The organism is Staphylococcus sp. Ze2 (assembly GCF_048568365.1).
Classification (GTDB): Bacteria; Bacillota; Bacilli; order Staphylococcales; family Staphylococcaceae; genus Staphylococcus; species Staphylococcus xylosus.
Genome location: NZ_CP183486.1, coordinates 57,672 through 173,014 on the forward strand (window position 1 = coordinate 57,672; position 115,343 = coordinate 173,014).

Below are 115,343 nucleotides of genomic sequence, written 5' to 3' on the forward strand. Positions count from 1 at the left end.
TTTACCTTTTAATTCTGCTTCTACTTCTTGATCAACTTCTTCAACCTTATATTTATCATCAGTATCCACAACGATGACTATATCGTTTGGTTTTGCTTCTTCTAACTCAGGTGTACCTAAGCCAGATGATTTAAATATATCTTTATTAGCAGGTGTTCCCATCATAATAGATACTTTATTAACACCTTCAATAGCAGATAATTTATTTGATAGTAGCATTAATACAATTGAGTCTTGATACGTATTTTCTTTAATTATTGTGTATAACATCTTATGCCTCCATTATTATTCTGCGAATCTATTTTTTCCGTGGTAGCGATTATAATGTACATCATCCGATACTAAATATTCATAGATGTCATCAACAATTTCTATACCATTTTCATCATATTTCTCACTGCGCATACGGCCACGTTCACCAGGATAGAAAATTTCACCATATCCTTCTGCAGCAGGCTGTGCTTTAAGCTCATCTAACATAGTTGAAATACGTGTCTTAAACAGTTCTAAATCAGTGAAAAATTCCGGATTTATTACAATATGCAATTGCCCTAAATCTCGTCCTTTAGTTAAATCTTTATACATTGATGATACGTGTACACCATGAGGCACACCTAATAAACTACCGGATAAGATATCGACCATCATCATTAAGCCATAACCTTTAGGGCCAGCTACTGGAACAAGTGCATGTACATCTCTAGCATCAGTTGTAGGCTCACCTTGTGCGTCGACTGCCCATGTATCTGGAATAGATAAATGTTTCGCTCTCGCATCGAGCACTTTCCCCCACGCTTGCACTGTTGTTGCCATATCAAATGTAATAATACGGTCGTCATTCGATGGCGCACTAAATGCAATTGGGTTAGTTCCAAAATAAGGTTCCGTACCACCAAACGGCACTACCATTGGATCTGATTGACACATACTAATACCAACCATATTCTCTTTTGCAGCCATTTCGACAAAATAACCAAGTGCCCCACTATGAGAAATGTGCTTCATACCAACAACAGCAACGCCACTCTCTTTCGCCATTGCAATAGCTTTTTCCATTGCTTGTTTCGCAGCTTGGTGACCAGGGCCATTGTCTCCTTCAAAGACTGCAGCTGAAGGTCCTGTTTGTTCAAATTGATAGTTTGGATTAGCTGTTATGCCACCTTTGGCAATACGTTCTGCATAATACTCAACTCTGACAGCACCATGTGAATGGATACCTCTGTGATCTGCAAACGTCAATACATCGGCAACATCTTGTGCCGCACTTTCGTTTAATCCAGCTTTCACCAATTTATTTTTCATGAGTTCAAGTAATTGTTCTTTAGATACACGCATACGAAAACCTCCTCGCTTTATAGTCAATTCCACTAATTTTTATCTACGTTTAGTCTATTTATTGCATTAAAAAGGAAGCTACTTGGGAGAGTAAGCTTAGTCTTTAAATGTATGCCCTCATACATTTCATAACGTTCCCATTTCACTTCCTTTAGTTTTATTTAATACAGTTGCTCTGATACTAAATAGTCATAAATACTTTCAGCGACTGGAATACCACTTTTAGCATAACGATGTTTGACTGTTTCCTGAATTTCCCCAGGATAGTAGACTTGTTCAAATCCTTGTGCTGGTTTTATGTCATGTAACTCATCAACCATTTCAGAGACTTTTTCTAAAAATAATGTTTTATCTCCAAAATAAGCTGGATTTATTACAATATGAAACTGCCCTAATCTACGGTACTGGCTTAAATCCTTATACATTGAAGTGACATGTTGACCAAATGGCAATCCTAGGAGGCTACCTGCTAAGATATCAACCATCATCATTAGTCCGTATCCCTTAGGTCCTGCAACTGGTAATAATGCCGCCACTTCGAATGGGTCGGTTGTCGGTTCTCCTTGATTGTCCACCGCCCATGTATCTGGGATTGATTTATGTTTGGAACGGGCATCCAAGATTTTTCCCCATGCTTGCACTGTTGTTGCCATATCGAACAAAATAGGTTCGCCCGATTGTCGTGGTGCAGCAAATGCAATAGGATTCGTGCCAAAGTAAGGCTTCGTACCACCGTATGGTACAACCATTGGATCTGATTGACATACTGTAATAGCTACCATTCCTCGTTTTGCAGCTTGTTCTGCAAAATAGCCAATAGCGCCACTATGGCCCATTTCTTTGACACCTACCATACCAATACCACTATTCTCAGCCATGGTGATAGCTTCTTCCATTGCCTGATACGCGACATAATGTCCTACTGCATTATCTCCAAAATAAGTTCCAGCTGAAGGTCCATTTTGCGTAAATTCTAAACTAGGTTCTAAATTATAACCTTGCTTTGAAATACGTTCTGCATAATATTGCATGCGCACAGACCCATGAGAGTGGATGCCACGCTCATCAGCAAATATCATAAGGTCAGCCGTTTTGTCTGCTTGTACTTCAGGAAGACCAGCTTGCGTCAATTTTCTCTTGAACAGTTCACGTAATTTATCTCTTTCAACGTATACTAACGTCTCTTCTTCCATCGTTAACAACCTTCCTTAAATTTCAATATCTCTATTAGCATCTTTTGAATAGATATATGCAAACGGTTCGTCTAAACCTACTGCATATGTCGCTTGAGGCGCATAGGCACCCATAAAGATATAATCTCCTTTATCAACTGGCATCCATTCATTATCTAAGTTGTACATGCCACGTCCGCTTAAGATATAAGCACCGTGTTCTTGCACATGTGTTTCGATATATCCATGAGATGCACCAGGTTTAAATGATAAAATATGAATATTCATATCATATGCAAGTTCTTTTGGTAAAAGGTCTAAGATTTTAACTTCTTCCATACCTTCATAAGGCTCTTGCACCATATCATTAACGTTTCCAGTAACTACTTCTGGTGTATATCCTTCTAATGGTTGGTAACGTTTTTTGTATAAAAATACTCTACTATCATTATTTTGGTTACTGTTTTCAAACGTCATAACTTGATGAGCTGGAACATATAAATAACCGCCTGCACTTAACTCATACTTCTTATCATCTGCGTACGCATTAATATTACCGTATTCAACATAGATAAATGTTTGTACACCGTTACCTCCAAAGCCTTGTTTGTTGCCGCCTTGATTTTTCAAAGTAACTAAATAATCAACAAAACGAGCACCTAATCTTGGGGTTCCCATGATTGTTACATCACAATCTTCGAATCCTGGTACTACATTATTAACTAAACCATCTGGCGTAATTACTGCATAATTATCCTTTTTAATTACTGAACGTGTTTCTAATAAGCCTTCTCTATAACCTTGATTGTGGTTTAAATAACCCATAAAAACATTACTCCTTTTCTCTATTTGGAATTATTATTTTCTCGTTTGAATTTGCTGAACAATTATTATTTAACTGTTTCAATCCTTATTCTTTATAAGCAAGTTGATACAATACTTGTTTAAGCACCTCTATACCTTTAACTAAATCTTCAATATTAGTTTCTTCTGTAACATTATGACTCACGCCATTAATAGATGGGACGAACAACATTGCGGTCGGTATGTATTTAGCAAAGATTTGAGAATCATGACCTGCACCCGATGGCATCATCTTACTGTCATTAGAACCCACTACTTGTTCAGCAGCTTGTTCTACTACTTTGACTAAGCTTTCATCCATCATGGTTGGCGCTTCATCCATCCACAAGTTAATGTCGTATTCGACACCTTCTTGTTTCGATACCGTTTTGATGCAATTATCAATCGTTTTCGCAAAATCATTTAACTCTTCTTGATTAATATGTCTACAATCAATTGAAAAAGTCACCTCACCTGGCACTACGTTGACTGTGTTTGGCACTGGATCAACACGACCAAAAGTAATAACTAGTGGATCACCAATCGCTCTTGCTTTATCAGTTAGCTCTGTCGCGATTTTACTGAAAGCAACTACTGCATCTCTTCTTAATCCCATCGGCGTTGTTCCCGCATGGTTTGCTTCGCCTTTCAAGTTAATTGTGTAACGTTTTTGTCCAACAATACCATTGACGACGCCGATTGCTTTCTTCTCAGTCTCCAATACTTTGCCTTGTTCGATATGTACTTCAATAAATGACTTAATATAACTATAATCGTTATCTTCACTGCGGTAATCAAAACCAGCGTTGTTCATCGCTGCTTTAAAATTAATACCCTCGCCATCAGCAATATCATTAACGTCTTCACGTTTAGCTAAGTTAAAGAAATTTTTGCTTCCCCAAAACGCATACGGGAAACGGCTACCTTCTTCTTCGGCTAATGCCAAGACTTCAAGTGAGCGCAATGGTTGACCATGCTCGGATTTCAATGATTGCATTGCAACTAATGCTGCTAAGACACCAAACTGACCATCTAAATGACCGCCTTCAACAACGGTATCAATATGTGATCCTGACATAATTGTCTCTTCGGGGTATTTACTTCCTTCAATACGTCCTTTTAAATTACCGACACTATCAAAGCTAGCTTTAAACCCTTCTTTTTCTAATGTATGTTTTAATTCATGTACAGCATTTGACCACTCATCTGAATATAGTAAGCGCGTAATACCGCCACCGTTCAATCCACCAAAACCGGTGAATTTTTTATCTAAAGATTCAAAAGAAGATCGTATGTCCATTAAATTCAACTCCTTTTTCATTTCACAACCAATTATAAGCGTTTACATTTTAGTTATCATTCACATTTCTAACAATAATGGTTGAGACTTTTATTCGATTTATACAAATACTTCTAAACATTTCTTTGAGATACTATAGTTAGCAAATTTTATATATAGGAGGATGATAGGTTTGTCTCAATATCATTCTAAAATTATGACTGAAGATGGATTTACCTTACCTTTTACAGTTATTGAAGCACAAAACAAACACGCAAAAGGCGTTATAACGTACTTTCATGGTGGCGGATTAATCTTTGGAAGCCCTGACGATCTTTCACAGAATTACATAGATTTATTAACACAAGACTTTCATCTCGTCCTAGCTTCTTACCGTCTGGCACCTGAAAGTAATATAAACACAATCATTAGTGATGCTTTACTACAATATGATGCAATTAAACAACGCTATCCATCAATACCTTTATTTACATTCGGTCGTTCTGCAGGTGCTTTTTTAGCAATGATTGTCTCAACACATCGTCAAGTCGATGGCATTGTTGATTTTTATGGTTATTGCCGTGTACATGTACCATCATTTTTAAGACCAAATTCACAATACCAAACACTATCATCTAAAATTACTCCTGAGATACTGAATCAATTGATTCAAGAGCAACCGTTAACATCTGGTCTTATGCAAGCCAGATATCCTATTTATATACATGCACGTGGAGAAGCTAAATGGCTAGAGTATTTAGGTATTCAGACCTCAACGCAAAGTGATTATAATATTTCAGCTCAACAACTCAATCACTTTCCGCCAACGTTCATTGTCCATTGTATCAATGATCCAGATGTCCCATATAGCGAAAGTGAATATATCTATCAAAATGTAAAAAATTGTCATATAGAAACTTTAGATGATAACCAACATGACTTTGATAGAACAGTAAATGAAACTAGCATTGATTTATATAAGAAGGCCGTACATTTTTTAAACCAACTCGTTTAATTGAAGGAGAATGTTTATAGTGAATTTGCAAAATGTTTTAGATAATTTTCAAACGTTTAATAACTTTGCTCGAAATGAACAAAATGGTGGTATTAATCGTATCGCCTTTACACATCCAGAGAGATTAGCTGCATTAAAGTTTTCTATGTTGTGTCAAAAAGCTGGCTTAGATGTATATTTTGATTTCTTCGGAAATGTCATTGCACGCAGAGAAGGTAAAGACCCATCTTTGAAGCCTGTAGTTTTAGGTTCTCACATCGATACTGTAAAAGACGGTGGCCAATATGACGGGTTACTAGGTGTACTAGGAGCATTAGAGGTTATTGAACATTTAAATACACACCAAATCGAAACTGATCACCCTATCATCGTCATCGCCTTTGCCTGTGAGGAGTCAACAAGATTTAACGAGGCTACATTAGGAAGCAAATACCTAACAGGTAAGATGACTAAATCAGACATGAAACATATTAAAGATAATGAAGGCAATATACTTTATGATGTCGTCGAACCCTTATCTCAAGACATGCAAGGCAAGGCTGCATTATTTGAACGCAACCAAATTAAAGCTTTCTTAGAGCTACACATTGAACAAGGTCCAATACTTGAAAAGAACAACAAAGATATTGGTATTGTCACAGATATTGCTGCCCCTCATCGTTTCAAGTTAAATATCCAAGGTGTCACGAGTCATTCTGGTTCTACCCCTATGCCTATGAGAATTGATGCACTTACTACATCGTCAGAAATTATTTTAAGTATTGAATCTATAGGCCAAACTTATCATGATCAGGGAATTGTTACGACAGTTGGTTACGCAAATGTATATCCAAATACGATGAATGCAATTCCAGGAGAAGTCACTTTACTTATTGATATTCGAGGAAAAGATCTGACAGTACGGGAACAAGTTGTTACAGAAATCCAGCAACAAATTCAAGCTATTACTCAAAAACGCAAAACAGCATATCATTTAGAAGACTTAGGGCAAGACAAGCCACAAAGTTTCAATCATAAAATGGCTCAAATCACTGAACTAAGTTGTCTTCAGTCTGACTATAGTTTCCGTTATATGTATAGTGGTGCAGGCCATGATGCGATGAATTTCGCACCTATTTGTCCAACGAGTATGATTTTCATTCCTTGTAAAAAAGGTATTAGTCATTCACCAGAAGAATCTGTCACTGAGCAACAAATTGCCAAAGGTATTCAAGTTTATATAAATACAACGATTGAGTTAGCCAAATTAGAAACAACATTAGAAGATTAATACATCTTTTGTAAAATGTTGCTTTCTTTGATTTTCTCCAAAATAATAATATAATTAACAACTAAAGTGAGCATCCTATTATACAAAGTAGGTTTCTCACTTTTTTACGCACTATATTTTATGAAAAAAATTACATGCTAAAATCAAAATTTTAGTTTCAAAATACTTTTATAAGATAATACAATGACAGAGGTTGATTATAATGACGAAAATATGTTTTATCAGACATGGGGAAACTGATTGGAATACTGCTGGGAGATTACAAGGACTTACAAATACTCCTTTAAATGACAAAGGTATCGAACAAGCCAAAGCATGTGGCCAATATTTAAAGGAGTCACACTGGGATGTTATTCTTACAAGCCCATTATCAAGGGCTAAAACAACTGCACAATGGATTCAACATTACTTAAATATTCCGTTAATAGAGAACGAAGCTTTTATCGAAGTTTCTTTTGGAGATGCTGAAGGTTTAACTCCAGAAGAACGCAGTGCAAAATTCCCTTCACTCATCTATCCAAATAAAGAAAAAGAAGCGGTAATTAAAGACCGCTTCTTAAAAGGTATAGATTTAGTTAATAATACTTACAAAGATAAAAACATATTAATTATTTCTCACGGAGCTTTTATCAATGCAATATTTCATCATTACTCAAATGGCAATTTGGGCACAGGTATCACAAAACTTACAAACGGCAGTATGAGCACGCTAAAAATTGCTGATGGTCATTGTACTATTATCAACTATGACCAAACTTCACATTTGCCGATGCAAGGCTCAAGCATTTAAAAAGCTTTCGTTGCCATGCCCTGACATTCGAAAGAGTTTAATGTTTACCTGTGCTTACGCTCATGCATAAGTTCCACTGATTTCCAAAATTGGACACCTGAGTATATACTTAGGTGCAAGAGCCACTAACTTAAGAAATTAAGAAGTGGCTCTTTATAGTTAGTATTCACTTCTCAAAATAGCATAACTTAATGTATCCCTATATTCACCGTCTACTAGTCTATTTTCTCTTAAGACGCCTTCTAACTTCATTTCTAAATTTTGTAACACCATTCTTGCTGCTGTATTGTTTGAATCAATAGATGCCGCTACTCTGTTTAATTTCAGCACTTTAAAAGCATATTTTATAATGGTTTTGGCTATATTTGTTGCGATACCATTGTTCCAATAATTCGGATGGATAATAAATTCAATTTCGGCACTTTTGTTCACTTCATCTATAACTAATTGTATCGTCCCAATAACTTTATCAGTATCAGGATTAACTAAAACATTATAAACTACATTCGAATCTTGATTTATAACTTCACGAAGAAATTGCTTTGTTTCCTCATTACTTTGCGTCTTCCAAGTTTGGTACTTAGTTACTTCTGTTAAATTATGTAATTCATTTATGTCATCTATATCTGTATCTATTAAATCTCTAGAATAGAAATCCATATTTACCCTCCTATAATTTTAAAAATCAAGTATTATATTAGCGAACGCTTACTTTTATAGGTTGCTATTAGTCGTTAGTCGATTAGATCTTATCAATACAGAATTTATTTAACTTAAATATCCAATACTGTCACTTTAATTTATCATAGGTTAAATACTACTGAAAATGAAAGTAATTATTTCAATGGTCGCATGGCCCCAACACTCAAAATCCAACTTAAACACTAACGACGAACTGATTTAAATTCACTCAGCAAACCAATAGTTTATAACAACATTTTCAAAATTTATAAATAATATTCATTTATAAGCATTATAACTTTATATACACATTAGTTAAATATTAAGTTATCATCTAATAATAACTTAATATTTAACTTTTTTATTTTATGAGTATATTTTAGTAAAAAAGTTCACCCAGATTGGTGAACTTTTTCTATTTGTATTACGTATTTTTATAAACAAGGAGGAGAAGGCATGCTAGATGAAAATGATCTATATAAACTGATTGTTGAGAATAAGGATAGCAAAAGTCTAGAAATCCTATATGATCGGTACGAGTCATTGCTATTTAATTTGGCTTATAAAATCACTCAAGACAAGCAATCTAGTGAGGAAATATTACAAGATATTTTTATGAAAATTTGGCATCAAAAAGCAATTTTCAAATCTGAAAAAGGTAAATTATCAACTTGGCTCATCACACTATGTCGTAATGGAGCAATTGATATTGTAAGAAAGCGAAAAGTAACAGAAAGTGAATTCAACGAAGAATTTCAGGGACTGCAACTGAGTGGCTTACCCGAATATGATTTATTAGAGAAAGAATGTTCAGAGCAAATTCAAAAAATGATTTCATATTTAAATAAAGATCAACAAGATATCATTGCCCTATTTTATTATAAAGGGTTAAGCCAACAAGAGATTGCACATAAATTAAACACACCTTTAGGTACTGTAAAGAGCAGACTTCGATTATCAATACAACATTTAAATAACTACTTTAAAAAAGTTTCAAGAAGGGAGCGTGAAGAAAATGAACGATAAAAAAGTTGATAAAATATACGATTATTTTAATGACAATTTGGATGAGCATGTAAAAGAAGAAATTGAAAAAGAATTAAATTCCTCTTCTGAAAGTGACGAAACTTTAAATGACATTAATATTCTTCACGATACGCTTCCTTATAGTAATAAGGAAGTTGAACCTCCAATAGGCATGAAGCAAAGAATATTAGACGCAGTTATTAATGAAGAACATGAAAATCAACAGAATCAATCAAGTCACTACAATCAAGACACTACACCTTTGCAAAAACGTGATACCCAGAATACAAATGAATCACAACAATATAAACAAAGTGATTATAAGCAAACTAAGCATACATGGGTCAAACAACTATCTATAGGTATTATGGCGGCATTATTATTGTTATCATTGATCGGAAATGGCGTTCAATATTTTAACCACAAAGAATCACAAAAACAATCGTCACCATTGATTAATACCAATGATACACACGCTATCAATTTGAAATCTATGAATGAGGAAAAAACACAGGGTCAAGCTTATGTATCTAATAGCCAAACAAATAATAAGCTAATGGTCGAAGCTAATGATATTGAAGCTACAACAGGCAATGAAGTTTATCAAGTTTGGGTCATTAAAGATGACAAACCATATCCTGCAGGAACATTCGCAACTAAAAACAATAAAGGCATGGTCGTATTCGACTTAAATGACCTCGATGTAGACAAGAATGATACCATCGCCATCACCTTAGAACCTTCACCAAACAACGCAGAACCTAAAGGACAAATGATTATGGCTAGTAAAGAAGTTTAATAAAATTATCTAAAAGGATCACAAATCTATGTGATCCTTTTTTGATTTTCATACGTATATCTCTTAATCACATTTTTAATAAGACATTAATTATATTTGTATTAGTTAGAAACTGAATAGAAAAGGTGGAGATAAACTATGAAAATAACCGTTAAAGATATCTTGTCAGTCATTAAGCAAAATACAGTCGAACCTTCAAAATGTGTAAAATTAGATTCAGAAATCATTTGTGAAAAAGTAACTTCAATGTACCAAGATATAAGCCTAGCTACCTTATTCATGTTAAAAGATTCAGAAAATGTAACACATTATGCTCAATGTGCTAACGAAATGAATCCTTTGCTTGTGATTACAGATGCGCCTCCCTCTAAATTTAGCCATTTAGAATACAATATGCCTATTATTTTTATAACAGATTTTCCAGAAGTAGCTAATAACTTAGTCAAATTATTTTATAAAAATGCAATTGAAAATATTAAATGTATCGCTGTTACAGGTACAAATGGCAAAACAACAACAAGTCATATGATCGGTAATTTACTTACACAACTTGATAAAAAAGTGGCTATTATAGGCACGATGGGAATATACGACTGTAATTACAATAAACTTAACTTTAATCATTCAACTCAAACTACACCAATGTATTTTGAAATGGCTGAGATTATAAATTATTTTTATAATGAAAATTATGATTATATCGTTTACGAGGCTACTTCTATAGCTCTAGATCAAAGACGGACAGATTTTATCAAAAATGATTTAGCCGTTTTTACTAATTTCAGTCCAGAACATCTAGAATATCACGGAACTATGACTAACTATTTAAAAGCTAAATTAAGATTAGATGGACTAAGCTCACTAAATTTAATCAATTTAGATACGGCAGAATACCATACTATTTTAAAAGACGAACAGCATTTTTCCACTACACAAAACGCATATTATCAATATCATATTACTAATGACGCTATTGATATCGAGATTAACGATATTCCATATACTATCCTACCTAAATTTAAAGGAGGACATAACTTTATAAACTTAGCTACAAGTATATTTGCTTTAGACAAATTAGGTTTTGATTCAAAGAAAATAGTTAAAGTTGCTTCCACAATTGATCCACCATTACATCGCTTTCAAATAGTAGAAATAGATGATTATACGATTATATTGGATTTTGCACACACTGCTTTGGCCATTAAAGAATCTATAAATAACGCTTTGAATTATAGTAAAAGTGTTAATAAGAGCTTAAATACAATGGTTACAGGCATAGGATTGAGAGGTTTAGATAAAATAAAATTGACCGTAGATACATTACCTCAGGGTATTCATAAGTTGATGATTGCTGCAGAACAAGTAGGATATGAAGACCCAGAAAAAATCCTTCGCTTTATGTTTAATCATTTACCAGATTGTTATAGAACAAGTAATGTTTTGCGTGGCTCTTCACGAAAAGAAGGTATAAAAGCACTTTTACATGCAACAGATAAAAATAATGAGATTATTTTACTTACTGGTATAAATGAACCCCAAAATTATAAAGGTCAAAAATACGACCACGATGATCAAGAGTATGCAAAAAAGATATTACAAGAACTCAAACATCAAACAACAACACTAAAAAAAGCCCCCTAATCAGGGCTTTCAGACTGTCGACAAAGTCTCCGACTTTGTTGGCAGTTTTTTGTGCACGCTTTCCGCGGGCACTGCCTTAGCCTGTAGTCTTCGGCTAGCGCTCTTCCCGCAGGAGTCGGCCCAAATCACTGCCAATATTATACGAAAAATATTATAATATATATAAATTAAACAGTGGTGGTGTTTATTATGTTGAATAAATCAATTGATAAAAGAGATCAATATGAAATGATTTCTATTTCTGAATTAGTCCCTAATAATCATTTATTACGTAAAGTCGATACGATATTAGATTTAAATTTTGTATATGAACTTGTCGAAGACAAATATTGTCTCGATAATGGTAGACCTTCTATAGATCCAGTTATTTTAGTAAAAATATTACTTATACAAAGACTATTTGGTATCAAATCAATGAGACAAACAATTAAAGAAATAGAAACAAATGTAGCTTACCGTTGGTATTTAGGATATAGCTTTTTAGATAAAGTACCTCATTTTGGGACTTTTAGTAAAAACTATACACGTCGCTTTCATGATACGGATTTATTTGAACAAATATTTGAGAAAATACTCGAAATAGCTATCAAAAATAACTTAATCGATCACTCATCTTTATTTATTGATTCCACCCATATTAAAGCAAATGCAAATAAAAATAAGTATATTACAGAAATTGTTAAAAAAGATACACTCCACTTTCAAGAAGAATTGGACAATGAAATAAATGAACAAAGGTTAGCACAAGGAAAAAAGCCATTAAAAAATAAAAAGAAGGAGGAATATAAAACAAAAAAGGTAAGTACAACTGATCCAGAAGCTGGATACTATGTAAAAGGAGAACGAGAAAAGCAATTTGCTTATAGTTTACATGCATGTGTGGATAAAAATGACGCCCGGTAATATTCATGATAGTACACAACTCAAACCAATGATTGAAAGACTAAAAGCAAAGCAGATGTTGCCTATTACATTAGCAATTGACTCAGGTTATAAAACACCTTTTAATGCCCACTTTTTACTTGAAAAAGCAATTGTACCAGCAATGCCCTATACAAGACCTAAGGGGAAACCTGGATTTTTCAGAACAAAAGATTTCATCTACGATGAATATTATGATACTTATATTTGTCCTAATGATGAAATTTTATCATACAAAAGAACGATGCCGACAGGACACAGGTTATATGTATCAGATGGTTCAATATGTCGAGACTGTCCTGTATTAAGTAAATGTACCGAAAATAAAGATGCCATAAAACAAATTAGAAGACATGTTTGGCAAGACGATTTAGATATAGTTGAAGATTTAAGGTTTATTGATACTGTAAAAAAACAATATAAATTGCGAAGTCAAACAATAGAGAGAAGATTTGGCGATGCAAAAGAACAACATGGTATGCGATGGACAAGATATAGAGGGCATAACAAAGTTTCCATGGATACCACGCTAATTTGTGCTGCCATGAATCTAAAAAAAATAGCAATGTGGTTAGTAAAAGGGCCAATAATGGTCTGAAAGACCACTGCTTTTTGAAAAATAACTATATAAATAAAAATAAACAAACCTTACGCATTAATTTGCGCAAGGTTTGTCTACGTTCTGAAAGCCCCCTAATCAAGGCTTTTTTTATACTTTAATTTATATACAAATTAACTAATCATCATTTTCATTAAATAGCCATGCTTATCGAAGAAAGCTTTATACATACCATTATTAGTTTCGTAAGTCAGATATGTGCCATTAGTCGTTTTGCCTTCATCCACCATATTACTTGTCATATGTGCTTTTTCAAACATCTCTTTACTTATCGTGTCCGGTTTCGTTTCAAAAGTTATATGAATAACTTGCCCATCTTTATTCATATCGATCATAGAGTCATAAACTGCTTTACTTGATGCAACATCTTTATCAGATGCAGCTGTATTAACTTTATAACTATCAATCATAACGTTATCATGTTGTAATGCTCTTACAAAATCATAGTCTTTAGTAAATTGTCCATCATATGTTGTATACCCTTTATAATTATAATATGGCATCATTGTTGTTTGTACCATTTGTTCGTCCACTTCCATGCCTTGTTGACCCATGTTGTTATTCATATGTTCCATTTCTTCGTTCATTGCCATGTCCTGTTGACCCATGTTGTTATTCATGTGTCCCATTTCTTCGTTCATTGCCATGTCCTGTTGACCCATGTTGTTATTCATGTGTCCCATTTCTTCGTTCATTGCCATGTCCTGTTGACCCATGTTGTTATTCATGTGTCCCATTTCTTCGTTCATTGCCATGTCCTGTTGACCCATGTTGTTATTCATGCGTCCCATTTCTTCGTTCATTGCCATGTCCTGTTGACCCATGTTGTTATTCATGTGTCCCATTTCTTCGTTCATTGCCATGTCCTGTTGACCCATGTTGTTATTTGTCGTGTGAGCTTGAGCTGATCCTGCACCTAAAAATAAACTTGCTGCTAATACTGATGATGAAATCATTAATGTTTTATTATTCATAAATCTCCACCCCTTTTTAACGTTTTATTAATATTTGCTGGTACCTTGTTTCTTAGTCTTACGCTTAAAAACAAATGACTGTTTTACTTAAGATAAAACTGATTACTTTGAGTAATGCCTCCTTTTTATTCTACTTACTAAGACATACGTATTTTCACTATTATAAGTTCACTTTTATAACAATTATTTAAATTAACTGAAAATATTCTTCTAATGTGAGGTTAGAATTTTTTATTTCTTTTGCATCTTTTTTTCCTAAATACCTTAAATGCCATGGTTCGTACATAAATTGTGTAATATGCGCTTTACCTTCTGGATACCGAATAATAAAGCCATAATTATGAGCATTATCCTTCAACCATTTACTTTCTTCTGTATATTGAAACAACTCTTTAGCTGACTCTTGTAATCCTCGAGTAGCAACATCAAATGCAAGACCAGTCTGATGTTCCGAGAATCCTGGTTTAGCACTATAGAGTTGCGCTTTTTTCAAACCATCACGTTGCACGTACATCTTAAACAATCGCATCTGTTTAAGATATGAACGAAAACCACTTATAATAATTAATTGGAATCCTTGCTTATCTGCCTCATTAATCATTAACTTTAAAGCGTTTAATGCTTCTAATTTGGGAAACGGCGTATAAAATGGAGAAACTTTATAGTCTTTATTTACAATAATATGATTATTACAGTAATATGCCCCGTTTTTTTTTATAATATTATTTTCATAGTGCTTTTGCTTTTTATTCATGAAATAAATTATTGCAGTTAAAATTATAGCTATACCCGAGATTAATTTTTTCATATACTCATCCTTATCATCACGTTTTTATTAAATTAATTTTAAATCTAACGTTATTTCAATCCATGGTTATGCACTTACAACCTTTCCAACATCTGCCTCATTATGTCGACACTCTAATCGACTCCAAATAATTAACCTTCTTTTTTTCAACAACATTACATTTAATAAAATGATAAATCAATTAGAAATACAAAACATAAAAACAGAGATAAAAATTGAGCTTGATATTATAATCTATAAATTTCAATTATAGATAATTATTATCAATTAAAATGGTTTTTTGAGAAAAAAACTCTGTACTTAAGTCGATTTTTAGCTATAATAGATTATAATAATTATAAAAAGATATTAATTATAATTATCATCGTGAATTGGGAGGTTAAATAATTATGTAAAAAAATAAGTATCAAGTTTTATATTAGAATCGCAAAAACAACGCTAACTATGTTTATACGACTTTCAGTGTCGAAAACTCTACATAAACTATTACTTAATATAAATGTGAATCTCTGTTTCCAACAAATATTCACTGTAAAGGATTCAAATTCATTTATTTGATGATTAAAATAAAGGAGATTAAATTATGAAAAGAAAGTTAACAGGTCTATTTGGAGCTCCCGTATCAGATAGAGAAAATAGTATGACTGCAGGTCCAAGAGGACCTTTATTAATGCAAGACATTTATTTCCTTGAACAAATGGCACACTTTGATAGAGAAGTAATCCCAGAGCGTCGAATGCATGCTAAAGGATCAGGTGCATTTGGTACCTTCACAGTAACAAATGATATAACAAAATATACATGCGCAAGTATTTTTGCTGAAGTCGGTAAACAGACAGAAATGTTCGCACGATTTTCAACTGTAGCAGGCGAACGTGGTGCAGGAGATGCAGAGCGAGATATTAGAGGATTTGCTTTGAAGTTTTATACAGACGAAGGTAACTGGGATTTAGTTGGTAATAATACGCCCGTATTCTTCTTTAGAGACCCTAAATTATTCCCAAGTTTAAACCACGTGGTTAAACGTAATCCAAAAACAAATATGAAAGACCCACAAGCGAACTGGGATTTCTGGACATTATTACCAGAAGCGCTACACCAAATTACAATATTAATGACAGATCGTGGTATTCCTAAAGGTTTTAGAAATATGCATGGTTTTGGTTCCCATACATACTCTATGTATAACGACAAAGGCGAACGTTTTTGGGTTAAGTTCCATCATAGAACTCAACAAGGTATAGAGAACTATTCTGCAGAAGAAGCCGAACAAGTGATGGCTAAAGATAGAGATTCTTCTCAAAGAGATTTATTTAATAATATTGAACAAGGCAATTTCCCAAAATGGAAAATGTACATTCAAGTAATGACAGAAGAACAAGCTCGTAATCATAAAGATAATCCTTTTGATTTAACTAAAGTTTGGTATAAAGATGAATATCCATTAATTGAAGTTGGTGAGTTTGAATTAAACCGAAACCCTGAAAACTATTTCCAAGATGTTGAACAAGCTGCATTTGCACCTACAAATATTGTTCCAGGTTTAGATTTCTCACCAGATAAAATGTTACAAGGTCGACTATTTTCATATGGAGATACTCAAAGATACCGTTTGGGTGTTAACCACTGGCAAATTCCAGTTAATCAACCTAAAGGTGTCGGTATGGAAAATATATGTCCATTTAGTAGAGATGGGCAAATGCGCATCTTAGATAACAATCAAGGCGCTAGTACACATTATTATCCAAATAGTAACGGGGCATTTGAAGATCAACCACAATACAAGAAGCCAGCTTTAGATATTCAAGGGCAAGCATATGAATATGACTTTCGTGAGGATGACGACAATTATTTTGAACAACCTGGTAAATTATTCCGTTTATTGTCATCTGAAGAGCAACAAATATTATTTAATAATACTGCGAATGAAATGAGTCCCGTCACCGATGCATTAAAACATCGCCATATCAGACATTGCTATAAAGCCGACCCTGCATACGGTCAAGGTGTAGCCGAAGCTATGGGAATTGATATTAATGAAGTAGACTTAGATGTCGCAGACTAACATACAAGAAAAAGGTGATTATATGATATTAGATAACGTAAATCCAGAAGATTTGTTTCCAACTAAGAAAAAAGGGCCTGCCATTTTAGGGAAGATGGAATACCCTCTCAATGGTGATGTAAGAACATATGACGCTGCATATATTGCAACAAATGAACGCCTTATCTTAAACGTAGATATGGATGGCCAATTTTACTATAGAAATATCCGTTATGATGAAATAGAAGATGTTCAATTAGATAACCGTACGCTAACCATGAGTTTTAGTATTGGTACATTTCCAATTACAAATTTAAATAAAAATGCCGCCGAACAATTCATAAGTTATATCGAAACTAAACGTACTTAAACTAAAAAGGATGACTTCTACCAATGATTGCGTAGAAGTCATCCTTTTTATTAAAAATTATATAAATTGTCCGATACGTTTTTCTGAAATACCAGTTTCTTGATTATAAATTTCTTCGCCTCTTAAAATAGTTTGCGTCACTTGCGCACCAATTTCACGACCAATATAAGGACTCATCTTATTACGATATGCTAAATCTTCTGCTGCTAGAGTATACGGCGCATTCGGTTTAATTAAAACAAAATCTGCATCTTTTCCAACGGCAATGCTACCTTTTGCTTCTAATCCAAAACGTTTTGCAGGTGCTGTAGCAATAATATCTGCAAATTTATTTAATGACATATTACGTTTTTGAACACCTTCATCAAATAAAATATCGACATTATTTTGTAATCCAGCGATGCCGCCCCATGCTTCGAAAGCATTATCTGTATCTTTTAAGTCGGGTGTACATGGCGAGTGATCGGAAGTAACAAATCCAATATCACCATTTAACACGCGTTTCCACATACCTTCTAAACGCGATTTTTCTCTGATTGGTGGAGAACATTTTACAACTGGGCCAATGTCATCTAATTCTTCCTTGTAGAAGTAAAGATAGTGGGTACATGTTTCACATGAAATATCTACACCTTCTTGTTGAGCTTTGATAATTTCATCTACACCTTCTTCACAAGCAACATGCACAATATGCACACGACAACCAGTTTCTTTTGCGAATAAGATAATCTTACGAATTGGCTCAACTTCCGTAAATACTGGTCTGCTATCGACATATGCACTTAAAGTTGTTTCACCGTTAGCCTTAGCAATTTCACCTAAACGGTCAGTGATTGTTGCATTTTCTGCATGAATAGAAAGTAATTTACCAGTTTTAGCAATTTGCTTCATACCTTCGTATAATGAATAATCATCCACATTTTCAAAGTCACCTTCTATTGAACGGTCACCACATGTTGCTAAAAATGCTTTATACGCTACGACACCCGCTTCATCCAACTCTTGAATACCACCGTTTAAATTATATGGCACTAAACCGCCATAACTCGCAACATCAACTGACAATTCACCTTTACCAGCATCAAATTTTGCTTGGATAGAAGCTTGATCAGTTGTTGCAGGCACTTGGTTTAAAGGCATTTCAATAAATGACGTTACGCCACCTTTGGCTGCTGCTCGCGTTCCAGTAACATAACCTTCCCAGCTATCACGATAACCGCCACCTGGTTCAGTAATATGCACATGTGCGTCTACCATACCTGGAGATACGATTTGGTTCTGAGCGTCAATAACTTGTTCAGCTTCACCTAAATCTTGACCAATAGCGGCAATCTTGCCATCTTTAACACCGATTTCTACATTTTGCTGACTATCTTCTAAAATGACTAAGCCATTTTTTAAAATTAAATCATATTTCATTATAGTTCACTCCTTCTTGTTTTTTTGAAAATAATTTAACTGAATGGTGTAAAACGATATAAACTAAACTGGATATAAAGAATCCAATAAACCATGAAAAATCAGAAATCACTTTAAATGCTGGTAAGAATCCGAGCAATGAAATGACCACACCTACTACCGTTGCAATATAAGCAGAAATATTAACTCTTTGTATTTTTATATCTTTATCATGTAAATCAAAATACAATTTATCGATATTAATGCGACATTTAGATACTAAGTAGAAATGCACTATCATTACACCTGCAACTGGCCCAAGTATTGCACCAATAGCATTTAAGAATAAAAAGATACTATCCTCATTTTCCATCATTTTCCATGGCATAATAACAACACTTAATACAGAAGCAATAACTACGCCACGTTTATAATTAATCCATTTAGGTAATAACGCACTTAATTGATATGCAGCAGGTATAATATTGCTCGTCGCATTCGTAGAAATGGTTGTCATTAATAGTACCCCTGTCGATATCAAGATCGCCCAGAAGTTACTCCATTCATTAATAATCGTTAAAATATTCCACTCTTGATGACCTAAGTAAATAGAACCACCAATGATAATAAACACACTAGCAATCGCAAATAAAACATGAGCAACTACTATACCGGAAACCTGACCAATAATTTGTGTTTTAGTAGATTTTGCATTTTGTGTAAAATCAGAAACACTTGAACCTGGTCCAGCCCACACACCTAATAAGGAGTTAAAGATTAAAATAAATGACAAAATGGCTGGATATATAATACCGTCTGTTTTTGTTGATATTTCATAGTTCATGATATTGCTGAAACCGCCAGCAACAGTCACACCCCATATTGCCATACCACCAAATACTATATAAATGAGTGGATTTAAAATAGCAGTGAATTTATTCAATATATCACCACCACCAAATCCAATCGCAAAACTAATTGCCCAGAAAATTAAAAATGCAATTAACCCCGGTATCGATATACCTAGAATTGAAATGCCACTTCCAATATTTTCAAATCCTGGAAAAATCTTATTTAGTAATATCAGTAATGCTTGAGAACCAGCAAATGTTTGTAATCCAAACCATGCGATACCGGCTACAACGCCACGTAAAACACCAGGCAATTTAGCGCCAATATCTCCATATGTATCACGCAACTGCATTGCGAAAGGTATCCCGTATTTAGAACCAGCATATCCATTTGAAACGAGTAATAATGCAATAACAAATGAACTTAAAATCAAGGCAAATATGACTTGTAATGGCGATAGACCTATTAATAGAAAACCACCTACCGCTGTATAGTTAGGTATATTATGAACAGCACCCATCCATAAAGTGAAAAAGTTGAATGCCGAATTATTTCGTTGATCTGATGTCTTAGGCATTATATCTTTATTATAACCACGCTTTTCAAATAAAGCTTGATTATAAGCCGTTTCATTCCCCTGTGTTCCCATCTGTTTGTCTCCTTTGCTTCAATAGACTAATAACTATCTTAATTAATCTTTAATTTACATTTTATTACGTATGTAAGCGTTTTTCTTTGTTAGTAATGACATATATTAATTAGAAAGTTATATATTTCGAACAAAATATGTGTATAATAATTTTTATATAACATTATTTTTGATAAGATTTATAAAATTAAAAACGGATTTGGAATGTTTATAAATATACCACCTTATTAATAAATATACAAATAAACCTATATTTATTCGTAAAATATATTAGTATGATTCACAATATAAGAAGACGGAAACGGAGGATTAAAACATGACTACACTTAATGAAATTTTGTCCGTTCCTCAGTTTAAAGAGTTAGAACTGATTAACAAAAACGGAGATTTATCATCAGAAGTTTCAAGCTTAGATATTACTGAAAACAATGATATTAAGCATTTCACTTCTCAAAATGCTTTTATCTTAACAACTGGCGTATTATTTCAAGACAACCAAGAAGATTTAAAAAGGTTAATTAAAGATTTGCATGATATTAATACGGCAGGTCTCGGCATAAAAATTTCGAGGTTTTTACATGAGCTAGATAAAGAGGTTATAAACTTTGCAGATAAATTGGGGTTCCCCTTAATAGAGATACCAGAAAGTTGGAACTTAGGGGAAATTACACATCAAATTTCATCTTACATTTCAGACTCAGAAACTGGAAAATTAAACTACGCATTACACATTCAACAAGAATTAAATCAGCTTCTTATCAAAGGTTATAGCATTAATACAATGATTCAAAGAATGAGTAAATTACTTGGTGTGCCGATCATCCTTTTCGATCCTTTCAAAGCACCAGAAGCGTTAAGCCATCATTACGACCAAAATAAACATTTAACTAATGAACATATTAGTTATTTCCTTAATCATTACCAACAATCGACTCTTTATGATAAAAATAAACAAGTGTTTGAAAACAAAGACCATGTCATTTTCAAAGTTCTAGGATATACGTACTTTCCTTATTATTTAATGGTTTCACAAGTCAATAAATTGTCATATCCCTTCAGTTTGTTAACTATTGAGCAAGTGGTTAGCGTATTGAGTTTTGCATTATACAAAAACACAAAAATTGAAGAAGCCGAACAAAATGATATTAACCGCTTTTTTGAAGCACTTGTTAATAATCAAAGCGATCAAACACTTTCAATCAAAAAGCATAACGATTTACTGAAACGCTATAATATTTTCGATTCTGATTATTATCAAATCATCATTTGTGACATTGACTCACCGAATACCTTAGAGAATAGTTATTACCTTAACGAAAGGTATCAACTAACATTCCACTGGCTTCAATATATGTTTACCGATCTTGATGATTATATTAGTATTTATAAAATACCAAGTACGAATCGTTTCGCTATTTTATTACAAAATCGTCACGACTATTACTATGACTACCTTAAACGTATACAAAATAGTTACGGAGATCATTTTGAAGGCACGATTTCTTTTGGTATCGGCAATGAAGTTACAGAGTTCACACAAATTTCTTCGTCATACTTTGAGGCTAATGAAGCCTTTGAAAATGGATTACTGAATGATAAGCAAAGCTTCATTTCGTATTATCATTCCAAAGATATTAAAGAACTTTTACAGTTAATACCAAAAGAGAAATTACGTCCTTTTATAAAACATACTTTAGGACCATTGAGTTATCCTAAAACTAAAAAAGACTTAGAATTAAAGCAAACATTACGAGTTTATATGGATAATCAGTGTGATATAACTAAAACTGCAGAAAAGATATATATTCACCGTAATACAGTTAAGTATAGAATTAATAAATGTAGCAATTTAATAGGCGTGAATATTGAAGATCCAATGCATTCATTAAACATTCGTATCGCTTTATACGTTTCTGATATTACTCAATTCGATTAAACACCTATAAGATTATCTTTAAAAAATAGAGTGAAAATCTATTTTTTAAAGGTTTACCTGAGCTTCCGCTCATGCATAAGTCCCACTAACTCTTAAAATCGGAACACCTGCATATACAATAATGTGTATGAGCCACTACTTTACAAATTAAAAAGTGGCTCTTTCGAGAAGTGGGACTTTATAATTATTTCAAATACCAAGTTAATGCAGCTTGTTCTAATTTTTTCATAAAACTATCTTTCCCATCACAATAACTTTGCCTATCATTAGGAAATTGTTGAGCTAATTGTTCTTTTAATTGTTCATATTCACGTGCAATCACTTCATGTTCACGTAAATAATTCCTTACTGCTATATGACGATTAATTTCATATATTTTATCCTGTTGAAATATATGCATATGATGTGTACGTGGATTTTCACCTTTTTTAAAAAACCTTCTCCCTGTAATTCCATTTTCACCCAATGATATATAACCCAGCTTCATAAATAATTTATTATATTCATCTATTTTTTCTATATTAGTTACTACTACTAACATATCAATAATAGGCTTAGCTTTTAAGTTTTCAACAGCAGTACTCCCAATGTGATGAATTTTTATGACTTCCTCATTTAAAATGGCTTTGATGTTTGATTGCTCAATTTCAAATAAAACCGGCCACTGTTTTTGATAATGCTGTACTTCAATTTCCATCATAGTCACCTTCCCCCGATATATTTAAAGAGCAAATTACAACACTCTTTAAAATCTCCCTATTATTTTAAACTAAATTATATCTTTATAATTAATATTTACAAATATATTTTCAATTCAATAAATAAAGTCACTGCTAAATTACCCTCAATGATAGCTCTATTCGTTCTATCTTAAATTCAATTTAATTCTATATATGCATTTTGTTTCTATTCATTATACTCATTACATTCAATCAACTTTATATTTACATTATTATTTTTTTAAAGTTATTGCTTTTAATATTAGATTTTTAAACCGAATGGTTTGCTTTGCTAACTTAAAAGGATTAAAATCTATCGTTGGGATGTTATAAAAGGAGATGTAATTGAAATGTCGGAGAATGGAATATCGAACAAAAAAAGAAACACAATCATTTTAGTTATGCTCAGTAGTGCCTTTGTTGCAATGCTTAACCAAACATTGCTCAACACCGCACTTCCAGCCATCATTAATGGCTTAGAAATAACTGAAACGACTGCCCAGTGGCTCATCACAGGATTTATGCTTGTTAACGGAATCATGATTCCTACGACAGCTTTCCTTATGGACCGATTCCACACCAGATCACTCTATATTTTTTCAATGAGTGCATTCTTACTTGGCTCTATCATAGCAGCACTTTCGCCGACATTCGGTTTACTAATGTTAGCACGAGTGATTCAAGCTATCGGTGCAGGTATCTTGTTACCATTAATGCAATTCACTGTCTTCACCCTCTTTCCAGCTGAAAAGCGTGGATTTGCCATGGGGCTTACAGGAATTGTTGCGCAATCAGCACCAGCGATTGGCCCTACTTTAACTGGTTTTCTAATTGATACATTTAGTTGGAGAGCACCGTTTATCGTAGTAGCAGTAATCGCTATAATCGCATTTATTATTGGTATCATTTTTGTAGAAAGTAACAATGAAACTAAACATACTGAATTAGATAAGACTTCAGTGATATATTCTACATTTGGTTTCGGACTAATGCTTTACGGCTTTAGTAGTGCTGGTAACCTTGGATTTACTTCACCAATCGTTATCATTTCATTAATAGTTGGACTTATCATTGTCGGCATCTTTGTCTTAAGACAAATTAGAATAGACAATCCATTATTAAATATGCGTGTGTTTGCTAACAGAACATTTTCATTATCTGCATTCGCTTCAATGGTTCTATTTATTGGGATTGTTGGCCCTGCGTTGTTGATACCTATGTATATTCAATCAGGACTAGGCTTATCAGCAATACTTTCAGGTTTAGTCATCTTACCTGGGGCTGTAGTTAATGCATTTATGTCTGTATATACGGGTAAAATTTATGATAAATATGGGCTGAAGATATTGGCGGTCCCTGGATTTATCTTATTAATTATTATGACAATTCTACATTGTTTCTTAACTACAGAAACACCTTATTGGTACATTGTTGTCATCTATGCGGTCAGAATGTTTGCTGTTGCATTGATTATAATGCCGTTAAACACAATTGGTATTAATGCATTAGAAACTAAAAACATTTCGCACGGTACTGCTATTATTAATTCATTAAGAATTATAGCTGGCGCGATAGGTACTGCTATTATGATTACAATTTTAACTATAGTTAGAACAAACTACGTAGAAAATGCTAATGGTAGTCAAACAAAAACTGAAGTAATGCAACACGCTACCGTACTTGGTGTTGACGCTGCATTTGCTTTCACAACAATTCTCATGATTATTGGTTTCGTCCTAATGTTGATGATTCGTACTAAAAAAGAAACTATCAATAGTCGAGAATTATAACCTCGATAAACAAAGGATCAAGCATATGATATTAACATTTAATGTCATATACTTGATCCTTTTTTGCATTTTATTAATTTATATTTAACGACAAGCTTCTATCGCTCTTTCTAAGAATGTTTGAGCTGCCTTTGAAAATAATTTATCATAAAAAAACACCCCTAACGCATACATTGTTGCGTTAGGGGTGTAAATGTCGTATTTCTTATTTAAATTTGCATAAAAAAAAGACGAGTTATACTCGTCTTTCAGCCGTTATTATAATTTAACAACGTTAGCTGCTTGAGGACCGCGGTCGCCTTCAACGATTTCGAATTCAACAGCTTGTCCTTCTTCTAATGATTTGTAACCTTCTTGAGCGATTGCTGAGAAGTGTACGAATACGTCGTTTCCGCCTTCAACTTCGATGAAACCGAAACCTTTTTCTGCATTAAACCATTTAACTGTACCGTTATTCATAATTAAATTCCTCCATATGTGCTTTTGCACGAATATTTGTAATCTGTCTTAAAAAATCAAAAGGAGTAAATTCAAAAGAATAACTCTACAAATCAATTTCACGAACTAAATTACTTAATACCTATTATAACGAGTAATCGTTCATTTGTACACCCTAAAACGTAAATTAGTTTATTAATTTAATTTTTAGTAACGATATAGTGTATTGTTCTATTTATTTTTATTATTGTATATAGCTAAAAATCCCTATATAACGCTTGTTTTTCATAGCTCACATAAACTTAAATAATAATATTCTATTTTTAAAATAATCTATTCTTTAAATTCCAGAATCACATTATTCCCTTTTTCAAAATTTTAAAATCCACCAACAATTAATGCGATAATGAATAAAATAACAGAGATGATGAGTGATGTCCACAAGTATGGAGACATATGATTTATCATTCTTTTATATTCACGATCAGGAGCCTGCTCTTTTTTTAATTTCAAAAGTTTTATTAATAAATATAATGCCCCAAGCATATTTATTAAAAATATAATAATCAATAATGTGATTGCAGAAATGTTAACTTCTTTCTTCTCTAAATATATAGAATGCCTTATATAGCAAATAAATAACATTTATCATCGTAAGCAATGCAAGTACTATAAGTATAGTATGGCTAAATATAGATATACCAAAAACAACTATCAGCGCTAAGACAATATTGATAAAACTAGAAATTAGAAAGCCAGTACCTAATTTATTTTTCTGTTGCATATTATCGCATCTTTTACTTAAGTATATTTTTGAAAAACTAAATTTGTGTTATCTTATAAGAAATCATAACACAATTTATTTTTTATAAAAATATAAAATCAACTTAAGGAGAGACATGCATTGAATCTTACCCTTAAAATTTTGATAGGTATTCTCTTTGTTAGTATAATGTCTTGGAATAACGCGATACAAACGCGTCAAAATGTAAATAAAAAAGCATATAAAAATCAGACTCAGCCTATGAACGGAAAGCAATTTCGATTCATGCTTTTGTTAAATATCGTTATAGTTACACTTTTTTATTTGCTTCTAATGCACACTTATTTTTAATATGAAAATTTATCTAATTTCAAAAATCACAATAAAAAGCCCCTCCCTTACAATTGGTAAAGGAGGGGGATTTTCTATATTGTCTTCAGATACTCTTCGCCTTCTTTTTTATCGTAAACACCTTCTGTTTTAGCAATAAAGATTGTAGCTACTGAGTTTCCTAATACGTTAACACATGTTCTAAGCATTTCTAAGATTCTGTCTACACCTATAATAAGTGCTAAACCTTGTGGATTTAATCCAACCGATCCTAATGTTGTTAATAACACTACGATTGAAGCCCCTGGCACACCAGCCATACCTTTTGAAGTAAGCATTAGCGTAACCATTAAGATAATTTGTTCAGTAATACTTAAGTCAACACCGTATAATTGTGCGACAAACAACGCTGCAATAGATTGATACATGGCCGCACCATCAAGGTTAAACGAATAACCAGTTGGTAATACGAAGGATGCGATATCCCTAGGCACACCAAATCTTTCCATTTTTTTCATAACTGTTGGTAATACAGCTTCTGAACTTGCAGTCGAGAATGCAAGCATTAAATCATTTTTCAACAACTTGATGATTTGCGTAATTTTCACTCCACAGATTCTTGAAACAATGCCTAATACAACGAAAATAAAGAAAAACATTGCAATGACTACTGTTAAACATAGTTTGAACAGTGGAATTAATGCTGATAATCCAAAAGTAATAATCGTTGTCGTAATAAACGCAAATACTGCAACTGGTGCTAATAATAATACTTTGCCAATCATCCAGAATACAGCTTCTAATGCGCCACCTAAAAAGTCTTTAACAGGTTGAGCTTTTTGTCCAATAGCAGCTAATGCCAAACCGAAAAATACTGAGAAGAATATGACCGGTAAAAGTTCTCCAGATCCAAATGCTTCAACTATGTTAGTCGGTATAATATTAACAATTGTATCGATTAAATGATTTCCATATGTAGTGCCTTCTGCAGCCTTTGCAGTTGATTCATATTTTGAAATATCACCTTTAGGTAATAAATCAGGATTCAGTCCTTGACCCGGTTTAAATAAATTACCGAATATTAGTCCCATAAAAATTGCAAAACTTGTCATAATAACAAAGTATAATAATGTTTTACCGCCATAGCGCCCAATAGTTTTTGTGTCTCCAACATTTGAAATAGATAGTGCTAAAGAACAAAATACAATAGGTACTACTAACATTTTAATTAAATTTATAAATACATCACCGAATGGTTGTATATAGTTAATTACATCTTTATTTCCATGTAAGATACTACCTAAAATTATCCCTAATACCAATGCTATGATAATTTGCGTCGGTAGGTTTATTCTTTTAATTACTCTCACTCTTGTTCATCCCCTTATCTAAGCTAGCATTTGCATAAATGCTAGTTTTCTACAAAATACAGTTTATCACAAAGAAAATTCCACTCATATATTAAATTTACATGATTCTAAAAATTATTTATGATTTTTGTACAACTAAGCTATTATATCAGAATTTTGTACATTTTAGTTAAAAAAAGAATTCGCTCTCAGCCTTATACCTATAGGAGTTCAAAGGTCATCAAAGCATAATAAGAAAGCGCTTTCTGAATTATACACAAATTTGTCAAAAATAGCTTTTTACATACAAAATTAGTGTTATTTATATTAATATACGTCATTTTACAATACACCTTCATTATTTTTATATACTCTAAATTGCACTAGATCGTTTTATCAATAATCTAATATTATAGCCATACGCTAAAGCCTCTTTTCCTTTTATGAAAATCTACGTTCACAACCATTGCATTCTTTGATAATATAAAATTACACATTCAATATATTGTGCACCAAAAATATTAATGCTTCATATAAGTTTTTATAAGTAAGGAGAAAGAATAATGGCAAGACACATACTTAGAGACCGTCCTCAAAACAAATATTTTGTTATAGTGGCTAATTCACCTGTTATGGTGTTATTTACCTATGCAAATATTAACAATATATTAACAAACGACAGTACTACAGCTGTCATATTATCTATAATTGGCTTAATGATTTTCTCGTCTTTCTATACTTTGCTTTTCTACACTTTCTTAAAAGCATAAAAATAATTGAACGTATCTCATTTTCACAGAAATCAAATAGCTACTTATCGATAATGTAGTATAACAATCAACCATTTTAAAAGGAGCGTGTTATGATGAAATTTATAAATATCAGTGCAGTAACAGAAAAAGGATTAAATAAAAAGGTCAATGCATTTTTAGAGGAAAATCCATATATTGAAATCATTAAATTTGATTATGCTATCGGCTCTAGTAGTTATGGTGTGGGGATTTTATATCAAGACAAAGTGAAAATGTAATTTAAATCATTTTTTTATCATATTGCTAAAACTCAACTACATAAAAGGCATGAATACGGAAATAAATTGCTAGTTTGATTCCGTATCCATGCCTTTTAATTATATATTGCAGTAACATTTTTTCTAATACATTCGTTCATCGCTAGTATTTACACACAATATTTCACAATAAAATTGTATCACTGCTTAAAATTATCTTTAACTGATTTAGGAACATCTTTCTCATCAACATTTTTTTGCTCTACTATCGTCCCTTTATTTTCTGTATAAGTAACCTTTATCCAACGACCTTTTTTAATATTATTGTCTTCTTTAGCTAGTTGATAATTTAAAACAGTGTCATTATCCTTATCAACTAACTTATCAACTTTTCCTTGTTCATTAACAATACCAAAGTAATATTCTTCTTTATTTAAACTGTAAACAGCATAAACGAAATACGCTACCATCAATAATAAAATGACACTTGTTAATAATAGTACGTTTTTCATAAATAGCCTCCATATTAAGATAATATTATTTTAATATGGTGTTAAAAATATTAAATCAGTCCATAGAAGCATCGTACAATATGATTGAATTTATAAAAAAGGTATCATTATTTAGTAGTAAATGATAAATATTTTAAACACAAAATATTAGATTTTAGAAAATAAGACGCTTCTAGGAAATTTTAAAAACCTTTGCGTTTAATTTGTCTGTAAGTAAAAATGATAAACATGCCAATAAATATTCCCTGTGTACTTCTGATTAAAGTTGAGCTGAAACCTAATATATTAATACTTAAAGTTTCTACTATAATAGGAACAACGTGATTCCTACTAATATTTGTTGAGATTTTAGAATAATATCACTCCATTCTACACGAGATATAATATTCTATTAAAGTAATATTAGCTGTGGCTAAATTTTTTGAATAGTGGTTTCATTAAATCCAGATGCATATTTAAGACCAAATCCAAAAGACCTATCCATACTTATATGTGCAAACCAGATCAAAGCTATTTGAAGTAATAATCCCTCGTTAAATATTAAATATAATAAAGCGAATAATATAGGCACTATATATGTGTGCCCAACATTGTACACTTTACTCCCAATTTCCTTATTGATCATATAACCCACCATAAATATATCTGGTACTAATAAAAATAATAAAAACATCCAAATTGAAAAGCCAAACATTAAATACACAATCACCGTTACAAGGAATACAAATATATTTTCTAACTTAATAAAGTTACTCAAATACCCATCCCCTAATTTATATTATAACTATAGTTGAAACATTACTTTTCTTTCGCTCCATGTGACTTTTTATCAGACATAGTAAATCCTAATATAAATGCGACCACTCCTAGAATCATCCCTAAAACAAGCAAACCATTTAGTTCATTGTTATTAAAAAATTGAATTAAATTTAAATTTCCTAAACCATTCCAAATCCTATTTTTTCCAAAATCCCATCCCAAATAATTTAAGAGAAACGCAATTAAAACCACACTAATCAGAACAAATAATCCGTCTTTCAATCCACTTATTACACGTCTACTCATAAATCTAATCCCCTTTCTGTTATATGTAAATCATCACTACTTAAATTAAAAATTTAAAAACTACATTACAGTGCTTTCCTGTTATGAAACCTAAATACATATAATATACATAAATATTACCTAGGCTATAAATAATGTATTTAAATAATCTTGGTTTATTTGTTTATATGTAAAAATCATCAAGAAAATAGACAAAACAACTTGGATCACAAGTAGTATCTATTTCATACCGTCTATAATCCTTTATTCATATATTTTAGATGATGTTTTCATATTATCATATTTTTAAAAACAATATATTGCTCGTAACAAGACTGTTAATCCATATTTATTTTTGCTAACCTTACATTAGAAGAAAAAATCTTAAAACTATAACCTAAATTAAGGAGAATTATAAATGACAAAAGCTATGTATGTACATCACATTATTAACATTGTACTTATGATTACATTAATCGTCTTTAATAACACAGATGTAGGAGGATTAACTTTATCAATCATATTGGGAATCGTATTTATTACTAATATTGCATTACTAATAAGAGAAAATAGTAAAAAGGTAAAAAATGAAGGAGTTACTATAGAAGAACATAATAAAAAATAGATTACTTCTATCTTGGAGAGTGAAATCGTGAACTTCAGTAAATACAAATATGACTATAACTATATACTCATGGCTATACCTTTACTAATTTGTTCAATCTTTGTACCAGCCACTTTTATTGCATTTCTTGTATGCATTTTCTGTGGTTTTGAAGAACGACATTAATAGAGAAATTAAGTAGTAAATTAATACATATTCGCTTCAATTAGTTTAAACCGAACTAAAAATTACAAAATAGTGAAGATAATTATTAAATCAATGACGACTCACTGGAGGGTATTTTTTTGAAGACTTTTGCATTTTTTACTATCATTTTTATATTTAGTGCTTTTTGGACATCTTTGACTATTCGCTACTTGCCTTCCGAAACTACCGGGCATAAAAATAATAAAAGTTCATTTAATACACAGCAACAATCAATGATTATTGAAATTTTTGCAAGGACTTTTGTATGGTTTGTATATTTCTTACTTTTAAATGTAATCATGAAATACTTTGGTTACTGGAATAATGATAATAGCTTGGCAAAAGATTACTCTGAATTAGTATATCTTTTAGCCATCATTTTGTTGGGCGTTATGAACTATTTTTATGTAAAAAGAAAATATAACTCTAAAGGATAATATAGATTATTTTATAATCAAAAAGTCCATAAAAACAAAAAGCAGTGTAGTTTCGTTTTTTATAACGGTCCTATACTGCTTTTGTAAAAATATTTAATTCGAAAACTTAATTAACCTTACGAATTAAAATAGAATAGATACCTTTAAATAAAAACAAGCTGCCAATACTTAATAATACAGTAGCAACTAATGTAGAATTTAGGTTTCCTTTCACACCAGTTGAAGGTAATTCTATTTTTTCTTCTTGTTGATTTTTTGTTACTTTATTTGTATTTGGTACTTTACTATACTTGCTCTCATCAGGATTCAACAAACTATTTTTTGTCTCTCCATCATTTAAAGCACTACTTGGTTTTTCACTTTTTAGCTCATTTGAATCAAATTCATTTTTTACTTTATCTGCATGTTTATTCAGTATTGTTCCCTCTGATTTGTTATTGTTTATAATTCCGTCTGATTTTGTAGCATCCTGAAATTCCTTAGGTTGCTCTACTTCTGTTATATCTTTATGAGGTGTCACATTTGCAGGCGTAAAACTACCATCCTTATGTAATATACTGTGATCTAATACTTCTGCCTGTGTTTCTGGAATATTCGATAGAGTTACTAATGATATTAAAAATGTTGATAACACGCTATTAAATACTACTTTTATAAAAGTCTTCCCCATTCTCATTCCACCTTTTACAAAATTATGTTTAAATAAAAGTTTAAAATAGCTTTATCTATAATTATCTTAAGATAAAATGAGTTGAATGGACATAATATTTTTAAATGAGTAAAATATAGCACTATGTGAGTAAAATTTTATTCATGGTTATGCAGATTTATTGCTTTTAATTTTGTCAAAATGAAATTAGCATTGAATTTTTCACATTCCCTCTCGTAAAAGCAGGAAATTTAACACAGAAAAATCGTTAATATTATAGCTAAGAAACGACAGATTAAAAAGATTTGTTATTTACAAGTAATTCTCTTTTTCTGATAAAAAACTATTTCAAACCCACAAAAATAACCCCTTAAGCCTATGCCTAAGGGGTTTCGTCATTCTATACTATTATTCCCACTCGATTGTACTTGGTGGTTTAGATGTAATATCATAGACAACGCGGTTAACGTGATCTACTTCATTTACGATACGGCTTGAAATCTTTTGTAAGACTTCCCAGTCGATGCGTGCAAAGTCACTTGTCATGCCATCAATTGATGTTACGGCACGAATACCAACTGTATGGTCATACGTACGGTAATCTCCCATAACACCTACTGATTGGATACCTGGTAACACTGTGAAGTATTGCCAAATCTCACGTTCAAGACCTTCCTCACGGATAACCTGTCTTAAAATCGCATCTGATTCACGTACAATTTCAAGTTTGTCTTCAGTAATTTCTCCAAGGACACGGATACCTAAACCTGGGCCTGGGAATGGTTGTCTCCATACTAAGTGCTCTGGAATACCTAATTCGATACCTAGTTCACGCACTTCATCTTTGAATAGTGTATTGATAGGTTCAATTAATTGGAATTCCATATCTTCAGGTAAGCCACCCACATTGTGGTGTGATTTAATCGTTTGAGCAGTTTTTGTACCTGACTCGATAACATCTGTATAAAGTGTACCTTGCGCTAAGAAATCTACACCTTTTAATTTAGATGCTTCATCATCAAAGACATAGATAAACTCATTACCGATGATTTTGCGTTTTTGTTCTGGGTCCGACACGCCTTGTAGTTTACTCATGAAACGTTCTTGTGCATCAACACGAATAATATTCATATTGAATCCTTCACCGAACTGCTCCATAACCATGTCGCCTTCACCTTTACGTAATAAGCCATGATCTACAAAGATACATGTAAGTTGATCACCAATTGCTTTGTGTAACAATACTGCTACTACAGATGAATCAACACCACCGCTCATAGCACATAACACTCTACGGTCTCCAACTTGATTACGGATTTTTTCAACTTCGATTTCAATGAAGTTCTCCATTGACCATTCGCCTGTACATTCACATACGCGACGTACAAAGTTACGTAATAAGTCATTACCATATTCAGTATGACGTACTTCTGGATGGAATTGCACACCGTAAATACGACGTGATTTATCTTCAATCGCTGCATAATTTGTGCTTGGGCTATCAGCAATAACTTCAAAGCCTTCAGGAATCTCGATAACTTTATCTGAATGACTCATCCAAACGTTTTGTTCTTCCGGTAAACCGAAGAATAATTCGTCAGTTTTAGCATTGATGATTGCTTTACCATATTCACGTTCATTGGCACGTTCAACTTTTCCGCCTAATAATTTAGTCGTCAATTGCATACCATAACAAATACCTAAAATCGGCACTCCTAAATTGTATATTTCTGGATCAATTGTGAACGAATCTTCCTCATAAACTGAGTTTGGTCCACCCGAAAGGATAATACCTTTAGGGTTCAATTTTTTTATTTCTTCCATACTAATCTCATGGTCGTGTAACTCACTATATACGCCCATTTCACGAATACGTCGTGTAATTAACTGATTGTATTGGCTACCAAAGTCTAAAACAAGTATGAGCTCTTGCTCTTTCGCCATTTCCATAACTTTAAATCTCCTTTTAACTTAGAATGAATAATTTGGTGATTCTTTTGTAATTTGAACATCATGTGGATGGCTTTCTGCTAAACCAGCAGGTCCCATGCGTGTAAATTGAGCTTCTTCTCTTAATGCTTCTAAGTTTTTAGAACCAGTATAACCCATACCAGATCTTACGCCGCCCATAAGTTGATAAATAGTGTCTTGTAGAGCACCTTTATAAGCGATACGGCCTTCAATACCTTCTGGAACGAATTTTTTAGGTGCTTTGTCTTCTTGGAAATAACGGTCATTCGAACCACTTTCCATTGCGCCTAATGAGCCCATACCTCTATATACTTTGTACTGTCTACCTTGGAACACTTCAGTTGCGCCAGGGCTTTCTTCAGTACCTGCAAGTAAGCTACCTAACATAACTGCGTGTCCACCTGCAGCTAATGCTTTAATGATATCTCCTGAGAATTTAATACCACCATCTGCAATAATTGCTTTACCGTGTTTACGCGCTTCTGTAGCACAATCATAAACAGCTGTAATTTGTGGGACACCAACACCTGCAACGACACGAGTTGTACAAATTGAACCAGGGCCAATACCAACTTTAACTACGTCAGCTCCCGCTTCATATAAAGCTTTTGTACCTTCAGCTGTAGCCACATTACCTGCTATTAAAGTAACTTGTGGGAATGTTTTCTTAATATGTTCAACTTGTTCTAATACACCTTTAGAGTGGCCATGTGCTGTATCGATAACTAATGCGTCTACACCAGCTTCAACAAGTTTTTGCGCACGGATATCAGTGTCTTTCGCAATACCAATTGCTGCACCTACTAATAATCTACCATGTGCATCTTTAGCAGAATTAGGGAATTCAAGAACTTTTTCAATGTCTTTAATTGTGATTAATCCTTCTAAACGACCTTCTTTAACTAATGGAAGTTTTTCAATTTTATGTTGTTGTAATAACTTCTCTGCTTCCTCTAATGTCGTACCTACAGGAGCTGTAACAAGATTATTTTTTGTCATTACGTCTGAAATTTTAATTGAAAAGTCTTCGATAAAACGTAAATCACGGTTTGTAATAATACCAACAAATTGTCTAGTTTCTTTACTATCAACAATTGGCACACCTGAAATGCGGTATTTACCCATCAATGCTTCTGCTTCAAAAACACTCTCTTCTGGAGTTAAATAAAATGGATTCGAGATGACACCATTTTCAGAACGTTTTACTTTTTGAACTTCGTCGGCTTGATCTTCAATGTTCATATTTTTATGAATAACACCAAGTCCACCTTGTCTAGCCATTGAAATTGCCATTTTTGATTCTGTAACTGTGTCCATACCTGCTGATACGATTGGAATATTCAGTTTAATACCTTCTGATAATTGAACACTTAAGTCCACTTCTTTCGGTAATACATCTGATTCTGCTGGTAACAATAACACATCGTCAAAAGTTAAAGATTCTTTTTCAAATTTATTTTCCCACATACTTGTACAGCCTCCTAAATAATTGTTTTATAGTTCTATTATTTCATAATTTCCGTGTCTTGTTGATGCTTAATGCCATTAAAAAAGAAATTCAAAACAATTGCTGAAATTGCACCTAGTACAATACCGTTTTGAGTTAACCATGCAAATTGTTCACCTAAGGCGTCAAACGCTTGAGGTACTGCACTTATACCTGTTCCTAGTCCTACAGATACAGCAATAACTAACAAATTATTTTGATTCCTAAAATTAATATTACCTAATATACTAACACCATATGCCATGACCATGCCAAACATAGCTATCATCGCTCCACCTAATACTGGCAGAGGGATCATATTTGCTAATGCACCTAATTTAGGAATACACCCACAAATAACTAGCAATATGACCATACCGTATATCACTTTATTCTTTTTCGCACCTGACAATGATACTAAACCTACATTCTGTGAATATGCAGTATAAGGGAATGCATTGAAGATAGAGCCTAAGATGATAGCGATACCTTCTGCTGTATAACCTTTACGGAAATCTTTGCGTTCCAATGGTTTACCTGTTATTTCACTTAATGCATGGTATACACCTGTTGATTCTATTAAACTTACTAATGCAACTATAAAGAATACGAGTGTCGCCCCGAAGTCAAAGCTAAAAGTTGAAAATCTAAACGGTTGGGGTAACGCAAACCAATGCGCCGTACCAATTTGATTTACATCTACGATTCCAAGGAATCCGGCTAGTAGCGTCCCCACAATGAGTCCGATAAGTATAGCGATAGATTTTAAAAATCCTACAGTAAAACGCTGTACGAGCAAAATAACAACCAAAGTAATAACACCTAAGAGGATATTTTTAGGATCCCCGTAGTCTTTAGCACCTTCCCCTCCTGCCAAATAATTCATTGCAACTGGCATTAGGTTAATTCCAATAATTGTTACCACACTTCCAGTAACAACTGGAGGGAAGAACTTCACCAAATAGGAAAAGAATGGCGCAATGATTACAACTAGAATACCCGACAAGAAGAGTGAGCCATATAAGTCACCAATACCTTTAGTTTGACCAATTAAAATCATTGGTGCCACAGCAGTAAATGTACAGCCTAATACAATTGGCAAACCAATGCCTGTACCTTTCCATACTTGCAAGAACGTCGCTACACCGCACATAAAGATGTCCACTGTAACTAAGAAAGCAATTTGTTCAGGTGTGAAGTCTAAACTAGTTCCTACAATAATAGGTACGAGTATCGCTCCCGCATACATTGCTAATAAATGCTGTAAACTTAAAATGAAGGTTTTCATGCTTCTTCGCCAACGAAAGTAACTTTATTTCCACTTAGTGAAGCCACTTTACATAATGATGAAACTGTTAAACCAGCTTGTTCCAAACGTTCTCTACCAGGTTGAAAACTTTTTTCTACTACAATGCCTATACCAACTGTTGTACCATTGGCTTGTTGCACAATTTCATTTAAACCTAAAGATGCATCTCCATTAGCTAAAAAGTCGTCTACGATAAGCACTTTGTCATTTTCATCTAAAAACTCTTTAGATACAATCACCGTACTTGTCGTATTTTTAGTAAAAGAATGTATATCTGCTTGATACACATCTTTTTTTAATGTGCTTGGTTTTGCTTTTTTAGCGAAGAGGCATGGCACATCAAAGTGCATAGCTGTCATAATCGCCGGTGCAATACCAGACGCTTCAATCGTTAATATTTTTGTGATGCCCTTGTCCTTAAACTGCTCGTAAAAAGTTCGCCCTACATCATGCATCAGCTTGGCATCGATTTGATGATTTAAAAAACCATCTACCTTTAAAATCTTTTCGTCAATGACGACACCATCTGCTTCGACTTTCTGCTTCAACAAATCCACTCGTAAAAAACCTCCTCATTTTGTGTACAAAAAAAACCCTAAACTAACTTAGTTTCAGGATCTATGAGTGAACGTGCAATACTGTAAGCAGCTATTATCCTAATTTTCAAATGATGTCTAAAGCGCTAAGATTCTACATTCATTTCCCTAATTAAATATGTAAAAAATAAGTTTATAACATCGATTAAGAGGAAACGGTTTAAAAAGTATAGTCCGATATGTACAACTTTTTAAATCGCTTTTAATTGCTAAAGCATTGTATAGGTTACCCATAGTCATGTCGTTAATGGCAACATGGTAGAAACTTCTAAAGCCGTATCCTTTAGATTATATGAGTTAGATAAATTATTAACTGATGATAGCAAATTTCGGCACATTTTTCAATATACTTATTGATTGTAAGCGCTTTTCGAAGGGTAACTTAGTATATTCACTAACATAAAGTAAACGGTACCATTTGCGTTAAAATGTTGTTTGCCAGGTGTAAAACTTCGTAATATAATTAAATTGTATTCGTTTCGTTATTTAAGTTACTGGGTAAACACATAATAATTAATAGAACAACGGATGGAGGATCACAAAATGTCAGAATTCACTATTATTCAAAAAAGCGAAGAGTTAATTGATGCAGTCAAAAACAAGATTGCAGAAGGTTATAAGGAATCAGAGATTTCTGTTATCAGTAAAACAAAACTTCATATCGACGAGTTGCATGATTCCGAAGTAAATTTAACAGCTACAAGCGGTTCTTTCAGTGATAAAATGGCCAAAATCTTAACTGGCGAAGACGGTGAAGAGGTTGTCTTAGCCTATTATAAATTGTCAGACGCTGAAATGGAACGCTATAAGAAAGAAATCTTAGACGGCAACTATCTTGTCGTTGCTACGAAAGATGAATCTTCACATGAAGAAGTAGAAAATGCAAATGCAGCTTATGAAAATGAAACGGTAGTTCAACATCATTATGCTGAAGAATCTAAAGGACCTAAATCCTAAACTCAAATCTCATAAATTTAGAATTTGGGCACTTAATACCATTCACCAATTATAATATGACATATACCAACATTGGCAGTTATCTAAAATGTACTTGTAACAAACATTTCAAATGACTAATTTATATTGATGGAGCGAACCAAGAAAATCAATTGTAACTTTTGATTTCTGTGTCGCTCCCTTTTTATTACCAAGCCATACTTCTACCTATAAATTACATTACAAGTTTTGCTACTATGTTATAATGAACGCAATAATTTCGGGGGTGTATATATGCAATTCAAAATTATCACATCAATTGATGATCCCTTCTTCAAATCAGCCATGAATTTGTATGACGCTAAATTTGATATCGGATTATCTGAATACGAGCCAATATTTAAACAATCACTTAAAAACGAGCATACTAAAGATGATTATATTTTTTTAGTTGGCATCGAGTCAGACACTGTCGTGAGTTTAGCAACTGCGCATTATGAGGCAACAACTAACTCAGCATTTTTAATTTATTTAATTGCTAATGATCAACCAAACCACGATGAGCTAATTACTGAAACGCTTGCGCGTATCCAGAAAGAAATCAATATCCTATCGAACCAACTACATGAACACGATGTTAACTTCATCATGTTAGAAGTAGAAAAAGAACCTGAAGAAATTTCTGAGGAAGTTATAGCTATTTTGGATAATAGGCGCCAATTTCTATATCAACATGGATTCGAAAAACAATATGACATTAATTATTTAGCACCAAATCTTGAAGGATATAGCGAAGGTAAACCCATGGATTTATTTATAAAATCTAATATTGAACTAACCAAAGATATTTATGGCCCTAGTATAAAATCAAACTATATCCTCAAATATGTCTTTGCTAACAGAATATCTAGAAATATTATTTATCCATTACTCGAAGAAATGGATTTACGTAAATCATAGGAACCACTACTTGAAATCACTATTAAAACAGTTTAAACTAGCATAGAGGTAAGACTGACGTTTCACTAACCGAAGACAAACGTCCGTATACATAATCCATTAATGAAAGGACTTATTTCTATGTTAACCAAAGAATTTGCACAACGTGTTGAGCTAAGTGAAAAACAAGTCCGTAAAATCGTTCAACATTTAGAAGAACGCGGTTACCAACTTAGTAAAACAGAATATCGTGGCCGTGAAGCTACAGATTTCCAAGAAGAGGATATTGAATTATTCCAAGATATTGCTGAAAAAGTAAAACAGACAAATAGTTATGATTTAGCTTTTGAAGAGTTGGAAAAAGAAAAAGACTTTTTACAAGTATTAGTTAAAGACGATAGTAGTAATTTACCTACAGATCAAAATGTATCTAAACTTGTAGATGATTTACGTTCTGAAATTCAAAAAATGCGTGACGAACGTCATATGCTTGGTCAAATGATTAATCAAGTACACCAGCAACAACAAGAATTACATGAGATGCAAAATCAAATCACGTCTAAATTGGATGCCAATACTGAATCATTACAGGCCATCCAATCTTCTACTAATGAGATTAAATCAACTCAAAGCGCTATTCAAGATTCACAAAAAGAGCAATCTGAATTAGCTAAATCAAACGTTGAAACTGCGCATATTGCCGCTTCACAATCTACAAATGCTCAGAAAGATGATGCTTTAACTGAAACTTCAACTGAATCAGTAGTTACAAAATCATCTACTGAATCTCAACCAGAAGCGAACAAAGACGTTAACGACAAAGTCGAAAACGAAACATCAGACGAAGTTACTTCAGACAGTAAACCAGATGCTACTGAAGCAAAGGCACATACAGACGAACCTGAAATTACACCAGTAAGCGAACAATCTACTACTAGTGGTAGTAATGATAAGGTAGAAGAAGCAAATTCAACTGAAACGAAGTCAGCTGATAAAGCTGCAGATGCTACTACCGCTACTGACGAAGGAAATGAATTATCAACGTCAGCCACTGATGATGCAACAATCAAAGATGAAGTAACTGAAATAAGCATTCAAGATGAAACGGCTGCCAATACAACTTCTTACACATCAACTTCAGTTGACGAAGCGCCAAAAGAAGAGCGTAAAGGTTTCTTTGCCCGTTTATTTAATTTATAAAACTATCATTTTTGATTTAAAGTATAGTATGAATAAAATATAGTTACCACCGAATAAAACATCATTCATTATAAGAGCGAAAAAATACAATCCAGTTCTAAAACTGGATTGTATTTTTTCGCTTTTTTTAAATGTAAACCCTCGATAGCCATTCAAAAAAAACACCCCCATTCTCTGTAATAATATAATTATACGAGCTATATAAAACCAAGTTATATTTTCAGAAAATAAAGACATTTTGATTTTGCAAATTTCTCGAGTAATTAACTTGAATAATGTTGATTTTACTAATATCCTTAGTATACGTATCGGATTAAAAAATTAAATAAGAAAGTGTAGGTCCTTTTTTTATGTTATTGACTATTCTTAACATCATTATTTTTGTGGCCTTCCTCATCGGATTATATATAATGGCTAGAAAACACGTTTCTTTTCCAAAACGTGTTTTCTCTGCTTTAGGTATCGGTATCGTTTTTGGTATCGTAATACACTTAATCTATGGTGTGGACTCTAAAGTTACTAAACAAACTATGGATTGGTTTAGTATCGTTGGTGATGGCTACATTTCTTTATTACAAATGATTGTAATGCCTCTAATATTCATTTCAATCGTTTCAGCATTCACGAAAATTAAAATTGGAGATAAGTTTGCTAAGATTGGTATTTATATCTTTGTATTTCTTATAGGTACTGTCGCAATATCTGCAATTATTGGTATTATCTCAGCACTTGCCTTCGGTTTAGACGCTTCTTCTATTGATTTAGGCGGCGCCGAAAGTTCAAGAGGTAGCGAACTGGCAAGTCAGGCTAAAGATATGACAGCCAATACATTACCGCAGCAAATTTTACAATTATTACCTAGTAATCCATTCTTAGACTTTACTGGTCAGCGTACAACTTCTACAATCGCCGTAGTTATATTTGCAGCGTTTATCGGTTTTGCATTCTTACGTGTTATGCGTAAACAACCAGAGAGTGGCAACCTACTTAAACGTGGTATCGATGCATTATATAGCTTAGTTATGGCAATCGTAACGTTCGTATTGCGCTTAACACCTTATGGTATTTTAGCGATTATGACTTCTACAATTGCTACAAGTGATTTTGCCGCAATTTGGACTTTAGGTAAGTTTGTAATTGCGTCTTATGTAGCACTTATCGTAATGTATATTATTCATTTAATTATTATCTCAGGTATAGGTTTGAACCCAGTGACATTCGTTAAAAAAACTGGCGAAGTACTATTATTTGCCTTCACATCTCGTTCTAGTGCTGGTTCATTACCTCTTAATGTTCAAACACAAAAAAATCGCCTAGGCGTGCCAGATGGAATTGCGAATTTCTCTGCATCCTTCGGTCTGTCAATTGGACAAAATGGTTGCGCCGGTATATACCCTGCTATGCTTGCAGTCATGGTAGCACCCGCTGCTGGCGTGGAAGTTAACTTACAATTTATATTAGCTGTAATTGGCGTAGTAATCATTAGTTCATTTGGTGTAGCTGGTGTTGGGGGCGGTGCTACATTCGCTTCTATCATTGTATTATCTACATTGAATTTACCAGTTGCACTAGCAGGTGTCTTAATCTCTGTCGAACCATTAATCGATATGGGACGTACTGCATTAAATGTTAATGATTCTATGCTTGCTGGTACAGGTACAGCAAAACTCACAAACAACCTAGATCAAGACACTTACAATCAAAAAGAATATACTGAAATTACAAATTAATACAAAATTACTTCCTGCTCCTCATTTCATATATTTGAACTATTTATGAAACATTGAAAAGGTCGGTATACACGTAATGTATACCGACCTTTTTTATTATACTTACTTAACATTATTTATTTCGCTTAAGATCTATCATTAATTTTATATAATTAAACAAAAAAACAAGAATTAAACTTAAAGATAACGACTTTAACAGTAGGTTGACCCAAGTACCGTCTGCCGTAAAGTAATGTGTTATTATGCTACATATAATAAATGCTAAAAATATGAGCCCAAATTTAAATAACATGTCTCCCACCTCTTTTAATATAGTTTAGTGGGAAACATGTATTTTTTCAATTTAATTTTTATCTATTAATAAAATTATCAATAATCGAACAATAGACTATGAATTAACCGTTGATTGTCCGAATATTTTTCTCTTAATAGCTTCTCCAGTAGGCGTACCAGCTAAACCACCAATACCTGTTTCACGTAATGAAGCCGGCAAATTACGCCCTACTTTATCCATAGCTTCAATGACTTCATCAACAGGAATTTTACTTTCAACTCCTGCTAACGCAAGATCTGCTGAAATCAATCCGTTTCCTGATCCTATAGCATTTCTCATAACACAAGGAATTTCTACCAAGCCAGCAACAGGATCACATACAAGACCTAATAAATTGCTGATAGCTAGCGCCATTGCATGACCACTTGCTTGTGGTGAACCTCCAAATATCTCAACAGCTGCCGCTGCTGCAATCGCAGATGCTGAACCAACTTCAGCCTGACAACCTCCTATAGCACCTGCCACGCTAGCATTATTTGCAATTACCTTACCGCATAATGCCGCAGCAAATAGGAAATCAATCATTTGATCTGTTGTTAAGTGGTGTGATTTTTCTAATTTAAACAGAATTCCAGGTATCGTCCCCGAGGATCCGGCCGTAGGAGTTGCACAAATAATTCCCATTGCCGCATTTACCTCATTAGTAGCAATAGCACCTTTTAATGCTTCGACCATTTCATATCCAGACAGTGCATGCTCTCGCTCATTATAAGTTGCCAATTTAACAGCATCTTGTCCTGTATAGCCAGTAACGCTTTTCACGCCTTCACCAGTTATACCTTTTTCTACCGCTTCCCTCATAACATCTATATTTTGTTTCATAAGCGCTCTAACTTCATCTCTTGAAATACCTTTTAAAGACATTTCCTCACTAATCATAATTTCCGCAAAAGTTGTTTCGTTTTCTACTGCATAATCAATGATTTCTTGCATCGAATTTAGCATATTGTCACTCCTCTAATTTATATATGAAAAGCTTAAAGCATCGTATCTTTCCCGCAATTCATCTATTGTTTCAATTGATAACTCTTTATTCAAATGCAACGCAAGTAGACATTTCCCTTCATTAATTGTCTTTATTTCTTCATTAATATCTATATCACGTTCTATCAAACCATTAATTATATGATTGATCATAGATATATTCGCAACGCCCTCTACTACTAAAATAGGCAAGCCATGATTCATTAATATGCACGCACCATCCACGTGTATACTTTTTATCTTAATAGCGCCGCCACCAATCGAAATACCATTAATCTCTACATGTCTACCACAACAATCTAATTTCACAAGCGCACAATTAGGATGTTCTCCCAAACTTGCTCCAGACTGCTCAATAATTTCCACTTCTATATCACGCTCTTTTGCGATTTCCGTGGATTGTTTAATGCGCTCATCGAAAGTCCCAAAACCTAGAGCACCTCCAACTATAGCCAAATCTGTTCCATGTCCCTTATGCGTGGAAGCAAACGACTCGTAATAGTGAATCGTAATTTTTTGTGGCTCATGTTGCAATAAGGTGCGGGCAGCATTACCAATTTTAACTGCGCCTGCTGTATGAGAACTCGACGGACCCATCATAATCGGTCCAATCACATCAAATGCACTTTGATAATCTTGCTTTCTAGCCATCATTACATCTCCTTAATTAGCATGTTTTTTCATTCGAGGTAAATTGAAATTTAGACTTGTCATATTGAATTTATTTATCGTTTTACCTATAACAAGGCTTAAAAGAATACTTGTTATTGAAACAGTAATAATAGTTATCGTCGCGCGAATTGGGTCGTTAAAACCAAATAGTACAATAGCTCCCGCAATCGGTGTTGCCATACCAGTCACATTTATGACCAAACCGCTAAAAGTCACTATACATGCGTTAACCACACCAATAATCGCGTTCGTTCCATATAATTGTAGCGGATATTTAGCTATAATATCTATTTGCGTCAATGGTTCAATTGCTACCGCAAAAGCTTTAGAGCTGTTACCAATTTTCAATTGTTTAAACATAATAAAATTAACAAATGAACTTCCAGTACAAGTCAATGCTCCTATCGCCATTGGCAAACCAGTAAGTCCTAATAAACTCGTCAACACCATTGAACTTAAAGGTGTCATGCCAGTCACAGGTATAATTAAAACTAGTATCGTCGCAAGGATGTACGGATTATTATCACCAACAGCAGTAACGGCACTACCTATTTGGTGTAAAAGCGCAATAACACCAGGACTCATAATACTGGCTAATAAGAAAGCTGTTGCTGGCGCAAACAAAATAACCGTAATTAAATCCAAGCCTTCTGGCACTTTCTTCTCGATAAATTTAATTACAAAAGCTATCATGTAAGCTGCCAAAAATGCAGGTAAAAGTTTGAAATCATGTAGTACCAATCCAACTATTACCGCAAATACTGGGGAAACTCCCAATTTCAAACATGTTAGAAAACCTACAGCAACCCCGCTTAATCCTCCTGCTAAATCTCCTATTTCTTGCAAAAATTTAATATCAAACACGCCACCAATCGCATAACTCAAAAATGCTTGTGGTAAAAACGTTGCACAGGCGGCTCCCGAAAGTGCCTGTAGTCCCTTTTTACCGTAAGGTGCAAAATTTAAAAACAGAGTCATTGCTAGTAAGACAATTAACAAAGTACCTACACCTAAAATAATATCCATCGTCCAAAACCTCTTCCTAAAATTTTTAATTGCATTTTTAAATATTTCACAATTCAATAATATTGCTTCGTGTAAGCACTTACAATATCTAGAAATCGATTTTTCTGAACTTTTTGTGAATAAATTCACAAAAATAACTAGATAATTTTTTCGCTTTTGAACTTACGCGATTGTATGGCAATCTTAAATCAAAACCAATAAATTATTCTTTACAAATTAAAAAAGCTTTTCAATCCACCATTTAGCTATGATGAATTGAAAAGCTTTTTCTAATTAATATACTGGTTTGAAAGGCCCCCATGTTATTCGGTGCTTACCGTCCAAGGGAATCTTATCAATGGATTTAGATACATCATCAAACCATTTTAAGAATGCGGGATATTTATCTAATTTCGCCTCCGCACTATCCAGTGATACGTCATGTAAATACCATGCTTTACTTTCAAATTCATATTGAACTTGCGCATAGGCGAGCCGAGTCATACTAACACTATCATACAAACAGTTTACTTGTTTCGCTATAATGGGTGCTTGTGATACTAAACTTTGAGAAATAACTTTTTTGTGATCTTCATTATCTAAGTCATTCCACATTCTCAATTGGCCGTCCATTTGGAAAAACATATCAATTGTAGGTTCTTTTTCATCAAAAGAAACTAAGATGAAGATACGTTCAGCTGTGTAATCTACAGAATTAATTGCGCCGACGACAAGCTTTTGTGCCACCTTCGCCCAATATTCTTGAGCCTCTTGAGGAGTGAGCTGAATTTTCGATGAGTAAACACATTTATCTTGGTCATCCTGAACTTCCGAATCCTTCGACTGTTTTCTAAAAATTCTATCGAACATGTTCAACTTCACTACCCCCTTTCCAGAGAATGAATGGCACATTAAATACGCCTTAAATACTTAGGCTGTTTGAAAATGCATTATTTTCTTATAAATCCTGATTTATTTAACTGTTCTAACATATCTAGCCTTTGTTTTGAGCTCATAAAGCTTGCAATTTGATTAGACCATGTTTCTGAGCGTTCTCCGTTTGTGCGAGCGCTATAGTAATCATTAACTGTTTGGTCATAAGCTTTTAATTGAGTTTTTTGAGATTCCACATCACTATCATATTGGTTTTGATGGAAAACATGTTCAAATGGTAAACGAGGTTTAGGGCTACCATCTTCATCATCTTCTGGAATACCAAGTGCCATTCCAAATAGTGGGAATGTGTGTTTAGGCAAGTTTAATACTTCTCTTACACGCTCAATATCATTTCTTAGAGATCCTAAATAAACAATACCATAGCCCATGTCTTCAGCTGTAGCAGCAATATTTTGAGCTACTAATGTGGCATCAATGGTACCGACAAGCAATCCTTCTGCTGATTCAAATGACGTTTCCATGTCGTGATTTGATTCTTGGTTAATGATCGAATGTCTATAATAATCCATTACAAATACAAATAAATAGCCATTTTCAACCACATAAGGTTGCCCAGATACTTCTTTTAAATCTTCTTTCACTTTGGGATCGTTGATACCAATAATTGAGTATGCTTGTAAGTAACTTGAAGTTGAAGCACTTTGCCCAGCTTCTACAAGTTGTTTGATATGCGATTCTGAAATAGGTTCTTTCTTGAATTTTCTAACTGAATGATGTTTCTTCAGCAGGTTATACACGTGTTCAGACATCTTTCCACTCCTCATTTCTATAAAATATATAGCCATATCATAACAAACACACATTTCCATTGCTTACATTCTGTTTACCCGATTTTCATGATAGTTAAAAGCTATAAATGTAATTATCTTTAAGTTTTATAAAATTTTAAAACATCATCAATAAATAACTTCTTTAATTTGATAATATGAACAATTATGCTTAAGTGCAATTTTAAAATATATGTGTATGTTAATAATTATAGATACATGTTTTCCTTTTGTTTTTAGTGGAAAACAAATTATGTAAGTTTTATTTAAGGAGGGTTTCATTTGGTTAATAAAAAACAAAAACAATTAAATGACGTAGAAAAAAGCAATGATGAGAAATCAATGACTACAAATAATGGTGTTAAAGTAAGTGAAGACGAAAATACTTTAACAGTCGGAGAACGTGGCCCTAGCCTATTAGAAGACTTTCATTTTAGAGAAAAAATTATGCACTTCGATCATGAACGTATACCAGAACGTATCGTACATGCTAGAGGCTTCGGTGCACATGGTGAGTTCAAAGTATATGAAGATTTATCTAAATATACTTCAGCAGACTTTTTAACTAATCCCGATAAAACTACGCCTGTATTTGTTAGATTTTCAACTGTACAAGGTTCTAAAGGTTCGCCAGACACTGTTAGAGATGTAAGAGGCTTTGCTACTAAATTCTATACAGACGAAGGTATTTTCGACCTAGTAGGTAATGATATTCCTGTATTCTTTATTCAAGATGCTATCAAATTCCCTGACCTTATCCACGCAGTAAAACCAGAACCCCATAACGAAATGCCACAAGGTGGCACAGCCCATGATACATTTTATGATTTCTTCGCTCAAAATCCTGAATCAACACATACAACTGTATGGGCAATGAGCGACCGCGGTATCCCTAAGAATTTTAGACAAATTGAAGGGTTTGGCATCCATACCTTCCGTCTCGTTAATAGCGAAGGAGAGTCATATTTTGTAAAATTTCATTGGAAACCACTACAAGGTTTAGAATCCCTAGTTTGGGACGAGGCTCAAATGCTTCATGGTAAAGATGTAGACTTTCACCGTAAAGATTTATATGAATCTATTGAAAAAGGCGATTACCCAGAATGGGAATTAGGTTTACAAATCATTCGTCCTGAACAAGAATTTGACTTCGATTTTGATATTTTAGACCCAACTAAAATTTGGCCAGAAGATCAGGTACCTGTTAAAATCGTTGGTAAAATGACATTAAATCAAAATGTAACCAATGTTTTTGATGAAACTGAACAAGCTGCCTTCCACCCTGGCCATATTGTACCTGGCATAGATTTTTCAAACGATCCGTTACTACAAGGACGCCTATTCTCATACACCGACACTCAAATTTCTAGATTAGGTGGTCCAAACTTTAATCAAATCCCAATCAACCGTCCAGTTAACGAGGTTCACAATAATCAAAGAGATGCCATGCACCAAATGAATATCAATAAGGGGCAAGTGGCTTATCATAAAAATGCGCTTAATAACAACGATCCACATACAACACCTAAAGAAGAAGGTGGCTATGAACACTATCAAGAAAAAGTTGAAGGACGTAAAATCCAAAAACGTAGTGAAAGTTTCAAAGATTATTATAGTCAGGCTAAGCTATATTTAAATAGTTTAACGCAACCTGAATTTGACCATACTGTAGATGGCTTCTCTTTCGAAATAGGTATGTGCAATTCAATTATGGTAAAACAAAACGCAGTGAATCAACTGAATAAAGTTGACCGTACATTAGCAGAGCGGGTTGCTGAGAATGTTGGCGTTGAAGTGCCTGATGTAAATGAAGAAGTTAAATCAGACGCACAAGACAGTAAATTAACAATGGAAAAATTCGACATTCCATTAGCAGGTCATTCTGTAGCAGTAGTAGTAAATGGCGATATCAGTGCCGAAACATTGAAATCTTACGCCAAAATATTTACGGAAAACAAGCTTAATTATGCATTTGTCGGTCAACACCCTAAAGATATATCTGAAACGTTTGGTATTACAGAAACATTTGATACTGCCCATCCAACACTATTTGACAGTCTGATAGTACTATCGGATGATAGTGATCTACTCCCAGCTGCTGAAGAATTTGCAGAACTTACGTATAAACACAACAAACCTATTGTGGTAAATCAGTCCGCAGCACAAGGATTAGCAAATGCTAAATTGAATTTAGAAGCTCCTGGCGTCTTTGTTTCAGACGACCCTCAAACAATTGTGCAAGCATTTGATCGCAAAAGATATTGGAACAGAAAATAATTAAAATAGCGACTATTCGATGAGCACTCTATAATATAGGACGAGAAAGACATCAAATTTTCACTAATTGATGCCTTTCTCGTCCCTTTTCGTTAATAAATTAATCATCAATGAAGTAAATGAATTGGTTACAATACCTTTCGTATTATAGTAATGCAAACTCCATTTGTCTCCGTATTAAGCTATTTAGTAAGTAATATTTTTCAACTAATCATTTTACTTTTGATTAAAAGGGGATAAAGATTTAAAAAAGACAATTATAGAAGTTTATCATCGAGCTAGTGTAATTATTATTTGACGCACTACCCAAAAACTTATTTAATAATCAGTTATATATAACACGAGTAGTCTTAAGGGAGGCTTAATTGACGAAATATTTACGATTATAAATTCCGTAAAAGATAAAACATTCATAAATTCGTAATAATTCTATTTAGACCTATCAAATCAACACTAAGCAAATGTATAGTCATTTAAAGTAGCCTTTTTTCTCATTTTCATGGTTTAGTTGAGAATAAAAAGGCTATTTTTAATATGTAGGTAGTTTTCCCAAAAATAGACACCTCTACTTTTAAGGTGTAATTTTTCACTTAGAAACCCAGTCAGTCACTCGATTACAAGGCACCTATCTACTACTCACCTTAGTGAGCTTTCTTTGTTGACGAAAATAATGGGAAATGCAATAATAGTATACGAAGATTAGAATTATTATAATTAAGAAATAATAACAATTTAACACCATAATTCTAATTAAAATTCAGTTCAAAAATAGGAGGATGTTTTTATGTCTTTAATAAATAAAGAAGTTTTACCATTCACAGCTAACGCTTATGATCCACAAAAAGATGAGTTTTTAGAAGTATCAGAAGAAATTTTAAAAGGTTCTTGGAGTGTAGTTTGTTTCTACCCAGCAGACTTCTCATTCGTTTGCCCAACTGAATTAGAAGATTTACAAGGTCAATATGACAAATTACAAGAATTAGGTGTCAATGTATACTCAGTATCAACAGATACTCACTTTGTACACAAAGCTTGGCATGACCACTCAGAAGCAATCAACAAAATTCAATATACAATGATTGGCGACCCATCTCAAACAATCACTCGTAACTTTGATGTATTAGACGAAGATTTAGGTCTTGCTCAACGTGGTACTTTCATCGTTGACCCTGACGGCATTGTACAAGCAGCTGAAGTAAACGCTGACGGTATCGGCCGTGACGCAAGCACGTTAGTACACAAAATCAAAGCAGCACAATATGTACGTCAACACCCAGGCGAAGTTTGCCCAGCAAAATGGGAAGAAGGTTCAGAAACATTACAACCTGGTCTTGACTTAGTAGGTAAAATCTAAGGAGGCATTGATTTAAATGCTAAATGATCAGCTTAAATCACAATTACAACAATTACTTCAATTAATGGAAGGCGATGTTGTATTAAAAGCAAGTCTTGGTGCTGATGACAAGTCTAACGAACTTAAAGAGTTATTAGACGAAGTCTCTGCAGCTTCTTCTCACATTACTATAGAAGAAACTGACTTAAAACGCACACCAAGTTTCTCAGTAAATAGACCTGGAGAAGAAACCGGCATTACTTTTGCCGGTTTACCTATGGGTCACGAATTCAATTCACTTGTACTTGCATTATTACAAGTAAGTGGACGCGCACCTAAAGAAGAACAAGCCGTAATAGACCAAATCAAAGCATTAGATAAACCACTACACTTTGAAACGTATATTAGTTTAACTTGTCAAAAATGCCCTGACGTTGTTCAAGCATTAAACTTAATGAGTTTATTAAATCCTAATATCACGCATTCAATGATTGACGGTGCTATCTTTAGAGAAGAATCTGAAAATATTATGGCAGTACCTGCAGTATTCTTAGATGGCGAAGAATTTGGTAATGGGCGTATGACAGTTCAAGATATCCTTGTAAATTTAGGCAGCCAAGCAGACCCAGCAGAGTTCAATGATAAAGATCCATATGACGTGTTAATCGTTGGTGGTGGACCTGCAAGTGGTAGTGCTGCTGTTTATACAGCACGTAAAGGTCTGCGTACAGGGATTGTTGCTGATCGTATTGGCGGACAAGTTAATGATACAGCAACTATTGAAAACTTTGTCACTGTTAAAGAAACAGATGGTCCAAAATTTGCCTCAGCATTAGAAGATCATATAAAGCAATATGACATCGATGTAATGACAGGCATTCGTGCTAATGAAATTGAAAAAACTGATAGTGGTATCGTTGTTTCGCTTGAAAATGGCGCAAAATTAACAAGTAAAACAGTTATCATTTCAACAGGTGCACGTTGGCGCAAGCTTGAAGTACCTGGCGAAGAGGCATTGATTAACAAAGGCGTTGCATTCTGTCCACATTGTGACGGACCTTTATTTGAAAATAAAAACGTAGCCGTAGTCGGTGGCGGTAATTCAGGTGTCGAAGCAGCAATTGATTTAGCAGGTATCGTTGAACACGTCACACTATTAGAACGTAATGCTAGCCTTAAAGCAGACAACGTTTTACAAGAACGTTTAAACAGCTTACCTAACGTAACTGTTATTAAAAATGCACAAACAACTGAAGTACTTGGTGAAAATGCTGTAACTGGTATTAAATACCAAGACAAATCTCTAGGCGAAGAACATACACTAGAACTTGAAGGTATTTTCGTTCAAATCGGACTATTACCAAATACTGAATGGCTTAATAATTATGTTGAACTAAATGAAGCTAATGAGATTATGATTGATCGTAAGAACGCTACAAGCATCCCTGGTATTTTTGCAGCTGGTGATGTTACTGACGATCGTAATAAACAAATTATTATCTCAATGGGCTCTGGTGCAAATGCTGCATTAAATGCCTTTGATTATATCATTAGACATTAATTCTTCTATCAACGTTATACCATGTGAGTGGCTAACGAAATCAGTATAAAACATGATTGTCGTGTCACTCACATACATATAATTAAGATGACTAAGATTATAAGGGATAAAAATGTTTAGCTGAGCTAGAACTCATATATAACTATACTAAGCTCAATATAATAATTTAGGCTGGGACAATTAAAATTGTCTCAGCCTATTTATGCATGTATCCAGTTGTTCAAGCGTCCCCTTATTTGCATATGTTTATTCACCTATTTCTCATTACCATTTTCAGATTTATACAACTGAGTTTTATTACAAACTGCATAACGCTAAATGACCACCTTCAATAACATTTCAAAGTGAAAATCTAATGAATATTTTAAAATTAATTATAATAAATTTATTGTTTTCTCAATTTGTTCAAAAGATTGTGCGTTTATCATTTAATCCCTTATTCAAATCAATAGCTCTAAATGATACGCTTAAGTTATAATTTTTATAAAGCGCGTTTAAACATTCACTGTATTGTTATACTCGTACGATTATTATTAAAGGAGCAATTAAAATTTATGAAAAAAAGTATATTATTATCGTTAGTACTAGTACTAACTGTTATGCTCGCAGCATGTTCAAACGATAAACCTAAAGACGACAATAGTCATAGCGAAAGACATGCGCCTAAAAATGTGAAGAAAATTACTGAAAAGGACATCTTTAACTCAGATAAAAAAGGTGCTACTTTAAGTGAATCTGAAGCAAATAAAGCTATCAAAAAATACCTAGATGTAAACTCCGATATTATTGATAATAAATATCTACTTCAATATAAAATAGATAAGCAAATTGGTACAGATAAAAAAATCACTGATGAACAGGCTGAACGTTTATCTGATCTATCACATAATGCAGTTAAAAATGATGTGCGATTCAAGAAATTTGTAGAAGAAAACAAACTACCACAAGGTTATCAAGAAAATGTAGACCGTATTATCAAATATTTCACTGCTTTAAATACCACAATTAAAAATGCAGATGAAGATTTAGAACAATTAGACTACCAACCACAAAATGAACTTAATGTTGTAGATGTATCTACTAAATATGCTGGAGATGTTAATGGAAAACAACAAGATAAAATCAAAAAATTCCTAAAAGATAAGGGTATTGAATCTGACGCTGTAGATAAATAACATAGACACTTCTTAATTAATTGAAATCCGGAACATGTAATTATACGATTATGCTGTAAGTTTTTTATTAAATTACAATATGATTACAGAACAATTTTTCTTGATAACAAAGGCTTGAAGGTCATTTTTATATATAGTACTCAGTTTTACTGACTTATTTCTGTAAAAAACCTTACTTAATTGTAAGGTTTTTTAACACAAAATCCCTTTTTTTCTCAAAGTAACATTTGTTAAGATTAATTTAAGTTAATAAACAAATGAATAGAAGCACAGCCACTCAGTAATAATTCTAAGGAGGCACACCTTTATGGTTTTAACTATTTTAATAGGTGCAATGGCTGCTATCTTCATAGCTTTTAATCTCTTTGAGAAGAAAGAAAAATATGGTGTTGTTTCATTTAAAACAATCGCCCTTAGTGTAACTTACGTTATACTTGCCGTTGTTGTAGGAAGTTTTTTAGACAATATCAATACAATATTCCAAGGATTTCATGATAGCTTAACAGCAGCTAAAAGATATTAACCTGAACCGACAAAGTCGTGGTTCAGGTTTTTTGTTTGTATTTATTTTTCTACTTCGTATGGCACACAGTTTTCGATTTTACGCTCGATTACTGTTGCTTGCGTATCGTATCTCAGATAGACAAAGCAACAACGAAGCACGACCTGATGGGCAACAATTACAATAGTTTCTAAACTATTATCTACTTCATGTTCAAAAAATTGCGTTACACGTTGTAACACGTCTGCATAACTCTCCCCGCCTGGTGCTTTTTGGCTAAAGCTATGACGAAATGATAGATAATCCTCATCATTAAAATAACGTGCATATTCAGGTTTTTGTTCAATTTTGTCCACCATTTCTCCTTCAAACTCACCAAGCGAACGTTCTCTTAACGAAGAGGTCACACTTGCAGGGATAGCATTATCGAATATCGCATTATACGTCTGCCTAGTACGCAGTAAATCTGATAGATACACATGATCTATGTCCTTTTTATTAAAATAACTTTGCAACAACTGCGCAGAACGTGTTCCCTTCTCTGTTAACGGCACATCTAATTGCCCACAAAAGTAATTTTTGCCTTCTTTTTTATCATAATTTGATTGCGATTCACCATGCCGCACTAAATATATTTTCATATGTCTTCCTCTTCTCTTTTATAATCGTTGTTCCACAATTGTACCTAACAAAAATGTAATATTAAATATCTCCACTATATTTATATCTAATTTATTGTTAACATCCTATCTGGGGTGATATAAATGAACGAACAAGTTACGCAAAACAATACACAAAGCGAGCGCATACTTGCATCTATTAGCTATTTCAGCATATTTTTCGCACCTGTTATTGTACCTATAATAATTTGGATTTTAGCTGACAAGCCAACGTCCACACATGCAGCGAAATCACTAATTTATCATATTATAACTTACATCGGACCTATCTTTTTAATCATTAGTGCTGCTATGGGCGGTATTGTGATTGATTCACAAAATACAACTGTTAGTTTAGTCGCGCTTGCATTAGGTATATTACTATTTTCCATAACTATTTGGTATACGATAAAAAATATTTACCGTGGCATTAAAGTGCTCATTTCAGATTCAACACTTTATAATCCATAATTTTATATTTAATTGCTATAGGTTTAAAACCCATTACGAATTGGACATTTTCTTATCAAATCGTAATTAAAATATGACAAAGTTCAAAACAATTTAAAATTTTGTATACTTAAACCGTAATATCTTTTATGCTTAATGTTAAAGGAGACTGAGAATATGAGTAAAAAATTAACAATATCTTTAATTAGTATTTTAGTTATTATTGGTTTAGCTTTCACGATATTCATGATATTTTCTGGTCAAAAAGATACTTATTATGGCTATATGTCTGAAAGTACAACTGCAGAAAAAGTTGTCAGCGAAAAAGATGGCATCGTAACGAAAGACGTCAAACTTGAACATGACGATGATTTCAAACCTAAAAAAGGTGATTTTGTAAAGTTAGTATCTAAAGATGACGGTAAATCATTCTACAAAAAAGAAGTAGTAAAACATGATGATATCCCTCACGGATTAATGATGAAAATCCATGAAATGGATATGAATCACTAATTTTATAACAACAAGTGTTTCAAACATAACAATCCTAATTAAAACGGGGTGTAACACAAGATCAAATTAACTAATTTGATTCTGTGTCACACCCCTTAACTATGCCTTTATTTCTTCTGTTTATTTCTTCGATCTTTATAATATAATAAGACCTCGATAATAAATACAACAATCAATGAGAAACCAAATAACGGCATCAAGATACCAAGTACAATAAGTACGATAGCCAACGGGATTGACATTGGTTTTTTAACTCTTGGAGGTACCTTTACATTACTATCCCTCATTTTTTTAATCCATGATGTTAACCCTAATCCAACTGCTGTTAGTAAAGCGATACATACAAGTAAATTAATCACTTTATTAGCTACGCCAAAGAGATGACCTTCGTGTAATGGTATACCCCACGTAAACCATTTTCCGATAATGCCGTATTCTTCATACTTCACTTTACCTAAATCTTTCCCATTATATTGATCTAGATATAACGTTTGCTCGTCATATGGCGAAACATCTAACCCAGTGACACCTGTATTACTGCCCTTAGAAACAGTAAAAGCTGCTGATTCATTGGATGGATAAACAATAGAATATGGTTTATCTATGCCGTTCTTTTTGGCTTCATTAACTACTTTATCAATCGAAATTTGATTTTTAATATCTGTCCTCGGCATTTCGCCACCACCATGGTGAGCAGCATGACCTTCTGAAGCAGGTTGTTTGTTTTCACGTGTTGCCCAAGGAATTTCATTCACATCCGATTTTGGAGGATTAATAGCTAATTCTGATTGTCCCAATTCTCCAGAATTGTCCATCACATTTGCTATCTTAGCCCCCATATAGCCTGACCAAGGTAAACCAGTAAGCACTAATACAAATACTGGTATTGCTATAACTACACCTAAAATACCATGCCATTTTTGGAATCTTAGTTTTTTATTGTTATTTGATATTAGTTTTTTCTTAATAAGCATATATGTTCCAGAAAGAATCATAAAAATTGTCCAACATGCAGTTAATTCTACAAGATAATTTATGAATGTATTTTCGGTAAATAATGAACTATGTATATTTCTTACAACATTTGCGTATGTATGTTTAGCATTTTGATCTGCTACGATTTGATTATTTTGATCTAAAAATACATATCGTTGATTGCCTGCCATGTCATCCAATGTTATACGATTATTATATGGTTCATCCATCATACTTACTTTACTGATATAAAATCCATCAAACTTATCTTCTACTTCATCTACAGCTTCATTCAATGTTTGATGCGATTTGACAGAACTATCTCCGAAAAACTCTGTTTTATATATATTATTTTCTACTTCCTGAAAAAAGAGATAACCAATTCCCGAAATGGTTAATGTAATTAATAACGGCGTTATAAATAAGGCAGCATAAAAATGTAATCTTTGTAACGGATTAAATATATTTTTCAAAATTTTTCCCCCTTCTCCCTTAACATTATAAATAAATAACAAAATTATTATGTAGATAATTTGTGAATATTTTATAAAAAATAGCATTTAATTAGTTAATCTCTTTTAAAGTTAATTGCATTACGCTAATAGCCCATGTCTTTGTTTTATTAAGTTTCAAATAATTAAAAAAAGGAACGGAATTAAAATCAAATTTTGTGATTTGACTTCACATTTCCGTTCCTTTTTGCATGTATACTTTTATATTTACGAACATAACATGATGTTATTTGCATTAACTTCTAGAGAATCAGATCATTTTGATTTAATACTTAACTACTTTTACTGAATAATAAATTAAGTGATAAACCAATCAATATTGCACCAACTGTATAGTCAAAAATTGCCTTTACAGTTCTATTAGCAAATAATAATTTAATATATTGGAAAATATAGACACAAAATACAAACCACAACAGAATAACAGTTGTAACAATTGTTGATAATATGGCAACCTGAGACGTTACTCCTTCTCCTGTAGTTAAAAATTGAGGTAAAATACTTATGTAATAAAGTAATGCTTTAGGGTTCAACATCGTACTTAATAAACCTTGCCTATAAGAACTCAAATAACTAATTTTTTGAGCTTTCATTTGAGACGTAGAAAAGTTCATACCCTGTCGTGCGCTAATAATACTTCTGATCCCTAAATAAATCAGATAGAATGCACCTAATATTTTAATAGTCACGAAAACATAGTACATATTTGCCAAAATAAATATGATACCGAATACTGCTAATAATGAGAACAGTACATGTCCAGATGTAATACCTAAAGCTGTCATAGCGCCATTGCCTTTTCCAGAAGTAATGGAATTTTTCATTACTACAAAGAAATCTGGACCAGGTACAATAATAATCATCAAAGTAATTGTAATAAAAGCTGCAAGTCCTTCCATATCAAACACCCACTTCCATGCTTTATCGTATCAATTACAATGTGTGCCTGCAACATGAATAATCTCATATTTTAACCGTCTTTTTTATTGAAGATATAGTCTTAACTATGATATATTAAGATTGTAGTTGGAAACCGACTACTAGTCTTTTATATTCATGAACATATTACTCTTAAGGCGACACTAATGTGTCGTCTATTTTTTTATTTTTAGAATTCTCACCTCTTAACATAGGGCATATACACAAAATCACTCCTTTCACTTTCACAAATTTGTTTACACATAATAACACCCGCTTCTTCACCTCAAATCATTTCAACTTACTAATTTCAAACCTACAGTGCTGCCTAAAATCACTAAAATACATATCACTCTCTTGATATCTTTCGATTCTTTATAAAAGATCATCCCTACTAATGCGCCACCCACAGCACCTATGCCAGTCCACACTGCATATGCTGTACTCATAGGTAATTCAAACATTGCTATTGATAATGCAAAAAAACTAAGGCTAAAGAAACTAACTAAGCCTATTAATGCACGATATTTGCCACTATTTACATATGCGTTTAAAAAAGTAATGCCAATCATTTCAAAAAGACCAGCAACTACTAATAATATCCAAGCCATTATACTTCTTCTCCTTTACTTGATGTCACTAATTTCAGACTGATTACTCCACCTAATAACATAAATATCAAAATAACTTTAATCATGTTTAAAGAGGCATCGAAAAATAAAAAATCAAATACTGTCACACCAGTAGTTCCTAATCCTACAAAAACTGCATAAGCACTTCCCACAGGTAACCACTTTGATGCTTTAATTAATAAATAGAAACTTAGAAATATAGCAATAATTGTAAGTAACCATTCAATTACTGATGTTGCATGCGTTAATCCGATGACCCATCCAACCTCAAATACCGAAGCAATAATTATTTTCAACCAATTCATAACAAACCCTCCTTAAAAATAAAAAAGCCCGAGAGATAGCGTTAACTACTATCTCCCAGGCTTTTATCCTTCCGTGTCACATATAAAAATGCGGCTTTCTCTCGGACCAGACCAAGTTATATCATTGCGGAACCCTAGAAAGTATTTATTTAATTCAGTAAATCTTATCAAATTACACTATATTTTTCAACAATTACTTTCTAAGACCCTAATTTAAAATTATTATAATTTACAAAGTGCTAAAGTACACGCTTACATGTACTTTTCACTTAAATTTTACGATTTTTTAAGCCTAAACCCTCTACATTTGATTAATTTTAATGTATACTATGTATTAGATAATAACAATTACAATCTAGAGCGAAATTACTGAAATTTATTCTCAATTAATTCACTTTGTTACTAGGTTCAAAAATTTATTAAAAGCGAGGGATTTTTATGCAACTTCTTAATTACAAGATGCACAATGACGAACTCATTGCCACAGTGTTATCAGATAAGAAACAAGTATTCAAATACACATTTGATGTTACAACACCTGAATATGAAATCTTAGATGTTCTCGAAGAAATTAATGATTACGTAGACAATGGTCAGCATCCATTAGGCTGTTCTTTACTTAAAAACTATTCTTATGAGGACGTGAGTCACAATATTTTATAATCTAGATTACACACCAAAAAGATGAGTATAGCTGTTAATTACTAAACAGTATACTCATCTTTTAATTTCTCATTAGTATATACAGCCATACCTGTTTTTAAATTCTTGAAACCTAACTGCCTGTAAAAGCCCTCATATCCTGTCGTTGCAACTAGATGAACGCAAGACAACTCTCCTAAATACACCAATATGTTTCGTATAATTTCTTGACCGATACCTTGGTTTTGATGTGCTACATCTACCATTACATCATAAATTGCCGCGTTAAAAACACCATCCGACATCGCCCTTGCAAACCCAATAACTTTTCCTTGATATTTTGCAATAATTACATGTGTTGCCGTATTAAAAATTGTAATCACTTTTTCCTGATCATGCCCTGCCCAATCGTTATCATGATAAATTTGAATAAGTTCATCTACATCTTTTATATCTAACTCATATTCATAATCAATATTCACTACCACACCATCCAATCAATTCTACCGTACAATTATCTACTTTATATTATAATCTAATTTCGGCACTATTAATTTCTTATTTTCTTTATCTTCATTTTAACATGATTAATTTATCTTTAATAATTTCATTCAAATATCTAGTTTACTACTTCTCAAAATATTCATGCTAAAATTGCTTTGATTGATAAGGTTACTACTTAGTAATTGATGGGTAAATACATAATAAACAACTTTTAATAAATATAAATCAAGGAGGGACACATCATGTGGATAGCTTCAATTGTTCTTATTATTGTTGGTATTGTGTTACTCATTTTGAATAAACGTACTTCTAAAAAAGAAGGTGTTTCTAAAAAACAAAGTTATATTAGTATCGGGGTTGTATGTATTATCGTTGGCGCTTTCTATTTCGTAGGACAAATCATTAGAGTGATTGTTGCATAACGATTGAAATTAATCCTACTAAAATGTTTAATCCATATGTCAAAAAATATAAAGAGAGCTAACCCATTAGGTTAGCTCTCTTTATATTTCTATAATTGCTTTTCAAAATAGTAATGATTTTTTAGATCAAGGCTGGCTCATTTATCAATCGATTTATTCAACATAATAAACACCGCCACTGTTAGACTTACATATTACAATCTTTTCAGTGTAATATTGGCAGTGATTTGGGCCGACTCCTGCGGAAAGACCACTAGCCGAAGACTACAGGCTAAGGCAATGACCGCGGAAAGCGTGCACAAAAAACTGCTACCAAAGTCTGAGTTGACCCATTACGAGTTAGCTCACTTATATCTATATCGTAGTACAGACATTCCTTTTATCTCCTACATATTAAATAAATCATTAAACGATTCTACCATTGTAGGATGTGTGTATATATTATCTTTTAATACTTTATAAGATAATTTTTGATCTATTGCTAATTTAATTAAGTTTATAATTTCTTCTGATTGTAAACCATATAGAGATGCACCTAAAATTTCTTCATTATCTTTATTAACCACTGCTTTAAATAATCCTCTACCGTCATTGTTTATTTTATGTCTAGGGATTGAATTAACAGGTATAGCACTTTCTATAATATCATACTCTTGTTCTTTCGCTTCTTTTCCTGTTAATCCAACACGTGCTAATGGTGGATCTATAAATACTGTATAAGGTACAGCCCCACGGTTTTCCGTAGAACGTTTGCCTTTCCCGAACAATTGCTCTTTTACAATTCTGAAGTCATCTAATGAAATATATGTGAATTGCATGCCACCTTTGACATCACCTAAAGCATAAACATTGGATGCATCTGTTTGTAAATATTCATTCACTATAATTTCACCATGGTCACCAATTTTCACATCAGTATTTTGAAGGTCTAAGTCAGTATTAGGTTTACGTCCTGTTGCTATCAGTACAGCATCAGCAGCATACTCACCATTCGTTGTATGCACAATCGTCCCCTTATCTGTATCCTCAAATTTCTTAGTATCTGCATTTAAGACGATATTCACATTTTTGTCTGCTAAGTCTTTTTTGACCTCAGCAACAATATCTTTATCTTCTTTAGTCATAATATCATTACCACGCTCTAACACAGTTACTTGTGTACCAAAATTCGCAAACATTGCGGCAAATTCTAATGCGATATACCCCCCACCAACGATTACTAAATGATTAGGTTGGGATTTTAAATTCATGATACCTTCTGAATCATATAAATATTGCGAAGAATCAATACCTTCGATTGCTGGAATCATAGATTTAGCCCCTGTATTAATGACGATTTGTTCTGCACCAATAGTTCCTACAATTTCATCTTGATCATTTAATAAATTTAATTCATGATTAGATTTAAATTTAGCAGTATAATCTAACACCTCTATATTGTCATCATCATCTAAGTTATGATAATTCTTACTATTTAATGCATTGACAACATCTGTTTTTCTTGAAAATGCTTGCTCAAAAGAACCATGTTCCAGTCCTTCATGTACTAGTGTTTTGGATGGAATACAACCTATATTGATACATGTACCTCCATACATTTTTTTCGATTTTTCAATAACTGCTACTTTTCGACCTTGTGCAGAAGCAAATTTCGCTAGCGTTTTTCCACCTTTACCAAATCCTACAATGATTAAGTCAAACTGTTTCATGAGAATCCCCCTTTAATATATCTTTTAATACATCTTTTATCGTAATATTTTTATAATATGTCACTAATAAGTCTTGCTCTCTTTGATGAAATAGAGACATTGTGTGGCCTATTTCCTTGGAAATTTCACAATCACTATCCTCATCTCCAGTAAATAATCTACCTTCTGATTTTTCTTCATTGAATAATACAAATAAATCTGCAAGATTTACATCATTCGTTGATTGATTTGATTGGTAACCACCGAACTTACCACGGGTAGCATCCAAATATCGCTGTTCATTTAACTTTCTAGTAACACGTCGTAATTGCACTGGATTAACACAAATGCGTTCTGCTAATTCACCACTTGAGTATCGTTCTCCCGGATGTTTCACTAAAAAGGTCAAAAGATGTACCGCAATATTAAACTCTAAATTCATAATCATCACCTTTTAATTGTAACTTTAATAATTACATTATAACTTCTCTCAATTTAACAGCAAAGTTATTTGCTTACAATTACTATATTCCCAAATAACTTTATGTTATTAAATAAAGCAGGATAAAAATCAAAAAATAATTAGATTTCTATCCTGCTTCCAAATCTTTAATAAATATGGGAGTTTATTACTCTATATTAATTTTTTAAAACTTTACAATTATTATAATATTGCAGCTCGAATACTTACATTGTGTTCTAAATATGCTTTTAAGCAACTAAGCATATAAACCCATCCCTCTTTTTGTCCTAATAATTGCTCTACATCTTGTGTATCAAAATCTTTTTCAATTGTAGTTACTACAGTACTTTCACCAATACCTTCAAATTCAATTGTTACAGGATGATTTCCCCATATAAATTCAATACTTTTATTGTCCTCTATGCTGTTTATCTGAACCTCTAATTCTGCGTTATATTCTTCATAACATAGGGTAATGGTTTTACCTTGTTCCCATCTTTCTGAACTTGAAGAAAACCAAAAACCTCCAATTTGATTTGGGTTTACAAAAGCTTCAAACACATTTTCTTTCGGTACGTTTACTTGCATTTTTGTAACGATATCCAAGTTACACACACCCTCTCTTCAAGTTAGATACTAAAATTTCCACTTCCATTATATTCATTTTGAACTAATGTCACAAAGCACATGTCATTATGAAATTCAGAAAATTACACACTAAATATTATGAATTATAAAATTATATTTATTAAGATTGTAAATGTTAAATACTCAAATAGTAATACAATTGTAAAAAACCTATCAGTCGGTGTTATGCTAATTTCTGTTATAATTTCAACATCGCAACTATAAAATCAAGGGAGATTTCTATGAAAAATATAATCCATTCTTATTTATATTATTTGATCATGTTACTTATAGTAGGTGTAATTTTAACTTCCTTATATATTTTATATGTCTGGAAAAATGATCAACCACAAAATCAGGATTACTATAAAAATTTTTCAGATCTTACAGCCGATACAACAGAAGGCCGTGATTGGCAGATTAATACAAAGACAACAAACAATAAAGATATATTGATTACTGCTATTCATGGCGGTGGAATTGAACCGGGGACCTCTGAATTAGCAAAAATCATTTCTAAAAAAGGGAATTTTAATTTATATAGTTTTGAAGGATTATTAAAATCTAACAACGCCAAGCTGCATATTACTTCAACTAGTTTTGACGATCCTAAACTTAAAGATATGATTTATAAGTCTAACGAGTCTATTTCTATTCACGGAATTAGAGACGAGAAAAAAGTAGTCTATATTGGTGGAAAAGATAAAGATATGTCTCAATCCATCCAAAAAGAATTAGAAAAGGAAGGATTTAATGTTGAACAAAGTCCCAATTATGTAAATGGTGATTCTAATAACAACATCATCAATAAAAATGACACAGGATCTGGTGTACAATTAGAAATTTCAACAAAATATCGTAAATCTTTCTTTGATAATGGAGATTTCAACAGAAAAACACGTGAAAACACTAATAACTACAGACAATCTATTTATGATTTTGCTGAAGCCGTTACTAAAGGTATCAAGCAACAAACAAATTAAAGTTAATTACAATAGTATCCAGAACCCTTTTATTTATGAAGGCATTTCTGCATACTTGTTTTTTCAAAAGATTTTCTTTTACATTTACTTGCTTTTTAAAACAATAGGTATAAAATACTGTTTATTAAAATCAGTAAAGGAAATGACCTAATGAAAATATTAAATAAGCCTTTGTATTTTTACCTTTTACTTTTTATAATTACAACATTAGTTGGCGCAGTACTTTTATACTTACCTGTTACCGGCAAAAAGCCCATTGATTTTATAGATGCATTCTTCATAGCTTCAAGTGCCTTTACAGTAACAGGACTAACAACTGTTGATGTTTCAACACAATTCAATTGGTTGGGCGACCTTATTATTATGCTCTTAATTCAAATCGGTGGCCTTGGTATTGTGACAGTCACATTATTAACCTTCATATTAATTAATAAAAAAATTAGTATAAAAAATCGTTATCTAGCGATGGCCATGTGGAATATTGATAAACCAGGAGGAATTATACGCCTTATTCTTCAATTTGTACTATACAGTGTCGCAACAGAGATCTTAGGAGCAGTATTTATTGCCCTCTCATTCGTTCCTAAATACGGTTTTGGACAAGGCTTATTTTTAAGTATGTTTACATCAATTTCTGCATTTAATAATGCAGGTTTTGCTCTTTTCAAAGATAATTTAATGAATACGATTAACGATCCAATTATTACAATTACTATCCCGTTACTCATTATTATGGGAGGCATCGGCCCTTTAGTGTTCTTTGATTTAATCATGTCTCAAAAATTAGTAAACTTAAAATTACATTCTAAGATTGTGCTAAGCACATCACTTATATTAATTATTTTAGGTTCTATAATATTTTTCATTTTAGAGTATCATGCTACATTAAATCATTTATCGCTTCCTGAAAAAATTGGAGCTTCATTCTTCCAATCTGTCACAACACGTACTGCTGGATTTAACACTGTAGACATTGGACAAATCACTGCACCGACTTCAATGATGATGATGCTGTTAATGTTTATTGGTGGGGCTCCTATTAGTGCTGCTGGTGGTATTAAAGTAACAAGCTTAGTTTTAACTCTATTGTTCATTACCAGTACACTAAAAAATGAAACGCATCCTTCCATATTTAAACGATCCATTTCAAATAGAACTTTAAATATAGCCGTTACAATTACACTCTGTGCTACTATATTTGTCTTAAGCGTCTCTCTGATAGTCAGTATGCTCAACCCACACACGCCATACACAACTGTATTATTTGAGGTTATTTCAGCTTTTGGCACTGTAGGATTGAGCATGAATTTTACATTGGATTATCATACAGCCACGAAAATCATCATTATTGCCACGATGCTAATTGGAAAAATTGGTATTCTCACGTTTGTTCAATTGTTCATTACTGAAAAGAAATCATTATTCTATTACGCTAAAGGCAATGTACATTTATAGTTAATGCAACAAACTCAAACGGTTATTGAAAGCTAATTTTACAATTTTAATAAACTGCATAATAATTATATAGCCAAAAACAAAAATGATGATTTCCAACTTATTTAGATGGAAATCATCATTTTTGTTTTTTTAGTGCTTAGAATAGTCATTTAAAACTATTATTTTTATTCAAAGAACTTAATTAGAGTTCGATGATTTTGCTTTTCTCTTATCCATAATAATTGGTACTACAATGATTAGAATACTAATAACTAATAAAATAACTGTAATTGGAGAATGGAATAATGATAAAAAGTCTCCGTTGTTAATTAACAAATGTCTTCTTAATGATGTTTCCATCAAAGGCCCCAGTACAATTCCTAAAATTAGTGAAGCAATTGAAAAATGATATATTTTCATTAAATATCCTACAACACCAAATAATAACATAATCCAAACGTTCAATAAGTCATTGTTTGTAGCATAGGCACCAAGTAGAGAAAGTATAATAATGAATGTTGCTATAATGCTATAGGGCGCTTTTAACAATAATGTAAATACTTGAACACCTGCTCTACCAGCAACCAATGTCGTGACACTTGCGAATAACATTGCTAAAAATATTGAATATAAAAGTATAGGTTGATCTGATATAAGTTGTGGTCCTGGCTGTACACCTTGAAGTACTAAAGCTGCTAATATTACCGCAGTTGTTGGACTACCTGGTATTCCAAGAATTAGTGTAGGAATCATTGAAACTCCGGCTGCCGCATTATTAGATGTTTCAGGTGCAACTACACCTTCTGCTTTCCCTTTTCCAAATTCTTCTGGATTTTTATCTATTTTCATAGCTACTCCATAACTCACAAATGAGGCTATAGACCCTCCTGTTCCTGGCAGCACACCAAGTAGACTACCTATTGTTGCTGATTTTAAAGCAGTCCATTTATATACAAAAAAGTCTTTAAACTTGAACATACCTTGCGATAATTTTGAGGATGTATTTAGATTTTGTGGACTATTATTAGTAATTTGTGAAAATACTTCTCCTAACGCAAATGCCCCAATCATAATCGGGATATAGTCAATCCCATTCATCAACTCTAAAGTATTAAACGTAAATCTATCTGTAGCTGTTAATGGATCTAAACCTATAGTAGAAATAAAAATACCAATAAGCCCTGATATAATAGCTTTAACCATATTACTGGTGCCTAAAGCAGAAATGACGGTCATACCTAAAATGGCTAAAGCAAAATATTCTGAAGCGTGTATCTTAAACGCGACCTCTGAAAGTATAGAAGCCAGCGAAAACATTAAAATTACTGCAAAGATACCACCGAATGCTGAACTACTAATTGCTAAACCCAAAGCTTTTTTCGACTTTCCTTGCTGAGACATAGGATAACCATCGAAAGTCGTAGCTACCGCTTCTGGTGTCCCAGGCGTATTAAATAGAATAGCGGTAATAGACCCTCCATAAGCTGACCCAACATAAATTGTTGATAATAATGCAATAGCAGGCAACACATCTAAGAAATAAGTAAAAGGTAGTGCTAATACAATCGCCATAGAAGCTCCTATCCCTGGCAATGCACCTAAAAATATTCCAACTAACAAACCTAATACAACTAACATGATATTAGTAGGTTCAATTATCGTTAAAAAAGAATCTTTCAATAAGCTTATATTCATTCATTACACCTCCATATCTCAATATATAAAATTACTAATTTCAGAAAAAATTCCTATCCCTTTTGGTAGTGGTATACTTAGTATGTTTCCAAATAGGAACGTAAAAAGTATTGGAATACCTACAGAGAAACTAATAATTTGAATCTTATTTTTTGAGCCTAATAATACTAATAATAGAGGCGTTAAAAATAAACATGATAAGAAAAATCCCATCTTATTTAACACTAAAATAAATATCGCTATGCCTACAGTTATAATCATTATAATGAGCGCTGGTTTAGTAAATAGCGCATTATGCTTTGTTTTTTCTTTATTTTTCTTATATTTAACAACCTCTTTAATTAATGTATAAATAAGTAATGCAACTAGAATAAAAAGTATAAAAGTTGGTAAGCCCGACGCGCCAATTGGGTCAACGTCTCTTAAATTCTCCATATTTATTGAGTTAATCAAAAAATATATAAATATAATTAGTAAAATGAAACAAAATAATATACTTCCCATATAATCCCCCCGTTACATGATTAAATGCCTAAATCATCTGAAATTTCATCGAATTTTTCATACTCCTTTTCTAACTTTTTCTCAAATTCATCAGGACCTAAATAGCCCTCACCTATATCAACCAAATTATTTTTAGCATATTCTTTATATTCTTTAGTTTCATAAGCCTCTTTTAATTGTTTCGTCAGCTGTTTCTTGACTGCTTCTGGTGTGCCTTTTTTGATAACAAAACCTCTCCATGAACCAATATCTACATCTAAACCTTTTTCTTTTGTAGTAGGTACACTTTTAAATTCTTCTATTTTATTAATTCTGTCATCATTAAAAATAACTAGTGGCCTAACTTTATTAGATTTAACATAGTCTACAACATTCACAACTTTATCTAGATATACATCTACTTCTCCACCTAATGCTGCTGCTTTCACTTCAGATCCTGATTTATAAGGAATAAATTCACTATTTATATTGGCTTCGCTTTTAAATTTGCTAGTTGCGAAGTCATCTAAACCTGTCGAACTTGTCCCGCCAATCGTAAGTTTATCCTTCTTGCCCTTTTCAATTAAATCATCATAATTTTTGATTGGGCTATCTTCAGCAACAGATAATACATAGATATCGCTTTGAATTTGTACTAGTGGTTCAAAATCATCTAGTAACTTAACCTTTTCACTTTTATCTAAATTATCAGCAATTACTTGAGATGGTGTAATCTCTAACACATTATAGCCATCATTTTTTTGTTGAAACGTGTATAGCATCCCTAACAAACCACTACTTCCATCCTTATTAATCGGTTGGAAATTGACATTAGAGCGTTCGGAAAGAATCTGAGAATATTGCCTTACAAAAGCGTCACTAGCACTCCCTTCACCAAAAGGTATAATCATATTGATTGTTTGATTCGGATACGCTTTAATTGCCTCTTTATCTATATGACTACCAGTATTTCCTTTTGCACTGCAGCTTGCTAATAATATTGACAATGTAATGATGAGTAACCCCTTTTTTTTACTCATATTTTCACTTCCCATCCATTAAAGATATTGGAATAACTGCATTTCCTTCCATGATTCTTCTAGCAGTACGACCAGTGCCTCCTTTAATCAGTTTGTAAGCACTTTCATTTTTTTGTATGAAAACTTCAGACGAAATGGTACCACTAGGATGTCCTATCTCTATTGTGTTTAGTGCGTTTTTTTGACAAACATCAGCGGGAACTGTCCCCGGAATTTTACAAGCGGTTGCCAAACATATAGAGCCACTAACAGCAAAAGCTGGATGTAAATTGCCCATAGAAATATATCTTCCTATTATATTAATATCTTCCTTTTTAATTAAACTGCCTTGTTCTGTTATATAGTCTTTTGGTTCGCTGACTAATGTTATTTTTGGTAATGCTTCCAATTCATGATTTACATTATCTTCATCGCTAAATAATCCTAATAAAATACCTACCTTAACCCGAAGCTTTTCAATTGCTGTTGAAGTCTGTCGCTCATTGATGTCCTTTGCTAATTCAAATCCTTCAAGAGAAAAATCGCTAGCTTTGACGAAAGCAACAATATTGCCAGTATCCAATATACTAACTTTATATGTAGTTTCATCCATTTTAATATAGTCAACTAAATTTCCAGTTGGCAATAATTTTCCAGTAAATGCACCAGATGAGTCAATAAAACTTACCGTAATTTTTGCTCCTGTGCCTTCAACACCTGAAATTGAAAAATCACCTACACTTTTGATTTCACCTTGATATACAGGAACACGTACTTCCATAATTTTATTTGTATTTGTATTTAAAATTCTAACAGTTGTTTCACCATCTTCTCTCTTTACGAGACCTTCCTCAACTGCATATAAACCTACAGCCGACGCCATATTACCACAAGTAACATTGTAATCTATGCTTTTTTGATTAATTCCAACTTGCCCGAAATTATAGTAAATATCACTATCATTTGTATCCGTCATACCTACAATTGCTACTTTACTAGTAACGGAAGTACCTCCGCCAATACCATCAATCTGCCCGTTAGCAGAGCTGCCATAAATTTTTAAAATCACTTCTTCCTTCAATTTTTCATCTATAGGTAAGTCAGTATCTTTAAAAATCAAACCTCTGCTAGTTCCTCCCCTCATTAGAACACATGGGATTTTTAAACTTGTAGTATTCATAGTATGCCCCCTTGTTAATTATTGAAATATTCAGTCAACTTATATAAAGTATATATATATATATTCGATAAATAAAATATTACTTTTTTATGTTTCGTCATCAAAATATTTTATAATGCAAAAAAATTGTAGGAGGATTATATATGGATAGTATGGATTGGGAGATTTTAAGAGAATTATTTAAATGCAAAAACATCACACAAACAAGCAAAACACTGAGAACATCACAACCTGCAGTATCGTACAGAATTAATAAGATTGAACAAGAATTTAATGTGAAGATTATCCATAGAAATAAAAAAGGAGTCGTATTCACTTCTCAAGGAGAAATGATTGTAAACTATGCAATTTCCATGTTAAAAGATAATCAAAAACTTAAAGAAGATCTAATAAGTCAAGAAAATACCGTTCAAGGTATATTAAGATTAAGTGCTTCTAGTATATTTTCAAGATATCAACTTCCTAAAATTTTGTCGGAGTTTAGTCAAAAATACCCAGCAGTAGAATTTGATGTTAATACTGGTTGGAGCGAAGAGGTTTTTAAATCTGTCCATAATGACTATTCTCAAGTAGGCATACTAAGAGGAGATTATAGCTTTTCGTCAGAGAAAATTCGTTTAATGAAAGAAAAGATTTATGTCGTCTCAAAACATCCAATTGATATAACTGATTTACCTCATTTACCCAGAATATATTATAACACCGATACATCTCTAAATAAGTTAATAGATGATTGGTGGATTGGAAAATTTATAGAGCCACCTTCTATTACAATAAATGTAGACAATATGGAAACAAGTAAGGAATTTGTCCAAAATGGTTTAGGCTTTTCTATTTTGCCTGGCATTTTATTACGAGATGATGATAAGTTGTCTAAAATACCATGCTTAGACCAACAAAATAACTATATCATTAGAAATACAGATATGATTTTAAAAGAACAATATCTTAATAATACCGTAGTGAGAGCATTTTACAATTTCATGAAGGATGTTAATTTAGAATTTTAATGTACTCTATGATTATAGAACAACGATGCATTTCATATAAATATTATACTTTAATTCAATTATATGTTGTTACTCACTTCTATCTAACTTAATCAAATATGCTCTACTCTTACACATAAAAATATAAATTTACACTCAGAACTAAAATGCAGTACAATATATTTAATAATTTATATTTTTGTGTTCAATAAAATGTGAATTAATATTAAGGGAGAATGAGATGAACGATAATAAAAAGAATGGATGTATCGGTTGCTTAGGATGTTTAGTTGTAATTTTACTTATTATATTATTGATTGGCGGGTGCAGTGCTTTCTTCTATACAGAAAATAATAACGATAGTATCAAAAAAGAAACTCAAAAAAATTCTGATGCTAAAAAGAAAGATAAAGAGAAAGTGAATAAAAATCACGACACTAATAATAGCAAAAACGAAGATATTAATACTCAAGAAAATGGCTCTCAAGAATCAAATGACAATAATTACGAAGAGCCAAGTAATGCTTCTGAAAATAGCGAAAATAGTAACGCTAATGATAATGGCAATACTTATAATAATAATCAAAGCCAACCATCTAGCAACTATAATGACAGCACAAATCAACAAAACAACTCAAACACAGATATCGACACACCTGATACTAATGCACCAGAAGTTGATGCTCCAGAAAAAAATGATTTACCAAATACTCGAGATGTCGACGTACCTAAGCCTGGCGAAATAACAAAAGATATGCGAGGTTATGATTCATCTAAAGATAGAGATAACGATGGTATAATAAACGAAAAATAATCAAAAAAGACACTTCACCATTGCTAATATCAACTAATGGTGGAGTGTCTTTTTGCTTACTAATCTGCTTCATTTCTTATTTAATTTTTAATATTTGTCCTACTTTAATACTATTTGAATCCAACTTATTGTCGGATTTAATTTTGTCTACTGTTGTCTTTTGATTTTTAGCTATACTATACAGCGTATCGCCTTTCTTCACAGTATATGTCTTCACTAAATACAGTGTTTGCCCCTTGCTAATACTATCATTTTTCAAGTTATTCCATTTTTTGATATTTTCAACACTTACATTACTTCTTTTAGAAATATTATACAACGTATCGCCAGAGACTACTTTATGCGTATCTCCGGTTATCTCACCACTATTACTTGGTGCTTTTAATTTTAATGTTTGTCCTACTGATAATGTATTGTTGCTTAAATTATTCCATTTCTTAATGTCATCAATTGCTACGCCGCTTCGTCTTGAAATACTGTATAATGTATCGCCTTTAGCCACTTTGTAAGTTGAGCCAGTTATTGCGTCATCATTACCACCACCGTTTAGTTCTTTATAATGTTTTTGAACTAAACTATAAAATTGGTCCATGTTGTATCCCCACTGGTTGAAATAACCTACTGGGTCTGTATGATTCGTGCCACCCCAATATTGACTAATAGCGTTGTGACTAATAATTGTACCTGTACCTTGATTATTATCTGCCAATGATGGCGCTAGTCCATTTTGTTTCAACATTTTAGCTGCTAAATAAGCTTGGTTATTTACAGATTTAGCAAAACCATCAAATGTATTTGATCTCGTCAACTCTATTTGATAGAAATATGGATTTGCATTTGCGCCTGCACCCCAAGCTAAATAATCACTTGGTGCTGTTTGGATAATTTTATCACTACTAGCATAAGCATGTACAAAAGCACTCTGATAATTGTTATACATATAGTTTACTTCGCCTTCAATCGTACTATTAGGGTTAGCTGTTTCATGTATAACGACTCCTATAAATTTTCCTGATTTATAATTATATTTTGGTAAATTATTAATACGTGAATCTTGAACGATTTGCGCTGGTTTAATATTATTATTTGCAATATATGTATTTACGTCTTGGTAAGATCTATTTGCAAAACTACGCATTTCTACTGAATTAGAATTATGTTCTGCAACCTTATTATGTAATCGTAAATCTTCAGGTGTTAGTTGTTCTTTTAAAGCTTGAGGACTCATCTTTTGTGCTTTATCAAAATCGATTGGCTTGCTTGTATTCTCTTTCTTATCTTTTTCTGCCGTTTGCTTTCCATTATCTTCCTGTGCATATGCTACGGTAGTACTTAGTACTAAGCTCGTCGCTACTATTAATGATAAACTTAACCTATACTTCATTTAAAACACTCCTTTTATTATAGAACACTATTTTATCGCAACGTCTATATTAATTAATACATCTTAATTCTTACAGTTTATAATATTATTCAAATTTTTACAAAAAGCTTTATTATTTCATACTATTTTTTAGACATTCTATATATTAAGTGTTTTAAATATAATAAAAATGAGTAAGATTATGAAATCACAAATATCTTTGACTTCATCATCTTACTCTCACTACATTTACTTATCTTACATTTGTTTATCAATAAGTTTATTGGCCATAAAGCTTCCATTGATGCATGTTGGCGATTGCCATTTGGTACCAAGCTCAAAAATTATAAATCGATAATTACACTTGATAGTATTGCTATTAATGCAACTATAAGTACAAACACAAGTAAAGTATCAATTTTTCTTTGGTTACGTTCTTTATACGATTTTCTAAATTCTTTTAATGCCACAAAACCTGCAATTAAGACTAATAATAGACACACTAAATGTAAAACTAATGCTAATACAGCCATCTTCATCACCTCACACACTTTATTAAATTATGATTATACTTATTTGTTTTTTTAAATACTTCATGAACAATTAAATTAGAAATAGTTACTCAGTAAACTGTTAAATAGGGGAATGGTTATTTGCGTAGTCTTTATAGTATGCTACCCTTTTTATTATCTCCAAAAACGCAAAGTAATATTTCATTACTTTCAACATACATTGAGTTTTGAGAGATAAAAAAACAAACCAAATGCTAAAATGTCACTTTACTTGGTATATGATAATGACTTTACTTAATAAATAAAAAAAGCAACGCACTATATTAAAATACGTTGCTTTTTTATTATCGAATACCTATAACTAAACTGTCTCTAGCTGTTTCTATGACTTCTGTACTTATTTTATCTAAACCATTTATATCCATAATTCTGTCTATGTGCGAAAATAAGCGATGGATCAGACTAAAATTCTCTTTTGTAATTTTAATAATCGTCGTTATTGCCTCATAATCAGTAAAATCTTCGAGTTTTAAATCAAATCCTAAATCTTACCACTTATATTCTAATATGTGATGCGTCTCGTCTTTACTTAGATTATCAAATTCATGTACAAAACCTATACGCGAATATAGTTGAGGATAACGAGATAGTTTTTTTCTCTATACCTCGCATACCAATAAATATCATTGCTAAATTATGTTCATCATAAATAGCCCTTAATTGCTCTAAATGTTGCACTTTAATGCGGTCAATCTCATCTACTATAATTAAATCAATATATTTAAACATATCACTATAATGTTTACTATGTTCATGTCCATACTTATTTACAACATGCTTTTTTGACCCAAATCAATACTTGCAGTGATACTCTATAAATCATTTCTTAATTTTGTCTGTTTTCTGCTGGTGCAGTATAAAATATTTTATCCATTGATTACCTTCAGGCATAACACTTTTCATATCTTTACGAGAACTTTTTAAACTCGATACCCAGCATCAACCAAAGTCCATAACTGTTGATAATAATGATATTCATCAGGGCCTATAAGTGCTATTTTTCCTTTTAAGCTTTGATTTTTTCTTAATAGTCTTGATACCACGGTAATACCTGCTGTACGGCCACCTACAATAACAATTTGATAATGCTTACTGATTTTCCACACCCTCAAATTATTTTAATGATCCTGGAAAATCTTGATAGCCTTCTCTAATATTTACAACATTTTCAAATCCTTTGTTTTCTAAGATACCCACTGCGATTGAACTTCTAACACCCGACTGACAATGTACGTATATTTTATCCTCTTTATTAAGTGGAATATTTTCATTTAATAATTTACCATGGGGAATATTGACTGCTTGATCTAAATGCCCATTATTCCACTCTTCATCATTACGCACATCCAGTACATGTTCTTCTTTACCGGTTATATCCATACTGTGAATGGATTGCGTTTTAACTTCTGCTTTTGGCAAACGGAAACCTGTTACATTATTAAAACCAATTAATTGTAAAGTATGCGCTGCTTGTTCAACGGTAGATTTATCACCAATCAAATCTATACTTTTTTCATAATCTAAATACCAACCGATTTGGTTAATAAAGTTTTTGTTGTAAGGAATATTGATTGTCCCTTTAGTATGACCACCATGAAAGGCTTCTTTGCTACGAAGATCAAATGCTATTTTTTCATTGCTTAAACTAGGATAAACATTGTATGGTTGATATAATTCCATACCAAATTGGTTAATTTTTTTCATTTGTGTAAAATGATGTGGTGGCGCTGGTTGATTTGATGTTAATGTTTCAATGAATTTAGTTTCATCAGTTTCACTAAATGCCCAGTTATTTATTTTTTCATAACCTAGCGTAGACATTGGTACGGCGCCTAATGCTTTACCACAAGGACTTCCAGCACCGTGACCTGGCCAAATTTGAATATAATCTGGTAAACCTTTAACACTTTCTATAGATTGATACATTTGTTTCGCACTAACTTCTGTAGAACCTTCGACTTGAACTGATTTTTCTAGTAAATCGGGTCTACCGATATCACCTACAAAAATAAAATCACCACTAAATAAGCCCATTGGAACGCTTGAGCCGCCACCTTCATCAGTGAGTAAGAAACTGATACTCTCAGGAGTATGACCAGGTGTATGCAATACTTCTAATTTAATGTTACCTACATGAATAATATCTTGATGTTTAACAAAATGTGTTTGTTCAGACATATTTTTATAACTTAATTGATCATCTCCTTCTCCAGATACATATATTTTGGCGTTTAAACGTTCTGCCACATCTCGAATACCAGAAGCAAAATCAGCGTGAATATGTGTTTCTGCAGCTTGTGTAATTTTAAAACCTTCGTTATCTGCAACTTCCATATATTTTGTTAAGTCACGTACAGGGTCAATTATCATTGCTTCCCCTGTACGTTGACAGCCAACTAAATAAGATGCTTGAGATAAATGATTATCGTAAAATTGTTTAAAAAACATAATAAAAACTCCTTTTATTAATAGATTTAATTAGATGAACAAATTATGATTCGCATTTTCGGTATCACCTATATAAGTGCCTACACCGCCGTACTCAACTTCATCTTTTAATTCTTCTTTTGTAATGCCCATGACATCCATGCTCATGGTACATGCGATTAATTTAATATCTTGAGCTATCGCTTGATTAATGAGTGATGTTAATGAATCAACGTTTTTCTTTTTCATTACGTAGCGCATCATGATATTACCTAAACCGAACATATTCATTTTAGAGAGTGGCATTTTCAAAGGTGTTTTTGGCAACATAAAATCAAACATTTTTGCGACACCTTTCTTTTTAACGTTAACTGTTTGCTCTTTTTTCAACGCGTTAAGTCCCCAGAAAGTAAAGAAGATGGTTACATCTCTTCCTGCAGCTTTAGCACCATTCGCAATAATCATTGCTGCCACTGCTTTATCTAACTCTCCACTAAATAGTACAATTGTCGTACCTTTAGCAGTATGATTCACTTGTAAGTCTTTTGGTTTTTCTTTTTGAATGATAGCATTAATTCCATTATTACTTTCATCCAATTCAACTAACGTATGTCCTGTTTGTTTCACCCAGCTTTTAATGTCGCTAAGGAAACCAGGGTCAGTCACTGTAACTTCAATTTGCTCGCCTACTTCAATATTTTTCATTTCTTTACTGATGTTTACAATTGGACCTGGACATTGAAGACCACTATAGTTAAGTTGTTTACGCTCTGCTTTAATTTCTACATTTGTATTTTCTTCTAATGTATTATTATCTTCGTTTTTTGCTTCATATGCTTTATAGCCACCGTCTAAATTAACGATATCGTAGCCTTGTTCAGCTAAATACTCGCTCGCTTTAGTACTTCTAGTACCACTTTTACAGTGTACAAAATAGGTTGTGTTTTTACCTTTATTAAACGATTTAATCTTATCTACAGGATGTAATGTCGCACCATTTATGTGTGCTAGCTCATATTCTTCTTGTGTTCTTACGTCAATCAGTTGACCTTGTGCACCCAATTTTTCTAATTCTTGTTTACTGAAATTGTTGATATGGTTTTCGTTATATTGTTTCATAATATCCTCCTAATAAATACCTATAGGGGTATATTAACTGTTTGTTTACACCGTGTCAAATACCATATGGGGTATTTGACATTTTCGATTCTATCTATTATTATGATTTTAATCAATTAAAAGTGGAGGAAATAACTATGCATTATGATAAAAAAATGATTAATCGTATTAATAGAATACAAGGGCAACTCAATGGCGTTATTAAAATGATGGAAGAAGAAAAAGATTGTAAAGATGTCATTACTCAAATCAGTGCATCAAAAAGTTCAATCCAACGTTTGATGGGAATTATCATTAGTGAAAATTTAATAGAATGTGTAAAAGCAGCAGAGGATAATGGTGAAAATTCAGAAGAATTGATTAATGAAGCCGTTAACTTATTGGTAAAAAGTAAATAATGGATATTTCAACTGTTATTATGATGTTACTTATTGGGGTGTTCGGAGGCTTTATTTCGGGTCTAGTAGGTATCGGTGGTGCTATCATTATTTATCCAGCTATTTTATTATTACCGCCACTATTTGGTGTTCCTGCATACAGTGCATACATCGCTTCAGGACTTACTTCCAGTCAAGTCTTTTTCAGTACTTTAAGTGGGTCATTAAAAGCGCGAAAAAAAACAGAATTCTCCCCGTCATTAGTTATTTATATGAGTGGAGGTATGATTACAGGGAGCATGTTAGGCGCACTCCTAGCAAATTTATTTAATGCTGCATTTGTAAATACGATATATATCATCATTGCTTTACTCGCATTAATTTTAATGTTTATTAACGTAAAACCGAATTTAAATCAGTCTTCCTTTAACAAACCATTATTAGTTATGGTTGGTCTTTTCATTGGTATCATTTCAGGTATAGTTGGAGCAGGCGGCGCTTTTATTATTATTCCTATATTGTTAGTTTTATTCAAATTACCAATGAATACGGTGGCTGCTAATAGTATAGTAATTGCTTTTATATCTTCAATTGGCGCCTTTATCATTAAACTTATACAAGGTTACATTCCTTTAGAAGACGCGTTATTTTTAATAATAGGAAGTATTATCTTTGCTCCATTAGGGTTAAAATTAGGCAAAAGAGTCCCTAGTTTTGTACAAAAGTGGATTATCAGTACTTTAATTATTATTGCAATTATTCAAATTGCTTTATAAATAAGAAAGAGAAGTACAACTAATATTTGTACTTCTCTTTCTTATTTATAAAGTTAAAACCTTCTCATATAGCAAGTATATTGACGCTAAAATTAGCAAATGGTTTGTCGTCCGTTTATTATCTATATTTATGTGTAATAGTTTAAACATTGTAAAAAGTTAGTTATTTTCAAAGAAATCTTTTGAATATGTTCTTAATCTACCACAATTTTCACACAAAACATTGATCAACGTAATGGGTTCATTGCCATAAGTAGCAGATAATAATGGTAAATAGTATTGGCCATCCAATACTCTCATGTTAGGGTTATCGCAATTGCAAATACCTTTGTTTGTAGTCTTTAACTCAATAATGTTTATGATACGTTCTTTTTGTATATCAGTGAATTTTTGCATTGTCATAAACTTTTCCTCCTAACATATTACATTGTATCCATTATAATATGTTGGCTATATTAAATAAAGCTTAATTTTAAAAAAAGGCCCTCTATTAAGAGGACCACAGGATTAAAGGAGTTGCGTTCCCCTACACGTCATAGGACGCATAAGAGATTGACCCATTTAATCACTCACGCCCTAAGACGTGCAAAATTATTATAAGTTAAATACTTGTATAAGTAAAATATAAATTATCTCAAAAGCTCAAACATCTTTAGTATGCAAGACACAAAAAAGATGTTAAACGACGTAAATACCACGACCAAAATCCAAAAATAAACCACCTCGAAAGGTGGTTTATCACGGATGAAGTACTGGAGGTACTTCGTGTGTATAGCGTAACATATAAAAATTAGTTTTGCCACGCCTATATTATTTAATCCATTTTTTTATTCATCTTTTATGTATTATTTAATATTATAAACCATTACAATTATAGTTTTCTAGCTTATTCATCTTTAACAATCGATAAAAATCGCTTGTCTTTTCACTATTATTCGTTATTAAAATACTAAGCTTTATATGTATTAATACTAATAAAACAAAAATAACCCCGTAGGTATATGCCTACGGGGTTTTCAGATACAATATCTATTATTGTTCTTCTTTAACATATGGTAATAATGCCATATGACGAGAACGTTTAATAGCTAATGTCAACATACGTTGATATTTAGCTGAAGTACCTGTTACACGACGTGGTAAAATTTTACCGCGTTCTGAGATAAAACGTTTTAATAATTCTGTATCTTTATAGTCGATGTGTGTAATACCGTTTGCTGTGAAATAACAAACTTTTTTACGACGACGTCCGCCTCTTCTTGGTCCACCTGCCATGGTAACTGCCTCCCTTTAATTTATTTTTTTAAATACCGTCTAGTTTTAATGTTTATTAATCATTTATTATGATTCATGTGTTTTTATTTTCTATTAGTAAAAGATTTAGAATGCGTGTGAAACATTGTATTAAATCTTTGCGTGTGTGTGCATGTGTAATATTAATCTTATAAAATTATGGACTATTTGTCAACACGTTCAGAATAAATAAACTCACTAAACTTGAAATAAATTAAATATTTAACCATTAAGTACTAATTTTACTTCTTCACTTATATCTTTATAATGATTATTTATAAAGAAATGATCACCTTCAAAGAATCGATAATCTACTTTACCTTTTGTCAGATCTGACCATTTATATAAAGTATGAGCACAAATGGAATCTTCTTTCCCTACAAATACTGACAAATTAATATCTACTTGTCTTTCCTTAGGCTTATCGCAATAATAATCAATTGCTAGAAAGTCGTTCTTCAATGCTGGTTTCACTAGTTGCCATAACTCTTCATGATTTAATACTTCTTCCGATGTGCCACCTTTATCTCTTATAAACTGTTTGAATTCTTCATCATTCATGGCTTCTATATCATTATATTTATCCAAATACCCAATTGGTTCACTCGCACAAAGGAACATATGCTTTGGTCGATAACCTAATTGATCCAATTTATAATAAAGTTCATATGCTAATATTGTTCCTAAACTGTACCCTAATAGAATAAATTCTTCAGGTTTTTCATTAATAATTTGCTTTACTAAGTCATCTACCATATCATCAATGCTATCTAACGCCTCTTCAACTAATCTTTCACCACGTCCTGGTAATTCTAATGGCTTAAATTGAATATAACTTGGTAAATTGTTCTTCATTGGATAATATAATGCTTTATTTCCACCTGCAAATGGTATACAAAATAATGTCGTTTTAACCATATACTCGCCCCTTAAAGTATAAATTCTGTATTAAAATTCTTTGTTATATCTAATAATTCTACATCTAAATCATGGTTATCTATATCTAAAATCACTGATAATGCATACTTCCCATACACAATATCATGAAAAAATGAACACCGATGCATCATTTCATCTTCAGTTTCAACAAGTTGATAACGTCCTTGAACTGGTGTAATAGAAAAAGAATCTAATGCTTTATACATGCCTATACCAAGTAATTTTAAATAGCACTCTTTCATTGTCCACACTTCAAAAAAGCGATTAAATCGAGAAATTGAACTTTGTGCATCATTAATGTATCGATACTCTAATAATGCAAAGTATTTTTTTGCAATATCTAAATCTATAGTTTCAATTTTTTCCACATCTACGCCCACATTCGTGTCACTCACAACACATACTGAACAACCATCTGTATGAGACACATTGATATGTGTCTCTTTAGGTGAATTTAAGATTGGTTTACCATGTGCATTTTCACCAAATTGAATATGCTCAAATTGCATTCCTGAATGCGCTCGTACACAATAATACTTAAACCATTTAGAGTATTGAGGATGCCTCTTAAGATTCTGATAATCATAACCCTGTGTATTTAATACATATATCGTTTTTTTCACGTTCACACTTCCACATCACTTAATCAATCAATACAAATGAAGTAGCAAGTTGTTATTTTGCTACTTCATAGTTGTAATTAGAAATTATTTTTTGGATGGCTAATCATTTTAGATAATGTTACATCTTCAGTAGGTTGCCACTTGAAGTTTAATTTTTCGAGTATGAAATTAGTTTTAAAATCTAATACTTCAAAATGAGATTTGTTGAAAATATTGTTATCTAGTACACCTGTATGCAATAGGAAATCATTGATTTGATCACTCATTATATTTTCTTTAATACAATACATTAAGTAATCGACAAATTCATTCCATTGTACATCTTCAATATGATAATTATTTTGATTATACACATGCATCAATTGTTTAAGTGAAAGGTGATGGTTATTATATATATGATGAATCTCGTTATTTAATTGATTATTTTTAATCAATTGGCTACATGCTTTAGCTGCCTGATCAACAGGTGTAAATTCTAAGTCATCATTTTCTAAATCTGGGAATATTTCTAGGTTTCTAAATGATTTTATAATACTATAGAAAGCATTGTTTTCTTCATTTTTCTGGAATACTCCTGTACGAGAATCACATTGTAAATTACCCAATCTGTAAATATTTGTTTCTACACCTTGCTCTCTACTAGCAATCAATACTTTTTCAGCTTCTATCTTAGTATCTAAGTAAACATTATTCATTACCTGACCTAAATCTAAGTCATGTTCTGAGAATGTTAACTGTGCTTTGTCGTCTACCTTACCTGAAGCAATAGAAATTGTAGACATGTGGTGAATCTCTTTCGGTTGATTGTATTTAGCAAATTGAATTAGTTGTTCAATGCCGCCTACGTTTGCGCCGTATGAAGCATCTGTCGTAGCAAAGTGACTCACATTCGCCGCAGCGTTTACAATCATATCGATATTTTGAGATAAAGACTCGTAAGTTTCTGATGCCATGCCTAGTTTTTCTAGTTCGATATTACCTTCAATGATATGGATTCTTTCTGCATATTCAGCACCAATTTGAGATTCAAAGTAATAAATCCAGTTACGCTTCAATTTCGTTTCTCCGTTAACCTCATTATTACTTCTTACCATGACATAAATATTGAAATCTGTATCTTCTAATAAATTGTTCAACATGTATATACCAAAGAATCCAGTAGCACCAGTGAGCAACACATTTTTACCTTTTTTGACTGCTCCGGAACTAATAACTTCATAATTTTCTACACTTTCTTCTTTATATTCATTAATTTCTTGAATAAATTCACTACTGAATTGATGTCCTTGTGCAGTATCTATATTTTTAAGTGTTTCTAACTTAGTTAGAATATTTGTTTGATCTTTTGCAGCTATAGACTCACTGATACGGTCAATCGTTTGTAGTTCGAAAATATCTTTAATTGAAATGTTATATGATTTTGATAATAACGATGTCAGTTTAATCGCTATGATAGAATCGCCACCAATTTCAAAGAAGTTGTCATAAATACTTATACTATCGGTATTTAATACTTCTTCCATTGCTTGAACAACATCTGCTTCGATTTCATTTCTAGGTTCAACAAACTCCTGTCTTTCAACTTCAATTTCAGGTAATGCGCGCTTGTTTAACTTACCATTAGATGTAACCGGCAACTGTTCTATTTGCGTCATATAAGCTGGCACCATATAGTCTGGTACTTTGCGTGCAAGTTCAATTTTAATATCAGCAAATGAAATTGGTTGATCAGCTACAAGGTATGCACAAATTGCTAGTTCTTCGCCAGCCATCGGTTTAGCAATGACACCTGCATCAGAAATATTTTCAATACGTAGTAAGTGGCTAGAAATTTCACCAAGTTCAATACGATAACCACGAATCTTAACTTGTTCGTCTATACGACCTAAATATTCTATTTCTCCATCCGTTGTCCATTTTGCTAAGTCACCTGTACGGTATACTTTTCCTGTACCAAACGGATTATCAATAAACTGTTGTTGTGTTAATTCTGGACGATTGAGATAACCATCTGTTACTGCAACACCTGCTATACAAAGCTCCCCTGGAACGCCTATACCTGTATGTTGATTATTATTATTTAGAACATACATTTGCACATTAGCAATTGGTCGACCAATTGTTATAATATCGTACTCCTGAGTTGGTGGTAACGGATTATAAGTTACCTCAATTGATGCTTCTGTCGGACCATATAAATCAATAAGCAATGTATCATTTGGTTGACCAATTACTGAATTAAAGCGGTTTGCTTGTTCAGATTTGAGCGCTTCACCTGTTGCAAGTACTGTATTAATAGATGCTATTTCAGCCACTTCATTTGTCGATTTAATATAATCAACAAACACGCCTAACATCGAAGGTACAAAATGAATCATAGTGATTGCATGTTGTTGAATTAGTGACGTAATTTTACTTGGGTTTCCTTCTTCCCCAGATGGTAGTAACACCGCTTGTGCACCTACCATAGCGAATCCGAAAATCTCCCAAACTGATACATCAAATGTATATGGTGTTTTAAACATGATGATCTCTTCTTCATTAAAGTCATATTCATCAATCATCCAATTCAGACGGTTCATCACGCCTTCATAAGGGACAACTACCCCTTTAGGATTACCTGTCGTACCTGACGTATATATTACATACATTAAATCAGATACATCTGTAATGTGGTTTAAATTGTCCGTTGATAGATTAGCAAGCGCATCTTTCTTAGTTACGTCAATTACCTTTCTATCAAATTCAATACTTGTATCTAATGGGCGATCTGTAATCAACAATGTTGGTTGACTATCATTCAAAATATAGTTAATACGGTCACTAGGTTGACTAGGATCCATTGGTACATAAGCACCACCAGCTTTTAATATTCCGTATATACTTACCATCATTTCTATACTACGATTTGTCATTAAACCTACAAGTGAATTAGCTTCTACTCCTTCTGCACGTAATTTATGGGCTAGCTGGTTAACACGTACATTCAGTTCTTTGTAAGTTAAACTTTCGCCTTCAAATGTGATAGCTGTTTGATCTGGTGTATTCGCAACTTGCTTTTCAAAACGCTCAACAAATGTTTGCTTATTAGGTAATTCGGCATACGTATCGTTAAATGCACCGAGAATTTGTGTTCTCTCTTCTTCTGTTGTCATATCAATATCACTGATATTTTGGGCCGGATGTTTTACTACTTCGCTTAATATTTTCAGATAGTGATTCAACATACGTTCAACTGTTTGTGGTTCAAACAATTCTGCAGCGTATTCTAATGACACTTTGTATGCTTCGTCATCTTCAATCATCATATTTAAGTCAAACTTAGCTTTTGTGTTAGTTGCTCGTTTTTCTTTAATGTCCCAATCTTCAATTTGAAGATCTTGTGTTTCATTATTTTGTAACGTGAAGAGCACGTCAAAGAGTGGATTACGTGTTAAGTCACGTCTTTCTACAACCTCATCCACTAATTCTTCTAATGGATACTCTTGGTTGTCATATGCTTTTAATGCAGTATCTCTCACTTCATCTAAAAATTGTTCAAACGCTTTGTTATTTTCAGGATAAGCACGCATTGGCAACGTATTAACAAACATACCTAATAAATTATCTGTATCTTGGTGCGTACGCCCTGAGATTGGACTACCTATAACTACGTCTTCTTGTCTACTATATTTATGCAATAAAATCATAAATGAAGATAGTAGAATCATATAATCTGTACTATTAGTTTTTTGAGCTAATTCATGTAATGCGTCTCTTGTCTCTTTAGGCATTTCAGCTGATACAGTTTTACCTGTAAAGCTTTGTTGTTTAGGTCTTGAATGATCATAAGGTAAATCCAATACTGGTGCTTCATCTTCGAATTGAGATAACCAGAATGTACGTTGACCGCTTAAATCACGGTTATGCATCCATTCACTATAATCTTTGTACTGTACTTTCAGCTTATCTAAAGTTCTTTCGTGATATAGTGCGATAAATTCTTTAATGATTAGATTAATAGAGAAACCATCCGAAATAATGTGGTGAATATCAAAGAGTAAGATATGACGTTGCTCAGCCAATTTAACGATTTTCACTCTTAACAGTGGTGATTGTCTTAAATTAAACGGTCTTACGAAGTCATTTAATAATGTTTCATAATCGTCAATATCTGTTGCTTCATAATCTACAGTTATGTTTGCCTGTTCATCTATAATTTGTACAGGCTCACCATCTATCGTTTCAAAATGAGTTCTCAATGCTTCGTGACGCTCCACTAAGCTTTGGAATACATCTTCAACACGTGCTACATCAACGACACCATTAATTTCTAGCATACTTGGCATATTGTAAGCCGTTTGACCTTGCACCATTTCATTCAACACATATAAACGTTTTTGTGGTGAAGATGCGAGATAGTATGACTTCGATTCTGCTGTAGGAATATTTTGTCCATTCAAACTACTTTCTTGGTCATTTAACACTTTTCCAAGTTGTGCAACTGTAGGACTTTCAAATATTACTTTTAATGGTAAACGTATACCAGTTTCACCTTCGATTTTATTAATCACATTGATGGCTTTTAGTGAGTGCCCACCTACTTCAAAGAAATTATCGTATATACTTACTCGTTCAATATTTAATACTTCACCAAAAATATTTGTGAGCATTTCTTCAATATCATTTGTAGGAGCAACATAATTTTCACTTTCAACCTGGATTTCAGGCAGTTGTTTTTTATCTAATTTACCATTTGATGTTACTGGTAAAATATCTATTTGAGTCATATATGTTGGCACCATATAGTCTGGTAAGTTTTGATTAAGTTGTGATTTAATCTCATCGAAATCAACGCTTTCATCTGAAACTAAATAAGCACAAATTGCTAATTCTTCGCCAGCCATTGGTTTAGCAACGACTGCTACGTCGGAAATCAAATCAATCTGACGTAATAAACTTTCAATTTCACCTAACTCAATACGATAGCCACGAATCTTAACTTGCTCATCAATACGGCCAAGATATTCAACATTACCTGTCGTACTCCATTTTGCCAAGTCGCCTGTACGATATAATTTACCTTCACCAAATGGATTATCAATAAATTTCTCGTCCGTCAAATCAGGTCGATTTAAGTAACCATTCGTAACACCTACGCCACCGATACATAATTCTCCCGGAACACCGATACCCATCAAACTTTCATCTTCATTCATAATATAAGCTTGAATGTTAGCGATTGGACGACCAATTGGAATCTTGTCATACGTTTCACCCGGTGTACATGGGTAATAAATCACTTCGATCGAAGCCTCTGTTGGACCATATAAATCGATCAACAATGCATTGTTTGGTCCACCAATTAAAGTATTAAATTGATTTACTTGTTCTGCTTTTAACGCTTCACCACTAGCAAGTACATAATTAACTGTAGCAATATCTTCTACTCTATTAGTTGATTTAATAAAGTCAATAAACACACCTAACATAGATGGTACAAAGTGAACCATTGTAATGTTGTGATGATCAATAAGTGAAGTTATTTTTTCAGGATTACTTTCTTCACCTGAAGGTAAGAGTATCGCTTGGCCACCAACCATAGTTGGTCCGAATATCTCCCAAACAGAAACATCAAACGTAAATGGTGTCTTAAATAAAATCGTATCTTCATTGCTGATATAGTATTTATCAATCATCCAATGCAGACGGTTCATTACGCCTTTATACGGTACCATAACGCCTTTTGGCTTACCTGTTGTACCAGATGTATAAATAACGTACATTAAGTCTGTGACATCTGTAACTTTAGATAAATTATCTGTTGATTGTGTCTCTACTATTGAAGTGTCTGTTAAGTTCAATACTGCTTTATTAAAGTCAATTGTCTCATCTAATGTTTGGTCAGTTAACAATACGTTTGGTTGACTATCTCCTAAAATGTAGTTGATACGATCACTAGGATAGTTTGGATCGATAGGAACATAAGCACCACCAGCTTTGAGAATACCGTAAATACCAATCATCATTTCTAGACGACGATTTGTCATCAATCCAACGAGCGTATTAGGTTGAACACCTTCAATGCGTAAATAGTTCGCAAGTTGGTTTGCTCTAGCATTTAACGTTGCATAAGTTAAACTTTCACCTTCGTAGGTAAGAGCTATTTCATTAGGTGTCTTAGCTACTTGTGCTTCAAAGATTTCCACAAAAGTTTTGTTGTTGTTGAACGGAACAGCTGTATCGTTGAATTCATTAAATATTGTAGCCTCTTCTTCTTTGGTAATCATTTGAAGGTCACTGATTTTTTGTTCAGGTTGTTGAACACTATGCTTCAATATTTCTAAGTAATGATCTAGCATGCGCACAACTGTCTCCTGATTAAACAATTCTTCTGCAAACTCTAATGAAATTTTATAACCATCATCATCAAAAATCGTCATACTTAAATCAAATTTGGCGTTAGTCGTTGATGGTTCTTTCTGTTCAATGGACCAATCTTCTATTTGAAGGCTTTCTGTTTCATTGTTTTGTAATGTGAATAGCACATCAAATAATGGATTACGTGTTAAGTCACGCGTTTCAACTACTTCATCTACAAGATCTTCTAATGGATATTCTTGATTATCATATGCTTTCAATGCGGTATCTTTCACTTCAGAGAGTAATTCGTTAAACGTTTTACTTCTTTCTGGATATGCACGCATAGCTAACGTATTTACAAACATACCTAGCATATTTTCTGTATCTTTGTGTGTTCTTCCTGAAATAGGACTACCGACAACAATATCTTCTTGGCGACTATACTTATGCAATAGTACATTAAATGCAGCCAATAGAATCATAAAGTCCGTACTACCTGTTGTTTGTGACAACTCTTGTATCTCTTGACGCAATTCTTCTGGCACTTCCACACTTACAGACTTACCTGTGTAACTTTGTTCAATAGAGCGCGCGTGATCATAAGGTAAATCTAGCACCGGTGCATCTTCTTCAAATTGTGATAACCAGAAGGTACGTTGATCACTTAAATCACGTGTATGCATCCATTCACTATAATCTTTATATTGCGCAGTCAAGGCTTCTAACGCTTGTCCGTGATATAAAGCAGTGAATTCTTTAATGATTAGGTTAATTGAAAAACCATCAGAGATAATATGATGCATATCGAATAGCAATACGTAACGCTGCTCGGCACATTTAACTACTTTCACTCTGAGTAATGGTGCATGCGCTAAATTGAAAGGTCTAATAAAGCGATTTAAGAGTTGTTCATAGTCTTCAGTTGATACTTCTTCATAATCAACCGTAATGTTTGCCTGTTCATCTATAATTTGAACTGGTTCACTATCTACTGTATCAAAATGTGTTCTCAATGCTTCATGACGATTCACTAAGCTTTGGAATGCACTTTGTACACGTTCAACATCTACTTCTCCGCGCACTTCTAACATACTTGGCATATTATAAGCCATTTGACCATCCATCATTTCATTTAAAACATAAAGGCGTTTTTGTGGTGATGAAGCTAAATAGTGCGCTTTTGTTTCTGCTAATGGAATAGTTTGGCTGCTTAATTCGTCAGCATGACTACCAATTGCCTTAGCCAATTGTGATACTGTTGGATTTTCGAAAATAGCTTTCAATGGTAGACGTACAGACATCTTGCTTTCAATTTCATTAATTACGCTAATTGCTCTCAATGAATGTCCGCCTATTTCAAAGAAATTATCCAAAGCACTAACATTATCAAGATTTAATACATCACCATACACTTCTGCAATCGTCGCTTCTGTTGCATCCCTTGGTTCCACGTAGTCTTTGTTTTCAAGTTTGATTTTTGGCAGTCCTTTTTTATCTAATTTACCGTTCGCTGTCACTGGTAAATTGTCAATTTGCATCATCAATGTAGGAATCATATAGTCAGGTAATTGTTTCCCAAGCTTTGTTTTAATAGTATCAAAATCGACTACATCATCTGAGACTACATATGCAGCAATCATTAAATCTGCATTATTTTCGTCTGATTGTGTAACTACTGCAACTGCTGAAATGTTATCAATTTGAGCAATTGAACTTTCGATTTCGCCAAGTTCAATACGATAACCACGAATTTTAACTTGCTCATCGATACGGCCGATGTAATCAAGAAGACCATCTGGCGTCCATTTCACTAAATCTCCAGTACGATACATTTTTCCTTCACTGAATGGATTATCTACAAATTTTTCGGCAGTTAATTCTGGTCTATTTAAATAGCCATTTGATACAGCCACGCCTCCTATACAAAGTTCACCTGGCACGCCAATACCTAATAAATTATTATCCTCATTCATAATGTATGCTTGAGTATTAGCTATAGGTCTACCAATAGGTACTTCTGAGTATGACTGACCTGCAAAGACAGGATAGTATGTTACCTCAACCGTCGTTTCCGTAGGACCATATAAATTGTAAAGTAATGTTTGATTTCTTGAACCGACTAGGTCATTAAAGTTGTTAACGTGATCTGCTTTTAATGCTTCACCACTTGTAAATACATGATTTAATGAAGCAATTTCAGACGTTTTACGACTTGTTTTGATGAAATCGATAAAGACGCTTAACATTGATGGGACAAAATGAGTCATTGTGATATCGTGTTGATTGATTACTGAAGCAATCTTCTCTGGGTTGCTTTCTTCTCCTGAACGCAACATGATAATTTCGCCACCCATGACTGCCCATCCAAAGACTTCCCAAATAGATACGTCAAACGTAAATGGTGTTTTAAATAATACTTTATCTTCTGTACCTAAACCGAAGTAATCAACCATCCAGTTTAAACGATTCATAACACTACTGTAAGGTACCATAACCCCCTTCGGCTTACCTGTCGTACCTGATGTATAGATGATATACATTAAGTTTGTTTCATCTGTTACAAGAGGTAAATTCTCTGTCGGTAAATTATTAATAAATGTATTATTAGTTAATTTAATGATTTCATTATCAAATTTAATGCTATAGTCTATTTTTTCATCTGTTAGCAAGACGCGTGGATTGCTGTCTTTCAAGATGAAGTTCGTACGTTCATGTGGATGATTTGGATCTAATGGCACATAGGCGCCACCAGCTTTCAAGATACCGTATATACCGATCATCATTTCTAAACGACGTTGAGACATAATACCAACTAAGTCATTTGGTTTTACGCCTTCGTTGCGCAATTGATATGCTACTTGATTCGCACGTTCATTTAACGCTTGATAAGTTAAGTGTTCATCTTCAAATGTAATTGCAGTTTTATTTGGCGTTTGTTCGACTTGTTTTTCGAAACGTTCTACAAAAGTCACAGAATTAGTTAATTCTAATTCGGTATCATTAAATTGATTTAAAATGATTTCTCTTTCAGTATCAGTGATAATTTCAATATCACTAATATTCTGTTCAGGACGACGCACCACACTAGAAATTATTTCTACAAAATGCGCTAACATGCGTTCCACTGTGTCTTCACTGAACAACTCTTGTGCATATTCTAACGAAACTTTATAGTCTTCGTTTTCATGAATAGTCATACTCAAATCAAATTTTGCATTTGTATTTGAAGTTTCTTTTTCCTGTATTAACCAATCATCTATTTGTAAGCCTTGTTTTTCATTATTTTGTAACGTGAACAGCACATCAAATAATGGATTACGTGTTAAATCACGTTTTTCTACAACTTCATCTAATAATGCTTCTAAAGGATATTCTTGGTTATCATAAGCTTTTAAAGCTAGTTCTCTAACTTCATCTAATAATTGGCTAAATGTTTTATTTCTTTCTGGATATGAACGCATTGCTAAAGTATTAACGAACATACCTAGCATATCCTCAGTATCTCTGTGTGTACGTCCTGAAATCGGACTACCTACGACAACATCCTCTTGTCTACTATATTTATGCAATAGCACCATGAATGATGACAATAGAATCATATAATCCGTGCTGCCTGTCGTTTGAGACAATTGATGGATAGCCTTTTGAACGTCCTCAGGCATTTCCACACTCACTGTTTTACCAGTAAAACTTTGTTGATTAGGTCTAGCGTAGTCATAAGGTAAATCTATGACTGGCGCTTCATCTTCAAATTGTGATAACCAAAATTCACGTTGTTTATTTAAGTCACGTGCTTGCATCCACTCACTATAATCTTTATATTGTACGCTTAATGGCTCTAAAGCTTGTTCATGATATAAAGCTGAGAATTCTTTCATGATGATGTTGATTGAGAAACCATCAGAAATAATATGATGCATGTCATAAAGTAGTACATAGCGTTGTTCAGCTATTTTAGCTATTTGAACTCTTAATAACGGCGCTTGACTTAATTCAAACGGTTGGACAAATTCATTTAATAAAGCAAATTCGTCTTCTGCATTAATTTCTTGGTAATCTACAACGATAGTTGCTGAGTCATTGATTACTTGAACGGGCTCACCTTTTATCGTTTCAAAATGTGTTCTTAACGCTTCGTGACGATCCACTAATTTTTGGAATACGTCTTCTACACGTGATACATCAACATTACCTTGAATTTCTAACATGCTCGGCATGTTATACGCTGTTTGACCATCTACCATTTCATTTAAAACATATAGACGTTTTTGTGGTGAAGATGCTAAATAATACGGTTTACTTTCAGCTTGAGGGATACTTTGACTATTGCCATTATCAGTATAAGTGTCTACCACTTTTGCAAGTTGTGCAATAGTAGGACTTTCGAACACTAATTTCAATGGTAATCGTTTGCCAACTTCACTCTCAATCTTATTAATAATACCGATTGCTTTTAACGAATGACCACCAATTTCAAAGAAGTTATCATTTGTACTTACCTTCTCAATATTTAAAACAGTCTCAAAAATAGAAGCTAACATAGATTCTGTTTCTGTTTCAGGTGCTACATAAACCTTACCTTCAACTTTAATTTCTGGTAGCGCGCGTTTGTTTAACTTACCGCTTGAAGACACTGGTAACTCATCTATTTGAGTCATATAAGACGGAACCATATAGTCAGGTAACTTATGATTTAATTCCGTTTTCACTGTATCAAAATCAATAACTTGATCAGACACTATATAAACACAAATCGCTAATTCGTCATCAATCATAGGTTTCGTGATAACTGCTACATCTAAAATAGCGTTATTCTGACGTAAGATACTTTCAATTTCGCCTAATTCAATACGGTAACCGCGAATTTTAACTTGTTCATCTATACGACCAGAGTATGAAATATTACCGTCAGCATTCCAGCGAGCTAAATCTCCTGTACGATATAGTTTGCCTTCGCCAAATGGGTTGTCGACAAATTTTTCTTGTGTCAATTCAGGACGGTTTAAATAACCTTCTGTAACATTCACTCCACCTATAACGAGCTCTCCAGAAACACCGATACCCATCACATGGTTATCTTCATCTAAAATATAAGCTTGTGTATTGGCAATTGGTTTACCGATTGGAATATTCGTATAGTGAACATCACTATATGTTTCAAAACTTGTCACATCAATCGTTGCTTCAGTCGGACCATACAAGTTAATCAATTGTGTGTTATTTTTCCCACCAATATATTCATTAAACTGGTTTACTAATTCCGGTTTAAGAGCCTCACCACTTGCTAAAACATATCTTAAGCTAGAAACTAAGTGTGCTTGCTTTGTACCTTTAATGTAATTAATAAATACATTAAACATAGACGGCACAAAGTGAACCATTGTTGCTTCAGATGTTTGAATTAGAGAAGTGATTTGTTCAGGATTACCTTCTTCACCTGAAGGTAGTAGCACAGCTTGTGCACCAACCATTGCAAAACCGAAAATCTCCCAAACTGATACATCAAAGGTAAATGGTGTCTTGAAACAAATAATATCATCGCTATCGATATGATATTTATCATAGACCCAATTCAATCTATTCAGTACACTTTCACCAGCAACTAAAACGCCTTTCGGACGACCAGTAGTTCCAGATGTATAAATAACATACATCAAATTAGAGACATCTGTGATGTGTTCTAAATTAGTTGTCGGCAATGTTTTCAGTACTTGGTTTTTCGTAATATCAATCACTTTATTATCATAAACAATGTCACTATCTGGTGTTCTATCAGTTAATAATACAGTTGCTTGGCTATCCTCTAAAATATAATTAATACGATCTTTAGGATAATTTGGATCCACAGGCACATATGCACCACCCGCTTTAAGAATACCGTAAATGCCAATAATCATTTCTAGACGGCGATTCGTCATTAATGCGACAAGAGAATTTGCTGTCACGCCTTCATTACGTAATTGATATGCTAATTGGTTCGCACGTTCATTTAATGCGTGGTAACTTAAGCTTTCACCTTCATATGAAATTGCAGTTTTATCTGGTGTCTTCGCAACTTGATTTTCAAAGCGCTCAACAAATGTTTGTGTATTATTAAATGGTACCGTCGTATTATTAAAGTCATTAAATATGACGTCTCTTTCATTTTGTGTCACCATTTCAATTTCACTAATCTTAGCTGTTGGTTCATCTGCTATATTTGAAAGTAATTCCATAAAGTGTGTTAACATACGCTCAATTGTATCTTGTTCAAAGAGTTCTTGCGCATATTCTAGGGCAATTTTATAACCATTATTGTCATAAACTGTCATACTCAAATCAAATTTTGCATTAGTAAACGAAGCCTCTTTTTGTTCTGTTGACCAATCATCAATTTGGAAAGTTTCATTTTCGTTGTTTTGTAATGTGAAGAGCACATCAAATAATGGGTTACGTGTTAAATCACGTTTTTCTACAATTTCATCTAAAAGTGCTTCTAACGGATATTCTTGGTTATCAAAAGCTTGCAATGATGTATCTTTAACTTCTGCTAATAATTGTTTAAATGATTTGTTACGTTCTGGATTAGAGCGCATTGCTAACGTATTAACAAACATACCCAACATATTTTCTGTATCTTTGTGCGTACGACCAGAAATCGGACTACCTACAACTATATCCTCTTGTCTACTATATTTATGCAATAGCACCATAAATGACGATAATAGAATCATATAATCTGTAGTGCCAGTTTCTTGAGACAGTTGATTAATAGCATTTCTTGTCTTTTCTGGCATGTCCATACTTACGGTTCTACCTGTAAAGCTTTGTTGATTTGGTCTAGCATAATCGTATGGCAAGTCGAGTACTGGCGCTTCCTCTTCAAATTGAGATACCCAGAATTGACGTTGTTCATCTAAATCACGTGAACGCATCCACTCACTATAATCTTTGTATTGTACTGTTAATTCATCTAATGTACGGCCTTTATACAGTGCTGTGAATTCTTTAATAATGAGATTAATAGAGAATCCATCAGAAATAATATGATGCATATCAAATAATAAAATGTATTGTTTCTCTGCACACTTAACAACTTTAACTCTTAATAAAGGTGCTGTTGTTAAATCAAATGGTTTAACAAAATCACTCAATAATGCATCGTAATCTTCTGTTTGCGCTTCTTCATAATCAATCTGTATACTACCTTCGTCATCGATGATTTGAACTGGTTCACCATCAACAGTATCAAAATGCGTTCTCAATGCTTCATGACGATCCACTAGCGCTTGGAATGTATTCCTCACACGCTCTACATCAACATCACCACGAATCTCTAACATACTCGCCATATTGTAAGCAGTTTGTCCGTCCACCATTTCATTTAAAACATACAAACGTTTTTGTGGCGAAGAAGTTAGATAATATGGTTTAGTATCTGCTAAAGGAATACGACGTTCAATCACGTCGCTCACTTCGTTATCTATCACTTTTGAAAGTAGTACAGCTGTTGGATTATCAAATATTTTTTTCAAAGGCAAACGCTTGTTAGTTTTACTTTCGATCTCATTTATTACACTAATTGCTTTTAGTGAATGTCCACCAATTTCAAAAAAGTTGTCAAAGATACTTACGCGTTCTACATTTAATGTAGTGCTAAATATATCAACGACCATTGCTTCCATATCATTTCTAGGCGCAACATATTCCAAATTTCCTACTTTTATTTCTGGCAATGCTTTTTTATTTAACTTACCACTTGAAGATACAGGTAACTCGTCAACTTGCATCATATAACTTGGCACCATGTATTCAGGTAATTGTTGGCTTAATTCAGCTTTTAACGTTTCGAAATCTACCGATTGGTCCGAAACAATATAAGTACAAATTGATAACTCATCATCAATAATAGGCTTAGCAACAACTGCAACATTTAAAATGTCATCGTTCTTACGCAAAATGCTCTCAATTTCACCTAATTCGATACGGTAACCACGAATTTTAACTTGTTCATCTATACGGCCTAAATAAGAAATATTACCGTCATTATTCCATTGAGCCAAATCACCTGTACGGTATATTTTGCCCTCTCCAAATGGATTATCAACGAATTTTTCTTGTGTTAATTCAGGACGATTCAGGTAACCTCTTGTAACGTTAATACCCCCGATACATAATTCACCTGGTACGCCAATGCCCATTACATTGTTATCTTCATTTAAAATATAAGCTTGTGTGTTTGCAATCGGCTTACCAATTGGCACGACATCATATTTAACATTATGGTCAAAGTCAAAACTCGTAACATCAATTGTTGCTTCTGTTGGGCCATATAAATTAATTAATTGTGTATTATTTTTATTACCAATAAGTTCGTTAAATTGATTTACGATACTCGGTTTTAGCGCTTCCCCACTCGCTAAGATATATCTTAGACTTGAAATCATTTGGGTTTGGTTTGTCGCTTTAATAAAGTTAATAAACACGTTAAACATAGAAGGCACAAAGTGTACCATTGTAGGCGTATCGTTTTGTATAACTGAAGTGATTTTTTCAGGGTTACCTTCTTCACCTGAAGGTAATAGTACTGCTTGGGCACCAATCATTCCGAAGCCAAATACTTCCCATACAGATACGTCAAACGTAAATGGTGTTTTGAAGAAGACAATATCTTCATTGCCAATATCATACTTATTTATCAGCCAATTCAGACGATTCATTAAACTTTCCCCTGAAACAAGAACCCCTTTAGGCTTACCTGTTGTGCCTGATGTATAGATCACATACATTAAATTGTTTACGTCTGTAATATGCTCTAAATTGTCAGTAGGGAGTGAGGCAAATGTTTCATTATCAGAGATATCAATCACTTTCTGATCATATGAGATTGTTTCTTTCAATTCATTATCCGTCAAGAGTACTGTTGCTTTGCTATCTTCTAAAATGTAGTTAATACGGTCTGCTGGATAATTAGGGTCTATTGGAACATAAGCGCCACCTGCTTTAATAATTCCATAGATAGCCACTAACATTTCTAGGCTTCTATTAGCCATTACTGCAACAAGAGACTCTGCTTCAACGCCTTCAGAACGCAAACGATATGCCATTTGATTGACCTTGGCATTGAACGCTTTATAAGTTAAACTTTCTCCTTCATATTTGATCGCTGTTTTATTTGGAAATTTAGATACTTGTTCTTCAAATCGTTCAATAAATGATTGACTGTTATTCAATGCTAAATCAGTATTGTTAAAGTCATTTAAAATCGTTTCTCTTTCTTCACCTGAAACAATTTCAATGTCTTTAATTTTACGTTCTGGTGCTTCAATCATGCTATTCAAGACATGTAAAATCGTCTCATGCAATTGATAAACGCCTGCTTCATCCAATACATCAATTTGATAATCATAGTCTATATCCAAACCATTCTTACTACTTCTATTACTGATGTTAACACTTAATGGCGCATTGTTTGTCCCGTTGTCTAACCATTCATCTCGGAAACCATCATTCATAAATTCAGCATCGTATTGTGCATTTTGGAAGGACACAAAGCAGTCTACTAAACCTTTTTTATTCCCACTATTTTCAACAATATACTCGTATGGGTATTTTCTATGTTTTAGTACATTAAGACTTTCTAGCTTAATCTTGTTTAAGTAAGATTTAACAGTTGCTTCTTTATCCATTTCAACAATTATGGGTAATACTCTTGAAAATACTCCTGTGGAGGTTTTTTCTTTTCGGTTATTTCTATTATGTATCAGCAATCCAACAGAATTAATTTTAGACAATGTTTTTTTGTGTTTAATTACATGCATTATTGCTGAAAAAAGGTTACTAATACTCACATCATTTTCTTCACAAAAACGTTTAACATTTTCAGCTTCTTGATCTAACAAGTTAATACTTATTCTCTTACCAACTGCACTATCCAATGTTGTCTTCTCAAAAAGAATGTTATCTTCGAAATTTTCTAATTTTTCTAACCAAAAATCTTTATCTTTTGTGAAACGTTTAGTTGTTTCATAATCCATTTCTGTAGCAATAGCTTCAAAATAGGTAGCACTTTCTGTCTCTTTATCTTCTTTACCCACTAATTTTTTAGATAGGTTGTCTACAACAATTGTTACACCCCATGCATCACTAATCAAATGGTGTTGTAACAAGAATATTACATAATGTCCCTGAGGCGCTTTCGCTATAATCACTCTATAAAGCGGTTCATCTAAGTTAAAGATATTCATAGTAGCACTTTCTCGTACCCACTTATCATAACCAACTTCATCTTGATAAAAGTCTATAAACTCAAAATTTTGATGCTCATAGTCCACTAGATACTGCTTGTATTCTCCTTCTTCTCTAGTAACTCTTATTCTTAACGTGTCATGTTGCTCTATGATTTTATTGAAGGCTTCATTTACTTCGTCATATCCTAAACCATTATTCATATGAACAATACCAGCAATATTATTGATGCTAGTGTTCTCATAAAATTGTTCTATTTGTAAAATTTCCTTTTGTGCGTATGATAACAATTTTGTATTTGCCAATTAAAGCTGCCCCCCTATAAATATATAGTACATAACTTATAATAATATTATTTAAAGAATTCTTCAATGATATTATATTTTTTTATTTACAACATAGTTAAATAAATTCCCGATTATCAATTGTTAAAACATCTATAAATCTTTAGTTATTTATTTTAAATTAGATTTTATTAATTACTTTAATTAATTATAATCTCACATTAAACTTTATTGTTATGAAAAGTAATAATACACTCTTGAATTGCGCTTAACTTTATTGTATTATTCTGATTTTTCAGTTAATTTAGGACTTAGCATTTCAATTAACTCGATTCCTATCACACTCTTATAGATTATTCTCAGTTTAGTAACCACATATTTAAAAAACAAAAAAATACACCTTCAACACTTGAAGGTGTATTAGCTATCATATTATACTTCACACATTTACACACACGTATAATATAATTTCACACATTTTAATATACTTCTAAACAGTCTACAAAACATTCACACAATGCTTGTAGATTAGAACGGTAAGTCGTCATCACTAATATCAATAGGTCCGTTTGCATTTGCAAATGGGTTATCTGATTGATTATTATTTGATGTATTGTTGTTGTTATTATTGTTATTTTGATATGACGATGTATTTTGTCCTGATTGTTGTCCACCAAAGTTTTGGAAATTATTATTCCCTTCTTGGCCATGACGTTGGTTTTGATTTTTAGGTTCAAGGAATTGAACGCTATCACAAACTACTTCAGTTACAAAAACACGACGCCCTTCTTGGTTTTCATAGCTACGTGATTGAATGCGACCGTCAACGCCAGCTAAACTACCTTTGAATAAGTAGTTATTTACATTATCTGCTTGTTTTCTAAAAACGACACAATTAATGAAATCTGCTTCGCGTTCCCCTTGCGCATTTGTAAACGTACGGTTTACTGCTAGAGTAAAAGTCGCAACACTCACGCCTGAGGGTGTTGTTCTATATTCTGGATCTTTCGTTAAACGACCGACTAAAACAACTCTATTTATCATTTAAACGACCCCCATCTATTATTTTCTTGTCTTATCTTCGTCTTCACGAATTACGATATAACGGATTACATCGTCTGAAATTTTAGCTAAACGTTGGAATTCGTCAGTAGCTTCGTTATCAGAAGTTTGGATACGTACGATATTGTAGTAACCTTCACTGAAATCATTGATTTCGTAAGCTAAACGGCGTTTGCCCCAATCCTTAGCTTCTAAAACTTCTGATCCTTGAGAAGCTAAAATTCCGTTGAAACGTTCAACGACAGCTTTTTTAGCATCTTCTTCAATGTTTGGACGAACGATGTACATAACTTCATATGTTCTCATTTTATAATTGCACCTCCTTGTGGTCTATGCGGCTCATCATCATTTGTGACAAGCAAGGAATAATTTTCATTACTCACAATCAAGAATTATAGCACAAGCCTTTACTTTTTACAATGGTTATCCATCTTTAGCAATTGCTTAATTTCATATGAATGTTTCATATGAAACATTAGAAAATATTAACTTTTGTAATGGATATTTCTCATATATAGACATTCGCTTACTTTTCATTTTATAAATTGACACTATTTCATATATTTAAATTTATAAATCACAATTCATTATTTTAATAAAAAATAAATGCCATTTAAGCTAAGCTTGAAAATCCACTTTAATTCTACTAGCATAACCTCTATGTTCGTTTTTTATATTTTTTAACCACTTTATTTTAGTGATATTTTTTAATTACATAAACAAAGGAGTATGTTATGGTTTCTACAATTAAAAAAGGATTCATTACAATGTGTGTATTATTTGCATCAACAGCAACTATTAACTCTGCTTATGCAGCTGATAATACCTCAAGCCAAAAAGGAACAATGGGATATGGATACCAACAATATTTAAATAAACATCCAGAAAAAGGTACAAATCAAGAAACAACAACTCGTTCTAATGACATTCAATCTGAAGCTGGAACTACACAAGATGGTGAACGTATTTTAGATATTTCTGAATGGCAAGGCGATTTGACTGATCAAGAAGTAAAGGACTTAAAAGCAAGCTACGATTTCATTATTATTAGAGCACAATACGGCTCAGAAAAAATAGACGAGTCCTTAGAACACAATTCTGATTTATTAGATAAACATGACTTAGACTTTGGTGTCTATTCATATAGTATGTATGAAAATCCTGATGACGCACGTTATGAGGCACAAACTTTATATAATCGTGCACCAAAAGCAAGCTTTTATATAAATGATTTTGAACAAAACTCAGTTACTTCTGGCACTACCGAAGAAAGTACGAATGCTTGGTATGACGAAATGAAGGGTTTGGCAGGAAATAAAAAAGTACTATTTTATTCATACGAAAATTTCATGTTAGAACATGCTGAACAATCTGTAGAAAATTATGATGGCTACTGGATGGCTAACTATAACCCAGGTCAGCCTACTCGCAATCACGTTTTATGGCAGTATACTGATAGCTACGCTTCCCCTGAATTAAATCAAGAAGTAGATGCTAATTATACAGGACCAAATGTTAGTACCGATTGGTTCATCTCTTAACTTTATAAACATTAGAAAAGATGGTAGGACTATAAGCTCCTATTAATATAATAAAACAGGCTAGGACAAGTTAACTTGTCCCAGCCTGTTTTATTATATTAAGATTTTTATATCACTATATTCCAATATATCATTTGGAGGCTAACTGTTTTACACGTTAAATCTAAAGTGTACAACGTCGCCATCTTTCATAATGTATTCTTTACCTTCTAAACGCTGTTTACCAGCATCTTTGGCACCATTTTCACCATTAAATTCTACGTAGTCGTCATAACTAGTAACCTCTGCACGAATAAAACCACGTTCAAAATCTGTGTGGATAATACCCGCACATTGCGGAGCAGTCATACCTTTAATGAATGTCCATGCACGTACTTCTTGTACACCTGCCGTAAAGTAAGTAGCCAAACCAAGCAAATCATAAGTTGTACGAATTAAACGATCGAGACCTGGTTCTTCAATACCTAAATCTTCTAGGAACATTTCTCTGTCTTCATCCTCAAGTACAGCAATTTCTTCTTCAATCTTAGCACTGATTACGATGACTTCAGAATCTTCCTTCTCTGCATATTCACGGATAGTTTTTACTTTTTCATTATCTTCATCGCCAATTTCATCTTCGCCTACGTTAGCGATATATAACATTTCTTTAGAAGTTAACAATTGAGCTTGGTTCACATATTTTTGATCTTCTTCTGTAAATTCCAAGCTTCTTACAGGATTACCTTCTTCTAAAGCTTCTTTAATTCTTGATAAAATACGTGTTTCGTTCACTGCATCTTTATCTTTTTGACGTGCCATTTTTTCTAATTTTGGTAAACGTTTGTCTACAGATTCTAAATCTGCTAATACGAGCTCCATATTAATAACTTCAATGTCATCAATTGGATCTACACGGCCAGAAACATGTGTAACATTGTCATCATCAAAAGCACGCACAACTTGGCAAATCGCATCTACTTCACGGATATGAGATAAGAATTTATTACCTAAGCCTTCCCCTTTAGAAGCACCTTTAACAATACCTGCAATATCGGTAAATTCGAATGTTGTTGGAATTGTTTTTTTCGGTTCTACCATTTCTGTTAAAACGTCTAATCTACTATCCGGCACTTCCACTATACCTACGTTAGGGTCAATTGTTGCGAATGGATAGTTTGCTGCAAGCGCACCTGCTTTTGTAATTGCGTTAAAAAGTGTAGACTTTCCTACGTTTGGTAAGCCGACAATACCTGCTGTTAAAGCCATTATTCATTCTCCTTATCGGTAGTATCTTTTTGTGATACCACAATTTTTTTTAGTTTTTTATTAAATGTTTGTCTAGGAATCATAATACTACGCTGACAGTTTTCACATTTTATTCGGATGTCTGCACCTACACGAATGATTTTAAAACGATTCGTACCACATGCATGCTGTTTTTTCATTTCTACAATATCATTCAAACCGTAATTGGATGTCATTCTGTAACACCTCCGACCGTCTTATGCATTATTTTGTTGGTTTGGTTCGTATTGTACCATCATTGGTTGTGGCATTTTAATTTCTTTAATTTTGAATAATTTCAATATTTCTTTTCTTAAAATGCGTGCCCCTGTAAAGCCTTCTCCAGGTATCGTCTCTGCAGAAATACGTAATACGATTTCATTATTTGTGATGGAATTTACACCAACCACCTCTGGCGTAGATATAAATAAATAGTATTGCGAACGAATCGCTTCAAAGGAAGCATTTAATTCATCTTCCACTTTATCAATATCTTCTGTTATAGAAACTGGAATTTCTACTATTGCTTCGCCATTTATTACAGAGTAATTCGTAATTTCACCCACACTACCATTAGGTAATGTAGTTAGCTCACCAGAAATAGTATTAATACGCATAGATCTTAGCCCTATTGATTTAACAGTACCTTCTGCTACTGGAGCGCCACCATTACTAATTTTAACATAATCTCCTACGTCAAATTGGTTTTCAAAAATAATAAAGAAACCTGTAATAATATCTTTAACTACAGTTTGTGCGCCAAAACCAACAGCCAAGCCAACGACGCCAGCACTTGCTATAATACCTCCTACACTGATACCAAACTTACTTAAAATCGTAGTTAACACTATGAACCATACCACATATGAGACTACATTTTGCACTAATGATATTAAAGTTTTTGAACGTTTTTTATTACTATTCTTACCTTTATTTTGAATTTTAAAGAACTGTGCGATACCTTTATTCACAAAATGTAAAAGAATCCATGCAGCCACTACATAAACTATAATCATTATTAAATTAGAGAGTAATGATTGATATGTTTCTGGTTGCAATAATGGTTCTATGATAGAATAAAGAATATTTTTCACTTGATTCAACTATACTTCCTCCTTAACACAACTTCACTTCATTTTATTATAACCTTTTTAAATGTAAAACAAATCCAACTTTCGCTCTAAATTCAAACCTTATCAACGATTTATACTACTTATTAATCGCAGTAAAAGTTAACCTCATCTAGTTTATTAAAAATATAAACGTTAGCAAAGTATTTAAGCATAATTTTCACGTTATTTTTAGCGTTTGTAGCTAAAAAATGGCAAAAGAAAAAGAACCATAATTAAAAATTATGATTCTTTAACACCCAGTTAGCAATATTACTATAAACTTTCATAATAATTCAAGTGTATTTTTATTTTTTTATAGAATAGCAGAAATTCAAATTACGTGATCTATAAAAATAATCGATTTTAATTAATCACATTTTTATGTAAATCACTTAATAGCACAGAGTATAAAATTACATATAATTAATTTTTAAATAATTTTTATATATTAACATTTACGCATTATTTTCAAACAGTTGGGGAATTTACACCAAAAATTTATTCAATTATTATAATATTTATATGTAGGAGGTGAGCTCACTTTTAGTAAACTTTGTATATTAATATGACTGACCACTTTTACACAAGCTTTTAAACGAATTCATGTTACTTTATTTAAATAATACTTTTTTCGTCGTTGTTGGGTATTAAATAGCTAAGTTACATATTATTTTCAAGCTAGTGGTTAAAGTTGAAATATTAATCCCGTAATACTTAGTTTATGTTCTACACTTTTAGAAATTTTAGAACAATGAGTCTTTAACTAAGAACCTTAATTAAAGATTATGATACTTTAACACCCAATTATTTATATGATGATAGTTTTTAACGCAAGCTTTACTCTTCCGGATTCCTAATTTATAACTAGTAATGTGCACATACTGTCCCTTACAACAGTATGTGCATTTTTTGATGCTATTGGCCACTTAAATATGCGCTTAATTTATTTCTCTAACTTTTCAACGTTACACATAGAAATACACTTAATTTATTGATAAATTAAGTGTATTTCTTCGAAAATTAGTCATTGCTACTCAGCAATTTTTTCTCTAAATCATTATATAATTTAAAAATCATTATACGTTCTCCAGTTATAGAGCTCAAGTCTGTATGAAAACTTTTAACTTCTTCACCTGAAATTGATAACACAATTTCATTGAGTTCTTCTATACCTGATTCTACAAGTTTAGAACGTGTTCGTTTAATCGTTAATAACCCTTCATTCGTGCCACAAACTTTATACTCTGCTTGTGTCAACACACCTTGTAAACTGACTATTATCATATCACGTAATATGTCTGTTTTAACTGAAAGAGAACCACGACCAAGGAAGTCTTTTTCCCATTGTGTAATTGCTTTACTGATTTCAGATTCATAGGTACCTTTGGTTTTTTTCATTAAATATACATCTCCCGTAGAATCAAAATTAGAAATTCATTTTAACAAAGATAACAGTATCATTTTTCAGCAATTTTCTCTATAACTACGTTGTGTTACCTAAGAAATATCAAATTACTCTTTTAAATGCCCTAAAGTGGAAAGCTTGGATTTCCCATAACCGCTTTAAAGGTTTGTTGTCCAATCATGCCATAATCCTTGTTCATCAATACTGGCCAATCTAACCCAGCCATTAACTATTTTTTGGTTAAAATCAGAATCATTATCCAATAAGTTTTTAATAAATGACTGTGGAGCTTGGATAACAATCAATAATCTTATTGGCGAATGGTACATTTTGTAATCAGCTGCCATAACAGATTGCCATGGCAATCCTGTTAATAAGTCACTGGCGTTCCCTTGCATAACACCGATACCCGCCGTTACTGTTTGCGTTGCTTTACTTCCACTACCATAAAAATGAGGTGCTACTGTAGACGCATAGTATTGTAGATTAATCCATTGGGCAACAAGTGCTGGGCCGGCAATAATATTTGCTAATATATTACCATCTTTATCATTTTGCCAATCATAATTATGCAAGAATGCTCTACCTGCGAAATCACTATTCTTAGTTAATTCACGTTGACCTATAATAAATGCTGCATTTTTCGCTAATCCCCATTCTGGTCTTATCTCGCTCCAATCATTTGTTATACGATGAACTTCATCGACTGGGTTCGGCTTAACTATATTATTATTCGGTAACTGCGCCAATCTTTTTTTATTTGCGGCATAGCTTATTCGAGGCATTGCCGCTTCAATTTTATCGTAAGCTATTTGTGCCTCTTGGGATAATTTAGGTAAATATATCCACTTCAATTCATCTACAGAAGTTTGATGTTCTGCAGCTGCGAAAATAGTGCTTTCTGGTATTTCAATACCTTCCTGTAACAAACTTTCTCTTACCTCAGTCATATTACATAAATGAGCCAATACTTTAGCATTGAAACCACTAGCTGCCCCACCACATGCGCCACAATCTAATGAAGCCGCATAAGGATTATTAGCACTTTGGCTGCCATGACCACACATCACAACTAACGGCGCAAAGTCTTTAGTTAAATCCATTAATTTTAGTGCTTGCAATGCGTAATTTACTTTTTCTGCTTTGGTGAAACCAATTGGTAATCCATCTTCAAAATGTACATGCTGATGGTTATGATGTTGATTGCGATCCAATGTTAAAGTAGTATCTTGTGGTTTTTGTAACCAATTGCTATAAAACTTACGAATCATTACACCCACACGTTTCGGTATAAAACTTCTCGTTAACATTTGTAGCGATAACCAAGGACCACTCAATTCCGGCAAGAGCAAACTAGGCAAAACGTTCTGCTTCATTTTTTTAAATGTATAAGTAACGGATTCTAATGCATGCTTACGTTGTTGGAATGCATTGGGCTCACGTTCATGTGTGTATTCTTCAATTTTATGCTGTGGCTGACTCATAACTGGTAATGACGGATGACTGTATTTGCTACCTAACTCAGATTTCTCAATTGGCAAACCAAAAAAACCTGCAATGCCAAGAGTTTCAAATGGGCCGGCTGCTTCAATTTGTCTTCTAAAAGGTTCCGACCTTACATCAATACAGAATGACATTTGAACTTCTACTTGTTGTGCTGTTATTTCATGAGGTTGTTCTGGTACAATCATATCTTTTAATTGTTCATTATAGGTTGCTTCCCATGCCTCTAACCACAATTTCCTGCATAATTGCTCATTAAAAGCTTTCGCAAACTGCACATATTGTTCTTGTTCTTCTATACTTAACGCACGCCAAGTTTCTACGGTAAATCCACCCCACTGCAACCATGAAACAATGCTTGTTTCCAAAACACTTTCATCTTTAGTATTTGGTGGCTTAACCGGTAAATGCGGCTCTACGATTGCCCATTCCATCGCAACACGTATAGCAAGATAAGTAAATAATAAATCATGGACCTTCTTATGATGGTCATCTTGCCACATCATCATACCTGCCCAACCTGGTAATGACAATAAATGATTCTCTAAATATGTTTGAACTTCTATATCCTTAACACCTAGATTGTTTAATGAGGTTTTAAGTAATGATTCAGCATCGTTTGGCAATGATTGCAAACGTCTACGTTGCTGTTTAGTTAACGCTGGGTCATATGGTACTAATCTCTGCCAAGCATTAAAGAGGCCTTTATCTCTGTCTGGCATCGTCCATCCGGACTGCGCGTCATCAATAAATAACTTACACCATTTGATTATGTGATAATCCAAAGTATCGATTAATCTTTCTTTTTTATCATTAAAGACGTATGTACTAATTAACGGCACTGATGAAGATTGTCCGGATGTAGTATTACTTCCCTTCAAACTTTCCGTCAACTCTTTCACGAGTTCATCTACGACTTCTTGTTTTTCTGAGTTTATCTCCAATGGCTGTAACTTTAATGCTTGATTACCATACTGAATAGCGTGCGCTTTCGGAATAGATATCTTTGTTTCTTCTATCCATTGTTGAAAACGACGTTCTATATACTTATCGCTTATTTCACCTTGTTGTCTTGCTTCTATAATAGTTGTTCTCGCTGGATAAATATCAACTTTGCGTTCTTGTTTTAACCAACTTGCCACTTCATCAAATGTTTTATCTTCTAATCCAGACCAAGGACTTCTAGCAGCAAAAACTGAAATGGGTGATAAAGGAACAATGACCTTGCTCGCATTGTCAACTGTCATACGAATATCATCAATATAGCTAAATTGCGTAACAGAATTTATGTTTGATTCTCCCATTTTAGTGCCCTCCTTTGGATAGATATTTTTTCAAGTAATTAGGGTGACGTTCCACTGTTTCAATTTTCGCATCACCTAAACGTACGATCCACATATAAATAATTGAAAATGCTACCGATGAACGATGACGTGCTACCCACGTACTCATCAAACTACCAAATAATAAAATTAGCGCAACAATTACAGTTGCGAACATAGGTGGCTGTGCGCTATGAAATGCGATGGTATGCAAAGCATCACTAAAGAAGTGGTGAACTATATAATAAACTATGCCAACTACACTCATTACTAATAAACCCATGATACGACCAAATTTCCCTTCACCAAAGGCAACTAGTTGTGTCCAAGATACAGATAATGACCACGCTAAAATAAGACCACTAACTAAACGGTAACCTTGTTCTGGAGCAGATAACCAAAATCCAAGACCTATCATAATTGCTAATCCACGTCCTACTAATATCCATAAGTAAGACATTCTTTCATTTGCACGACTCGGTACATTAAAATGTCTTACAGCCGAACCAGAGCGTAAAAAGAGTGTCGCTTTAAATAAACCATGTAATATTAGATGAATAATTGCAGGTATATATGCACCTAGCGCACATTGAATTAACATAAAACCCATTTGTCCTATTGTTGAACCCACTAATAACCTTTTATAGTCTACATGTACTAAGCTAATACCTGCGCCTATAAGTACAGAGATACTCGCAAAACTTAATAAAACAATTGTTGCGATGTCACCATTAAATAATGGAGAAAAACGCGTAAGCATAATACCCCCAGCATTCACAATACCAGCGTGCATTATTGCAGAAACAGGAGTTGGTGCTGCAACAGACTCTATTAACCATCTGTGGAATGGCCATTGTGCCGCTGGAATCATAACTGCTAATACTATTAAAATATTAATGCCAAAACGTGTCCATGCATTAATCTGATTGAGATTAGCTTCGGTAAACATGCCTGTATAATGCCATTCTCCTGTTACAAATCCTAACCATGTAACAGCTAGCAATAATGCCAGCCAACTCAAGAAAAATAATTTCCCTGTAACAATTGCTGCTGCTCTCGTCACTCTCCAAGCACTTGTCAAACTAATCAGTAACGTCAGGCCTACTAATGTGAAGCCCCAGCTGACTACCATAATACGAACATCACCTGTTAACCATGCTGTAGCTGCAAAGCTTGTCGTTAAAGTAAATAACATAAAGTATTTTCTAAAACTTCTATCTCCAGCCAGATAGCGTACACAATAACGTTGGATGATTAAACCAATAACCAATACGAAAAATGCCATCAGCCAAGATAAAATATCTGAATACCATAAGCCAATATTAATGTTCTTTGGTGCTAAAATTAAGCCAACGAACGCTATCAATGGCGGCAATGCCACTAAACAAATATGTATACGAACGTACGCTAGTGATATGCGCTTATTTAAAAATATAACGCTGCTTATTACTGAGATGAATATCGCGACAAATAATAGAATGAGAAGTGATGATAAATTAGGCGATGTAAGCATATCGAATCCTCCTTTATTGGATATGAAGACTTTGGTCATAAAGTTAGCTTTTCTAAAATATAGTTGTAAGACTTATTAAAAAAAGCCGACAATATATAATAAATCTTCGACGATTTATTACTACTGTCGGCTTCATTACAACGCACGCTAATACTTTATGCAGTGTTTTGTTTTGCTACCTATATATGTATGTTGCTTTTAAAATTTATAGTTTAAGTTAAATCAGTTTACATATGTCGTATGATTTTCGCTTTCTACTTCAATTCGTTTACTTTTTCAATTTGCCAATATTTCTATTAACATCTTGCTAAAGCCTAAATCACCTAGTTCAAACGCACATCAACGACTATATTTATTTTTATTTAATATTACAAACATAAACTTATTGTTCGTCATTGTCAAGAAATAGAAACTTTTAATAGCAAAAAATCATTAATTAAATATAAATTTTATAAATATATATTTAATATTTTTCACTTAAATAATGCTAAAATAATTAGCAAGTATGGAGGGATAGAAGTTGACGAAAAAAATTGACTATAATGCTTATGGTTTTAGATTTAAAGGAGATTATCAAAATAATGTTGCTGGTTTAAGTGCAATTGGCTTCGAACTCGTACAAAGTCCAAATTATCGATGGCATGGTTTGCACAGAGGAGAACAAGATGTATATATTTTTCAATATACGACTCGCGGCCGCGGTGCAATTTCTATAGGAGAAAAAATTTATCAACTTGCTAAAGATGATGCATTTTTTGTTCGTGTACCAAGTAATCACTGTTACTATCTTCCCAATCAATCGAGTGAATGGGAATTTATTTATTTTACAATTTATGGCGAAGAAGTTAGTAGATTATTTAACAGAATTGTATCTACACATGGAAATATCATGAAATTCCCTATAAATTCCGAGCCTATCAAATACATTATAGAAACATTGGAAAAAATAGACGCTGTGGGCATTAAACATGGATACGAATCTTCTTCCTGTGCTTATACTTTTATGATGAAATGCTTAGAATATCTCGAATATGGTTTGCAGAGATCTAATAATTATCCTCTACCAACTATAAAAGCAATTAAATTTATAGAAAGTCATTATCAACAAGATATTACATTGGACGATATTGTAGCAGTTACCGGTTTATCAAAATATCATTTTAGTCGCCAATTTCATAAAGTTGTGAATGATACACCTATTAATTATTTAACTAAAACTAGAATTAAAAATTCATTAATTTTATTAACTAAAAGTTCCCAAAACATTGAATCTATTGCGTTTGAAGTAGGTTACGCCTCGAGTAATTACTTTAGTAAAGTTTTCAAGAAAATTGTTGGTATAACTCCTAATAACTATCGAAAAAATACTACAATCATGCCAGTTGATAAGTTGTTTATAGATTAACAAAGAGCAATATATTACTCTTTTCAATATTATTTACGCTTGTTTGTCCTAAAAATAATGTCTAATCTATACATAAGCTATAGTGATATCAGAAAATTTTCGTTTTAAATTTTAAAAAATAGACAGTATTAATGATTATTCGGTTTTTAAATAAAACTAGGGGGCATGCTTAATGGACAAAATTACATTTCTAGGCGCAGGAAGTACTGTTTTCGCCAAAAATGTACTAGGCGATTGTATGACAGTGGAGGCGTTACAGGATTTTGAATTTGCTTTATATGACATAGATGAGCAACGCTTACACGATTCAGAAATGATGTTAAATAATTTAAAGAAAAATTTACATTCAAACGTTACTGTGAAAGCGTACCATAATCGTAAAGAGGCATTATCCGGAGCAAAATATATCATAAATGCAATACAAGTGGGTGGATATGATCCTGCTACAATTACTGATTTTGAAATCCCTAAAAAATATAAATTAAGACAAACTATTGCTGATACATTAGGTATTGGAGGTATTTTCCGTAATCTAAGAACAATACCCGTAATGCAAGCCTTTGCCGATGATATTAAAGAAGTATGTCCAAATGCTTGGTTTTTAAATTATACAAATCCAATGGCAGTTTTAACTAATATAATGCTAAAAGAAGGTATTAAAACGGTTGGACTTTGCCATAGTGTCCAAGTATGTACGAATGACTTATTGGATTCATTAGATTTACCAAAAGATAATATACAATCTAAGATTGCTGGAATTAATCACATGGCTTGGTTACTTGAAATCAAACAAAATGGCAAGGACTTATATCCAGAAATCAAAAAGCGTGCCAAAGCAAAACAAAAATCAAAACATGACGATATGGTTCGTTTTGAAATTTTAGATAAATTTGGATTTTATGTTACAGAGTCATCTGAACATAACGCAGAATATCATCCTTACTTTATTAAAAATCTGTACCCAGAATTAATTGACGATTACAATATTCCGTTAGATGAATACCCTCGTCGTTGCATAAAACAAATAGAAGAATGGTCACAAATGCGTGATGATATCGTCAACGACCAAAGCCTAACTCATCAACGTTCGAACGAATATGGTTCTTATATTATTGAAGCAATGGAAACAAATAAACCATTTAAAATTGGTGGCAATGTATTAAACACAGGAGGCTTAATAAGCAATCTACCTGAAAATGCAGTTGTCGAAGTCCCATGTTTAGTTGATGCAAGCGGTGTAGCACCTACTTATATAGGTAATTTGCCAGAACAGCTCGCAGCCCTGAACAGAACAAATATAAACACTCAATTATTAACAATAGAAGCTGCATTAACTAATGATAAGTCAAAAATTTATCAAGCTGCTATGTTAGACCCACATACAGCTTCTGAGCTATCTATCGACGATATCATCTCTCTTTGTGATGATTTAATTGAAGCCCACGGTGATTGGCTTCCGTCATATAAATAAACTTACACCAGACCTGCCATTATTCAATTAGATAAGCAGTGTCTGGTTTTTTACAAAACATTTTACTACTATAATTGAAAAGTTATATATATCTAAAAACTTAAGGAATTTGTTTATATAACGACTTAAGTTTTCTTATGAGGTGATTTATTTGGAACGACAAATAACACGTAAAGAGAAATATTCATTTGGCATCGGTGCTTTTGGTAAAGATTTAGTTGTTAACCTAATTGGTATATATCTTATGTACTATTTAACAGACATCTTAGGTATTACAGCTGGTTTTGTAGGAACATTATATTTTGTAGCTCGAATTTGGGATGCTATCAATGATCCTATTATGGGAATGATTGTAGATAAAACAAAAACAAAGTGGGGAAAATTTAGACCATGGTTAGTTATTGGCACTATTATCAATTCTATTGTCACTATTATACTGTTTACAAATTTTGATTTGTCTGGAACCAGTCTATATGTATTTATCACAATAATGTATATACTTTGGGGCATGACTTACACTATGATGGATGTTCCTTATTGGTCATGGTTGCCAAATTTAACGAATAATCCAACCGAACGTGAAGAGGTTTCAGTAATTCCAAGAATATTTGCAAGCCTAGCTAATTTAATTTTGGGCGCTATCGGTTTAAGTATTATACTATTCTTAGACAATTTATTTGGAAATGGTAATCAATCTGTTGGTTTTTTAATACTCACAATCATTATAATTATCTTCTTTATCACAACAATGGGAATTACTGTCCACAATGTTAAAGAAGCACCTACAAATATTGATACAGGTATTACATTACGTTTCAAAGATATATGGAGAATATTATTTACCAACAAAGAACTTTTAAATTATATCGGTATTTTAATCACCTTTTTCTTATGTACACAAATCATTGGAAATGTTCTCATTTATTATTTTAGCTATGTTGCTGAGTCCAAGTTTTTATTTGCACTTTATAATGGTATGGGATTTGTAGAAATTCTTGCTCTGATTATTTTTCCGAGAATTGCAAAATGGATTACACGAGAGCGTATATTTCCTATTGCAACCTGTAGTATCATATTCGGACTATTGATTTTGCTAGCTGCAAGCTACATTTCACCACAAGCCATATCACCTGTCGTATTGGGTACTACCTTTATCAAAATTGGTACTGGCTTCATTATGGGAATCATCACCGTTTCAATCGCAGACGTAATTGATTATAGTGAAATGAAGTTCGGACAAAGAAATGAAAGTGTTATCACATCTACTCAGACGTTCTTAATGAAAACAGCTATGGCTATTTCCGGTTTAATTACTGGTTGGAGTTTAACACTTTTAGGTTATCAACCGGGTGTTCAACAAAACGAATTCACAAAAAATGGATTGCGTTTCATTATGATTATACTCCCAATAATTTGTATAATAGCTAGTTTTATTATTTATAAATGGAGTTACAAATTAAAAGGGGCGTATATAAAAGATGTAGTAAATGTATTAAATCTAAGAAAAAGTAAAAAAGGATAATCTAAACAGCCACTGCAAAATGGATAAAACCAAAATGACTCACCTATAGTATCTTAGCCACTAATATTCAAAAACCCCCTTTCTACTCAAAATAGCACGGGGGTTTTGTGTTGCTATTAATATAATGGGCTCACTACAACAATAATGTTAAAGTTGTTGCAAATGTTGAATCACAACTTCTATTATTAAGCTTTGTTCTATCCTTTTAAATCTGTCTTTATTAAATCACAACATTTAAAATCAAAATAAATCCTAATCCTAATACGGATAATACTGATTCTAGCAACGTCCAAGTTAAAAATGTTTCTTTCATAGTTAAGCCAAAGTATTCTTTAAACATCCAAAACCCTGCGTCATTAACATGTGAAAAGAAGACACTCCCAGCGCCAATTGCAAGTACAATAAGAGAAATATTCACATCCATAGATTGTATTAATGGCAATACAATACCTACTGATGATAGTGCGGAAACGGTCGATGATCCTAAAGCTAATCTCAAAATAGCTGTCGCCAACCATGCCAATATAATTGGAGACATCTCAGTACCTTGGAAAATTTTAGATATGGTATCACCTACGCCACCATCTATAATAACTTGTTTGAAAACACCGCCCCCACCAATGATAAGCAATAGCATCGCTATCGGTGTAATAGCATTTGAAATAGTAGCCATAATTTGGTCAGTAGATTTTTTCCTTCTTATGCCCATCGTATAAATCGCTATAAGAACAGCAATTAACATCGCAGTTGTTGATGAACCAATGAAATAAATGAAACCTTCAAACCCACCTGCTTTACCATCCTCATGACCAGTAATTAATTGAATAATTGTCGCCAACAACATTAAAATAATAGGACTAAGTGCTGTTAATAAACTTAAGCCAAAACTAGGTCTATCTTTTACTGCTACCGGCTTATCTTCTTCAACACTCACCTGTTTACCTTCTCTAGCAAATGCTGATGGCACAATTTTATATACAATTTTTGTGAAAAAAGCACCTACAATTAATGCTAAAGGTAAACCTATGATAATACCATACATCAATACATGCCCAATATTAGCATTCAATGCTTGTGCGACAGCTACTGGTCCAGGATGTGGTGGCAAAAATCCATGTGTAATAGCTATCGAAATAGTCATTGGAAGACCCACTTTAAGATTAGAAATATTCATTCGTTTTGCTAATGTAAACACAAGAGGAATAAGTAACACAAACGCAACTTCTAAAAATAATGAAATACCTATAATAAATGATGCAATTAACATAGCCCAGTTCACATATTTTTCGCCAAAAGTTTCAATTAATTTATCAGCTATTCGGGTTGCGCCACCACCATCTGATAGTAACTTACCTAAAATAGAACCCAAACCAAAAATGATTGCAATACTACCAAGAGTCTCCCCCATGCCTTTTTCTACTGTTTCAACGATGTTATCAATTGGAATACCTAAGATTATCCCTGTAAACATAGAAGTCACTATAAGTGATATAAAAGTATTTAATTTGAACCCAATAATTAATATAAGTAAAACTATAACACCTATAACTACACCAATAAGTGGCCAAATTTCTTCAAGCATCCATATCCCCACTCTCTTTCACTAAATTAATATTTTATTTAACTATGATGTAAAACATTATCTATAGTAAGCGCTTACATAATATAAGTGTGATTTTAATATAGTTATTTTATATTTTCAATTAATTTCATTTGTTTATTTTTATTTTCGTTTTTTTTCACATTATTATTGACAAAAGTATTATAAGTGATAGGGTTGAAATATATTGTTAGCGTTTTCAAAAAATTATTTTATTTAACAAAAACATATTTTTATTCAATATACAGTGACTTGTTAGGAGGAAAATAATGACGATTAATTTTGGTTGCCAAGGTTCCACTTGGGTTTTAGACTACGATGAAAAAGCAGATAAAATGGATCAAGTAATACACGATATTGCA

At 32.9% G+C, this 115,343-nt stretch carries 97 protein-coding genes, 3 pseudogenes and 2 riboswitches (2 of these 102 cut by a window edge); of the genes and pseudogenes, 39 read left to right on the top strand and 61 right to left on the bottom strand.

Annotated features, from left to right (window positions below; all coding sequences use genetic code 11):
- The 5 genes from ACM591_RS00230 to allC all read right to left on the bottom strand — a co-directional run.
- Positions 1 to 270: the 5' end (the start) of an acyl-CoA synthetase FdrA gene (locus ACM591_RS00230; RefSeq protein ID WP_326026254.1), read on the bottom strand. The gene continues 1,491 nt to the left of window position 1, outside the view; only the first 270 of its 1,761 coding nucleotides appear in the window; it begins with the start codon at positions 268 to 270; its stop codon lies off the left edge, out of view.
- 15 nt (positions 271 to 285) lie between these two features.
- Positions 286 to 1,335: an ureidoglycolate dehydrogenase gene (gene allD / locus ACM591_RS00235; protein ID WP_418354396.1), complete on the bottom strand. Its 1,050-nt coding sequence runs from the start codon at positions 1,333 to 1,335 to the stop codon at positions 286 to 288.
- Positions 1,336 to 1,496: 161 nt separating this feature from the next.
- Positions 1,497 to 2,528, bottom strand: a complete 1,032-nt coding sequence (allD, locus tag ACM591_RS00240) for an ureidoglycolate dehydrogenase (protein WP_070052130.1) — start codon at positions 2,526 to 2,528, stop codon at positions 1,497 to 1,499.
- 15 nt (positions 2,529 to 2,543) lie between these two features.
- On the bottom strand, positions 2,544 to 3,332 hold the full coding sequence (gene allE, locus ACM591_RS00245) for a (S)-ureidoglycine aminohydrolase (protein WP_029376866.1): 789 nt from the start codon (positions 3,330 to 3,332) through the stop codon (positions 2,544 to 2,546).
- Positions 3,333 to 3,417: 85 nt separating this feature from the next.
- Positions 3,418 to 4,650, bottom strand: coding sequence for an allantoate deiminase (gene allC / locus ACM591_RS00250; protein WP_326026954.1), 1,233 nt, complete (start codon positions 4,648 to 4,650; stop codon positions 3,418 to 3,420).
- Positions 4,651 to 4,813: 163 nt separating this feature from the next.
- Between allC and ACM591_RS00255 the strand changes: the two genes are divergently transcribed.
- The 3 genes from ACM591_RS00255 (at position 4,814) to ACM591_RS00265 (ending at position 7,704) form a co-directional block, all read left to right on the top strand.
- Positions 4,814 to 5,644, top strand: coding sequence for an alpha/beta hydrolase (locus tag ACM591_RS00255; protein ID WP_253902576.1), 831 nt, complete (start codon positions 4,814 to 4,816; stop codon positions 5,642 to 5,644).
- 19 nt (positions 5,645 to 5,663) lie between these two features.
- Positions 5,664 to 6,914: a M20 family metallo-hydrolase gene (locus tag ACM591_RS00260; protein WP_411776124.1), complete on the top strand. Its 1,251-nt coding sequence runs from the start codon at positions 5,664 to 5,666 to the stop codon at positions 6,912 to 6,914.
- A gap of 202 nt (positions 6,915 to 7,116) precedes the next feature.
- Positions 7,117 to 7,704: a histidine phosphatase family protein gene (locus ACM591_RS00265; RefSeq protein ID WP_029376870.1), complete on the top strand. Its 588-nt coding sequence runs from the start codon at positions 7,117 to 7,119 to the stop codon at positions 7,702 to 7,704.
- Between the two features lie 159 nt (positions 7,705 to 7,863).
- On the opposite strand, the gene ACM591_RS00270 is transcribed toward ACM591_RS00265, so the two are convergent.
- Complete coding sequence (locus ACM591_RS00270; protein ID WP_029376871.1) at positions 7,864 to 8,364, bottom strand: GNAT family N-acetyltransferase; 501 nt, start codon at positions 8,362 to 8,364, stop codon at positions 7,864 to 7,866.
- Between the two features lie 477 nt (positions 8,365 to 8,841).
- Between ACM591_RS00270 and ACM591_RS00275 the strand changes: the two genes are divergently transcribed.
- The 4 genes and pseudogenes from ACM591_RS00275 (at position 8,842) to ACM591_RS00290 (ending at position 13,370) form a co-directional block, all read left to right on the top strand.
- Positions 8,842 to 9,411 carry an RNA polymerase sigma factor gene (locus ACM591_RS00275; RefSeq protein WP_029376872.1) on the top strand — a complete coding sequence of 190 codons (570 nt, stop codon included), beginning with the start codon at positions 8,842 to 8,844 and terminating at the stop codon, positions 9,409 to 9,411.
- Entirely contained in the window at positions 9,401 to 10,210 is an 810-nt protein-coding gene (locus ACM591_RS00280; RefSeq protein ID WP_029376873.1) for an anti-sigma factor, read from the top strand. Before ACM591_RS00275 ends, ACM591_RS00280 begins: the two co-directional genes overlap by 11 nt.
- Before the next feature lie 138 nt (positions 10,211 to 10,348).
- Entirely contained in the window at positions 10,349 to 11,851 is a 1,503-nt protein-coding gene (locus ACM591_RS00285) for a Mur ligase family protein (RefSeq protein ID WP_029376874.1), read from the top strand.
- A gap of 189 nt (positions 11,852 to 12,040) precedes the next feature.
- A pseudogene (locus tag ACM591_RS00290) lies at positions 12,041 to 13,370 on the top strand (IS1182 family transposase).
- A 134-nt stretch (positions 13,371 to 13,504) separates the two neighbouring features.
- Here ACM591_RS00290 and isaB read toward each other — a convergent pair.
- Positions 13,505 to 14,365, bottom strand: a complete 861-nt coding sequence (isaB, locus tag ACM591_RS00295) for an immunodominant staphylococcal antigen IsaB family protein (RefSeq protein WP_119609866.1) — start codon at positions 14,363 to 14,365, stop codon at positions 13,505 to 13,507.
- Between the two features lie 187 nt (positions 14,366 to 14,552).
- The gene (locus ACM591_RS00300) at positions 14,553 to 15,119 is read right to left on the bottom strand and encodes a M15 family metallopeptidase (protein WP_232164430.1); all 567 of its coding nucleotides are present in this window, start codon (positions 15,117 to 15,119) and stop codon (positions 14,553 to 14,555) included.
- Between the two features lie 637 nt (positions 15,120 to 15,756).
- Between ACM591_RS00300 and ACM591_RS00305 the strand changes: the two genes are divergently transcribed.
- Both ACM591_RS00305 and ACM591_RS00310 read left to right on the top strand, forming a co-directional pair.
- Positions 15,757 to 17,238 carry a catalase gene (locus ACM591_RS00305; protein ID WP_029378896.1) on the top strand — a complete coding sequence of 494 codons (1,482 nt, stop codon included), beginning with the start codon at positions 15,757 to 15,759 and terminating at the stop codon, positions 17,236 to 17,238.
- Positions 17,239 to 17,260: 22 nt separating this feature from the next.
- Positions 17,261 to 17,587, top strand: a complete 327-nt coding sequence (locus ACM591_RS00310) for a PH domain-containing protein (RefSeq protein WP_326026921.1) — start codon at positions 17,261 to 17,263, stop codon at positions 17,585 to 17,587.
- Between the two features lie 57 nt (positions 17,588 to 17,644).
- Here ACM591_RS00310 and allB read toward each other — a convergent pair whose 3' ends face one another.
- On the bottom strand, positions 17,645 to 19,006 hold the full coding sequence (allB, locus tag ACM591_RS00315) for an allantoinase AllB (RefSeq protein ID WP_029378894.1): 1,362 nt from the start codon (positions 19,004 to 19,006) through the stop codon (positions 17,645 to 17,647).
- On the bottom strand, positions 18,996 to 20,486 hold the full coding sequence (gene allW, locus ACM591_RS00320; RefSeq protein ID WP_029378893.1) for an allantoin permease: 1,491 nt from the start codon (positions 20,484 to 20,486) through the stop codon (positions 18,996 to 18,998). The genes allB and allW overlap by 11 nt, the downstream gene beginning before the upstream one ends.
- A 316-nt stretch (positions 20,487 to 20,802) precedes the next feature.
- Here allW and ACM591_RS00325 point away from each other — a divergent pair, with 316 nt between their 5' ends.
- Positions 20,803 to 22,422: a PucR family transcriptional regulator gene (locus ACM591_RS00325; RefSeq protein WP_326026920.1), complete on the top strand. Its 1,620-nt coding sequence runs from the start codon at positions 20,803 to 20,805 to the stop codon at positions 22,420 to 22,422.
- 184 nt (positions 22,423 to 22,606) lie between these two features.
- Here ACM591_RS00325 and ACM591_RS00330 read toward each other — a convergent pair whose 3' ends face one another.
- Positions 22,607 to 23,122: a GrpB family protein gene (locus ACM591_RS00330; protein WP_306806870.1), complete on the bottom strand. Its 516-nt coding sequence runs from the start codon at positions 23,120 to 23,122 to the stop codon at positions 22,607 to 22,609.
- Positions 23,123 to 23,491: 369 nt separating this feature from the next.
- On the opposite strand from ACM591_RS00330, the gene ACM591_RS00335 reads away from it, so the two are divergent.
- Positions 23,492 to 24,931: an MDR family MFS transporter gene (locus tag ACM591_RS00335; protein WP_069796776.1), complete on the top strand. Its 1,440-nt coding sequence runs from the start codon at positions 23,492 to 23,494 to the stop codon at positions 24,929 to 24,931.
- A gap of 258 nt (positions 24,932 to 25,189) precedes the next feature.
- Here ACM591_RS00335 and cspD read toward each other — a convergent pair whose 3' ends face one another.
- The 3 genes from cspD to ACM591_RS00350 all read right to left on the bottom strand — a co-directional run bounded on the left by cspD (position 25,190) and on the right by ACM591_RS00350 (position 27,832).
- The gene (gene cspD / locus ACM591_RS00340) at positions 25,190 to 25,390 is read right to left on the bottom strand and encodes a cold-shock protein CspD (RefSeq protein ID WP_011303913.1); all 201 of its coding nucleotides are present in this window, start codon (positions 25,388 to 25,390) and stop codon (positions 25,190 to 25,192) included.
- A gap of 568 nt (positions 25,391 to 25,958) precedes the next feature.
- On the bottom strand, positions 25,959 to 26,153 hold the full coding sequence (locus tag ACM591_RS00345) for a hypothetical protein (protein ID WP_278197934.1): 195 nt from the start codon (positions 26,151 to 26,153) through the stop codon (positions 25,959 to 25,961).
- Positions 26,154 to 26,557: 404 nt separating this feature from the next.
- Positions 26,558 to 27,832 carry a dicarboxylate/amino acid:cation symporter gene (locus tag ACM591_RS00350; protein ID WP_029378887.1) on the bottom strand — a complete coding sequence of 425 codons (1,275 nt, stop codon included), beginning with the start codon at positions 27,830 to 27,832 and terminating at the stop codon, positions 26,558 to 26,560.
- Between the two features lie 542 nt (positions 27,833 to 28,374).
- Here ACM591_RS00350 and ACM591_RS00355 point away from each other — a divergent pair.
- Together ACM591_RS00355 and ACM591_RS00360 are read left to right on the top strand one after the other, a co-directional pair.
- Positions 28,375 to 28,581, top strand: coding sequence for a hypothetical protein (locus ACM591_RS00355; RefSeq protein ID WP_029378886.1), 207 nt, complete (start codon positions 28,375 to 28,377; stop codon positions 28,579 to 28,581).
- A 95-nt stretch (positions 28,582 to 28,676) separates the two neighbouring features.
- Positions 28,677 to 28,841 (top strand): hypothetical protein, encoded by a 165-nt coding sequence (locus tag ACM591_RS00360; RefSeq protein WP_167330414.1) that lies wholly within the window; start codon positions 28,677 to 28,679, stop codon positions 28,839 to 28,841.
- A gap of 179 nt (positions 28,842 to 29,020) precedes the next feature.
- Here ACM591_RS00360 and ACM591_RS00365 read toward each other — a convergent pair whose 3' ends face one another.
- The 3 genes from ACM591_RS00365 to ACM591_RS00375 all read right to left on the bottom strand — a co-directional run bounded on the left by ACM591_RS00365 (position 29,021) and on the right by ACM591_RS00375 (position 30,397).
- Complete coding sequence (locus ACM591_RS00365) at positions 29,021 to 29,332, bottom strand: hypothetical protein (protein ID WP_029378885.1); 312 nt, start codon at positions 29,330 to 29,332, stop codon at positions 29,021 to 29,023.
- Between the two features lie 412 nt (positions 29,333 to 29,744).
- The gene (locus ACM591_RS00370) at positions 29,745 to 30,089 is read right to left on the bottom strand and encodes a DUF4260 domain-containing protein (protein ID WP_029378884.1); all 345 of its coding nucleotides are present in this window, start codon (positions 30,087 to 30,089) and stop codon (positions 29,745 to 29,747) included.
- A 41-nt stretch (positions 30,090 to 30,130) separates the two neighbouring features.
- Positions 30,131 to 30,397, bottom strand: coding sequence for a hypothetical protein (locus tag ACM591_RS00375; protein WP_029378883.1), 267 nt, complete (start codon positions 30,395 to 30,397; stop codon positions 30,131 to 30,133).
- 397 nt (positions 30,398 to 30,794) lie between these two features.
- Here ACM591_RS00375 and ACM591_RS00380 point away from each other — a divergent pair, with 397 nt between their 5' ends.
- Both ACM591_RS00380 and ACM591_RS00385 read left to right on the top strand, forming a co-directional pair.
- Positions 30,795 to 31,001, top strand: a complete 207-nt coding sequence (locus ACM591_RS00380; protein ID WP_029378882.1) for a hypothetical protein — start codon at positions 30,795 to 30,797, stop codon at positions 30,999 to 31,001.
- A 284-nt stretch (positions 31,002 to 31,285) separates the two neighbouring features.
- Positions 31,286 to 31,624, top strand: a complete 339-nt coding sequence (locus ACM591_RS00385; RefSeq protein WP_186335409.1) for a hypothetical protein — start codon at positions 31,286 to 31,288, stop codon at positions 31,622 to 31,624.
- A gap of 106 nt (positions 31,625 to 31,730) precedes the next feature.
- On the opposite strand, the gene ACM591_RS00390 is transcribed toward ACM591_RS00385, so the two are convergent.
- The 5 genes from ACM591_RS00390 to xpt all read right to left on the bottom strand — a co-directional run bounded on the left by ACM591_RS00390 (position 31,731) and on the right by xpt (position 37,596).
- Positions 31,731 to 32,294 carry an LPXTG cell wall anchor domain-containing protein gene (locus ACM591_RS00390; protein ID WP_326006572.1) on the bottom strand — a complete coding sequence of 188 codons (564 nt, stop codon included), beginning with the start codon at positions 32,292 to 32,294 and terminating at the stop codon, positions 31,731 to 31,733.
- A 387-nt stretch (positions 32,295 to 32,681) separates the two neighbouring features.
- Positions 32,682 to 34,223 carry a glutamine-hydrolyzing GMP synthase gene (gene guaA / locus ACM591_RS00395; RefSeq protein ID WP_029378858.1) on the bottom strand — a complete coding sequence of 514 codons (1,542 nt, stop codon included), beginning with the start codon at positions 34,221 to 34,223 and terminating at the stop codon, positions 32,682 to 32,684.
- Between the two features lie 21 nt (positions 34,224 to 34,244).
- Entirely contained in the window at positions 34,245 to 35,711 is a 1,467-nt protein-coding gene (guaB, locus tag ACM591_RS00400) for an IMP dehydrogenase (protein WP_029378857.1), read from the bottom strand.
- 38 nt (positions 35,712 to 35,749) lie between these two features.
- The gene (gene pbuX / locus ACM591_RS00405; RefSeq protein WP_038679582.1) at positions 35,750 to 37,018 is read right to left on the bottom strand and encodes a xanthine permease PbuX; all 1,269 of its coding nucleotides are present in this window, start codon (positions 37,016 to 37,018) and stop codon (positions 35,750 to 35,752) included.
- On the bottom strand, positions 37,015 to 37,596 hold the full coding sequence (gene xpt, locus ACM591_RS00410; protein WP_326008328.1) for a xanthine phosphoribosyltransferase: 582 nt from the start codon (positions 37,594 to 37,596) through the stop codon (positions 37,015 to 37,017). Before xpt ends, pbuX begins: the two co-directional genes overlap by 4 nt.
- Positions 37,597 to 37,848: 252 nt before the next feature.
- A riboswitch (purine riboswitch) is annotated at positions 37,849 to 37,951 on the bottom strand.
- A gap of 227 nt (positions 37,952 to 38,178) precedes the next feature.
- Between xpt and ACM591_RS00415 the strand changes: the two genes are divergently transcribed.
- From ACM591_RS00415 to ACM591_RS00430, 4 genes are all read left to right on the top strand, one after another.
- Positions 38,179 to 38,592, top strand: coding sequence for a general stress protein (locus ACM591_RS00415; protein ID WP_029378854.1), 414 nt, complete (start codon positions 38,179 to 38,181; stop codon positions 38,590 to 38,592).
- A 273-nt stretch (positions 38,593 to 38,865) separates the two neighbouring features.
- The gene (locus tag ACM591_RS00420; RefSeq protein ID WP_029378853.1) at positions 38,866 to 39,531 is read left to right on the top strand and encodes a hypothetical protein; all 666 of its coding nucleotides are present in this window, start codon (positions 38,866 to 38,868) and stop codon (positions 39,529 to 39,531) included.
- A gap of 120 nt (positions 39,532 to 39,651) precedes the next feature.
- Positions 39,652 to 40,710 (top strand): hypothetical protein, encoded by a 1,059-nt coding sequence (locus ACM591_RS00425; protein WP_069796764.1) that lies wholly within the window; start codon positions 39,652 to 39,654, stop codon positions 40,708 to 40,710.
- Between the two features lie 350 nt (positions 40,711 to 41,060).
- Positions 41,061 to 42,440 carry an L-cystine transporter gene (locus ACM591_RS00430; protein WP_029378851.1) on the top strand — a complete coding sequence of 460 codons (1,380 nt, stop codon included), beginning with the start codon at positions 41,061 to 41,063 and terminating at the stop codon, positions 42,438 to 42,440.
- A 112-nt stretch (positions 42,441 to 42,552) separates the two neighbouring features.
- Here ACM591_RS00430 and ACM591_RS00435 read toward each other — a convergent pair whose 3' ends face one another.
- The 6 genes from ACM591_RS00435 to nfsA form a co-directional block, all read right to left on the bottom strand.
- Positions 42,553 to 42,732 (bottom strand): hypothetical protein, encoded by a 180-nt coding sequence (locus tag ACM591_RS00435; RefSeq protein WP_326008333.1) that lies wholly within the window; start codon positions 42,730 to 42,732, stop codon positions 42,553 to 42,555.
- Positions 42,733 to 42,828: 96 nt separating this feature from the next.
- Positions 42,829 to 43,719, bottom strand: a complete 891-nt coding sequence (gene sdaAA, locus ACM591_RS00440; RefSeq protein ID WP_038679574.1) for an L-serine ammonia-lyase, iron-sulfur-dependent, subunit alpha — start codon at positions 43,717 to 43,719, stop codon at positions 42,829 to 42,831.
- A 12-nt stretch (positions 43,720 to 43,731) separates the two neighbouring features.
- Positions 43,732 to 44,409: an L-serine ammonia-lyase, iron-sulfur-dependent subunit beta gene (gene sdaAB / locus ACM591_RS00445; RefSeq protein ID WP_216715529.1), complete on the bottom strand. Its 678-nt coding sequence runs from the start codon at positions 44,407 to 44,409 to the stop codon at positions 43,732 to 43,734.
- Between the two features lie 12 nt (positions 44,410 to 44,421).
- The gene (locus ACM591_RS00450; protein WP_418354397.1) at positions 44,422 to 45,456 is read right to left on the bottom strand and encodes a PTS sugar transporter subunit IIC; all 1,035 of its coding nucleotides are present in this window, start codon (positions 45,454 to 45,456) and stop codon (positions 44,422 to 44,424) included.
- Between the two features lie 273 nt (positions 45,457 to 45,729).
- Entirely contained in the window at positions 45,730 to 46,305 is a 576-nt protein-coding gene (locus ACM591_RS00455; RefSeq protein ID WP_037557299.1) for a hypothetical protein, read from the bottom strand.
- 80 nt (positions 46,306 to 46,385) lie between these two features.
- Positions 46,386 to 47,141 (bottom strand): oxygen-insensitive NADPH nitroreductase, encoded by a 756-nt coding sequence (gene nfsA, locus ACM591_RS00460; protein ID WP_029378849.1) that lies wholly within the window; start codon positions 47,139 to 47,141, stop codon positions 46,386 to 46,388.
- 300 nt (positions 47,142 to 47,441) lie between these two features.
- Here nfsA and ACM591_RS00465 point away from each other — a divergent pair, with 300 nt between their 5' ends.
- The 5 genes from ACM591_RS00465 (at position 47,442) to ACM591_RS00485 (ending at position 54,028) form a co-directional block, all read left to right on the top strand.
- Positions 47,442 to 49,436, top strand: coding sequence for a catalase (locus ACM591_RS00465; RefSeq protein WP_038679564.1), 1,995 nt, complete (start codon positions 47,442 to 47,444; stop codon positions 49,434 to 49,436).
- Positions 49,437 to 50,220: 784 nt separating this feature from the next.
- Positions 50,221 to 50,790, top strand: coding sequence for an alkyl hydroperoxide reductase subunit C (gene ahpC, locus ACM591_RS00470; RefSeq protein WP_017723357.1), 570 nt, complete (start codon positions 50,221 to 50,223; stop codon positions 50,788 to 50,790).
- Between the two features lie 16 nt (positions 50,791 to 50,806).
- Positions 50,807 to 52,330, top strand: coding sequence for an alkyl hydroperoxide reductase subunit F (gene ahpF / locus ACM591_RS00475; protein WP_326008337.1), 1,524 nt, complete (start codon positions 50,807 to 50,809; stop codon positions 52,328 to 52,330).
- A 554-nt stretch (positions 52,331 to 52,884) separates the two neighbouring features.
- Complete coding sequence (locus ACM591_RS00480) at positions 52,885 to 53,505, top strand: NDxxF motif lipoprotein (protein ID WP_029378846.1); 621 nt, start codon at positions 52,885 to 52,887, stop codon at positions 53,503 to 53,505.
- A gap of 307 nt (positions 53,506 to 53,812) precedes the next feature.
- Complete coding sequence (locus tag ACM591_RS00485) at positions 53,813 to 54,028, top strand: hypothetical protein (RefSeq protein ID WP_017723360.1); 216 nt, start codon at positions 53,813 to 53,815, stop codon at positions 54,026 to 54,028.
- 41 nt (positions 54,029 to 54,069) lie between these two features.
- On the opposite strand, the gene ACM591_RS00490 is transcribed toward ACM591_RS00485, so the two are convergent.
- On the bottom strand, positions 54,070 to 54,648 hold the full coding sequence (locus tag ACM591_RS00490; protein WP_029378845.1) for a histidine phosphatase family protein: 579 nt from the start codon (positions 54,646 to 54,648) through the stop codon (positions 54,070 to 54,072).
- Positions 54,649 to 54,771: 123 nt separating this feature from the next.
- On the opposite strand from ACM591_RS00490, the gene ACM591_RS00495 reads away from it, so the two are divergent.
- Both ACM591_RS00495 and ACM591_RS00500 read left to right on the top strand, forming a co-directional pair.
- Entirely contained in the window at positions 54,772 to 55,137 is a 366-nt protein-coding gene (locus ACM591_RS00495) for a DUF4870 domain-containing protein (RefSeq protein ID WP_029378844.1), read from the top strand.
- 156 nt (positions 55,138 to 55,293) lie between these two features.
- Positions 55,294 to 55,629, top strand: coding sequence for a DUF4889 domain-containing protein (locus tag ACM591_RS00500; protein WP_017723363.1), 336 nt, complete (start codon positions 55,294 to 55,296; stop codon positions 55,627 to 55,629).
- A gap of 107 nt (positions 55,630 to 55,736) precedes the next feature.
- Here the strand turns inward: ACM591_RS00500 and ACM591_RS00505 are convergent, their stop codons facing one another.
- The 4 genes from ACM591_RS00505 to ACM591_RS00520 form a co-directional block, all read right to left on the bottom strand.
- The gene (locus tag ACM591_RS00505) at positions 55,737 to 57,077 is read right to left on the bottom strand and encodes a PepSY domain-containing protein (RefSeq protein ID WP_326026918.1); all 1,341 of its coding nucleotides are present in this window, start codon (positions 57,075 to 57,077) and stop codon (positions 55,737 to 55,739) included.
- Positions 57,078 to 57,388: 311 nt separating this feature from the next.
- The gene (locus tag ACM591_RS00510; protein WP_058625897.1) at positions 57,389 to 58,015 is read right to left on the bottom strand and encodes a LysE family translocator; all 627 of its coding nucleotides are present in this window, start codon (positions 58,013 to 58,015) and stop codon (positions 57,389 to 57,391) included.
- A 315-nt stretch (positions 58,016 to 58,330) separates the two neighbouring features.
- Complete coding sequence (locus ACM591_RS00515) at positions 58,331 to 58,645, bottom strand: DMT family transporter (protein WP_029378841.1); 315 nt, start codon at positions 58,643 to 58,645, stop codon at positions 58,331 to 58,333.
- Positions 58,645 to 58,971 carry a DMT family transporter gene (locus tag ACM591_RS00520; RefSeq protein WP_029378840.1) on the bottom strand — a complete coding sequence of 109 codons (327 nt, stop codon included), beginning with the start codon at positions 58,969 to 58,971 and terminating at the stop codon, positions 58,645 to 58,647. Before ACM591_RS00520 ends, ACM591_RS00515 begins: the two co-directional genes overlap by 1 nt.
- A 50-nt stretch (positions 58,972 to 59,021) precedes the next feature.
- A riboswitch (guanidine-I (ykkC/yxkD leader) is annotated at positions 59,022 to 59,120 on the bottom strand.
- Between the two features lie 289 nt (positions 59,121 to 59,409).
- Between ACM591_RS00520 and ACM591_RS00525 the strand changes: the two genes are divergently transcribed.
- Positions 59,410 to 59,634 (top strand): hypothetical protein, encoded by a 225-nt coding sequence (locus tag ACM591_RS00525; protein ID WP_029378839.1) that lies wholly within the window; start codon positions 59,410 to 59,412, stop codon positions 59,632 to 59,634.
- Between the two features lie 41 nt (positions 59,635 to 59,675).
- Here the strand turns inward: ACM591_RS00525 and ACM591_RS00530 are convergent, their stop codons facing one another.
- Positions 59,676 to 60,101: a GNAT family N-acetyltransferase gene (locus ACM591_RS00530; protein WP_225489324.1), complete on the bottom strand. Its 426-nt coding sequence runs from the start codon at positions 60,099 to 60,101 to the stop codon at positions 59,676 to 59,678.
- A 258-nt stretch (positions 60,102 to 60,359) separates the two neighbouring features.
- On the opposite strand from ACM591_RS00530, the gene ACM591_RS00535 reads away from it, so the two are divergent.
- Positions 60,360 to 60,539: a hypothetical protein gene (locus ACM591_RS00535; protein ID WP_029378837.1), complete on the top strand. Its 180-nt coding sequence runs from the start codon at positions 60,360 to 60,362 to the stop codon at positions 60,537 to 60,539.
- A gap of 386 nt (positions 60,540 to 60,925) precedes the next feature.
- On the opposite strand, the gene merA is transcribed toward ACM591_RS00535, so the two are convergent.
- From merA to ACM591_RS00550, 3 genes are all read right to left on the bottom strand, one after another.
- On the bottom strand, positions 60,926 to 62,248 hold the full coding sequence (merA, locus tag ACM591_RS00540) for a hypothiocyanous acid reductase MerA (RefSeq protein ID WP_326026205.1): 1,323 nt from the start codon (positions 62,246 to 62,248) through the stop codon (positions 60,926 to 60,928).
- A complete protein-coding gene (hypR, locus tag ACM591_RS00545; protein ID WP_029378835.1) occupies positions 62,235 to 62,669 on the bottom strand; it encodes a redox-sensitive transcriptional regulator HypR in 435 nt (144 codons plus the stop codon). Before hypR ends, merA begins: the two co-directional genes overlap by 14 nt.
- A gap of 222 nt (positions 62,670 to 62,891) precedes the next feature.
- Positions 62,892 to 63,296 carry an SRPBCC domain-containing protein gene (locus ACM591_RS00550; RefSeq protein ID WP_029378834.1) on the bottom strand — a complete coding sequence of 135 codons (405 nt, stop codon included), beginning with the start codon at positions 63,294 to 63,296 and terminating at the stop codon, positions 62,892 to 62,894.
- A gap of 263 nt (positions 63,297 to 63,559) precedes the next feature.
- On the opposite strand from ACM591_RS00550, the gene ACM591_RS00555 reads away from it, so the two are divergent.
- Both ACM591_RS00555 and ACM591_RS00560 read left to right on the top strand, forming a co-directional pair.
- Positions 63,560 to 64,300, top strand: a complete 741-nt coding sequence (locus tag ACM591_RS00555; RefSeq protein ID WP_037557271.1) for a poly-gamma-glutamate hydrolase family protein — start codon at positions 63,560 to 63,562, stop codon at positions 64,298 to 64,300.
- Between the two features lie 150 nt (positions 64,301 to 64,450).
- Positions 64,451 to 65,755 (top strand): TrkH family potassium uptake protein, encoded by a 1,305-nt coding sequence (locus ACM591_RS00560; RefSeq protein WP_029378833.1) that lies wholly within the window; start codon positions 64,451 to 64,453, stop codon positions 65,753 to 65,755.
- 180 nt (positions 65,756 to 65,935) lie between these two features.
- On the opposite strand, the gene ACM591_RS00565 is transcribed toward ACM591_RS00560, so the two are convergent.
- From ACM591_RS00565 to ACM591_RS00580, 4 genes are read right to left on the bottom strand one after another with little or no spacing between them, the layout of a single operon-like run.
- Complete coding sequence (locus tag ACM591_RS00565; RefSeq protein ID WP_326026204.1) at positions 65,936 to 67,432, bottom strand: tripartite tricarboxylate transporter permease; 1,497 nt, start codon at positions 67,430 to 67,432, stop codon at positions 65,936 to 65,938.
- Positions 67,433 to 67,450: 18 nt separating this feature from the next.
- A complete protein-coding gene (locus tag ACM591_RS00570) occupies positions 67,451 to 67,936 on the bottom strand; it encodes a tripartite tricarboxylate transporter TctB family protein (protein WP_278197767.1) in 486 nt (161 codons plus the stop codon).
- Between the two features lie 20 nt (positions 67,937 to 67,956).
- Entirely contained in the window at positions 67,957 to 68,955 is a 999-nt protein-coding gene (locus ACM591_RS00575; protein WP_042363423.1) for a Bug family tripartite tricarboxylate transporter substrate binding protein, read from the bottom strand.
- Between the two features lie 4 nt (positions 68,956 to 68,959).
- A complete protein-coding gene (locus ACM591_RS00580) occupies positions 68,960 to 70,114 on the bottom strand; it encodes a PrpF domain-containing protein (RefSeq protein WP_029378829.1) in 1,155 nt (384 codons plus the stop codon).
- Positions 70,115 to 70,257: 143 nt separating this feature from the next.
- Between ACM591_RS00580 and ACM591_RS00585 the strand changes: the two genes are divergently transcribed.
- Entirely contained in the window at positions 70,258 to 71,124 is an 867-nt protein-coding gene (locus ACM591_RS00585; protein ID WP_029378828.1) for a LysR family transcriptional regulator, read from the top strand.
- A gap of 220 nt (positions 71,125 to 71,344) precedes the next feature.
- Positions 71,345 to 71,917 (top strand): hypothetical protein, encoded by a 573-nt coding sequence (locus tag ACM591_RS00590; RefSeq protein WP_029378827.1) that lies wholly within the window; start codon positions 71,345 to 71,347, stop codon positions 71,915 to 71,917.
- 76 nt (positions 71,918 to 71,993) lie between these two features.
- Here ACM591_RS00590 and ACM591_RS00595 read toward each other — a convergent pair whose 3' ends face one another.
- The 6 genes and pseudogenes from ACM591_RS00595 to ACM591_RS00620 form a co-directional block, all read right to left on the bottom strand.
- Complete coding sequence (locus tag ACM591_RS00595) at positions 71,994 to 73,301, bottom strand: N-acetylmuramoyl-L-alanine amidase (RefSeq protein WP_029378826.1); 1,308 nt, start codon at positions 73,299 to 73,301, stop codon at positions 71,994 to 71,996.
- A gap of 323 nt (positions 73,302 to 73,624) precedes the next feature.
- Complete coding sequence (locus tag ACM591_RS00600) at positions 73,625 to 73,813, bottom strand: hypothetical protein (protein ID WP_029378825.1); 189 nt, start codon at positions 73,811 to 73,813, stop codon at positions 73,625 to 73,627.
- Positions 73,814 to 74,136: 323 nt separating this feature from the next.
- Positions 74,137 to 74,729 (bottom strand): annotated as a pseudogene (locus ACM591_RS00605) (AAA family ATPase); the annotation flags it as partial.
- Positions 74,717 to 74,949 (bottom strand): annotated as a pseudogene (locus tag ACM591_RS00610) (pyridine nucleotide-disulfide oxidoreductase); the annotation flags it as partial. The pseudogenes ACM591_RS00605 and ACM591_RS00610, both read right to left, overlap by 13 nt.
- 16 nt (positions 74,950 to 74,965) lie before the next feature.
- The gene (gene cstB, locus ACM591_RS00615; protein WP_326026916.1) at positions 74,966 to 76,300 is read right to left on the bottom strand and encodes a persulfide dioxygenase-sulfurtransferase CstB; all 1,335 of its coding nucleotides are present in this window, start codon (positions 76,298 to 76,300) and stop codon (positions 74,966 to 74,968) included.
- A gap of 30 nt (positions 76,301 to 76,330) precedes the next feature.
- The gene (locus ACM591_RS00620) at positions 76,331 to 77,398 is read right to left on the bottom strand and encodes a DsrE/DsrF/DrsH-like family protein (RefSeq protein ID WP_029378822.1); all 1,068 of its coding nucleotides are present in this window, start codon (positions 77,396 to 77,398) and stop codon (positions 76,331 to 76,333) included.
- 137 nt (positions 77,399 to 77,535) lie between these two features.
- On the opposite strand from ACM591_RS00620, the gene cstR reads away from it, so the two are divergent.
- Together cstR and ACM591_RS00630 are read left to right on the top strand one after the other, a co-directional pair.
- Positions 77,536 to 77,796: a persulfide-sensing transcriptional repressor CstR gene (cstR, locus tag ACM591_RS00625; RefSeq protein WP_019468539.1), complete on the top strand. Its 261-nt coding sequence runs from the start codon at positions 77,536 to 77,538 to the stop codon at positions 77,794 to 77,796.
- Complete coding sequence (locus tag ACM591_RS00630; protein WP_029378821.1) at positions 77,796 to 78,551, top strand: sulfite exporter TauE/SafE family protein; 756 nt, start codon at positions 77,796 to 77,798, stop codon at positions 78,549 to 78,551. Before cstR ends, ACM591_RS00630 begins: the two co-directional genes overlap by 1 nt.
- Before the next feature lie 159 nt (positions 78,552 to 78,710).
- On the opposite strand, the gene ACM591_RS00635 is transcribed toward ACM591_RS00630, so the two are convergent.
- The 7 genes from ACM591_RS00635 to rpsF all read right to left on the bottom strand — a co-directional run bounded on the left by ACM591_RS00635 (position 78,711) and on the right by rpsF (position 99,627).
- Positions 78,711 to 78,953, bottom strand: coding sequence for a hypothetical protein (locus tag ACM591_RS00635; protein WP_029378820.1), 243 nt, complete (start codon positions 78,951 to 78,953; stop codon positions 78,711 to 78,713).
- 630 nt (positions 78,954 to 79,583) lie between these two features.
- Entirely contained in the window at positions 79,584 to 79,826 is a 243-nt protein-coding gene (gene rpsR / locus ACM591_RS00640; RefSeq protein ID WP_002484306.1) for a 30S ribosomal protein S18, read from the bottom strand.
- A gap of 240 nt (positions 79,827 to 80,066) precedes the next feature.
- Positions 80,067 to 80,762: a thioesterase II family protein gene (locus ACM591_RS00645; protein WP_029378819.1), complete on the bottom strand. Its 696-nt coding sequence runs from the start codon at positions 80,760 to 80,762 to the stop codon at positions 80,067 to 80,069.
- 11 nt (positions 80,763 to 80,773) lie between these two features.
- Positions 80,774 to 81,406, bottom strand: a complete 633-nt coding sequence (locus tag ACM591_RS00650; RefSeq protein WP_051664362.1) for a 4'-phosphopantetheinyl transferase family protein — start codon at positions 81,404 to 81,406, stop codon at positions 80,774 to 80,776.
- Between the two features lie 77 nt (positions 81,407 to 81,483).
- Entirely contained in the window at positions 81,484 to 98,280 is a 16,797-nt protein-coding gene (locus ACM591_RS00655) for a non-ribosomal peptide synthetase (protein WP_326026914.1), read from the bottom strand.
- 507 nt (positions 98,281 to 98,787) lie between these two features.
- Entirely contained in the window at positions 98,788 to 99,303 is a 516-nt protein-coding gene (ssb, locus tag ACM591_RS00660) for a single-stranded DNA-binding protein (RefSeq protein WP_029378816.1), read from the bottom strand.
- Positions 99,304 to 99,321: 18 nt separating this feature from the next.
- The gene (gene rpsF, locus ACM591_RS00665; RefSeq protein WP_017723387.1) at positions 99,322 to 99,627 is read right to left on the bottom strand and encodes a 30S ribosomal protein S6; all 306 of its coding nucleotides are present in this window, start codon (positions 99,625 to 99,627) and stop codon (positions 99,322 to 99,324) included.
- Between the two features lie 428 nt (positions 99,628 to 100,055).
- Here rpsF and ACM591_RS00670 point away from each other — a divergent pair, with 428 nt between their 5' ends.
- On the top strand, positions 100,056 to 100,862 hold the full coding sequence (locus ACM591_RS00670; protein WP_326008345.1) for a GH25 family lysozyme: 807 nt from the start codon (positions 100,056 to 100,058) through the stop codon (positions 100,860 to 100,862).
- A gap of 150 nt (positions 100,863 to 101,012) precedes the next feature.
- Here the strand turns inward: ACM591_RS00670 and ychF are convergent, their stop codons facing one another.
- From ychF to ACM591_RS00700, 6 genes are all read right to left on the bottom strand, one after another.
- Positions 101,013 to 102,110, bottom strand: coding sequence for a redox-regulated ATPase YchF (ychF, locus tag ACM591_RS00675; RefSeq protein ID WP_029378814.1), 1,098 nt, complete (start codon positions 102,108 to 102,110; stop codon positions 101,013 to 101,015).
- Entirely contained in the window at positions 102,110 to 102,325 is a 216-nt protein-coding gene (locus ACM591_RS00680) for a DUF951 domain-containing protein (RefSeq protein ID WP_029378813.1), read from the bottom strand. Before ACM591_RS00680 ends, ychF begins: the two co-directional genes overlap by 1 nt.
- Before the next feature lie 21 nt (positions 102,326 to 102,346).
- Positions 102,347 to 103,231, bottom strand: coding sequence for a mechanosensitive ion channel family protein (locus ACM591_RS00685; protein WP_029378812.1), 885 nt, complete (start codon positions 103,229 to 103,231; stop codon positions 102,347 to 102,349).
- A 1,029-nt stretch (positions 103,232 to 104,260) separates the two neighbouring features.
- The gene (locus ACM591_RS00690) at positions 104,261 to 104,638 is read right to left on the bottom strand and encodes a DUF2294 domain-containing protein (RefSeq protein ID WP_029378811.1); all 378 of its coding nucleotides are present in this window, start codon (positions 104,636 to 104,638) and stop codon (positions 104,261 to 104,263) included.
- Between the two features lie 165 nt (positions 104,639 to 104,803).
- Complete coding sequence (locus ACM591_RS00695) at positions 104,804 to 107,452, bottom strand: DUF2309 domain-containing protein (RefSeq protein WP_029378810.1); 2,649 nt, start codon at positions 107,450 to 107,452, stop codon at positions 104,804 to 104,806.
- Position 107,453: 1 nt separating this feature from the next.
- Positions 107,454 to 108,983, bottom strand: a complete 1,530-nt coding sequence (locus ACM591_RS00700) for an NADH dehydrogenase subunit 5 (protein WP_029378809.1) — start codon at positions 108,981 to 108,983, stop codon at positions 107,454 to 107,456.
- Positions 108,984 to 109,503: 520 nt separating this feature from the next.
- Here ACM591_RS00700 and ACM591_RS00705 point away from each other — a divergent pair.
- The 3 genes from ACM591_RS00705 to melB all read left to right on the top strand — a co-directional run bounded on the left by ACM591_RS00705 (position 109,504) and on the right by melB (position 113,381).
- Positions 109,504 to 110,388: an AraC family transcriptional regulator gene (locus ACM591_RS00705; RefSeq protein ID WP_029378808.1), complete on the top strand. Its 885-nt coding sequence runs from the start codon at positions 109,504 to 109,506 to the stop codon at positions 110,386 to 110,388.
- Between the two features lie 172 nt (positions 110,389 to 110,560).
- Positions 110,561 to 111,859, top strand: coding sequence for an alpha-glucosidase/alpha-galactosidase (locus ACM591_RS00710; RefSeq protein WP_326008350.1), 1,299 nt, complete (start codon positions 110,561 to 110,563; stop codon positions 111,857 to 111,859).
- Positions 111,860 to 112,010: 151 nt separating this feature from the next.
- A complete protein-coding gene (gene melB / locus ACM591_RS00715; RefSeq protein WP_216715548.1) occupies positions 112,011 to 113,381 on the top strand; it encodes a melibiose:sodium transporter MelB in 1,371 nt (456 codons plus the stop codon).
- Positions 113,382 to 113,601: 220 nt separating this feature from the next.
- On the opposite strand, the gene ACM591_RS00720 is transcribed toward melB, so the two are convergent.
- Positions 113,602 to 114,963, bottom strand: coding sequence for a gluconate:H+ symporter (locus tag ACM591_RS00720; protein ID WP_418354398.1), 1,362 nt, complete (start codon positions 114,961 to 114,963; stop codon positions 113,602 to 113,604).
- A gap of 287 nt (positions 114,964 to 115,250) precedes the next feature.
- Between ACM591_RS00720 and ACM591_RS00725 the strand changes: the two genes are divergently transcribed.
- Positions 115,251 to 115,343, top strand: partial view of a sugar phosphate isomerase/epimerase family protein gene (locus ACM591_RS00725; RefSeq protein WP_058625803.1) — the 5' end (the start) only. It continues 732 nt past the right edge of the window; only the first 93 of its 825 coding nucleotides appear in the window; its start codon is at positions 115,251 to 115,253; the stop codon falls past the right edge of the window.

Excerpts from the sequence above, each read along its gene's own strand:
- ACM591_RS00345 (WP_278197934.1), bottom strand. The coding sequence starts at position 26,153 with ATGCAACAGAAAAATAAATTAGGTACTGGCTTTCTAATTTCTAGTTTT.
- ACM591_RS00560 (WP_029378833.1), top strand. The coding sequence starts at position 64,451 with ATGAAAATATTAAATAAGCCTTTGTATTTTTACCTTTTACTTTTTATA.
- ACM591_RS00425 (WP_069796764.1), top strand. The coding sequence starts at position 39,652 with ATGTTAACCAAAGAATTTGCACAACGTGTTGAGCTAAGTGAAAAACAA.
- ahpC (WP_017723357.1), top strand. The coding sequence starts at position 50,221 with ATGTCTTTAATAAATAAAGAAGTTTTACCATTCACAGCTAACGCTTAT.
- allE (WP_029376866.1), bottom strand. The coding sequence starts at position 3,332 with ATGGGTTATTTAAACCACAATCAAGGTTATAGAGAAGGCTTATTAGAA.
- cstB (WP_326026916.1), bottom strand. The coding sequence starts at position 76,300 with ATGTTTTTTAAACAATTTTACGATAATCATTTATCTCAAGCATCTTAT.
- ACM591_RS00630 (WP_029378821.1), top strand. The coding sequence starts at position 77,796 with ATGGATATTTCAACTGTTATTATGATGTTACTTATTGGGGTGTTCGGA.
- ACM591_RS00645 (WP_029378819.1), bottom strand. The coding sequence starts at position 80,762 with ATGGTTAAAACGACATTATTTTGTATACCATTTGCAGGTGGAAATAAA.
- ACM591_RS00575 (WP_042363423.1), bottom strand. The coding sequence starts at position 68,955 with ATGAGTAAAAAAAAGGGGTTACTCATCATTACATTGTCAATATTATTA.
- nfsA (WP_029378849.1), bottom strand. The coding sequence starts at position 47,141 with ATGTCTGAACACGTGTATAACCTGCTGAAGAAACATCATTCAGTTAGA.
- rpsF (WP_017723387.1), bottom strand. The coding sequence starts at position 99,627 with ATGAGAACATATGAAGTTATGTACATCGTTCGTCCAAACATTGAAGAA.
- ssb (WP_029378816.1), bottom strand. The coding sequence starts at position 99,303 with ATGATAAATAGAGTTGTTTTAGTCGGTCGTTTAACGAAAGATCCAGAA.
- ACM591_RS00515 (WP_029378841.1), bottom strand. The coding sequence starts at position 58,645 with ATGGCTTGGATATTATTAGTAGTTGCTGGTCTTTTTGAAATGATTGGC.
- ACM591_RS00495 (WP_029378844.1), top strand. The coding sequence starts at position 54,772 with ATGAACGAACAAGTTACGCAAAACAATACACAAAGCGAGCGCATACTT.
- ACM591_RS00435 (WP_326008333.1), bottom strand. The coding sequence starts at position 42,732 with ATGTTATTTAAATTTGGGCTCATATTTTTAGCATTTATTATATGTAGC.
- ACM591_RS00680 (WP_029378813.1), bottom strand. The coding sequence starts at position 102,325 with ATGACATCCAATTACGGTTTGAATGATATTGTAGAAATGAAAAAACAG.
- allW (WP_029378893.1), bottom strand. The coding sequence starts at position 20,486 with ATGGGAACACAGGGGAATGAAACGGCTTATAATCAAGCTTTATTTGAA.
- ACM591_RS00670 (WP_326008345.1), top strand. The coding sequence starts at position 100,056 with ATGGTTTCTACAATTAAAAAAGGATTCATTACAATGTGTGTATTATTT.
- allC (WP_326026954.1), bottom strand. The coding sequence starts at position 4,650 with ATGGACATACGATCTTCTTTTGAATCTTTAGATAAAAAATTCACCGGT.
- ACM591_RS00585 (WP_029378828.1), top strand. The coding sequence starts at position 70,258 with ATGGATAGTATGGATTGGGAGATTTTAAGAGAATTATTTAAATGCAAA.
- cspD (WP_011303913.1), bottom strand. The coding sequence starts at position 25,390 with ATGAATAACGGTACAGTTAAATGGTTTAATGCAGAAAAAGGTTTCGGT.
- ACM591_RS00450 (WP_418354397.1), bottom strand. The coding sequence starts at position 45,456 with ATGGATATTATTTTAGGTGTAGGTACTTTGTTAATTGTCTTACTAGCA.
- ACM591_RS00525 (WP_029378839.1), top strand. The coding sequence starts at position 59,410 with ATGCAACTTCTTAATTACAAGATGCACAATGACGAACTCATTGCCACA.
- isaB (WP_119609866.1), bottom strand. The coding sequence starts at position 14,365 with ATGAATAATAAAACATTAATGATTTCATCATCAGTATTAGCAGCAAGT.
- ACM591_RS00720 (WP_418354398.1), bottom strand. The coding sequence starts at position 114,963 with ATGCTTGAAGAAATTTGGCCACTTATTGGTGTAGTTATAGGTGTTATA.
- ahpF (WP_326008337.1), top strand. The coding sequence starts at position 50,807 with ATGCTAAATGATCAGCTTAAATCACAATTACAACAATTACTTCAATTA.
- ACM591_RS00535 (WP_029378837.1), top strand. The coding sequence starts at position 60,360 with ATGTGGATAGCTTCAATTGTTCTTATTATTGTTGGTATTGTGTTACTC.
- ACM591_RS00265 (WP_029376870.1), top strand. The coding sequence starts at position 7,117 with ATGACGAAAATATGTTTTATCAGACATGGGGAAACTGATTGGAATACT.
- ACM591_RS00375 (WP_029378883.1), bottom strand. The coding sequence starts at position 30,397 with ATGAGTAGACGTGTAATAAGTGGATTGAAAGACGGATTATTTGTTCTG.
- ACM591_RS00270 (WP_029376871.1), bottom strand. The coding sequence starts at position 8,364 with ATGGATTTCTATTCTAGAGATTTAATAGATACAGATATAGATGACATA.
- ACM591_RS00695 (WP_029378810.1), bottom strand. The coding sequence starts at position 107,452 with ATGGGAGAATCAAACATAAATTCTGTTACGCAATTTAGCTATATTGAT.
- ACM591_RS00455 (WP_037557299.1), bottom strand. The coding sequence starts at position 46,305 with ATGTTCGATAGAATTTTTAGAAAACAGTCGAAGGATTCGGAAGTTCAG.
- pbuX (WP_038679582.1), bottom strand. The coding sequence starts at position 37,018 with ATGAAAACCTTCATTTTAAGTTTACAGCATTTATTAGCAATGTATGCG.
- ACM591_RS00280 (WP_029376873.1), top strand. The coding sequence starts at position 9,401 with ATGAACGATAAAAAAGTTGATAAAATATACGATTATTTTAATGACAAT.
- ACM591_RS00310 (WP_326026921.1), top strand. The coding sequence starts at position 17,261 with ATGATATTAGATAACGTAAATCCAGAAGATTTGTTTCCAACTAAGAAA.
- allD (WP_070052130.1), bottom strand. The coding sequence starts at position 2,528 with ATGGAAGAAGAGACGTTAGTATACGTTGAAAGAGATAAATTACGTGAA.
- cstR (WP_019468539.1), top strand. The coding sequence starts at position 77,536 with ATGCATTATGATAAAAAAATGATTAATCGTATTAATAGAATACAAGGG.
- ACM591_RS00255 (WP_253902576.1), top strand. The coding sequence starts at position 4,814 with ATGATAGGTTTGTCTCAATATCATTCTAAAATTATGACTGAAGATGGA.
- ACM591_RS00365 (WP_029378885.1), bottom strand. The coding sequence starts at position 29,332 with ATGAAAAACGTACTATTATTAACAAGTGTCATTTTATTATTGATGGTA.
- guaA (WP_029378858.1), bottom strand. The coding sequence starts at position 34,223 with ATGGAAATGGCGAAAGAGCAAGAGCTCATACTTGTTTTAGACTTTGGT.
- sdaAB (WP_216715529.1), bottom strand. The coding sequence starts at position 44,409 with ATGGCTAGAAAGCAAGATTATCAAAGTGCATTTGATGTGATTGGACCG.
- ACM591_RS00420 (WP_029378853.1), top strand. The coding sequence starts at position 38,866 with ATGCAATTCAAAATTATCACATCAATTGATGATCCCTTCTTCAAATCA.
- ACM591_RS00690 (WP_029378811.1), bottom strand. The coding sequence starts at position 104,638 with ATGAAAAAAACCAAAGGTACCTATGAATCTGAAATCAGTAAAGCAATT.
- hypR (WP_029378835.1), bottom strand. The coding sequence starts at position 62,669 with ATGAATTTAGAGTTTAATATTGCGGTACATCTTTTGACCTTTTTAGTG.
- ACM591_RS00600 (WP_029378825.1), bottom strand. The coding sequence starts at position 73,813 with ATGGCTGTATTAGCATTAGTTTTACATTTAGTGTGTCTATTATTAGTC.
- guaB (WP_029378857.1), bottom strand. The coding sequence starts at position 35,711 with ATGTGGGAAAATAAATTTGAAAAAGAATCTTTAACTTTTGACGATGTG.
- rpsR (WP_002484306.1), bottom strand. The coding sequence starts at position 79,826 with ATGGCAGGTGGACCAAGAAGAGGCGGACGTCGTCGTAAAAAAGTTTGT.
- ACM591_RS00390 (WP_326006572.1), bottom strand. The coding sequence starts at position 32,294 with ATGGGGAAGACTTTTATAAAAGTAGTATTTAATAGCGTGTTATCAACA.
- sdaAA (WP_038679574.1), bottom strand. The coding sequence starts at position 43,719 with ATGCTAAATTCGATGCAAGAAATCATTGATTATGCAGTAGAAAACGAA.
- ACM591_RS00490 (WP_029378845.1), bottom strand. The coding sequence starts at position 54,648 with ATGAAAATATATTTAGTGCGGCATGGTGAATCGCAATCAAATTATGAT.
- ACM591_RS00635 (WP_029378820.1), bottom strand. The coding sequence starts at position 78,953 with ATGACAATGCAAAAATTCACTGATATACAAAAAGAACGTATCATAAAC.
- ACM591_RS00565 (WP_326026204.1), bottom strand. The coding sequence starts at position 67,432 with ATGAATATAAGCTTATTGAAAGATTCTTTTTTAACGATAATTGAACCT.
- ACM591_RS00555 (WP_037557271.1), top strand. The coding sequence starts at position 63,560 with ATGAAAAATATAATCCATTCTTATTTATATTATTTGATCATGTTACTT.
- ACM591_RS00300 (WP_232164430.1), bottom strand. The coding sequence starts at position 15,119 with ATGAATAAAAAGCAAAAGCACTATGAAAATAATATTATAAAAAAAAAC.
- ACM591_RS00700 (WP_029378809.1), bottom strand. The coding sequence starts at position 108,983 with ATGCTTACATCGCCTAATTTATCATCACTTCTCATTCTATTATTTGTC.
- ACM591_RS00325 (WP_326026920.1), top strand. The coding sequence starts at position 20,803 with ATGACTACACTTAATGAAATTTTGTCCGTTCCTCAGTTTAAAGAGTTA.
- ACM591_RS00330 (WP_306806870.1), bottom strand. The coding sequence starts at position 23,122 with ATGATGGAAATTGAAGTACAGCATTATCAAAAACAGTGGCCGGTTTTA.
- ACM591_RS00595 (WP_029378826.1), bottom strand. The coding sequence starts at position 73,301 with ATGAAGTATAGGTTAAGTTTATCATTAATAGTAGCGACGAGCTTAGTA.
- ACM591_RS00570 (WP_278197767.1), bottom strand. The coding sequence starts at position 67,936 with ATGGGAAGTATATTATTTTGTTTCATTTTACTAATTATATTTATATAT.
- ACM591_RS00380 (WP_029378882.1), top strand. The coding sequence starts at position 30,795 with ATGACAAAAGCTATGTATGTACATCACATTATTAACATTGTACTTATG.
- ACM591_RS00710 (WP_326008350.1), top strand. The coding sequence starts at position 110,561 with ATGGACAAAATTACATTTCTAGGCGCAGGAAGTACTGTTTTCGCCAAA.
- allB (WP_029378894.1), bottom strand. The coding sequence starts at position 19,006 with ATGAAATATGATTTAATTTTAAAAAATGGCTTAGTCATTTTAGAAGAT.
- ACM591_RS00480 (WP_029378846.1), top strand. The coding sequence starts at position 52,885 with ATGAAAAAAAGTATATTATTATCGTTAGTACTAGTACTAACTGTTATG.
- ACM591_RS00275 (WP_029376872.1), top strand. The coding sequence starts at position 8,842 with ATGCTAGATGAAAATGATCTATATAAACTGATTGTTGAGAATAAGGAT.
- ACM591_RS00510 (WP_058625897.1), bottom strand. The coding sequence starts at position 58,015 with ATGGAAGGACTTGCAGCTTTTATTACAATTACTTTGATGATTATTATT.
- ACM591_RS00360 (WP_167330414.1), top strand. The coding sequence starts at position 28,677 with ATGAAATTTATAAATATCAGTGCAGTAACAGAAAAAGGATTAAATAAA.
- ACM591_RS00580 (WP_029378829.1), bottom strand. The coding sequence starts at position 70,114 with ATGAATACTACAAGTTTAAAAATCCCATGTGTTCTAATGAGGGGAGGA.
- allD (WP_418354396.1), bottom strand. The coding sequence starts at position 1,335 with ATGCGTGTATCTAAAGAACAATTACTTGAACTCATGAAAAATAAATTG.
- ACM591_RS00305 (WP_029378896.1), top strand. The coding sequence starts at position 15,757 with ATGAAAAGAAAGTTAACAGGTCTATTTGGAGCTCCCGTATCAGATAGA.
- ACM591_RS00415 (WP_029378854.1), top strand. The coding sequence starts at position 38,179 with ATGTCAGAATTCACTATTATTCAAAAAAGCGAAGAGTTAATTGATGCA.
- ACM591_RS00335 (WP_069796776.1), top strand. The coding sequence starts at position 23,492 with ATGTCGGAGAATGGAATATCGAACAAAAAAAGAAACACAATCATTTTA.
- ACM591_RS00485 (WP_017723360.1), top strand. The coding sequence starts at position 53,813 with ATGGTTTTAACTATTTTAATAGGTGCAATGGCTGCTATCTTCATAGCT.
- ACM591_RS00520 (WP_029378840.1), bottom strand. The coding sequence starts at position 58,971 with ATGAATTGGTTGAAAATAATTATTGCTTCGGTATTTGAGGTTGGATGG.
- ychF (WP_029378814.1), bottom strand. The coding sequence starts at position 102,110 with ATGGCTTTAACAGCAGGTATTGTCGGCTTACCAAACGTAGGAAAGTCT.
- ACM591_RS00620 (WP_029378822.1), bottom strand. The coding sequence starts at position 77,398 with ATGAAACAATATAACGAAAACCATATCAACAATTTCAGTAAACAAGAA.
- ACM591_RS00355 (WP_029378886.1), top strand. The coding sequence starts at position 28,375 with ATGGCAAGACACATACTTAGAGACCGTCCTCAAAACAAATATTTTGTT.
- merA (WP_326026205.1), bottom strand. The coding sequence starts at position 62,248 with ATGAAACAGTTTGACTTAATCATTGTAGGATTTGGTAAAGGTGGAAAA.
- ACM591_RS00590 (WP_029378827.1), top strand. The coding sequence starts at position 71,345 with ATGAACGATAATAAAAAGAATGGATGTATCGGTTGCTTAGGATGTTTA.
- ACM591_RS00430 (WP_029378851.1), top strand. The coding sequence starts at position 41,061 with ATGTTATTGACTATTCTTAACATCATTATTTTTGTGGCCTTCCTCATC.
- ACM591_RS00500 (WP_017723363.1), top strand. The coding sequence starts at position 55,294 with ATGAGTAAAAAATTAACAATATCTTTAATTAGTATTTTAGTTATTATT.
- ACM591_RS00285 (WP_029376874.1), top strand. The coding sequence starts at position 10,349 with ATGAAAATAACCGTTAAAGATATCTTGTCAGTCATTAAGCAAAATACA.